This is a genomic window from Paenibacillus sp. FSL P4-0176, from assembly GCF_037975265.1.
Taxonomy (GTDB): Bacteria; Bacillota; Bacilli; order Paenibacillales; family Paenibacillaceae; genus Paenibacillus; species Paenibacillus amylolyticus.
The window spans coordinates 2,249,191-2,364,533 of record NZ_CP150242.1; the positions used below are offsets into that span (position 1 = coordinate 2,249,191).

Sequence of the window (115,343 nt, forward strand, 5' to 3'; positions counted from 1 at the left end):
TGAGATGTTGGAAACATTACGCTGCACCTCTCCTCTATCAGATTTGTTTCCCATAGGGAATAACTTTTCAAAAACCCGCCAGGTACGTAGAATATTCGAGCATGGCTTTGACGGAAGGGCGGATCTTGCTCTCACTCAGTGGTGTATTATCATTCTTGGATGGTTTGGAGTTGACTTCGAGCAGCCATACGCGCCCAGTGGTGTCCAAGGCCAGATCAATACCAAGTTCACCAAAATGAGCAGGGATGGCACTCTCGATCCCTTTGGCGATATCCAATGCTGCGGTGTGCAATCCTGCATACGCGGAAGCTTTGGCTGATCCAGTCAACTGTGTTTTGGCAACAGCATCCTTGACGGTGCTGAGACTTCCACCCCGTGCCAGATTGGATACGTAGTGACTCCCGCCCGCAATCCGGGCGACGATGGAGGTTACACTCCATTTACCTGTACGGTTCTTTTGCACGAGCGCACGGAAATCCACGGGTCTGCCACTGTTGTCAATGAGAGTCAGCCCTTGTTGGATCTGATAACGCGTTGTTTTCATTTTCCCAGACATACTGGCATACAGTTTATCCAGAGAAGTATACGTTTGTTTCCGGGTCCCCCCGACGCCAGTCGCCAGAGTCAGGAAGCTTCCGTCAATCTGACGTGAGACCCGGATGATCCCTTTGCCCAAAGAACCGCGGACGGGCTTCAGAAATACAACCGGATGTCGGTTGCACATCGTCTTGAGCATGGCGGACGTCTTGAGCAAATGAGACTCGGGAAGAACTCGTTTAAGCGTTGAAATGGACTTGAGTGCGTCAAACACTTCGTTTTTGTCCAGAAACTTTTCATTGAAGGTTTGCGTGCCGTAGAGCGATTTTACTTCTTTCATAAAATGCTGTACGCTAGGTTTGTTCTCAAGCTTGCGGGACGTTAGCCGGTTATTGACGACGTCTGCTACAGGCAGAACAGTCTTTTTCCAGCCGTCATCATACACCCAGCCTTTCATATAACCCGTTACCGCTCCAATATCCTCCGGTGTGAAAAAGGATACATAGGCGCCTTGCTTACGGCAGGCGTTCACCAGTTCTTGACAGAACATCGTGATGGAGCCAAAGGGCCGATCGGGCTGATCGGGATAATCCTGGCTAACCAGTACACTGATGTAGGGTCCAAGGCGAAGCGTACGGCTGGCTGAACGATAGGATACCCTCAGGACCGAACGTGGAACGAGACCGGTCTTGCTGGCAACTGTCTGATTGATGCGCAGCCCGTCATACCTTGGTACCGGAATAACAGTGACTTCGCGGCGGAAAGAGCCAAATTGCAGCTGAAGCGGCCTTCCTGAAGGGATTTTAAGCGCCTTAAGCACCCCTTCGCCCAGCATGATGACGTCGTCCTGCAGGATGCCCGAGCCGGTAACCTGAATCGTTACTTTTTTAGTGGACATCACGGATCTCCTTCCGGGCGGCAACTTGATGTCTGATCTCGAAGTTGAACGGCATCTGAACATGGCATGTGCTTCATCATATGAGGACATATAACCCTTGGTGATTGACCCATATGGATTAAATGCATTTGATTTCGAGGCAGGTTATGGATGGCCTGTTTCAGAGCGCCCTTGTTTGACAGGAGAGAAAAGCGTGTATTAACACGGATGAACAAATCAATCTGAGGAGGAATAATAGTGAACATTTATGACAAAGCCAATGATTTGGCCAAAGCACTGAGAGAAAGCAGCGAGGTGGAAGAGATTACTTCCGCGATGAAGCTGATTGAAGCTGATCCGGATGCAAAAGCAATGCTGGATAACTTCCGTGATCAACAAATGGAATTGCAACAACGTATGATGAGCGGGGATATGCCAGCTCCGGATGAGATGGAGAAAATGGAGAAGCTGTTTGAAGTACTGAGTTTGAATCTGAACATCCGTCGTTTGTTTGATGCGGAGCGTCGCCTCAGTGTCATCATTGAAGACGTGAATAAAATTATTGCTGACAGCCTGGGTCATCTGTACGGTGGCGCTGAAGCGTAAAAAGGTAGTTCAAAAAGTCCACTTTTGATTACGAAGGATGCCTAGCGGCATCATCAGCATCGAATATGAAATTCAGCCGATATAAGCGGGGGCTTACGAAGGTTGTTTCCTTCGGAAACATTGTGGTTGCTCACGTAGTTGTCCTACGCTCCGCTACTCCATTTCTAGCTTCATTCCATCTTCTCGGTACTGAAAACTGATCTTTTTGAACACGTACTAAACGCTTGTCTTGTTTTTTTACCTGAACCTTTCATATTAGCTCCTTATCGTTCATAGACTAGACATATAGAGTCGATCAAGAACGAAGGAGCTGTGAATGGTGAAGAGGTTGAAAAAAGCAAAACATGTGATCTATCTGCTTATTGCGTTGTCGATGCTGGTCATTGCACTGCCGCGGATTTCCTTTGCTGGAGGAATGGACTGGGTTAATATTTTTGGCATCGTATGGGTGCTGTTCTCCTTATTAATCGTTGGTGCACATCTGCATTTTATTCTCGGTGTGGATGAAGAGAAGAAGCGTGCACTGGAAGCCGTTCGCCGGGCGAAGCTGCGGCAGTGGGAGATGAAACTGCTGGACAAGCAGGAGCGGAGCGAGTCTGTATAAGGTACAGTATGAGATCCAACATGGAAGACCGGAATCCCTTGGTACAAAGGGGCCCCGGTCTTTTTTGGTACATACAGAATTAGAGGTTAATGGGATGATTAAATTCAGATGGCGAACTTGCCTGTGAGAATGGGTAGGGGTGGGGTTATTTTCCTGAAGCCGTGTTATAATAGATACAGTATAGTACAGATGCATCTTCGGGGGTGGTACAGTTGGACGGACAGGAAGAGAACGTCACGAAGCATGAACAGTTACTTCAACATATTGAACAACTGAAGGTTGGCAGCAAAATATCAGTACGTGGACTCGCGCGGGAGCTGGGTGTAAGTGAAGGGACAGCGTATCGTGCGGTGAAAGAGGCGGAGAACTTCGGGCTGGTCGTGACCAAGGAACGAATTGGAACGGTTCGGATCGAGAAGAGACCTCGGGGCATGTCGGAACAGTTGACCTTTGCTGATGTTGTGACCATTGTGGAAGGCCATGTGCTGGGGGGTAACGAAGGTCTTGCCAAACCGCTGCACAAGTATGTGATTGGCGCGATGAAGGAACAGGCAATGGCCCGTTATATTGACGCTGGGAGTCTACTGATTGTAGGTAACCGTGAAGATGCTCACTCGCTTGCCCTCGAACAGGGAGCGGGCGTGTTGATTACGGGTGGTTTTGGGACAAGTCGTGAAGTAAGAATTATGGCTGACGAGCTTGGGCTACCAATTATTTCATCCAGACATGATACATTCACGGTAGCTTCAATGATTAACCGTGCGATCTTCGACCGGCTGATTAAGAAAAAAATTATGCTTGTTGAGGATATCATTGGTCAGAAACCTCGCTTGCAGGTGCTGAAGGTGACCAGTTCAGCCGCAGATTTTCATATGTTGGTTTCAGAGACGGGTGAACATCGCTTCCCGGTCGTGGATGAATGGAACCGGGTCATCGGGATTGTGAGTCTGAAGGATGTCAGTGAGCTGAAAGAAGATCAAAGTATTGAGAAATGTGTGATACGCCGCCCGATTACGGCCTCATTGCAGACATCTCTTGCTTCTGCTGCCCAGATTATGACCTGGGAAGGCATTGATTTTCTGCCAATTGTGGATCGGAATCGCAAACTGATTGCGTCCGTCACACGCAAGGAAGTGCTTCAGGCCATGCGGGATGCACAGAAGCAGCCACAACTGGGAGAGACGTTTGATCATCTGATCTGGAACGGGTTTGCCGAGGAGCGCGGTGAACAGAACGAATTGTTATTTCACGGATTCATCATTCCTCAGATGGCAACGGATCTGGGTACGATCTCCGAAGGTGTTCTGTTGAATGTGATGACACAGGCTGGCCGGCGGGCAGCGTGGGATGTTACAGGGAACGACCATGTGGTGGATAATGTAACAACTTATTTTGTTCGACCAGTACAGATTGAGGATCAGATCCTGGTTCGACCGTTAATTCTGGAAACCAGTCGTCGAACGTGCAAAATGGACATTGTGGTTACCCGTGAAGGCAGTGTGGTATGCAAAGCGGTAATGACATTGCAGTCGATTGACCATGCCTAGCAGGGTACGTTGCCTCGGGCATAGACAACGAGAGTACTCCCTGATCAAGAAGCTCTGCCGGGTTGCGCTGTCGCGCGGTTCTGGCTTCGCTTAATGAAGGGGAAGTACTCTCTTCTTTTTGCAGACACAATGATATAGCTTCAACGAATCATGCAGATTGGCCGGAGGTTTTACCTGATCCATTACTGGACCGTTGTTGAAGCCGCGCATAATAACTGCGGTTACGTATTCCAGCAAATACATTATACGCACCCATAATCAGAAATAGCGCTTCCACAATCACAGATAAAGTGGAGCCCGTGAAGACAAACATCAGGATCAGGGCAAGAACAACAAGCATGCCACCCATCCAGATATTTGTCCACGAACGGTACAGACCGGCGCTGGCAGCATCCGAGCTTCTGTGTGAACGAATACTGTTCAACGCTGCAAAAACCATGGCAACAGCAAAGATGGCGATTAGAGCATATTTGAGTACATCAATGAACACAAAGACGCAGCTCCTTTTCTGGAAAGCATTTACTGCCCTTATTGTACCATGGAGAGATGCAGACAAGGGCAGTTTTTTGCTGTTACGCAGGAACGTGCATGCGAATCTGTACCCAAACTTGCAGTACGCCTTCCATAACCAGCATCGTTTTGACCTGAACGGTGTACTCCTTTTCCCTGACCGAGTACACTTTCTGATTCAGCATGATTCGCGTCATTTTGCTATACTCATCGATGTTGAATACATCTCTGCCCCGAAGTACCTCAAGTTCGTCTCCGAGCTTCTGTAACATCACTTTCAGAGAAGCCTCGTCTGGCCCCTTATCCGATTCTTCTGCACGGACTTTGATTTCCTTGATAACGGTTTGGCGTTTACTGTATTTTTTCAGCGTTTTGATATCCTCCTCATTCTGATGCAGCTGAAGCTGCAGCTCCTGATTGTTCAGCCACAATGCATTGTAACTCAGGTGAAATACGCCGTTGTAGACGACACATCCAGCGATCATTCCCAGAACAAACACAGCGGTCATTCGCATCAGCGGGCGGTAACGAGAAAATGGCGGAACTCTCATGAACGCTGTTCCTGTCTCATATTAGCTCCGGCCTCCGCCGCACACCCATTTCACCAGCTCGGTTCCCATATGCGCGCCCATAAAAGCAGAGATCAAATACAGGATTTGTTTGACCGCCGGAGACAGGTTACCATCCAGGAAATTGCTCTCGATGACACGCATGGGATCTATTGTGCCGCCGACAGCGGCTGCGAGTGCCCATATCTTTATTTTTCCAGAAATATCGAGCATCGTCTGTGTCGGAGGCTGAAGAGAGATCACTGCTCCAATACCTCCGATCATCGCGCCGCCCAGCACGATTCCAAACGCAATAAAGAAATCAAGAATGGCTTTGGACAAAAATGTGCTCACTGGCAACACCCCTTTCAGACCTAGCAGCACACCTCCTGTCTTCGGTCTGTCACAGGGGGAGCGGCTTGTACTTCTATTGTATGGGCGTGCCCCCAAACGTTATGATAAAATAGAATAATAAAGTCTCCTTTTAAGAGGTTGTCACGAATTTTAATAGGTGATTCCATTTTTTTTATTTATTTAATTCATATAGTATGAGATAGATAGGGTAGCAGACGGATCAGAAGATCAATGCTGCGACTATCTGCGGCGAAAGGAAGAAAAAAACATGAGTTCTTTTGTGCATTTGCACGTTCATAGCGAGTACAGTTTGCTGGACGGCGCTGCGCGTATTCCGGATCTCGTGAATAAGGCTGCAGATCTGGGAATGACGACACTTGCGCTGACCGACCATGGCGTGATGTATGGTGCAATTCCTTTCTATAAAGCCTGCGTTGAACGAGGCATCAAGCCAATTATAGGGTGCGAGGCATACATGACAGCAGGGTCCCGCAAAGAGCGGGGAAGCCGCAAGGATCAACCGATTCATCATTTGATTTTGTTAGCAAAAAATATGACGGGTTACCGTAATCTGATGAAATTGTGCTCGATTGGACATCTCGAAGGTTTTCATTACAAACCCCGTGTAGATATGGAAAGTCTGGCTGCCCATCACGAGGGCATTATCTGTCTAAGTGCGTGTCTTGGTGGTGAAGTACCACAACATTTACTGCATGGACGAGAAGAAGAGGCGAGACGTGCGGCGTTACGCTACAAAAATATCTTTGGTGACGACTTCTATCTGGAACTTCAGGATCACGGGCTGTCGGAGCAAAAAAGGGTGAATCCGCAGTTGATCAAACTGGCTGCCGAGCTGGAGATTCCGCTTGTAGCCACCAATGATGCACATTATCTGTCCGAAGAGGACGCGGAGCTTCAGGATGTACTGATCTGTATCGGAACAGGCAAGACCGTGGATGATGAGAATCGGCTCCGAATTGGAACCAATCAGCTCTATCTGAAAAGTGAAGAAGAGATGGCTCGTTTGTTTCCTCATGTACCGGAAGCTCTGGCAAACACCGTCCGCATTGCGGATTCCTGTGAGTTGAAGCTGGAATTTGGCAAATCGATTTTGCCGGAATACAGACCGCTTCCTGATGGACTCAGCCCTTCGGTGTATCTGCGTCAGCTGTGCGAAGAAGGAATGAAGGAGCGTTATGCGCAGTCCACACGTTGGACAGATGCAGAGCTTCGATCCGAACTCGAACAACGATTGGCGTATGAGCTGGGTATAATCGACAGCATGGGATTCTCGGATTATTTCCTGATTGTTTGGGATTTTATCGCCTATGCGCATCAACAAGGCATTGTTACTGGACCGGGCCGGGGCTCCTCGGCAGGTAGTCTGGTAGCGTACACTTTGCATATTACCGATGTTGATCCGATGAAATACAACCTGCTCTTCGAACGGTTCCTGAATCCCGAGCGGATCTCCATGCCGGATATTGATATTGACTTCAGCGATGAGCGGCGGGATGAGGTCATTGATTATGTCGCGCATAAATATGGCAAAGCCCATGTCGCCCAGATCATTACGTTTGGAACGATGGCTGCCCGTGCAGCCGTACGTGATGTTGGGCGGGCCCTGAATGTGCCTTATGGCGAAGTGGACAAGGCTGCAAAGCTGATTCCGGCGCAACTTGGTATTAACATCGAGCGGGCCATGGAAGCTACACCTGAGCTGAAGGCGCTGTATGAAACCAAGCCTAAGACACGTGAGCTGTTGGATATGGCGATGAAGGTCGAGGGCATGCCACGTCATGCTTCGACCCATGCTGCGGGAGTGGTTATCTCCCGTGACCCGCTGACCGATGCGGTGCCACTTCAGGAGGGCAGTGAAGGGACAGCGTTAACCCAGTATTCCATGGAAAACCTGGAGTCTATTGGGCTGCTTAAGATGGACTTTCTTGGTTTGCGTACCCTCTCAATCATTGAACGGTGTGTACGCTGGATTGGGGAACATGGAGAAATTCCGGATTTCCGCCTTATCCCCGATGATGATCCGTTAACGTACGAGATGCTTGGGCGAGGGGACACGATGGGCATATTCCAACTGGAATCTGCCGGGGTACGCCGTGTGCTGAAAGAGATGAAGCCAAGTGGTTTTGAAGATGTAATCTCTGTACTTGCCTTGTACCGTCCGGGTCCGATGGAGTTCATATCCAAATACATTCAGGGCAAGCATGGACAGATTGAAGTGGATTACCCCCATGTGGATCTGGAGCCTATCCTGAAAGATACGTACGGGATCATCGTGTATCAGGAACAGATCATGCAGATAGCCTCCCGGATGGCGGGTTTCTCGCTGGGTGAGGCAGATTTGCTCCGCAGAGCGGTCTCCAAGAAGAAACGGGAAGTGCTGGATCTGGAGCGTGGACACTTTGTACAAGGCAGTCTGAAACAAGGGTATAGCGAAGAAGAGGCAGACCTGGTCTATGATATGATCGTCAAGTTTGCCAACTATGGCTTCCCGCGTGCTCATGCCGCGGCATATGGTGTGCTTGCGTTCCAGACGGCTTATCTGAAGGCGCATTATCCGGTTCATTTTATGGCATCCATGTTAACAGCCGTAATGGGCAGTCATCGGAAAGTGGCAGAGTACGTGGTGGAATGTCGGCGTATGGACATGGAGGTGCTTCCGCCGGATGTGAATGAGAGCGGTATTCTGTTTACACCTGTATTTGTGCCGTCCGGCAGCGCAGGAGCCGGGGATCAGAGCAATGCATCACAGCAGACTGCGGGAGCAGATGCAGAGAGTAACCCCGGAAGCCCTGCCGAAGAACATGCCACGAATGGTAACGGGAGCTCCTTCAGGGAAGATCGAGTTCATGAGCATGATGGGCATTCGGGACAAACCGAATATGGTGAAGCACCTCTACCGGATGATCCCGGTCCTGGACCGGAAGAGGACGGTGGTGGATATGAGTGGCAGGCAGCGACAACCATGCCTGAGGCATCCGACAACCGGAAGGAACCGGGATTGGTGACGATTTCTTCAATGGATAATGGTAATGACGAAGGACAAGAGGCGTCTTCTTCGCGCGCGGAACAAGAGGAGCTGTCCTCTGTGGAGAAGAACGTTGCAGTGTCTAATGATAATTCGGATGAGGAAAAATTAACGGGTGCAATACGATTTGGTCTGGCCGCTGTGAAAAATGTTGGTACCCAGGCAATGGAAAGCATTATGATCGTAAGGCAGGAGAGACCGTTCGACAGCTTGCTCGATTTTTGTCGTCGTGTGGATTTGCGTGTATGCAACAAACGTGTGATTGAATCGCTGATCCAGGCCGGAGCTTTTGACACATTACCTGGGCACCGGGCCCAATTGCTGGCGATGCTGGATGAGACTGTTGAAGCAGCGTTGAAATGGCGCAAGGAACGTGAGGATCTGCAGATTCAATTGTTCGACTTTGTTGAGACGCCAAACTGGGAGATTGAATATCCGGAAATTCCTCCGTATTCCTCAGGGCAGCAACTGGAGCTAGAGCGAGAGTTGTTAGGTTTGTATCTTTCCGGGCATCCGCTGGATGACTATGAAGATGTGCTGGAATCGAGTGGGGCTGACCGGATCATGGAGCTGACCGAGGCGGCAGACGACACGATGACCGTCGCCGCGGGTATGGTTGTGTCTGTGAAGTCGATCACGACGAAACAGGGCAAGGCTATGGCGTTCATGGAGCTGGAAGACCAGATTGAACGCTGTGAAGTGGTTCTCTTTCCCGAGGTATGGCGGCGTAGCCAGCAACATGTCGGGAAAGGTGAACTGCTCGTCGTGCGTGCCAAAGTGCAGCAGCAGGACGAAGGGTTTAAGCTGCTGGCTGAGGAAGTGGTGCCGTTGTCACCGGCGGCACTGGAGCAGCAGCTGCGCAGCCGTGACCGGCGCGTCAAGCCCGGCAGCGGCAGCTCTTCGCGCCCGGCGCAGGCGGCTTCGCCGCGGCGACCAGCGGGCGCAGGAGCCGAAGCGCAGCGCAGCAGCGCAGGCGGGGATGCTTCCGCTGTGCGTAGCAGCGGGAGCCAAGGCTCGGCAGCGACGCGCAGCGATGCGGCGGCTTCCCGGCCTGGCGGTGCCGCTGAGGCGGCAGGCAGCCCGGAGCAGAGCCGTGAACCGCGGGCTGTGGAGCAGCGGGTGTTCGTGAAGATTGCCCCGCATGCGGAGAAGCCGGAGCTTCTGGCACGTCTGAAGCAGTTGCTTCAGGAGCATCCCGGACCTGTGGCGACAGTGCTCTTCTATGAGCAACAGCAGAAGCTGCTTGCGCTGAGTGATGCCTACCGGATTAAGCCATCACCAACCTTGTTCTCCGAGATGGAGAAAATGCTGGGTGAAGGCACGGTCAAAATTAAATAAGAGGCTGTCCCGTAAGTGATAGCACTTATCCATAGTATGAAACCTGTTTGGCTCAAAGCTGAACAGGTTTTTTTTGATTATTTTAGTGCGAGCTCGGTTCCCTGACGACAGGGTTTAAACAAACAAATTGCAGACTTGTTATAGGCCAGCTACAGACCAGAGCGGAATGTACAATCCTGAAACAGGTTTAGGCTGCGACTGGTCTTAACCATCCGCACATTTTATGAACATTTTAACAGGTTGCTGCATACACTTGAGAACACCGAAGGACCTCGTGGTCCTCGGGGGATTGATGCGGGAGGTCGAGATATGTCATATGAAATCGTAGAAGCCATGCTGGCCCGGCGGGGTGTACGGATTGATGCAATCGCAGCAATTGTATACCGTCTGCAAAAAGGGTACCACCCCGAACTGACCTTGGACGACTGTGTAACCAGCGTGAAATCCGTTCTGCAGAAACGAGAGGTGCAATATACGCTCTATACGGGTATTGCTCTCGACGAACTTGCGGAGAAAAAACTCTTGCCCCAACCGTTACAGGCTATTATGGAAGCGGATGAATCCCTGTATGGAGTGGACGAGACTCTGGCCCTCGGCATTACTCATGTGTATGGTATGATTGGTTTAACCAGCTTTGGTTACCTGGATAAAGAAAAAATAGGTGTAATTCATGATTTGAACGAACACACAACAGCCATTCATGTCTTTTTGGATGATCTGGTCGCAGGGGTGGCTGCTGCGGCTTCTGCCCGGATTGCACACAAAAATATTAAAGCCAAAAAATACCCCTCAGACCTTTAACCCCCTGTATTACCATGCTTGTCTGTTATGGTCAATCTAATGGCTCATATGAAGGTCTTCAAGGGCGGCTGACGCTGCCCTGATAAGCTTGCGGCTGCTTATGGAAGAGGTATGAACAAGAAGATTTCGTCAACCATATGAGTTATTCGTGGGGGACTAATGTCCCTCATGATCCCAAATTCTCCCCAAAGGTCCCGAACCCTTTCTTGCAGAAAAAAAGTGAGGTATGTTATCATTAGTCCAATATACGGGCTCTGAACATTAGCTTAGGGGGCGGACAAGGCATGTGGACGGTGATTTACATTGCACCGACAGCAAAGGTTGCGGACAAGATCAAGACCAAGCTTTCGGAAGAAGGTTTTCTGGTACAGACCCGTCCCATCAGTTTATCCAAGCAGCAATTTGAGATTCGCGTCCCTTCTGGGGAATTGGAAGAGGTCCAGGAAGTGTTGAATTCCATTCTGCATTCCTGATTTGTTCGACATCAACGTGCCTTGGCAGATGAAGAAGTACCATCGGTACATAAGGGACTAATCGCGTAAGCGGAGAGAGGAATCGACTTGCATGTATTGTATGCTGCTGTCCTTCCTTCTTTTTTTGTTAGGACAAGGACCGACCTGGTTGCTCCCGGAGACCCTACCAAGATAGATTCAAACATCGGCGCAACAATCTTTCGGTTTTTGCAGGTAACATCAATCGTGCTGACAGAAGCCGGTGATCCTTGCCCTGTACCGGCGGATTTTTTTGTTGTGAATGCTGGACAAGGCCCATGGCAGCGTGTGGGTCGTAAGCGGTTTACCGTAACACGCGGATGAAGCTGCCACAAGCAGCGCTCTGCAGGTTGCGGCCATCAAATCAACGGCTGGAGAGGTGTAGTTGTGTTCAAAGATATATTCCAGAAGAAACGGAAGTACGCTACCATACCTTCCGAGCGTGCACTTCCCGGCGAAGGCCAGGAAGTCCTAGAACGCCCAAAACGTGAAATACCTGAAGGGCTTATGAACAAGTGCAGCAAATGCGGCACCATTCAATATAGCAAGGAATTGGAGAAAAATCTGAAAGTATGTCCTGCCTGCGGTTACCATATGCGTCTTAACGCTATGGAGCGCATTGCTATGGTACTTGATGATCAAGGATTTGTTGAGTTTGATGCTGATATGATATCGGTTGATCCACTTGGCTTTCCTGGATATAGCAACAAATTGGAACAACAGCGTCTGAAATCGGGCCTGAAGGAAGCGGTAATTACAGGGGAAGGAACCATTGATGGCCTGCCTGTAGTTGTTGCTGTCATGAGCTTTGATTTCTTCACAGGCAGCATGGGTTCTGTTGTAGGGGAGAAAATTACCCGTGCCATTGAGCATGCCACAGAGAAACGGTTACCATTGATTATTTTCTCAACATCAGGTGGTGCCCGGATGCAAGAGAGTATTCTTAGCCTCATGCAAATGGCTAAAACAAGCGCAGCTTTATCCCGTTTGGATGAACAGGGCGGGCTGTACATTTCGGTCATTACGGACCCAACGACAGGTGGAGTCTCGGCAAGTTTTGCGAGCTTGGGCGATATTAACATTGCCGAACCTGGCGCTGTATTTGGTTTTGCCGGCAGAATCGTTATCGAACAGACGATCCGTCAGAAGTTACCTGATGATTTCCAGACGGCTGAATTTAATATGCAACATGGTCAGTTGGACATGGTTGTGCACCGGAAAGAGCTTCGGGCCACTCTTGGCAAGCTTCTGGATATGCATAGTGAAAAAGGAGGGGTCTAAATGGCGGGTGAGTTGCCATATGAAGCGCCTCTGGTTGAGATGCGCAAAAAGATTGATGAACTCGTACAGTTTGGACAGGAAAAAGGGATCGACTTCACGGACGAGATTGCCCGCCTGGAAGAACGTTACCATAGACTTGAAGAAGAGATCTACACTGGCATAACAGCAGCTCAGAAGATGCATCTGGCCCGTCATCAGCAACGCCCAACGGCGCTGGACCTGATCCAACTGATATTTACGGACTTCATTGAGCTGCACGGTGATCGCATGTTCGGAGACGATCTTGCGGTTGTTGGCGGACTTGCCAAGTTGAATGGAAAGACAGTAACGGTAATCGGACAACAGCGGGGGAAAGACACGAAGGATAATATCGCCCGCTTTTTCGGCAGCGCTCATCCAGAAGGTTTCCGAAAAGGACTTCGTCTGATGAAACAAGCGAACAAATTTGGCCGTCCTATTATTACGTTTATTGATACTAAAGGGGCGTATCCGGGTAATACTGCAGAAGAGAGAGGTCAATCGGAAGCGATTGCTCGCAACCTGATGGAAATGGCGAAGCTATCGGTTCCTGTTATTGTTGTGGTCATCGGCGAAGGTGGAAGCGGCGGTGCCCTCGCTATGGCTGTGGGTAATCGTGTGTTGATGCTGGAACATGCGATCTATTCTGCAATCTCTCCGAACGGCGCTGCTTCGATTCTCTGGAAGGATGCATCCAAGGCAGATCAGGCGGCTGAAGCAATGAAAATAACAGCCAAAGACCTGCTTGAGATGGAAGTCATTGAAGAGATTGTCCCTGAGCCACGCGGCGGTGCTCATCGGGATTATGAAGCGTCTGCTGCTTTCATCAGTGAAGCGTTGGTCCGTCATCTCGACGATATGAAGGGTTGGAGCGGGGATCAACTGAAACAGGATCGTTATGAGAAATTCCGTAAAATTGGATCGGTCACGTTTGAACCTCAAGCATCCATTGAAGCCCCTCAAGAGCTTGTAAAAGTCGATGTTGCGAGTAATTTGTCGGGAAATGCTGAATAATGTGACGAATTTCCTATACAAATGAGCAAAAGTATAGTAAATTTAATAGTTGGAAAAAGAAAAATAGATAAAGAGTAATACCTTTAAAATCGGAGGAAACCCAAAATGCGTAAAACGAAAATTGTATGTACCATCGGTCCATCCAGTGAATCTCTGGAGAACACCAAAAAATTGATTATGGCCGGTATGAATGTGGCCCGTCTGAACTTCTCCCACGGTGATTTCGATGAGCACGGCGGACGGATCATTGCGATTCGCCAAGCATGCGAAGAGTTGAACAAAACAGTAGCAATCCTGCTGGACACCAAAGGACCGGAAATTCGGACAGGTAAACTCGAAGTTGAACCGATCGAATTGGTTCAAGACGAGTACATCACTTTGACAACAGAAGAAATTCTGGGCACCAAAGAACGTCTTTCCATTACGTATACAGATCTTCCGAATGATGTTGAACCGGGATCTACAATTCTGATCGACGACGGTCTGATCGGACTGACTGTGGTGGAAGTGCAAGGCACCGAGATCAAATGCCGTATCGTTAACGGCGGGTCGATCAAAAGCAAAAAAGGTGTTAACGTTCCGGGCGTTGCCATTTCTCTACCGGGTATCACCGAAAAAGACGCTAACGATATCGTATTTGGTATCGAACAAGGTGTCGATTTCATCGCGGCTTCTTTTGTACGTAAAGCAAGTGACGTACTTGAGATTCGTGAATTGCTTGAAAAACACAATGCTGGACATATCCAAATCATCTCCAAAATCGAAAACCAACAAGGTGTCGATAACCTCGACGAAATCCTTGAAGTGTCTGACGGCCTGATGGTTGCTCGTGGAGACCTGGGTGTTGAGATTCCTGCGGAAGAAGTACCATTGGTACAAAAACGCATGATCCAAAAATGTAACGTTGCAGGTAAACCGGTTATCACAGCTACACAAATGCTGGATTCCATGCAGCGTAACCCGCGTCCAACACGTGCGGAAGCAAGTGACGTGGCGAATGCGATCTTCGACGGTACGGACGCAATCATGTTGTCCGGTGAGACAGCTGCGGGTAAATACCCTGTTGAATCTGTTCTGACCATGTCCCGTATTGCTGAAAAAGCAGAATCTGCTCTGCCTTACCAAGAGTTGTACCTGAAACAACGTGTTGCTCAACAAACAACAGTTACAGAAGCAATCAGCCAATCGGTTGCTCTTCAAGCTCAAGATTTGAACGCAAAAGCGATCATTACTTCGACTGAATCAGGACATACTGCACGCATGATTTCCAAGTATCGTCCAGAATCTCCAATCATCGCTGTGACAACGGAAGACAGAACTTCCCGTCGTTTGGCTCTGGCTTGGGGTGTAACTCCTGTCAAAGGAAGACTGGTTGATTCCACGGATGCTTTGTTCGAAAATGCAATTGAAGGCGGCGTAAAATCCGGACTTGTTAAAGAAGGAGACCTGGTTGTGATCACAGCAGGTGTACCTTTGGGTCGTTCCGGTTCTACCAACCTGATTAAAGTAAGCCAAATTCCAAACAACGCTTAATAGCGTCTTGGATGGAGAAGCAACAGGAAAGAAGCAATGGGGCTTTATTGTCCCGTTGCTTTTTTTCCATCTTATTGACACTTTACAACGATGTAACACGTATGAATGATAGAGCGAAGGAGGCCGATAACGTGCGAGAACAGAGCAATGGTAACTGGTATGCGGCACGTCTTCGTGTACGCTATCAAGAAAGTGACCAGATGGGCGTGGTCTACCACGCGAACTATTTGAATTGGTTTGAAATCGGTCGAACTGAGATGATTCGCCAAATGGGGTATACATATCGTAAAATGGAGGAACAGGGGTTACTGCTTCCCGTAACCGGACTGGATGTGAAGTATCACAAGCCTGCCCGATATGATGATGAGATTATCATTTTCACCCGTATTGCTGCATTTAGTGGTCTGCGACTGAATTATGAGTATGACGTAAGACGCATGTCTGAAGAACCTGATGAGCATATGGCGATTGGAGAACGGGTATGGTCAACTGATGAATCACTCCCCGGTGAACGGCTAGTTACAGGTTCTACCCAGCATGTATGGGTGAATGGGGACTGGAAGCCAGTTCGGCTGGATAAGGCAGCCTCTGAGTTATACAGCGCGCTTGAAAAGGTGTGGCTTTCGGGAAAGGGGTAATACGTCAATGCGAAAATGGATGTGGGCTTTACTCTTAATCATTCCGGTGATTGAATTATTTGGTTTTGTTCTGATGAGTGACTGGATCGGAGCCGGAAAGACATTGCTTCTCATGATTCTCACGTCCTTGATTGGTATAGCAATGTTGCAGTTTGAAGGGCGAAAAGTACTTGTGGACGCCAAATCCGAGATGGAGCGTGGCAAGGTACCTGGAAGAAAAATGGTCGATGGTCTTTTTATTTTTGTCGGTGGTTTCTTGCTTTTGATTCCAGGCTTTGTAACGGATCTGATCGGGTTTACACTGGTATTTCCATTAACACGTCCGGTGTACCGTCTGTTCTTCCTGGGGTGGCTGGAGAAAAAAATGAAAAGTGGCAAAATTACGTTTTATCGTCGTCCGAAATGAAACACCAGTTGTTTTGCATAATAGAAAAAGGCTCCGCTCAGCAGATGATTTCTGTTGAACGAAGCCTTTTTCTATTTTCCTGGGTGCTCATAAGATGATGCCTCATCGGACACGGCCGTTGATGATATACGTTCTGAGGTCGCGTAATACGTTAGCCCGATTGAACGCATCCAGAATCACGAGACTGACAGGGCCAATAATCAAGCCCAGGACACCGAACAACTTCAAACCCACAAACATGCCAACCAGCGTGGCGAGTGGGTCGAGCCCTACACTGCTTGCAAGTACCTTCGGTTCAATAATCTGACGGGCGATCAATAAGATCAAATAGATAATACTAATCCCAATGCCCAGATACAGATCCCCATTCATAAAGAGGTACGCTGCCCAAGGCACCATGATAAGGCCAACACCCAGATAAGGTAGCAGATCGACCAAACCAATCATCAGAGCGATGGTGAAGGCTGAATTGACTTGCAATATAAGCAGTCCAATCATGACGAATAGTGCTGTAATCGAGATCATGATCAATTGTGCTCTTGCGTATCCGAACAGTGCCTTCTTAAGGTCGGTCCAGATGTCGGATATCGGCTTGCGAATGGAAGAGGGTACCCATCCCGATACGGTGATGTTGTGCCTGGTCCAGCTTTTGCTAATGAAGAATGTAGACAACAGAACAACGATTAATACCGCGCCCATGTTCGGCAGAGAAGTCAGCAGACTCAGAATCATGTTGAAAAATCCGGTGACCAGATCTGTGACGGCTGTACCCACCGTTTCAGTTGTTTTACTAATATTGCTGTTGATGGTTTCCTGGTAGTTGGGATTTTCCTTGTAAAATTCATTGATCTGCGCAGTCAAACTTTGAATGGTGTCATTCTGGGTCCAGCGCACAAACGTGTCCTTGATCTCATCAACATGAAGATCAAAGCTTGTCGTAAGTGAAATGACTTCTTTTACCATGCGGGTAATCGCCGCAGACAGCACCACCGCAATGGCTCCAAAATAAAGGATCAATGAAAGAGTCACAGCCAGCCAGCGCGGGAATCGTGCTCGATGCTGAAGCAGTTTCACTAAAGGATTCATGGCATAGGCGATAATCCAAGCAATCGCAAAAGGGTACAAAAGCGGGAACAGCAAGTATATGGCAACGGCGATCAGAACGGCCGCAATGATAACCCATAAGCCACGGAGCAGGCGTTTCATTATTATTCTATCCAAGCATCAACTCTCCTTATTTCAATTAAGCCGACCTATGAATGATCCATGAAGCAGTATTAAAAATAGATGGCTATCTTAATTAATATAGAGCATTTACAAGGTTTTGAAACGCCGGGATGTTACCAGATCTTGTTCAAGAGTGGACTTTTGAACAAGATGTATGGGGATTCTTTCTTTTGCCTAGAGTATGCCTTAGTATTACAGAATATAGCAATAGAAAGTTCTCATACGACAGGATTGGTTAAAAAACATTAAATGTCAACCTTGTTTTTGTAAAGGCTTTCAAAAATGCTTTATCAGTCCGATAAAGAAGTTTGATGTGCGAATGAACTCTCATCATGTTCACATAAACGACAAAATCCAGTATGATGTTATAAGTAAATACCGATTGACAGATAGGAAAACCGTAGTTTGAAATATTTGTTAATTTTAAAATGAAAATGTTTACAAAAAGAGAATAGGTGCATTTTGGCACTTATATGACACTCTGGAATGGTTCCTGATTTCGCTTATTAAAGGAGAGATGTAATATGACAGCTACCAAAGGTCTGGAAGGCATCGTTGCGACAACCTCTTCGATCAGTTCTATTGTAGACGGTGTGCTCACATACCGTGGTTACGATATCGACGATTTGGCTGAACATGCCAGCTTTGAAGAAGTTGCCTATTTGTTGTGGTTCGGTAAATTGCCAACAACGGATGAACTGAAATCCCTTCGTAAAAGCCTGAGCGATTACGCGCCGATTCCGAGCGAGTTGATTGCACAAATCCAATTGTATCCGAAAAACGTCAGTACCATGGCAGCACTTCGTTCCGCTGTCTCTGCACTTGCACTGTACGACGAGCAAGCAGATGAGATGACAACGGAAGCGAATGAGAACAAAGCGGTTAAGTTGCAAGCACAGTTGCCAACGATTGTGGCAGCCATCGCCCGTATCCGTCAGGGCAAAGAACCTGTGGCTCCAAAAGAAGGCGCTTCCATCGCAGAGAACTTTTTATATATGATGACTGGTGAAGAACCATCCGAGACCGCAGTGAAAGCATTGGATCAAGCCCTTGTCCTGCATGCGGATCACGAGTTAAACGCTTCGACATTTGCAGCCCGTGTAACGGTTGCTACGCTGTCAGATATCTATTCCGGTGTAACTTCCGCCATTGGCGCACTGAAGGGACCACTGCATGGCGGTGCTAATGAAGCCGTTATGAAAATGTTGAATGAGATCGGTACGCCAGATCGTCTTGAAGCGGCAATTCAGGAAAAACTGAATAATCGTGAAAAAATCATGGGCTTTGGACATCGGGTGTACAAAAACGGTGATCCACGCGCCAAACATCTACAGAAGATGTCCAAGGAACTTGGCGAGATGAACAATGATACGCGTTTGTATGATATGTCTGTGAAGATCGAGGAACTGGTAACAGGACAAAAAGGACTGAAGCCTAACGTAGACTTCTATTCTGCTTCTGTATATACCCAACTGGAGATCGAACAGGAATTGTTCACTCCGATCTTTGCCATCAGCCGGGTGTCTGGATGGACAGCGCATATTTTGGAACAGCTTGCGGACAATCGCATCATTCGTCCACGTGCGGAGTACACTGGCCCTACAGAACAGAAATACGTTTCTATTGAACTTCGCTAATAGCCGCAAAAACAGTATAATAATATGGACGAGGTGAAGGGTTGGAAAGCAGAGGCTTTACTGGCTTAAGCTCTCAGGACCCTTCTCTCAACAAGACTAGTGGTATGATGAATACTGCATATACGAAACTTAGGAGGAATTTTAACTATGAAATTAGAAAAATTTGCTCACCCAACTGAAGGCGAAAAAATCCAAATTGATAACGGTACACTTCAAGTACCTAGTAATCCAATCATTCCATTTATCGAAGGTGACGGTACAGGCCGTGATATCTGGAAAGCTTCCAAACGTGTATTGGATGCAGCTGTTGAAAAAGCTTATGATGGCAACAAAAAAATCGCATGGTATGAAGTGTTTGCTGGACAAAAAGCATTCGATACATACGGTGAGTGGTTGCCGAATGATACACTGGAAGCCATTCGTGAGTATATCGTAGCGATCAAAGGACCATTGACTACGCCAATCGGTGGCGGTATTCGTTCCCTGAACGTAGCCCTGCGTCAAGAGCTTGACCTGTACACATGCTTGCGTCCTGTTCGTTATTTCGACGGTGTACCTTCTCCGGTTAAACGTCCTGAGTTGGTAGACATGGTCATTTTCCGTGAGAATACGGAAGATATCTATGCAGGAATCGAGTATGCTGAAGGTTCTGAAGAAGTGAAAAAAGTGATCCAGTTCCTTCAACAGGAGATGGGTGCTAACAAAATCCGTTTCCCTGAGACTTCCGGTATTGGTATCAAACCAGTTTCTTCCGAAGGTTCGAAACGTCTGGTACGTGCAGCAGTGCAGTATGCAATTGACCATAACCGTAAGACGGTTACACTGGTACACAAAGGTAATATCATGAAATTCACAGAAGGTGCCTTCAAAAACTGGGGATATGAAGTGGCTGAAGAAGAGTTCGCTGACAAAGTATTCACATGGGCACAATACGACATCATCAAAGAAAACGAAGGTACAGATGCAGCGAATGCAGCACAAAAAGCTGCTGAAGATGCTGGTAAAATCATCGTAAAAGATGCGATTGCCGATATCGCTCTGCAACAAGTATTGACTCGTCCAGGCGAATTTGATGTTATCGCAACATTGAACCTGAACGGTGACTATCTGTCCGATGCACTTGCAGCGCAAGTTGGCGGAATTGGTATCGCTCCTGGAGCGAACATCAACTACGTAACAGGACATGCTATCTTCGAAGCAACTCACGGTACTGCACCTAAATACGCGGACAAAGATGTCGTGAACCCTGGTTCCGTTATTCTGTCCGGAGTAATGTTGCTTGAGCACTTGGGATGGCAAGAAGCAGCTAACCTGATCTACAAAGGTATGGAAACATCCATTAACAATAAAACAGTAACGTATGACTTTGCACGTCTGATGGACGGCGCTACTGAAGTGAAATGTTCTGAATTCGCGGATCAAATCATTAAAAACCTGTAAGGGGAGATGTGAATCTTGACTATTCAGCGCAAAAAAATCACAGTAGTCGGCGCCGGTTTTACCGGTGCTACGACCGCATTAATGCTTGCCCAAAAAGAACTCGGGGATGTTGTGCTGGTTGATATTCCTCAACTGGAGAACCCGACGAAGGGGAAAGCACTCGATATGATGGAAGCAAGTCCTGTTCAAGGATTTGACAGTCATATCGTCGGTACTTCCAACTACGAAGATACTGCAGGTTCTGAGATTGTAATCATCACCGCTGGTATCGCCCGTAAACCGGGTATGAGCCGCGACGATCTGGTCAATACGAATGCGGGTATCGTGAAGTCCGTTTGTGAAAATGTGAAAAAATATTGCCCTGATTCCATCGTCATTATTCTAAGCAACCCGGTGGATGCGATGACTTATGCAGCTTATCAGACCCTTGGTTTTCCTAAAAACCGTGTTATCGGTCAGTCAGGTGTTCTGGATACAGCACGTTATTGTACCTTCATTGCGCAAGAGCTGAATGTATCTGTTGAAGATGTTCGTGGTTTCGTTCTTGGCGGCCACGGAGACGACATGGTGCCCCTCGTTCGTTATTCGAGCGTAGGTGGTATTCCGATTGACACGCTGATTCCGGCAGACCGCATTGAGGCCATTGTTCAACGCACACGTGTTGGCGGAGGCGAGATTGTGAATTTGCTGGGTAACGGCAGTGCCTATTACGCACCAGCAGCTTCGCTTGTTCAGATGACCGAAGCCATTTTGAAGGACAAGAAACGTATCATTCCAGTGATCGCTTATCTTGAAGGTGAATATGGCTATAATGATCTGTTCCTCGGTGTACCAACCATTTTGGGTGGGAACGGCATTGAGAAAATATTCGAACTTGACCTGACTGCGGAAGAAAAAGCAGGGTTGGATAAATCGGCTGATTCGGTTCGCAACGTCATTTCGGTAGTAAACCTGTAAGTTTGAAAACTTTTTGAACAGAAGCTAAAAGAAAACCTCCGGTAAACCCGGAGGTTTTCTTTTCTTTGGATAAGTTCCCCAGTATAATGGGATGTGATGTATAGCACACCGAAAATGTTGAGGAGGATGAAAATTTTGACAATGATTATGTATTTGCTCCATATTGTTGGAGCACTGGCGATGGGATTCTATTTGATTCTGCCATTTGTGGTCGGTAAAATCCGTACTTTGAATGCCGCAGCACAAGAGGGAGCCTTTGCATCACTTCGTTCTTTGAACAAAGTCGCGCAGTATGGACTTGTAATCCAACTTCTTACTGGTGGTTACCTGATGACCAAAGGTGAGTATTCTCATGTCTGGATGGCTGTCGTTGTTGTTCTGCTCTTGGCTATTGCGGCTATTGGAGGAATCATGGGTAAACCACTGCGACTCGCTGCAGAAGGTGTGAAAAACAAACGTGATGTGGGTCCTGAGCAAAGCAAGATCCGTATGTTCAGTACACTTCTGGCTGTATTCTTGCTAATCATGGTGTACCTGATGGTGAATAATCAGGTGATCTAAATGCGTTGCGGACGGTTAATCCACCCTACGAAGATGTATTGTTAGTTGTTGGTTAAGCGTTTGCAGACGTAATTAGGACAAGCCGTATGAGATGTAAGATGGTGTTTCGTTGAAACAAACAAAAAATAGACAGCCTCATTGGCTGTCTATTTTTTGTTATTACCAAGATGAAATCAGCAGTACTCGGTTTATTTTGAACTGGAACTAGAGGGATCACTACCATACATATCATCATACATATTCATCTGACATGGTCTACGTTGGTTAGGTTGTACTCACAGTATACGCCCGCACTGCATTTCGACCATTACGCTTGGATTCGTACAAGGCAGTATCAGCATCGCGTAACAAGGACTCCAGCGAATCTGACCCTCCATTGTACTGGGCAATACCAAAGCTTGAGGTGAGCGTAATAGGCACTCCCTTAACATCCAGGGGGTCATTCAACAAGGCAACTCTCAGTTGTTCGGCAAGTTTCTCGGCTTCTTGAAGCGAGGTATTCGGAAGAGCGATGACAAACTCTTCGCCTCCATAACGGGCAAACAACATCTCAGGGCTTAAATATCGATTACAAACAGAGACCACATGAATGATGGCCTGATCGCCAACATCATGCCCGTATGTATCGTTGATGCGTTTAAAGTAATCAATATCAAATAAAATAAATGAAACAGGTTGCGGGTTAAGCTGAGCTTCACTCAAAATCTCCCGTCCTCTATGCAAAAATTGAGTGCGATTATAGATTTTGGTCAGACCATCGAAATAAGCCAGTTGTTTCAGCTGTTCTTGCAAGAAGCGTTGTTCCGTTATATCGATTAACATAATTAGACTGCCCACAGTCTGTGCATCCTTGTTATACACGTAAGATGTCCTGACCTGATAACAGACGGTCTCTCCGTTTAACTGCCAGTACAGATCGGTTTGCAATCCTTCTCTTCCGTATTCAACGGGAAACGTCTTTCCAGCAAGATTAAGCCAGATATCATCCAAGGGTTGGCCAATCATGGTTGTATTAAGCTCTGGCAACATGTCACGCAGAGATCTGTTGTAATCGACCAGTCGATTGAAACTATCCAGTACAATAACACCTTCACGCATACTCTCGAAAATACTGTCTTTGGCGATGGGTACGATGGTCAGTAGACGTGAGGATAGAATCGCCCAGATATACATGGCAGATGTGATACACATGAGTACGGGTACGGGGTCCATCCCGCCGGGGGTCAAACCAAGCAAATACAGAAAAGCTGCGACCATAGGAATAATCTGTGAAGTAATGAGAGTAAGTAATTGACGACGATACATCTTCTTGGTGTGTCTCCATTGTCCAATCAGAATAAGGCAGGCACATAACAGACAGGAGAAGGTGAATGCACCATGTACAACATACCATTGACCCACTGCGATATCCATCAGAGGAACGGGACTATCTTCTCTTAGCCATACTTTTTTATAAAATAGATGATGAAAGTCATTGGTTGCAACCATACCTAGGGTAATGGAAGGGATTACAAACAGCGAGGCAGTTACCTTTTTGGATAACGTTTTTCCTGTGTACTTTATCATCAACATGAGGCCAAGAGATGCGGAGAAGGGCATGCCTATATACTCCACGGTGGTCCAAAACATCATCTGTTCCAGCGTGTTGCTGGCTAGCTCAATCGCATAACCAAAAGTATATATGGAGAGTGCTGCTGTGTAGAGAATGAATATTTTGGAACTGGGAATCTCGGATCTTCTGAAATAGGTATATAAACACAAAAAGACATTCAGCACGGCTGAAGTAGCGACGAGTGTTATATATGAATTAATATGCGATTCCATTGTCAGGTCTCCATGTTAGGTTAGAATGATTAAACCAATAAAGATGAAAGTTAAAGCACATCAGTATACTGTACATTGTACATCAGCCCAAGCAGCATAGGAATACACTTTGTATCATGAAACAGTCTAATTTCGAATAAATTTCGAATTTTGGCCAAACAGGCATTGAAGCAAATTGGTTGTTTGATATCTAAAGAGAGTGGTAAATAACGATTAGAGACAGCACGCTGAGGCTTAAGTTGCTGTTCATCGCAGAAGAATAATCTGAACTGTTCATGCCATCCTACAGAATGAGACTTTTTCAGAGAACGAAAGACAAGGAAGTATACAGTTAGGGTCCATGTCTTCTGTAATCCAAACATGTTCACATTTTGAGAGGAGAATGTTAGATGTCAACCAACACACAACAAAATCAAAAAACAATGCCTGCACAGCATCAGGATCAACGCCCCGGTATTGAATCGGAGATGCATCCCAGACCGGAATTTGAGAAGCCTGAATACAAGGCAGCATGTAAACTGACGGGTAAGGTGGCCCTTATTACAGGGGGTGACAGCGGAATTGGACGTGCTGTTGCTGTTACCTATGCCAAGGAAGGCGCAGATGTCGCCATTGTATACCTGAGCGAGCACGAAGATGCCAAGGAAACGAAACGTCAGGTCGAACAAGAAGGACGCAAGTGTATCTTGATTGCAGGGGACATTGGTGATCATGCCTTTGCGAAGAAATCGGTTCAGCAGACAGTGAATGAACTGGGCAAACTGGACATTGTCGTGAATAACGCAGCAGAACAGCATCCACAGCAGAATCTGGAGGATATTACGCCAGAACAGCTGGAGCGTACATTCCGTACCAATATCTTTGGCATGTTCTATGTGACACAGGCAGCCCTGCCACATCTGAAGAAGGGCAGTACGATTATTAATACAACCTCTATCACAGCCTATCGCGGAAGCCCAAGCCTGCTTGACTATTCATCTACCAAAGGGGCAATCACTTCGTTCACTCGTTCGTTATCGATGAATGTGATTGAGAAGGGAATTCGTGTCAATGCCGTTGCACCAGGGCCGATCTGGACACCACTCATTCCATCCACATTTGATGAGAAAAAAGTAAGTGAGTTCGGCGCAACGCAGCCAATGAAGCGGCCAGGACAACCGGATGAACTGGCTCCCGCTTACGTATACCTTGCTTCGGATGACTCTTCGTATGTGAGCGGACAGGTGATGCATGTAAATGGCGGCGAAGTGGTGAACGGATAATACGTTAAGGACGTTTAGATTCAGGATAAGATTGATTATATAGAGAGGCGTATCGTTTTCAGCATGGCTGAGCGGTGCGTCTTTTTTATATCAGGTGAATATGTATGTCAAAGATGTGGTTAGCACCTGTTTACAAAAGTCGGCATCTCTGTTGATACAACTATGATATTTTATTATTAGCCATGTCTGACTGCAGTTGATAGCGTATTGCAAAGTACTGACTGAAAAGATTGGGAGTCCCCTAATCTGTGATATGATAGATCGAGCAATTATACTCGGAGGGACCAGTCATATGAAAATGAGCAAACAGAATGCAGCACATTATATATGGGTGCACAGTGCGACGGTTGGCATCTCGTTCAAAATGAAACACTGAGCATTATTCATGAACGAATGCCCGCAGGAACGGCTGAAATACGACATTATCATTCGGTAAGCCGTCAGTTTTTTTTATCCTCAGCGGTGAAGCGTGTATGGAACTTAATGGAGAGACGTTTGTGCTGGAAACCCATGAAGGAATAGAGATTGTACCCGGAATGCCCCATCAGATGATGAATCGGAGCGACGAAGAAGTGGAGTTTCTTGTGATTTCCAATCCGGGTACCCGTGGGGACCGAATTGAACTGGATTCAATGTAGAGCAATTCATAAGATATTAATCTGATCATAAAGGAAGAGATAGATGAGACCGTTCCGAATTCGCCTTGCCATCATTATGATGGTGCTGATCGGCGTATCCGTCATTGTGGCTGGATATACGATGGGCAGAGTGTTTAAGACTACGCATATAGCCGCATTGGAGCAAACCATGGTGCGCGAGATTAATTTGCTCAAAGCAACTTTTCCATTCCATGATGCAAGTGATCCAACCTCGGAAGCCACACGAAAGTATTATTCAGATCGGGCGTTGGAACTGGATCGTCTGACGGATTCCCGGGTAACCTTCATCAATAAAGACGGCATGGTCATTGGAGATTCCGAGAGTGATCCGGCATCCATGGATAATCACTTGAACCGTGAGGAGATTAAGGGTGCCGTCGGAGATGGATACGGGCAATCCATACGTTACAGTGAGACATTGGGACAAGACATGCTGTATGTAGCACTACCTGTGAATTCGGATCAAAGTGACATGATTGAAATACCTAGCGGCAAATTTGATGGCTACATTCGTCTATCCATGAGTCTACAGGCTGTGGATCAAGGGCTTCAGCGTGGTTGGATGATTATGTTTGCTGCACTTGGGCTATTGTTCTTAATTGTCGCGTTTGTCAGTTATCGGGTTGCACGTGGATTAACCTCCCCGATTGAGCATATTACAAAAGTGGCCCATCGGATCACCAAGCTGGAATACGATGCCAGAGTTGATGTAACGCGTAGAGATGAGATCGGACAGCTGGGGCTTGCCATAAACGGAATGGCAGACAGCTTGCAGTCCCAACTGAAGACGATTCGTGACAATGAAGCGTTGTTACAGAGTGTCCTCGCGAACATGACCGGAGGTATTGTCATGATCGACGCAGGGCAATCTATTGCACTGGTCAATCGGGAAGCGGAGCGTATGCTTGGTATTCAAGCAGGAAAGGTTACGGGTAAGCCTTATACTGAATTGAAAAGACACTACGAATTAACTCGCACCATTGAAGAGAGTGTTGCACTGAAAGAACGGATGCATGAAGAAGTGAGTGTGTTCAACCCGGAGGAAAAACTGATCCGTATTGATGGAGTACCGATGTCCGAAGATGATGGTGGGTATCGAGGCATGTTGTTCCTGTTGCAGGACGTGACGGCGATTCGCCGATTGGAGTCCATGCGCAGTGAGTTTGTTGCAAATGTCTCTCATGAGCTCAAGACACCAGTTGCTGCGGTCAAAGGGTTTGCCGAAACGTTGCTCAGCGGCGGGGTACAGGATAAGGAGACAGAGCGATCATTCCTGAAAATCATCTATGATGAAGGAGATCGACTTAACCGATTAATCGGGGATATTCTGGAGTTATCCAAAATTGAATCGAAACGCGCACCGTTGCAATGCTCACCTGTGCATGTACACTCTTTCTTCGAAATGGTGCTGGGCACCTTGTCCAAGGTGGCGGAGAAAAAGCAAATTCGTCTGGAAATGCATGTTCCGGAGGAACTGTACATTGAAGCGGATGAGGACAAGATGAAGCAGATTTTCATCAATCTGTTATCCAACGGCATCAACTATACCCCCGATGGTGGACGAGTGAAGTTACAGGTGACGATGGATAATGATGATGAAGTTGTCTTTGCGGTGTCAGATACAGGAATTGGCATACCGAAAAAAGATTTGCCGCGAATCTTCGAACGGTTCTATCGTGTTGATAAAGGCAGATCCCGTAATTCAGGGGGCACAGGCCTTGGACTTTCCATCGTTAAACATCTGGTGGAATTGCATCATGGCAAATTGTCTGTAGAGAGTGAACTGGGCATGGGGACAACGTTCCGTGTGATCCTTCCATTCATTCAGGAAGAAGAGATGTAGGCGTCTGGTTAGGGCATGTCTCAAATTTCGCTGAAGTGCATCTTTTACCGCCTTTTCGCCCCCTGCTGCGTCACTTCCCCTTGACGTGCCCCGGCACGCCTGCGGAAAACTTCCTGGCTTGGAACGAAAATTCGGAAAAATCTGCTTCCTTCAGAATTTTCAGACACGCCCTATCAAAATGTAAAAAGTGTGTATTGTTTTACACCGCGTTAACAAATTAGTGCTATGATAGAAAAAGTGTTGTGGCAACAGACAACCTATGAAGAGAGAAGGGGTATCATGGCACAGCGTTTACTAGTTATTGAAGATGAACCTACATTATCAAGATTACTCACGTATAACCTGACACAGGAAGGTTATGACGTTACGGCAGAGGATCACGGATCTGCAGGATATGATCGGGCCTTGTCCCAGGAATTTGATCTCATTTTGCTGGATTTGATGCTTCCGGGCATGAATGGTCTGGACATTCTGAGCAAGTTAAGAATACAGGGTGTTAGTACACCGGTTATCATTCTGACGGCCAAGAACGGTGAAGCCGAGGTTGTACAGGGACTGAAATCAGGTGCCGATGATTATATTACCAAACCGTTTGGTGTATCTGAGTTGTTAGCCCGAGTGGATGCGGTATTAAGACGTTATTCCAATGGTGAAGATTTACCACAGCTTGAGGACAAGGATGGCTCACGAATTATTCTGGGAGAGCTGGAGATTTATCCTCTGAAATATGAAGTGACACTGGGTGGACAATCCATCAGTCTGCGTCCGAAAGAGTTCGAAGTACTTCTATATTTGGCCAAAAAGCCGGGTGTGGTACTGACAAGGGATGATCTGATGAACGCTGTGTGGGGCTTCGATTATATCGGAGGTCAACGAACCGTGGACGTTCACGTCAGTTCATTACGTAAAAAGCTGGAGCTGGACCCGGAATCGGTTCACATTGATTCGATTCGTGGTGTAGGTTATAAATTGGTTGTCAAAAGAAAAACTCCCCATCATTCAAGTTAGCAATGATCGGGGAGTTTTATTTTACGTTCGTTTAACATAAAGGAGGATTTTACTTTACGTAGAGGGAGTAGCATGGACTTATCTGGGTGATACTTTATACCTACATAATCTATCTCAAGACGGAGCTAATACGTAAAGGAGATTGCGCATTTATGCCCATGTTGCTCGAAGTGAAACCTGACCAGCCTCATGTTGTTTTACATAATGAAGAACTAACTACACCCATAATGGAGCAAACTGAAGTAGCACTAGTTGCTGAAGAATCTGTGATCCATTTGCATGACTATTATCGTCAGGTACCTGTCGCCGGAGTCCATACCACCTGTGGAGAAGCTGCCACGATGATGAATCAGGATCAGGAACACCCATGTATCGTATTGTGTGATGAGCAGATGGAACCCACTGGATTGTTAATGCGAGAGACGTTATATCGGATGTTAAATGGCCGTTTTGCGGCAGATCTATTCTACCGTAAGCCGGTCATACAAGTAGTGAATACATCTCCCGTTATTGCAGATATTCATATGGAAGCCGCAACGATTATTGATATCGCACTTGGACGGAATGAACAGCATTTCTACGATTGTCTGCTGGTTACGGAACAAGGCAGACTGCTTGGTGTGCTGACGATGCGAGACGTAATGTCCCTCTCTCGCAGACTGCAGCAGGCTGTTACGGAAGAGCGTATACGTACAGTAACCGAGAGCAGACAGGAGATATCCAGAATCAACAATGCGGTCACCAAGCTGGTGAATGCTGCGAATCAGACCGTTCATGAGGCCCGTGAGATCATGGCATTGTCCAAGCAGGGCGAAGAGAGTTTGAAGCACGTTGATGCTTCCTATAACCGGGTACATCAGCATATGGAAAGTCAAGGTCAACATGCGGATCACATGCTGAATTCGATCGAAACAGGCTCAGGCATGGCACAATCCATTCGCTCCCTGGCAGATCAAAGTGGTCTCCTCGCCCTGAATGCTTCCATCGAAGCAGCTCATGCCGGTGAATATGGACGAGGTTTTCAGATTGTTGCAGGCGAGATTCGAGCGCTCGCAAAACAGACCCGTGAGGTTGCGGGGAACATGTCTTCATTGTTAGAGAATATTGGTGGATTGACCCTTCAGACTGTTGAACTGGTTAAGGCAAGCGGAGCGGAGATTGACGACAGTTCGGTGCATGTCACCGCAGGGGGAGCAACGTTCCGACAACTGAACAGTGCGGTGAGAGATTTGTCTCGTATAGCAGAGGAGATCGCCATGGAAGGCGGAAAAGCTGGAGAAGTTGCAGAGCACATTCGTACGAAGCTGGATGAGATGGTTACGAATAGTGAGTAAACTTTAATGTAGTCAATAAGGCAGACATCAGGAATCAGATTGATCCATCAAGCAGATCATGAAGGTTAAGGATGTCTTTTTTACATTCCGTTAACATGAAAGTGATACTGTTTTTACAATGAAAGGGTAGGATATTAAAGATGGCCGAGCAGCGATGAAAGATTATCAGTATCGGTCTCAACGTAAAGGGAGTTTCCGTGTCCCTGCAGCGAAGGAGAAGTGAACATCCATGAAGGACCTCATTCACATTGAAAATCTTAATTTATATTATGATACGCATCACGCGCTTAAAAATATATCGATGGATCTGCCGGAAAAAACCGTTACTGCGTTCATCGGGCCGTCAGGTTGTGGTAAATCGACATTGCTTCGCACGTTAAACCGGATGAATGACATGATTCCGGGTGTTCGTGTGGAAGGACAGGTTATGCTGAATGGATCTGACATTTACAGTAATGAGATTGAAGTGGAGACACTGCGCAAACGAGTTGGCATGGTGTTTCAACAACCGAATCCTTTTCCAAAATCCATATACGATAACGTGGCTTATGGACCGCGCCTGCACGGGGTAACCCAAAAGGCTGAACTGGATCAGTTGGTGGAACAAAGTCTTGTCCATGCTGCATTGTGGGATGAAGTGAAGGATGTATTGAAAAAGTCGGCACTTAGTTTGTCTGGCGGACAACAACAGCGTCTCTGTATTGCACGGGCGCTGGCTGTACAGCCTGACGTTCTGCTGATGGATGAAGCAACGTCTGCACTTGACCCGATCTCCACATTGAAGATTGAGGAGCTAGTGAAAGAATTGCATCACAAGTACACGATCGTTATGGTTACCCACAATATGCACCAAGCGGCACGGGTATCTGGACGCACGGTATTTTTCCTGAATGGTGAAGTGGTGGAGGCAGCTGATACGGAGACGTTATTCTCCACACCGCAAGATTCCCGAACCGAGGATTATATATCTGGAAGGTTCGGTTAAGCGAGCTGAATTGGAATGATCCCGGCATACCCGGAGATGATGGATAAGGAGGACATGAAATCTATGATTCGCAGAAAAGAATTTGATCAGGAGCTTGAAGAGCTGCGTACCTTGCTCAAACAAATGGGTGAACATGTAGGAGCAGCATTGGATGGTGCTATTGAGAGTTTACAAACGATGAACGCGGAGAAAGCTCAGGTCATCATCAAGAATGATGCGAATCTGAATGCCCTTGAAGACAAAATTATGGAACTTGGCTCCAAACTGATCATCACACAACAGCCGGTGGCAAAGGATCTCAGACGTATTATCGTGGCATTCAAAATCTCCAGTGATCTGGAGCGTATGGGAGATCTTGCGCTCGACGTGGCGAAGGTGACACTCCGGATGGATGGACAGAAGCTGATTAAACCTTTGGTGGATATCCCGCAAATGGCAGAAATCGTGAAATCCATGATTGATGAATCCATCGAATCTTTCCTGAAAGAAAACACAGACCTGGCCTATAAAATGGCTCAAACGGACGATCAGGTGGACCAACTGTATAGCCACATGATCAGTGATCTCTACACGTTAATGTCAGAGCATCCGAATCAGGCTTCTCAGGCTATGCTGCTGATGATGGTTGGGCGTTACATTGAACGTATTGGCGATCATGCAACCAACATTGGTGAGAGCACGGTATACCTGGTGACAGGTAAACGTCCGGATCTGAATCAATAGAAGAGCATTACTTTGGAATTGGGGAATCAGTACTGATTAAGTAATGCAATCATATGAATGAAAAAGGACTTTCTCTCAGGTAGGCTGTGTACAGCTGTCTGTGGAGAAGGTTCTTTTTTGTGATTAAATGTGAAGTGAAAGAGGCTATTCTTTTTGATGTGACAGGTGGGTATGGTATCATGAGAGTAGATGTAATCTGAAGAGGTTGACCATATAATACGCGAGGTGCTGGAATGGACAAGTTTATTCTCATAGATGGAAATAGCATTATTTACAGGGCGTTTTTTGCAATGCCGCCTCTGACCAACTCGAAAGGTCTGCATACCAATGCGGTATATGGCTTCACTACGATGCTGCTGAGACTGCTTGAAGAGCATAAACCTACACATGTTATGGTTGCTTTTGATGCAGGCAAAATCACGTTCCGCCACGAAGGGTATCAGGAATACAAGGGTGGACGGGAGAAAACACCACCAGAGTTGTCAGAGCAATTCCCTTTGCTCAAGGAACTGTTGAAAGGACTTGGCATTGCTCAGTTTGAGCTCGCTGGATTTGAAGCGGATGACATCATCGGAACGTTAACCAAACGCGCAGATGAAGCGGGTAGACAGGTGCTCGTTGTATCGGGTGACAAAGATATGCTGCAGCTTGCTTCCGAACATGTACATATCGGGCTGACGCGTAAAGGGGTAACCGATATTGAGCTGTATGATCCTGCTCAGATTAAGGAGCGTTATGGTCTGACGCCGCTGCAAATCATTGATCTCAAGGGTCTGATGGGCGATGCGTCCGATAACATTCCAGGCATTCCCGGGGTTGGAGAGAAAACAGCGTTGAAGCTGCTGCACCAGTTCGGATCGGTAGAGGATGTACTGAACGGCACAAGTGAGCTGAAAGGCAAGATGAAAGAAAAGATCGAGGCCCATGCCGAAGATGCCCGGATGAGCAAACAACTCGCGACGATTCACCGGGAAGTTCCGCTGGAGCAGACGTGGGAGGATATGCAATTCGCTGGATTAAAAGAAGAACATGCTGGCCCTGCACTAGCTAAGCTGGAATTCAAATCTCTGCTCGAACGCCTGTCGTTCAGTGGCAGCATCGGTTCTGAACAGGAAGCGGTCCCTGCTGCCGAGGTGGAGTCTTCCATTGCAACAGAGGACAACATCAGTGAGCTGTTCAGTTCACTGGATTCCATTGATGTCCTCCACGTGGAGACACATGGGGATAACCCGCACCAAGCGAAATTGATTGGACTTGCTGTAGGTTCTGCTGGAACATATACGTTCATATCTCCCGAATTGCTTCATTCCGAAGCTGCCGCTCCAGTGCGGGCATGGCTTGGTAATTCAGACCAGCCAAAGCGCGGTTATGATCTTCATCGTGTAGACCTGGCCCTGCATGCACATGGCATTGAATTTGCTGGTGCGTCATTTGATGTACAACTAGCTGCGTATTTGCTTGATCCAACGGAATCCAATCAGACGATTAGTGGACTCACGACCAAGTATGGTCTGCCTTCGCTTGTGGAGGATGACACGGTTATGGGCAAAGGGGCCAAGTACAAGGTACCGGAAGTGGAGATTTTGGGTGATTTCCTATGCCGAAAGGCTGCGGCAGTAGCAGCCATTATTCCACTTCAGGAGCAAGTGCTGGAAACCGATGAGATGAATTCGCTGTTCCATGAACTGGAGATGCCGTTGTCACGTATATTGGCGGACATGGAGAAACAGGGTATCAAGGCCAATACAGCCGATCTACAGGCTTTGGGCAGTGAGTTTGAAGAACAGATCAGCAGGTTGATGGCTGAGATCTACAAGCTGTCAGGAACGGAATTTAATCTGAATTCACCAAAGCAACTGGGTGAGATTTTATTTGATAGACTGGGCTTGCCAGTGGTGAAGAAAACAAAAACGGGTTATTCCACAGATGCGGAAGTATTGGAGAAATTGGCTCCTTATAATGATGTGGTCAAGCATATTCTGCAATATCGTCAGCTTGCCAAGCTGCAATCCACTTATGTGGAAGGATTGCTCAAAGAGATATCCAATCGGGATGGCAAGGTGCATACGTATTATCGTCAGACCATTGCTGCAACGGGACGACTTAGCAGTCAATTCCCGAACTTGCAGAACATTCCGATTCGGATGGAAGAAGGTCGCAAAATCCGGAAGGTATTTGTTCCTTCCGAGCCAGGATGGTCCATTTTGGCAGCAGACTATTCCCAGATTGAACTGCGAGTACTGGCCCACATTTCGGACGATGAGCGCTTGAAGGAAGCGTTTGTCAACGATATGGATATTCATACAAAGACAGCTTCGGATGTATTCGGCGTGAAGCCTGAGGATGTGGATGGGGATATGCGTCGTTCCGCCAAGGCAGTTAACTTTGGTATCGTGTATGGCATAAGTGATTATGGTTTATCACAGAACCTGCATATTACACGTAAAGAGGCTGCGCAGTTTATTGATCAGTATTTTGAAGTGTTCCAGGGTGTCCGCCGATACATGGATGACATTGTGAAGGAAGCTCGTCAGGATGGTTACGTCAAAACGCTGTTGGAACGTCGTCGCTACCTGCCAGAGATTAATGCCAGTAACTTCAATCTGCGTTCCTTCGCAGAGCGTACGGCGATGAATACACCGATTCAGGGAACAGCGGCAGATATCATCAAGCTGGCCATGGTACAGATGGATGAAGCGCTACGGGAACGCAAGTTGAAGAGCCGTATGTTGCTTCAGGTGCACGATGAACTTGTATTCGAAGTGCCTGCGGATGAATTGGAACTGATGAAAGAGTTAGTACCATCTGTTATGGAAAAAGCGTTGGAACTGTCGGTTCCGCTGAAAGCAGAAGTCAGCTTTGGTGATAACTGGTACGAAGCGAAATAAATCAAGTGCCGTGCGGTTTTTCCGGTATTTTACAAAAGGCCTTTCCATGTTTGAGATATAAGAAAAGGGTCCCGCTGAGCGCCATCTTCCGTTATAATATAGGGGAGGTGAGAACATCATGCCGGAATTACCGGAAGTCGAAACAGTCAGAAGAACATTGAATCAACTTATTGTGGGCAAAACGATTGATCATGTTACCGTTAGCTTGCCGCGGATTATTCAGCGGCCGGACGACATAGATGCATTTGCAATGGAACTCGCGGGACATACCGTCATTGGGGTGGAGCGCCGCGGCAAGTTTTTGCGTATTTTGCTGGACGGGCTGGTGCTTGTCTCCCATCTGCGGATGGAAGGAAGGTACGGTGTGTACGAGCAGCATGAAGATGTGGACAAACATACACATGTGATCTTCCATTTTAATGATGGTACGGAATTGCGTTATAAGGATGTGCGTCAGTTCGGTACGATGCATCTGTTCAATGCAGGTGAGGAACTGGTGTCCAAACCTTTGCTTAAGCTGGGACTGGAGCCGCTTGATCCCGCCTTTACGGTAACTGCATTCCGCGAGGCGGTTGGCAAGCGTACAACCAAAATCAAGGCTGTGCTTTTAAATCAGGCATATGTGGTCGGTATCGGGAATATTTATGTGGACGAGGCTCTATTTCGCGCAGCTATCCATCCCGAGACGATTGCCAAGACACTGACCGAAGCTCAGTTAACGGTGCTTCATGAAGCGATTGTGGCTACGTTGCAAGATGCAGTGAATGCAGGTGGATCTTCCATCAAGTCCTATGTGAATGGACAGGGTGAGATGGGGATGTTCCAGCATCAACTGAAAATCTATGGACGCAAATCAGAACCTTGTACAACTTGTGGTACGTTAATTGAAAAAACGGTGGTTGGTGGCCGTGGCACGCATTTTTGTCCGAACTGTCAGCTGTTGTAACATGAACTGAATGAACGAAATGATGAAATCATAGCACCCTTGGATTCCTCCCTCCATATACTGATATGGCAGAAATAAGCGGGCGTATACCCATACTGGCATCTTCAGTTGGCACGAGTACCGCACAGAGGAGGAGTCCGGGGTGCTGCATCATTTTATTTCATTGCTGGCGCTTGCTTTGGCGCTTAGTTTAGATGGTTTTGGAGTCGGGATTACATATGGGTTACGGAGGACTAAGATTCCCCTGTTATCTATCGCTGTTATTTCGATCTGTTCGGGATTTGTTATTGCCTTGTCGATGCAAGTAGGTGTGATGTTGTCCCATGTGGTGTCACCGGATATCGCTTCGATCGTGGGAGCCGTCATATTGATAGGTATTGGTGCATGGTCACTGTTGCAACTAATTCGAAAGCAAGGCAAAGAACAGCTGGAAACAGACACTGGAATGGGTGAGGGAACAGAAGCAAAGGTAACTGGAGTGGGAGAAGCACAAGAGAGACTGTCGGATTCAAAGGGCAGGAATCAGGTGCTCGCACTGGATCTGGAGCAGTCGGCTTCAAATGGATCACTGGAACGAATGGTATTTACACTGGAGCTGCGCAAGCTGGGCGTTGTCATTCAGATCCTTCGCAGTCCCTCCAAGGCGGATATGGATAACTCGGGGAGTATATCTGCTCAAGAAGCGATGTGGCTGGGTATTGCCTTGTCTCTGGATGCGTTTGGAGCAGGTTTGGGAGCGGCACTTCTGGGATTCCCTACACTATGGACAGCACTCATTATTGCACTGTTTAGTGGGGCGTTTCTGTCACTCGGCATGAAGGTTGGCCTACGATTCTCAGCTCTGCGCTGGATGCGAAGACTGTCTGTATTGCCAGCGCTAATGTTAATGATTATGGGAATAATGAAGTTGTTATGAGGTGAAACGATGAATATAGGCTTAACCGGCGGGATCGCGACAGGCAAAAGCAGTGTTTCCGCCTATCTCGCCAGTAAGGGAGCGTTGCTCATCGATGCAGACGTTATTGCCCGGGAAGTTATGATGCCTGGGCATCCCGTGTTGGCCGCCGCTGTTAAGCGGTTTGGACAAGCCATACTGAACGAAGATGGAACAATGGATCGGAAAAAGCTTGGGAGTATTGTTTTCGAACAACCAGAGGAACGAAAGGCATTGGAGGCTATCACACATCCGGCGATCCGAAAAGAGATGCGCGAACGGGCTGCTGCATACGCGTTGCAACATCCGGATAAACTTGTGGTATCTGATATTCCTTTGCTCTACGAATCAGGTCTGGAGGACGGTTTTGAGGAAGTCATGGTTGTATATGTCCCGAGATCGGTGCAACGAGATCGCTTGATGAGTCGGGATGGAATGACTGCAGCACAGGCTGAGGCTCGAATGGATGTACAGATGGATATTGAGCGCAAAAAACAGCTGGCAGACATTGTTATCGATAACAGCGGCTTATGGTCTGCGACGGAACAGCAAATTGACTCATATCTACAGCGTAAGGGTTTGTTATGAGAATATTGCGTAAGAAACGTGTATTGCTGTTGATGTTTGTTTCCTTTGTAATGGTGTTATTTCTGAATACAAACTGGATGGCATGGTTCTATCCCATACATTATAAGGAAGAGATCCGTGCCCAATCTCAGAGTTATGAGGTTGATCCGTTTCTGATTGCTTCCATTATCAAGGTGGAGACCAATTTTAAGACAAGCAAGGAATCCAAACGAGGTGCCATTGGGCTCATGCAACTGATGCCGGACACGGCGAACTGGATACTGGAACAAGCCAAAATTCCCGACACTTCGCTGGAGGAATTAAAGCACGAGCCAGAACGAAATATTCAGTTAGGCACATGGTATCTGCGGAATCTGTCCGATCAATTTGATGGCAATGAAGCAGTTATGATCGCTGCCTATAATGCGGGTCCAGGCAAAGTAAACAGTTGGCTTAGAGATGGTGTATGGGATGGCTCGTTCGATACGGTGAAAGATATTCCGTTTGGTGAGACGCGTCACTATGTACAAAGAGTCATTTACTATTATAATCAGTATGTAAAGATCTATAATACGTTCTAAGTATATAAGTAGAAGCACAGAGCAGGCCGGTTATTCACCGGCCGCTCCATGCTCCTCTGTGTAGCGTATTACGATGCAGATATTATTGGTATTGACCTGCCAATTGCTGTTCTGCAATTGTTACCAGACGCTTCGTGATGTATCCACCGATCGAACCGTTCTCGTAAGAAGTCATGTTACCTTGGTATCCGTCTTGTGGGATGCTGATTCCGAGTTCTTGAGCAACTTCATATTTCATTTGCTCGAGTGCTGCGGAAGCTTTAGTTACCACCAAGTTGTTGGAGTTACCATTGCTTTGTGCCATTGCTGTTCACCTCCTCGCGGGTTGGTAAAAGTATTATGTGTCGGCAATGCGTTTTTCATTACAAAATCAGTACAGGGAATATGTGGTAAAAAGTAAAACGTGGGAAGTGATCTGTTTTGAAGTGTCCTTATTGCGGTTATATGGGTACCAAAGTGCTTGATTCGCGTCCGGCCAACGAAGCAAAATCCATTCGTCGTCGCCGTGAGTGTGAGCAGTGTGCCCGAAGATTTACAACGTTTGAGATGATTGAGGAGACTCCACTGATCGTCATTAAGAAAGATGGCAGTCGTGAAGAGTTCAGCCGGGACAAAATTCTCCGTGGGCTTATTCGTGCCTGTGAGAAACGTCCAGTCTCCGTAGAGACCCTGGAGATGATGGTATCTGAAGTGGAGAAATCTCTGCGTAATACAGCCGATGCTGAAGTTGAGAGTCGCCAGATTGGTGAGCTGTTGATGGAACAGTTGTTTCCAGTCGATGAAGTGGCGTATGTCCGTTTTGCGTCGGTATACCGCCAGTTCAAAGATATCAATATGTTCATGAAAGAACTGAAATCCCTGTTGTCCAAAGACGATCTGGAGGATTAGTGAAGTTGGTAAAGGGAGAAGAGCAGTCTGGAGTTCCAGTCCGTGTGTACCAGAGAAATCGGTTGTTCTTCTCCAATCACTTTGGATCTTGAGAAAGTGATTGACAGCGAAAGCTGGATTTTATATGATATAGGAGTCGCCTGTGGAACGTAGCAGTGTTGGACAAGTTATCTATTTCATATCCTGGGGCCTTAGCTCAGCTGGGAGAGCGCATCGCTGGCAGCGATGAGGTCAGGGGTTCGATCCCCCTAGGCTCCATAATCAAGAATGCCATCACATTATTGTGATGGCGTTTTTTTGTGCGTGAAATAAATCAAAACATGCATTAATTAATTAGAATTTTTTGGACTTGGGGATGAATATTCTAGATGCAAAAATAGAGGGTTTAAAGTCCTGACTGTGGAGTTGTCAAAAAAAGTACAGTTTGAAAACAAGGAGACCCTACCGGCTGGATATTGTCCAGTCGGTAGGGTCTCCATTTTTCTGTATACGCTTTCAGTCAGCCAGATATTCGACGAATCTTACAAAGATCGTGGCTACTTCGGCACGGGTGGCGGTGGCTTTGGGAGCAAAGAAGTTGTCCGGCTTGCCTACTACAATGCCGGTGCCCCGCAGCGCCTGAACGGCCTCCAACGCCCAAGAGCTGATCTCACTCTCGTCCGTGAAGGACTTAGCGTGGCTTTCAGGCAGCTCATAGCCCTTGTACTTCATGTAGTTGTATAGTATCACCAGCATCTGCTCGCGCGTCATCGGTGAATTGGGGTCAAACAGGTTTGCGTTTGTACCGTTGACTATGCCTTTTTCGGCCGCCCACTCAGCTGCCGCGGTGTACCATTGCCCGTCCGTCACGTCGTTAAAGCGGGAACTCGTGTAGCTGGAGAGGTTTACGTTCTCAAGATTGGCCAGTACCTGCACGAACATTGCACGTGTCATTGCGGTGCCGGGTGAGAACGTTGTGGACGTCGTGCCGTTGAAAAGATCGTATGTGTAGGCGAAATTTATATAGCTGTAGAACCAGTCGTCCATGTTGGCATCCCTGAAAGGATTGCCCGATATCACGAGGAAGCCCAGTGGGGTGGCGTCATCAACCGCCAGCTCCGTACCCTCACGGATGTTCAGCGACATGCCGTTATCTAAGCTAACTTTTGCGCCGCTCGGTCCTATCACAACCGCTCCGCCGCTCCGTATCTTCGATCCGCCATGGATATCCACACGGTTGCCGTTTGGCAGGTTCACATGCGCGTCTTTGCCGCCTACTGTAACCGTACCGTCGCTCGCGATCGTCGAGCCTCCCGAAATGGTCACTGTGCTGTTGCCGCCGGGTAGTGTCACTTCGGCGCTCTTGTCTGCCGGAATGGTTACCTTACCGTTTGAGTCTATCGTTGTGCCTTCAGGTACCTTAATCTTCGTCCCGCCTTTGGTCGCAATCTCGCCGCCACCGGGGAGGGTGGTGTTGCCGTTTTTGTCTGTGACCGCGGGCTTATCCTTCGGTGTATTCACTGTGTAGGTCGACTTCAACGTTCCAGCGTCTGTCCCGGTGCCCGTATTGTCGGTGTTGCCCGTATTACCGATGTTGCCGGTATTTCCGGTGTTTCCGGTGTTGCCCGTATTGCCGCCAGAATCAGGCACAGTGGGAGTCGTCGTCTTCATCGGCGTCGTCGTTGCACTGATCTCCGCGCCGTCGCCCTTTGCATTCACCGCGATGATGGTGAAGTTGTAGCCTTGGCCGTTTGTCAGGTTCTTAAAGGTATATTTGGTCTCCGTCGCATCCAGTGTGACCGGCGTCACGTTGCCATACCATACCTTGTAGCCCAATATCGCACTGCCACCGTCGTCAGCAGGGGCGGTCCAGCTCAATGTGACCTGTCCGTCACCGGCTGTCGCTTTGAAGCCGCTCGGAGCACCGGGCACGACCGGTTTTCTCTGCGCGAACATCCAATCAAAGACGTCTGTGTAGTCATTGTTCCAAGCTGGCAAGTTAGAGGACTGCGCCGTGGGAGCTATGCTCCAATTCCCCATAGTTATCTCGTTGTAAAGAACCGCAGCTTCAACTTCGTGCGCTATGTAATCAGCCAGAACAGGTGTGTTGGCCGGATTCGGCCTCAGATTCGGCTGATCAAATTGATTGTAGGGCCACGTAAGGACCTCATTACTCTCAAAGCGCGAAGCCCTCGCGTTGATCATTTTCGGCATATTGTTATTGATAAAGTTATTGAGGTTAGTCTGGTAGCCTCCAACATTATGAGCATTTAAAAACATCCAATAGGCCAGGTTGTTGTGAGCGTCATTGTCCTTAGCGTTTGGTGAACCGCTTACCGGGGCCATAGGTGCGGCGGCAGCGAAGAAGCCAGGGTAGCTGTTAACTAAGTTGTTCGTATACTGGCCGCCCCAGGAGAAGCCTGCTGCGTAAACACGATTAGGGTCTACTTCGCCGCTGGCAATCAGGGCGTCTATGACCTTCTTAACATTCTCGGTTGAGGGAACAGATACGCCATTATAGGAAATATTCAGTACATGGCTGGCGTACTTGTCAGGATTTTTCTCCATTTTTTTCATTAGAGCGACCGAGCCGTTGGCGGATTTCATGGCCGCTTTTTGGTCTGTCGCAGCGTTTGTACCGCCGCGTGACATGCCGTGAGTATAAACATACAGCGGCAATCCTTTGATCACTTTACCGTCTTCATCCTTGTGTAGGTAGAGCGAGCGATTGACCGAATTGTCCGTGAATGTTGTAAACTTGTCAAGGATCGGATTCACAACTTTGTCCTGTTCAAAAACCACGTTGCGAAGTGGACTCCCCTCTGTCAGTACGATCTCTCCGTTTGGGACGATGTTGTAAACCTGCTTTGTCGAGTTACTGCTGCCATCCAGCGTTGTTTTGCCGCCGCTCGCTGAATAAAACTCAGACTCAACTACGATGTAACGGCCACTTGCCAGTCCGTCCTGATAATCCGGTGAATTGCTTACTGGCCCCAGATAGCCGCGTACTTTCGGCTCGTCATTAGCGTATACCCTTGTGATTTTGCGTGGTCCTTCAAAGGTCACTGCTTCGCCGTTCAGGGTTGTGTTCCTAGCCGATAAGGCAAACAAGTCCGGATTAAGCGCGGAGCCTAACGCTGCCTTCCCCTCGCCTAAGTCGATGATGACAGCCGTTGTGTACTCGCCACTGGCGAAGTTGTCATTCCATACAACAAAGGGAAGTAGCCCCGCGTCCGGATCGTTTTTGAATGTTACGTGAATGGTATGGTCAGCCTCAATATTCGAAAAGGTATAAGTGCCAGCAGATAGAGTCACGGTCTCGCCGTCTACCGTTACGGTATCCACCATTTTGCCGGAATCGGGGGTAAACGTAAATTCTTTGTTAGAGTCCCGATCTACTCTCAGAACATCGCCAGGTGGGTTCGGCGTTATTCGGCCGCCCGGTCCCGCAGTGGCGGTGATTGAGAATCTGGTGTCCACTTCATTGGCTAAAGAGAGCTGCAGGCTGTCTGTAAAAGAAGCAGCGCTGGTGTAAGCCGCGTCCGGATCTCCGAAACTGGAAACGACTTCATAGCGGTCACCGCCCTTTTCCGTTGAGTTATTGATATAAACCTCAAAGGTAAGCTTGCCCTCCTCCAAGGTCAAGGTTCTTTTGGGTATTCTCATCTCCACGATATATCCTGTTTCCGTGATCTGGGTCCATGCAGCTCTGCCCGGAGCGGCCTGCCCTGAGAACACGCCCGTCGCGCTGACGCGCCATTGGTTTGAGCCTCCGGTTCCGGTGCCGACATAAAACTCCAGACTGTCGTACTGGTGATCTCCGCCAGCTCCCTGATATAGATTACTGTCATTCACAACTACTCGGGAATACAGGTAGTCATGGTCCCAAAGGATTTTGGCTGTGCCCGTGGCATGGGGTCTGGGATCGGCGGGCACAGTGCTTTTGTTGATGTGATGCTCCATGGTCTGGCCCCAGAGTGGGTCGTTTGACCCGAGTTCGGGAGTTCCAAAAATGGCGGTGGGTGTTTCATTCGCTTCTGCGTTCTCGATGTTGTCAGTGGCGGCGGCATAGCTGGTAGGCATTAGCGACGCCACCATTACCAAGCAACAGAGGAACGCGAGCATTCTGCTAAATCGTTTTGGCATAAATGAAAATCCTCCTTATTTTTCGATGCGGTACGCCCACGGCTTACCGCATCGTATTTGGACACGTTGTCCATATGACAAGCGCCCAACTATATATATTATGTTTATCAGGCGTTCAATCCTTTAATTTAAACATAGAGTATATTTAGAATGAAAACGATTACTTCGAAGTATAGGGATAGTGTTGAAGTTTGCTTGAATTGCAATAAAAAAATCCACCTTATTAACAAGATACTACATTGAATTGGAAGTGTTGAAGATGTAATATGAGAAGAAATGTAAGCGCATTCTTTTTTTAAAAAAACGTATCTCTATTTCCTTGAGCGAGGTGGTCTGGTTTTATAGGTGAGAGATATGGGTTGTATGCTTCTGAAAATTAATCGAAGGGAAGAATGCTATGCGGAAGCAAATTACAATCCTAATGTTAGTTTTACTTATGACCTTCAGTAGCTGGTTTAATCTTGTTCTGCCATTTAGCAATCAAGCTTCAGCGGACACAATAACACCAACGATGTTGGCGCATTATCCATTGCTTGAGGATGTACAGGATATATCAGGTAATGAAAAGCATGGAACGGCCGTAGGAGACATTACTTACACCGATGGTCTCACTTTACCTGGGGGAACAGATAGTAATACAAACTACGTTCAGCTTCCTACTGGTTTGTTTGATAATCAAGAAAATACAACGATATCTGTATGGATCAAGAGCAACACTGGAAGTGGGAACTACTCAGCATTATTCTACGGTACTCCAGCAGCTGGCAATAACTTGCCAACGAATTACTGGATGTTTAATCCATCGAATCCAAGTGGTGATTTTAAGTCAGTATTTACGAATAACAATAATGTTGACCAGCCTTGGACGACTGAGGTAGGGGTATCAGGCACTTCTACGTCACAGTACGAAGGTCAATGGGTTCACTATACGACGGTCATTACAGAACGCTCTATTACAGGTTACATTAACGGTGTAAGTATAGGCACGACCGCCAAAGAGAAAACAACAGCAAGTTTTGGTACTGATTTGCATGCTTACATCGGTCGCTCCAATTATTTAGGGGATGCTACTTTTGCAGGCAGCTTTCAAGATTTAAGAATTTACGGAGAGGCACTAGATAATGAAGATATCGCTGTAGTATATGAACAATCGTTTAATGAAAAGCAAATACAACAAGGCAAAATAGAGCTAACGTTAGGTGATATATCGGCAGTTACAGAATCTCTTGAACTGCCTACTCAAGATAAGAATGGCGCAATGATCTCATGGACTTCTAGTGATGAGAGTGCGATTAGTGCAACCGGGGAAGTGTTCTTACGAGAAATGGAGCAACAAGTGACGTTAACTGCAACCATTTCTTTAGGTGGAAGCCAGGCAACGAAGGAGTTTATTGTTACCTTACTACCTAAGGATGACTCTATTGAGCAGATTGCCGTTAAGAATGTCTTGCTTAATGAACCTACATTTATTTTATCAGCGGGGGACAGCGAGATATTAGTAGCTACTATTTCACCTTCAAATGCAACAAATAAAAGAGTTATCTGGGCATCTAGTGACTCCAGTGTAGCGATTGTCAATTCAACGGGTAAAGTTACAGCTGTTAGTGAAGGTACAGCCACAATTACGGTACAGACTGAAGATGGAGAGTTTACAGCTACATCAGCCGTTACCGTTAAGGGAAAATCGCTAAAAGATGATCTTATTCTTCATTACAACATGAAGACGACTGAAGAAGTAGACGGTCAACTCGTACTGAAGGATGTTGCCAACAAGGCAGTTACATTTGACGGAATATTTAGAAATCCAAACAATGGACAATTCATTTCAAACAGTGAGGTTGGCTTTGTTTCCTTCAATGGTGGAAGCTCTATATCTATTAGTGGGCATGTTGAGATTCCTAAGGGCTCAAATGGACTAGATCTACTACACGGTCTGAATGAGATTACAGTATCTTCAATCGTGAACTGGACGAATGATGGGACGAATCGCTGGATCTTCGGTTTGGGTACTGTATTAACACCAGAAACGAACAAATATTTCTTCGTAACACCACGTCACGGTAGTGGATCAGGTAATATGATTGCCACAGGTATCTCTAAAAATGGCTGGCCGAACGAAGCATTAGTTACAGGTAGCGCAAACTCAAACCTTATCGGTGGGCAGTGGAAGCATGTAACGGTGTCCTTGTCCGAAGCTAGCAATAGGATAACGTTATTCGTGGATGGAGCTAAGGTTGCTTCGGGTAATGCAAAGGGACTAAAGCTGTCAGAAATTATTAATCCGGATGCTACTTTCTCTGGCTTTATCGGTAAATCAATCTTCTCAAACGATCCATACCTTCAAGGTAGCGTAGCTGATTTTCGAGTATATGATCGCGCGTTGACAGACCAAGAAGTAGGCGAGTTATATCAACAAGAAGGAGCAACTCACATCTCAAAAATACGTCAGCTGACTGTTGATGATGCAGCGAATCAACTCAACATCAGTCGTTACTTAGGTGAAGGCGATAAAAGCACCGATAAGATAACAAGAAACGTTACATTACCGACAAGCGGTAAAAACGGCGTGAGCATTACTTGGAGTTCCAGTCATCCTACTGTCATTTCTAACCATGGCACTGTACAACGTCCAGCTGTTCAAGCAGATAATGTTCAGGCAGAGCTTACGGCTACTTTAACGTATCAAGGAGTATCAACTACAGCTGTATTCCCTGTTACGATCTTGAAGCAATTCGATGATCAGCAGAAGGTTGATCTGGACGCTGAACAAATAGAGATCTACAATGCTGAGAACGTTAAAGGTAACTTACGTCTTGTTGCTACAGGTGAACAAGGCTCCACAATTACATGGGTATCTAGCAGACCGGCAGTTGTGAAAGGAACGGCTGAAGCGGCTGGTAACGCTACACAGCTAGGCTGGGTAAGCCGTCAAGCTATGGATACGCCCGTTACGCTAATAGCTACAATTACGAATGGTGCAGCTTCTAAACAGCTTACGTTTAACGTTACGATTAAACAAGCAACTGCGCCAGTGCAGCATGATGCTTACTTTTTTGCGTACTTTACAGGTGAATATGAGGGTGGTGAAGAGATATCCTTCGCTACAGCTGAAGATCCATTGTTCTGGAAAGGGTTGAATAACGGTAAGTCGATCCTTCAATCTGATATGGGTGAAAAAGGACTTCGGGATCCATTCGTTATACGGTCTCCAGAAGGGGATAAATTCTATATGCTGGCAACCGATTTGAAGATGGGTGAAAGTACAAATTTCGACCAAGCTCAAATTACGGGTAGTCATTACATGATGATTTGGGAGTCGGAGGATCTCGTTCATTGGAGCGAGCAACGTATGATCGAGGTTGCTCCTAAGACTGGAGGAAATACGTGGGCACCAGAAGCTATCTATGATCCAGTAACTGGAGAGTATATCGTATTTTGGGCATCATCGATGAAAAACACAGAGACATATGGTGATTATAACGGAAGACCTGCAGGTCAGTACAATGTGATGTACTACGCAACAACAAGAGACTTCTACAACTTCTCTGAGCCAAAGGTCATGATTGATGAGTCACTTCCGACAATTGATACGACGTTTATTGAGCATAATGATATGTTGTACCGATTCACCAAATCAGAAGTGAATACTAAAGTGTATGTGGAGAAAGCACCAACTTTTTATTATGACAAGGACGGTATTGCAGCAAACGGCCTTCAATACGACGCTGTTCCGGGTACACGTGATAATAAACTTGGCTTGATCGGAAATAATGGAAACAACGAAGGGCAGACGATTTTTAAAGATAATAATAAAGACAAATGGTATCTGTTCCTTGATTCATGGCCATATCATGTTCGATATACAACAGATCTGGATAGTAGCACGCAATATCTGAACAATGTATTAAGTAGTGATAAATATGCACTGCCGCCAGGACCACGACACGGGACGGTAATTCCAATCTCACGTGCAGAGTATTATGCTTTGCAAGAGAAGTATGCATGGAAAGGTCCGGCACCATCAACAGACCCGGTTGTACATTACTCATTCGATGCAAATACAGTGAATGGTACAACGGTGAATGATATTTCTGGCAACGGTCATCACGCAACACTAGTAGGTGGAGCAACGATCAATGAAGAGGATCGCATTGGTAAAACGGGTGGTGCACTAGAGCTTAATGGATCAACAGGATATGTGAAGCTGCCAGATAACTTGATTCAATCCTTGAATCTTGAGAAGGCTACGTTCTCTACATGGGTTCAAATGGACAGAAATCAAGCAAATCAAAGAATATTTGATTTTGCTTCCGACACAGGCAGACAGGTTAACCGCAACACCATGTACTTGAGCACACAAGGTGATACAGGTAGTCTAGAGTTTGCTGTGGTAACACCTTTTACAGAGAAATTTAGCAATGACAGCACGCGACTGGGATCAGAATATAAATATGCGGTGAGAAATTCCGGGTTATTACCAACGAAGACTTGGCAGCATGTTGCAATTACAATGGATGAATTTGATGCCGTATTGTATGTGAATGGTCAAGAGGTTAAACGTAGCTCGACATTTAACGTTGAGCCGAGAATGTTACTGGAAACAACGATGAATTATATTGGTAAATCGAGAAACAGCTCTCATAGTTTATTTGATGGTAAATTTGATGATTTCCGTATTTATAATCGTGCATTATCCGTTGAAGAGATTGCAACATTAGCTGATGAAGACGTTACTCCTCCAGTAGAGCAGCCATCTGGGGCAGAGCTCATTCTTCACTACAACATGGATGATATTGATGGTGCAACGGTTATTGACCAAACAGGAAACTTCAATGGAAAATGGATGAATCCGTCTAAAGCAGAATGGATTCGTACACAAGATGCTGGTGTACTAAGCTTTACTGGTGGCACAACTAACTCTTATGTAGAACTGCCACAAGGAGTTCTCGATGGATTAACGGATATGACCGTTTCATCCATTGTGAACTGGAGCGGTAAAAACGCTGCCGAGTGGTTATATGCATTAGGAAGACCAGACAATAATACGCACTATACGTACTTCACACCACGTTATAACGCTAACGGTCTAGCTCGCCTTGGTATCGCGACGAATGCTTGGAATAATGAGTCTTCAACTTCTACCACAGGCTTAAAGAATAATGAATGGAAAGTCGTTACGACTGTTGTTTCAGGCACGGATGGTACACTAACGCTTTATATCGATGGTGTTGCTGTTGCATCAGGCTCAACGAATGGAATGACACTAGAACAAATAAAAAATACTTCAGGCAGTAGTGGAACCATCGGTAAGTCATTCTATACAGCTGATCCATACTTCGGCGGGTTGATTGCAGACTTCCAAATCTATGATGGTGCTATGACTGCGGCAGATATTACATCACTTAAGGCTCATGCAGATCAGAAGATTGCTTTGATGGCGGGCATGCTTGTATCGGCTGCGACAGAGAAATTAACGATTCATGATCTTCTTGCTTCTAATGCATCAAAAGATGCGATTATAAGCAATGTAACATTGCCAACATCAGGTGCTTATGGCACAACAATAAGCTGGACTTCAGATAAGGGGAATGTCATCTCAACTACAGGTGTCGTAACTAGACCAGCTAACGCAACAGGTGATCAAGTTGTAACGTTAACAGCAGTATTTACAGATGGTACAGAGACAGTTAACAAAACTTTTCAGTTGACGGTTAAGGCATTGCCAAACGATGTCACTTCTGTAGATGAAGCAAAAGCAGCACTAGTCGTTCATAACATTAATGATGTAAGAGGTCATATATCATTACCAACATCTGGACTATATGGAACAACGATTACTTGGGCTTCTGCTCAACCAAACGTTGTTTCAGTTACTGGAGAAGTAAAACGTCCGGCACACGGTAGTGGAAATGTAGACGTGAAGCTTACAGCTACGATTACATTAAATTCAGCATCCACTACGAAGGAATTCATTGCGAAGGTGAAGGAATTGCCTGCTGATGAAAAATATGCGGGATACTTTTTCACATATTTCACTGGAGAAGGTACCGCAACAGGGGAGCAAGTATACTTTGCACTAAGTAACGGTAATGATCCGTTGAACTGGCGAGAATTGAATAATGGTAAACCTGTATTGACCTCTACCTTAGGGGAGAAGGGGGTACGTGATCCGTTCATTATTCGTTCGCCTGAAGGTGATAAGTTCTACATGATCGCTACCGATCTGAAAATTAACGGCAATGGTAACTGGGGCAGAGCACACACATGGGGCAGTCGTTCCATTATGGTTTGGGAATCGAATGATCTAGTCAATTGGACAGATCAACGCATGGTAGAGGTTGCACCGGAAGAAGCGGGTAATACATGGGCACCAGAAATTATGTACGACAACACAACAGGTGAATATATCGTATTTTGGGCATCAAGAATGTTTGATGACGCATCCCATACAGGCGATGCTTATCAAAAAATGATGTATAGCAAGACAAGAGATTTCTATACGTTTACTGAACCGCAAGTATATTTGGATTATGGATATTCAATCATTGACACAACGATGATTGAGCATGAAGGAAAAGTGTATCGCTTTACGAAAGATGAGCAAAACAACGGAGCTTCTGCTCCATTTGGCAAGATGATCTTCCAAGAGGTGGGTGACTCGATCTTAGATCCAACCTTCAAGATGATTAATCAAGGCGTTGGTAACATCAAATGGGTTGAGGGTCCAACGATCTTCAAATCGAATACAGATGAAAAATGGTATTTATTCGTAGATGAGTTTGGTGGAAGAGGTTATGTTCCATTCGAGACAACAAATCTTGCATCAGATGTCTGGACATTATCTTCTAACTACAACTTACCAGCTAGTCCGCGTCACGGAACGGTAATTCCAATTACACAAAGTGAGTATGATGCACTCAACGGGAAGAACGTACCCGTTAGCGGAATTAGCTTGGACAAAACGACGTTGTCCATCGTAGAAGGTCAATCAGGGCAATTGACAGCTACGGTAACACCAGCTAATGCAACGAAAAAAGCAGTAACATGGAGCTCTAGCAATACAGCTGTAGCGACTGTAAGTGCGACAGGTCAAGTAACAGCGGTGGCACCAGGAACAGCAAGGATTACAGTAACTACAGTGGATGGTGGTTTATCATCAAGCGCTACGGTAACGGTAACACCATTGGTTGATGGAACACCACAAGCACCAAACAGTGGTAATGGAAATGGTGGCGTTGACGGTAACATTCCTGCACCTACAGTACCAACAGCTCCAGGTGGAAATGAGCCAGTGGTCATAGACAACGGCCAAATAAACATTAAACCAGTTGTAAATGAGAGCGGTACTTCTGAAGTGAAGTTAAGTGCGGATACAATGAAGCGTGCGCTTGATCAAACGACAGGCGGTAAGTTACACATGCAAGTTGAAGCTGATGCAAGCTTGAACGGGCTAACGATGGAGCTCGCAGTAGATGCGCGCTTAACAAGTGGATCTTCTACGGTAGATCGCATCGAGATCAACATAGGCTCTGCAGTTGTAACAGTGGCAACCGAACTGCTTGGAACAGGAACAAGTGCAGGGAAAACGTTAGGATTGTCGATTAAGAAAATTGCAGCTAATCAACTGCCAGCTGGCGCACAAGCTCAGCTGAACGGTGAGGTCGTATACGATATCGAGCTAACGATTGATGGTAAGAAACTTACACAGTTTGATGGCAGAGATGATCTCGTGATTGAATTGCCATACACACTAAAGGCTAACGAAAATCCAAACAACGTCGTAGTATACGATGTGAAGGACAACGGAGAGCTAAGAGTCGTGACGAATGGTAAATACAATGCAGCGACAGGAAAAGTAGAGTTCAAGCCAACGTATCTGAGCAAGTATACGGTAGCGTATGTTGCAACGAGCTTTAAGGATGTGACTCAAGACTGGGCGAAGGATGCGATCTCAGCATTGGGGGCAAGAGGCATTGTGAAGGGTGTAGGTGACGGCGAGTTTAATCCGAATGGTCAAGTGACAAGAGCAGAATTCATCACCATGCTGATGAAGTTGTTTGAGCTATCGGATGAGAGCGCAACGACAAGCTTTAGTGATGTGAAGCAAGGAGAATGGTACCATGGAAATATCGCAACCGCGCAGAAGCTGGGGATTGTGAACGGGAAACCAGATGGACGATTCGGAGTTCATGAGAACATTACGCGAGAAGATATGGCGGTTATGGTATACAAGGCGATCCAAATTAAGCAACTAGCGTTAGCAAGTGGTGAAGCTACAGCCTTCAAGGATGAAGCAAACATCGCAAGTTATGCGAAGCAAGCGGTAGAGGCAATACAGGGAGCAGGCATAATAAACGGTGTAGGTAACGATGAGTTTGCACCGAAAAAGAATGCTAGCCGTGCAGAAGCAGCAGTGATGATCTATAATTTGTTGGGTTTGATGTAGACACATTAAGTATAGAGCAACGCCATCACATTACGTGATGGCGTTTTTATTTGGAATACTGGGGAACTCAGTGTACAAGGAAGAGTTTTTGTTGTCTATTCAGAGGTACGCGCTTTTTGCCTTGTCTCAATTAATTTGAATACGTCATCCACGTCGAGGGAAAACATCATGCTCTTGCTCGTTATCGGCTGGAAGTGGAATTCCAGCTTTTCTTTGCCGAATTGCTTCTCTAACTCCGTCCACTGCTCCGTTGACAATAATAGAAATGCCAACGTGTCACTGCCCAGGGATTCCATAAACCATCGAATCTGATATTGGGGAGCGATCATCTCCTCCATAGCCCGAACGGCACTGTCCCGATCAGTCCAATCATCGGCGAACGGAATCGTCAGCGTACGCTCGTCCGAACTTAACACGATATCGACGCCCCTTGGTTTGTCGATTTGGATAATTTTACACTGAATTTGGTGAGATTCCGGCAGTTGGCCGTTAAAGTAATGGATGATATCTCCCTCGTCTTCTCTCCAATCAATCCAGATTAACGACTCGTACTCTAAAAACTGTTCTATGACGTCTTCATCGGACGAATGTTTCAAGACATGGATAATCGGTTGAAGCGTACTCATTGTCATCCCATCCCTTATATAAAGTTGATATATACTCTATATTATCCTATAAGATGATCAGTTCTGAATAGGGCAACAGACATACTGCTTTTCGGAAATAGAACTACTCTCATCTTTCAATTCGATGTTATGATAATGGAGAGTTGTCTTTTAAGTTTAATTTTTAAAAATAGGAGCATGTCAATTATACATATGGAGGTAATAACGTTTGAGTACTCACTATTATTTCAGTTGGTTTAATGATTTTTTTCCAGAAAAGCTGGTCGGGCGGTTACATGAGGATATCACAGATAGAAAATCGCTTGTGATGATAAGCGCTAAGCCTTCTGATTATGAAGGAGAGCAAGTGAACTTTGAGGATATTACGGAATGGACTTGGTTAACGCAGGCTAACCTTAGTTTTGATGAATATCACTTCATTGATTATCGTATGCAGAAAGAAGAGGCTCATCAGTTGATTCGGAACGCTTCTGTCATTTTTATGTGTGGAGGATATCCTGTTCAGCAGCACGAGTTTTTGGCGGAATATGAACTATCCGATATTATTAAGAACAGTAACGCCGTTATCCTCGGTGCAAGTGCCGGTGCATTAAATATGGCTGCAAAATGGATATCTTCGGCTGATACTAATCCTAAGGATGAAACAACTACGTTTTATGAGGGTCTGAGCTTTAATCATTTTGCCTATGAATCTCATGCTAGACGCGACTACAGCACGTTTGTTAAAGGATACCTGTTTCCACTATCTGAACAGATGAATGTTTATGCGGCAGAGCAGGAGAGTGCTATTCGTGTAAAGGATGGTAAAATGGATATCTTAGGCCCTGTATATTTAATTTCTGAATCTAAAATTCAGAAATTGATGGAAACGCTCTGATATACATACGGTTTGTAAACAGCTGCAGAGAATGAGCATTTTTAGACCGCCTTCAATGGCGGTTTTTTTAGCTTTAAAGGTTTTGGATGCTCCTAGGGAATCAAAAAAATCTGGGTATAACAGCGATAGGAAAGTTATTCTGTCATCTGAGTGACCTGTGTAAAAAGGAAAAATTAGCTTGTTGCCTCTACCATCTTTTTCGGAAATGTAGCCAATCAACAATCTCATAACTTTACCCTGATATCGGATGGATTTTTCCCCTAAGATTATCGGTATAGGCCAGATTTCCATCCGTCGTGATTACGGCAGCCTCGATATCCTTCATATTATTAACTTTATGAATAATGGAGACCGCATCTAACCCAAATAATTCTGTAGTATATATATCGCAGTCGAGCGATCTATCCGCAATAATCGTTAAAGAAGCGATATTACTTTCGATTGGATAGCCTGTTCCGCTGTTAAATATATGATGGTACTGACCCCCTTTCTTCTCTAAAACTCTCTCGTATATTCCTGATGTAACGACGGATTGCTCCCGTATACTAACGAGTGCTGCTGCATTTCCTCTAGGTAAAAAGGGATTTTGAATTCCAACCTTCCAGTGACTGGACCCGGTGGGAGAATCGCCATGAACCAAAACATTGCCGCCCATATCGACCATAGCTGATGCAGCTCCGTTTTTCTTGAAAAATGACATAACTTGATCAGCAAAATAACCTTTAGCGATCGCTCCAAGGTCGATTTCCATGCCTTTTTTGAATAAATGGACCGTTTGTAGCTCATCGTCAAGCTGTATATGCTCCGGATTCAAGAGCTCCAGCACCGCTTTAATCTCGGTATCCTCCGGCACATGTGCCTCGCGAAAACCAATTCTCCACAATTTGATCAAAGGCCCTATCGCAATATTTAAAAATGAATCTTTTTTCAGGCTGTGTTCTTTGCCTATCTTAATAAGATCATACAGTTCCTTGTCTACTCTAAGCGGATGTGATGTGGCTTCTTTTTTTAGCATGGCAAGCTGCGATTGCTCACTGTTGGCACTGAACACTTGTTCATAATGGACAAGCATATTCACGGCTTCCTCGGCAAGCTCTTCAGCATCTGTCCCCTCGATATAGAGGGATATGTTCGTTCCCATAAGTGGTATCGTTCTCGTAAAAGGTTTCATGATAGCCTCCTATATTGCACATTGTTGTCCGTGATTGAGAAAAGTATGGATGAGGTCATGATCCACGCTATGCAGCTTTTTTTCTCCATGATGGGCTATAAAATAATCCAGACTCATCTTCTCTACAGGGATTGGATAGATGTTGTATTCCGAAGGGCACTCCTTGATATGGATACTTTCAGGCACAAAGGTCAGACCTAAATTATGCTTTGCCAGCTTCAGTACCGTGTAGATTTCATTGCTCTCCATAACGATATTAGGCTGCACCTTGTAGACACTGAGCAATTGATCAATCTGTTTTCGGATTGCCGAACCTTTGGACGTTAGAATAAGCTTTTGATTCAAAATGGTGCTGATCTCAATCGTGCCCTCCGGGATGACTGCAACATTCTCTTGATATAATTCGCAGCAACGCGGAATGATGGCCTGGTAACTGTGCCTGCCCCAGTTAAACGAGTTCAAGTTAGGGGAGATACTGCTTGAATTTTGCCCGATCCAGAAGTCCAGCTCATTATTTTGGAGACGTTTCTCATTTTTTTCAGGTAAATCCTCGACAAGATTAATTTTATAAGCAGGATGAAGCTCGAGAAAATCTGGTAAAAAAAGGGGCGTTAAGTACACACCAAGGCTCGGAAGAATGCCGATCCGTATCACCTTATTGCCAATATCCGATACATATGAGATTTCCCTAATAAGCTTGGCGTAGCTGTTTTCGAGTGAAGTTAAGTATTGATAATATATTTTCCCCTGCTCGGTTAATCGGTACGGAAGTTTGTTGCGAGTGATTAGCTCACAGCCCAACTCAATTTCGATTTTTTTGATAACCTTTGTGAGGTAGGGCTGAGATATGTAAAGGGATTGTGCGGCCCTGCTATAGTTGCTGTATTTTAATAGGCTGTCAATGTAACACAAGATATCTTGAGATTCTAACTTAGACATGTTCCTCACCCCTTGTGAAAAAAGTAACAAACTTTTAATTTGAGGTGATTATAACAAATTAGTTATCAAACTGCAATGAATAACTATTAGATCATTTGAGCTTTGATATGTTAGAGTTAGGCCGAAAGATTGAGCCTGACAGTTACGAACATCATCTCGAATGACAGAGAGGGGATTACGATGAACTATTTAGCTATCGTGGGCACGAATTCGGATGTGTCAACGAACCGGACGCTACTTCAATTTATGCAAAAGCATTTTGCTAGTGAGGCCCAGATTAACTTGTTTGAAATTAAGGATTTGCCTGCTTTTATTGAAAAAGATGAATTAGAGGATGCTGAAGTTGATATTCCTGTGAAGGTACAAGACTTATTAGATCAAATCTCTAAAGCGAATGGTGTCATTATCGCTACTCCTGAGTATGATCATGCGATCCCTGCCGTGTTGAAAAGTGCGCTGGAATGGATCAGTTACACGACTCAAACCTTGAAAGACAAGCCTGTACTGATTGTGGGTGCTTCACATGGTGCACTCGGTTCTTCCAGGGCACAAGCGCATCTTAGACAAATCCTGGACTCACCTGAGCTTGGTGCGAGAATGATGCCTAGTAGCGAGTTTCTTTTGGGAAAATCACAGAGTGCATTTGATAGCAGTGGTAATCTCATTGACGCTGACAAAGTAGCGGAGCTTGACGAAATCTTCAATGAGTTTATTTTGTTTACTGAGATCACTACGGAACTGTTATCAAAAAGGACGTTGAAGAAAAAAACGAAAAAATTTTCCTGGCAAGAGTAGGGGGCCAATCACAATGAAAATCATAGCGATCGTTGGCACAAATGCAAAGAAATCGTATAATCGCAAGCTGCTTCAATTCATACAAAAGCATTTTGAGTCCAGAGCAGCCATTGAAATCCTCGATATTACAGATGTTCCGATGTTTAATCAGTCCGATAACCAAACAAACAGTGCAATTATACAATCGTTTAATGAAAAAATTATGGCAAGTGATGGTGTCATTATTGCGACTCCAGAATATAACCATTCCATCCCTTCATCCCTTAAAAGCCTGCTGGAATGGTTGAGCTTTGAAATCCATCCGCTGGCTGGAAAACCCGTGATGATCATAGGTGCGTCACAGGGAACACAAGGTTCCTCGCGTGCACAGCTGCATCTTCGTCAAATCCTGGATGCACCAGGTGTCGAAGCTAACGTGATGCCAGGGTATGAGTTTTTGCTTGGAAGTGCACATAAAGCATTTGACGAATCAGGTAACCTGAACAATGAAGGAACGATCGATTTCCTGGAAACATGTTTCCTGCGGTTCCTTCTGTTTGCCAAAATTTCAAATCAGCTCAACGAAGAAGAGGAGTTTACCTATAGACCCGGTGTGTATAAGATCAATGCCATAGGTCACAGTGGCAATCTGCCGATGAAGGTTTCCTTTAGTGAAAATAGAATTGAAAGTATCGATATCGATTCGAAGGGTGAAACCGAAGGCATCGCGGATGTTGTTTTTATAAGAATTCCGAATAAAATCATTGAGGGACAGACGCTGAATGTAGATGCTCTCTCAGGTGCTTCTGAAACCAGTAATGCTGTCATCAATGGTGTAGCCAAAGCGGTTAAGCTTGCCGGAGTTAACCCGGATATTCTGAAAAGACGTCCAAAACCTGCTAGCAGCCAGATGAAAGATGACGAAGAATACACTTGCGATGTGGTCGTTGTAGGTGGAGGTGGCGCAGGACTCAGTGCTGCTGCTACAGCTTTACAACAAGGAGCAAGTGTGATTGTACTTGAGAAATATCCTGCTGTTGGGGGAAATACGATCCGCTCAGGTGGTCCTGTCAATGCTGCAGATCCTGTATGGCAACAACAGTTCACTGAGAATCCAGGGGAAAGACAGACGATTGAGAATTTATTAAATACCGATGAGAGCTTGATCCATCCAGAATATGTAGATGATTTTCATGCACTCAAAGAAGAGTTTACTGCGTATCAGGATAAGTTCGGCACAGAAAAGGCTTATTTATTCGACTCCCCACTTCTTCACAGAATGCAAACGTATTTTGGGGGCAAACGTGCAGACCTGAATGGGAGCATGATCTATGGACAATACGATCTGGTCAAAGTACTTACAGACCGTGCCTTGGAAAGTGTGCAATGGCTTGAGGAAATCGGTGTTGAATACGATAAAAGCATCGTGTTTGCTCCAGTGGGTGCCCTTTGGCGCCGTGGTCATAAACCTGTGAAAAGTTATGGCTCTGCATTTATCATTGCACTTAGCAAATATGTAGAAGAGAATAAGGGGAAAATTATTACAGATAGCCCGGTCAAACAACTGATCATCGAAGATGGAGAAATAACAGGTGTCATCGCAACCGGAGTTAACGGACAGAAAATTACTATTCATGCAAAAGCGGTTGTTCTTGCTAGTGGCGGTTTTGGTGCAAATACTCAGATGCTCAAGGAATATAACACATACTGGAGCCATATTGACGATGATATCAAAACAACAAATTCCTATGCGATGACTGGTGATGGAATATCGCTTGGTAAGAGTGCAGGAGCAGCACTGACAGGCATGGGCTTCACTCAAATGATGCCGGTAGCCGATCCGGATACGGGCGAACTCTTCAGTGGACTGCAAGTACCTCCTGAAAACTTTGTCATTGTTAACAAAAAGGGAGAACGATTTGTTAATGAATTCTCTGGAAGAGATGTCTTAACCAAAGCTGCTATCGAGCAGGGAAGTTTATTTTACCTGATCGCGGATGACGAGATCAAGAAAACCGCAGCGAACACAAGCCAGGAAAAGATAGACCGTCAAGTCGAAGCAGGTACCTTGTTCAGAGCCGACACCATAGAAGAATTGGCAGTGAAAATCAATATGGACCCTGAAGTTCTTAGAAATACGATTGATAAGTATAACTTATATGTGGATGCGGGCTTTGATCCGGAGTTCCATAAGGATACGTTTAGCTTAAAAGTCGAACAAGCTCCATTTTATGCCACACCTAGAAAACCGGCGGTTCACCATACCATGGGCGGAATTAAGATCGACACCCAAACCCGCGTATTGGATGAAAACGGTCAGCCGATTGCACATCTGTATGCCGCTGGGGAAGTTGCAGGAGGTATACATGCAGGCAACCGTTTAGGCGGTAATGCCTTGACGGATATATTTACTTTCGGACGTATCGCTGGTAAGACTGCTGTTGATGAGATGAATGATTAGAATGTAAAATAAGAAATATAGATCACTCCAGGTTTCCCATATGTAAAGAACCCGCTTAACACAAGGATTTTCGAGTGTTAAGCGGGTTTTTTCGATGTGGAAATGGTTTGGTTTTGTGGTCGTGGTAATACGAATGTTCTCAGACCCCAAACCAAGCCCGGTGAAGGGCATATACACCTTCTGTAATATCCTCAATACTCAATCCACCAAAACCAATCTGAACCATGGATTGCTCCGCTTGAGCTGGTTGCGCCCAAAAGGGGGATACCGGGTAGACCTGAACACCTTCCTTCTCAGCAGTAGCAATCAGCTTGTGTTCATCCATTCCGTTATGTACACGCAACAAAATATGAAGTCCTGCATCCTCACCAATGATGGTAACTTGAGCACCCATCATCTTCTGAATCATTGAAATAAGTGTGAATTGCTTCTGTCGATATACCTTCCTCATCTTGCGAATGTGGGCTTCCCAATGTCCATTACTCATAAACAGCTCTAAGGTGTTCTGCTGAAAATGAGAGACCGTTTGATCATATAATCGGTAGTCTTGTTTACGGTGTAGCTCTACCATGGCATGTGGTAGAACCATATACGCAATACGTAATGAAGGAAGAAGGCACTTTGAAAATGTCCCCAGGTAAACGGTTCGCTGTTGAGTATCCAGGCTTTGCAGGGAAGGTATCGGTTTGCCGACATATCTGAACTCACTATCATAATCGTCCTCAATAATGATCCCATTCTGATCTGTTGCCCATTTCAGTAATTGCATTCTCTTGGCCAGCGGCATGACCATTCCATAGGGGAACTGATGTGACGGTGTAATGTAGACGATGCGGGAATTGCTTTTGTATAACTTATGGATATGAAGTCCATCTGCTTCCAGCGGAATCGGGTGAATGTTTAGACCTTTATGTTGAAAAACCGTCCGAACACCGTCATATCCCGGGTCTTCCATCGCGATACCATGACTAACGTTACCTATTAATCCAGATAACACACCGAGCAGGTATTGAACACCAGCTCCAATTATAATTTGATCAGGTGAACAATTTACTCCCCTAGAGCTGTGCAGGTAATTTGCAATTTCAGATCGAAGTCCCGGTTCTCCAAGAGGATCGCCATAAGAGAACAACTTCATTTGGTTCTGGAGCAAGCTCTGATTGGATAACTTGCGCCAAGTAGCAAATGGAAAATGCTCAGCATCTACGTCACCATAACGAAAATTGTATCGAATCTCAGGGCTATCCTGAATACTGTTTTCCAACCAATTTTTACTCACTACATGGGACAGGGGCAATGCTTCCAGCTTCAAATCCATTATGTATAAGCCACTCCTTGGCCTGCTCTGGACATAACCTTCGGCTAATAACTGTTGATAGGCCATATCGACTGTATTACGGCTAATGTGGAGGTGGCTGGATAGTGAACGAATAGAGGGAAGACGACTATCGGCTGGTAACTTTCCGTTCAAAATATCTTTCTTAATATAGTGATAAAGCTGAGCGTATAACGGATCTCCAGACTCTCTGTTCAACAATAATGTCAAATCAATCATGCTAATCCTCCTCGTTGCCAGAACTGACCCTATGATTTTGTTGAGAGTTGTCACTACTTATGGGGTCAATCGATGGTTACAATTATATCAGTTCCGGTCGAATTGAAAAGATATCAGTGCACTGGATTACTATTGTTGTAGGAGGAGAAGGAATGAACAAACCTATAGATGTTATGGAACGAATAGAAAATCCGTCAACAAAAGCGGTGGAAAACTTCAATCAACACCCTGGTTTCCGCCGTATGTTTGCCCCAGACCAATTAACAATAGGGCTGTTCTTACCATTTAAATTCTATAAAGGACACATGGATGTTCTAAAAGGTCAAGCTGACCTCGTGGAAAGCATTGATCAATGCAATTTTGCAGCCGTATGGGTGCGAGATGTCCCTTTATTTGATCCCGGCTTTGGAGATGCTGGACAAGTATTTGACCCATTTGTCTATCTAGCCTATCTTGCTGCAAGAACCAAAAACGTCTCCCTAGTAACAGGAAGCGCGATCTTCACGCTTCGCCATCCGATTGATTTAGCCAAGGCAGCTACATCCATTGATGTACTCTCGGGCGGACGACTTGTGTTAGGGATTGCTTCTGGCGACCGACCTGCTGAGTTTCCGGCATATGGGATAGATGGGGAGCATCGTGATGTGCGATTCCGGGAGACGGTGGAGTTTTTCCGTGAGCTTATACAGGATAGAACTGGCGCAATTCAATCTTCTCTTGGTCAATTGAAAGGGCTTGAATTACTCCCGAAACCAGCAGCTGGTGGTATTCCGCTCGTTGTGACAGGCTCAAGCAGGCAGTCTTTAGATTGGATTGCGAAGAACAGTGACGGCTGGCTTACGTATCCCGAAGCAACGGCAAACGAATCTGGTCCTCAGATGCTTGCCCATAAGATTAGTGCCTGGCGTGAAAAAATACCTAATGGCATGTTCAAGCCGCATATGACCAACGAATGGATTGATCTTGTGGAAGATGTCAATTATCCGCGAACACCGCTTCGTGGCGGGTACATATTACGTACAGGTCGGGCAGGTTTAATTCAGCTTTTGGAGGAATGGCGAACAGTCGGCGTTAATCATGCTGCACTAGGCATTCATTTTTCGAGTCGGCCTCCTGCTGAGGTGATTCAGGAGTTAGCAGAGGAAGTATTGCCGCTCTTTCCCACACATGTGGGTCCGAAGCCGTTGTTTACAGGGTGGTAGAGCATAAAATTATTGCCTGATGACACAGATGGCTTTTCTCCGCATTTCTGTTAATGATCAGAAGAGGATCGATCCGCTGACAGCGGTAAGGTCAGGGGTTCGATCCCCTAGGTACCATAACGAAAAAGACGTCATTACGAAATATATTTTGGCGTTTTTTTTCGTTATGGATTGTTCAGGTAGCGAATGCGTAGCTTAGTCCGCGTGCGTGCATGAAGCTGTAAATCGACTCGATACAGCAGATCAGGGATGATGCCAAAGGTATGACATATTTTTATGTAAACGCTTTAATTAAATATAGACAAGGGATGCCGACGGTGATAATATTGTTTCTGTAAGAAACTATATTGTTCTTATCAAATATAATTATAAGGACTTCATTCTTAAGTACACGAATAACGCCCTGTGCTAAAGAATTTTAATTGTTTGGTGCTTGAGCGTAACGAGAGGGATGGGAAATATTATGAGTATAATTGAAACAACAATCGAATCTTTTGACGGTACTCGGCTATATTCTAGTAAAAATTTAGTTAGTGATGCAAAAGCCGCTGTCGTTATTGTACACGGACTAGCTGAGCATGCAGGGCGCTACGATTATTTGACAGAGAAGCTGAATCAGCGCGGGTTTAGGGTATATCGGTTTGACCATCGTGGTCATGCCAGATCCGAGGGACAACGTACGTTTTATAAAGAGTTTGATCATCTTATTGAAGATGTTCATGTCATTATCGATTCGGCATTGCAAGAGAGCGGCGATCTTCCGCTGTTTGTGATCGGGCATAGTATGGGCGGTTTTGCAACTTCATCCTTTGGAACGAAATATCCAGGCAAGGTCAAGGGCATCGTACTATCCGGAGCGCTCACTCGTTACAATACAAAAGTTGCCGGAGAACTGCCGATGGAACTTCCTACAGGCACGTATTTCCCGAATGAGCTGGGCAGCGGCGTATGTAGTGATCCCGCAGTTGTATCCGCTTACGCCAATGACCCACTGGTTGAAAAACAGATCTCTGTAGATTTATTTAATAGTCTGGGAAATGGAATAACATGGCTCAAGGAGAACGCCAAGCAGTTTACAGATCCCGTGCTTGTACTGCATGGGGCCAATGATGGACTGGTCAGCGAAAAGGATTCCCGTGACTTTTACGGCGATATCGCTTCAACGGATAAAACACTCAAAATTTATGCTCATCTGATGCATGAAATATTTAATGAACCGACTCGTGATGATGTTATTGAAGAAGCAATTACATGGATTGAAAAACGGATCTGATTTCAGTAGAGTAAGAGAGAGAATCTGAATATGAAAGGGATTACGCATGAAATTAGATTGGATGGGCGACCATCGGGAACTGATTGAGAAAATTATCAAATACGGTAATGCGTACTCAAACACGTATAAGCTGCAGCGAAGTTATGGTACAGACATGATGTTCTCGGCTTCACAGATTCAGACGCTGGAATACATTCTGGAAGCCGAGGACAAGGAAGAAAAGATGTCGGAGATGGCCGCACGCCTGGGCGTAAGCCGCAGTACATTTTCCAAGAACGTGAAGAATCTGACGGAAAAAGGTCTACTCGAAAAATTTCATTTAAGCGGCAACCGCAAAGACATTTACGTCAAACCTTCTGAGAAAGGTCGCGAGGTATATGCGAAGTATACCGAATTTGTAAGGGAACTTTGCTTTGATGAGATTTTCAAGTATGCAGATCAGATTTCAGAAGCGGATAAGCAGAACTTTGTTCGCATCATGGATCTGTTTGCCGACGTGCTCGTCTGGTATGGTGAAAAAGAACAGGAAGCGCGCAAGTTAATCAGAATTGATTCCTCTGAAACATGAACCTTGAAATTAAGGGCAACAGCCCATTCCCTCCGCGAATGTCCGTCATACAGTATAAAGTGCTTGATGCAGCAGAGGCTGTAGGACAATTATTCAGCAGGGAGTGGGACGTGTGAAATCATCAACAAAGCTTACCGGACGGGTTATTTATAAAGGAGATCCGGGATATGAAGCGGCGCGCAAGAACTGGGACCCGCATACCGACAAATATCCTAAAGTTTTTGTTTTTGCCCAAAAGACGAAAGATGTATCCAACGCTATCCGATGGGCTCGTGAAAATAATGTACCGATCAGGCCGCGGAGCGGCAGACATGCGCTTGAAGTGAATCTTTCCCAGGTTAACGGTGGAATTGTCATTGATGTAAGTGATCTGAATTCCATCAAACTTGATAAAAAAAATGGAACCGTTGTTGTGGGTACGGGTAACCGAGTAGGGAGAATTGCGAATACCCTTGCCAAACAAGGATTCATAGCTCCTTTTGGTGACAGCCCTACTGTAGGGATCGGTGGAATTACGTTAGGTGGGGGAATTGGGCCTCTCCAGCGTACCATCGGTCTCATCAGTGATAACCTGCTTGAGGTAGAGATGGTGGACGCCAAAGGAAAAGTGATTCGGGCTAATAAAAATCGTAATTCGGATCTCTTTTGGGCCTCGCGGGGAGGAGGCGGCGGTAACTTCGGAGTATACACCCGTTACAAATTCAAAGTGCGCCGGGCTCCAGCGAAGGCGACTGTATTTAAAATCACCTGGCCATGGGCTCAATTCGAAAAGGTGCTCAAAGTATGGCAGAGGTGGGCTCCCTCTGTGGATACAAGACTGGGCAGCGAGTTGTCCATCGGACCGAAAAAGGGTGGCAATGTTGTCATGGAGGGGCTGTTCCTAGGGTCAAAAACAGAGGCACTCCGTCTATTGCAGCCGATTACGAGTGTTGGCACACCGACAAGTTCCATTGTTCGTTTGTTACCTTACACGGAAGTTGTGAAGTTTTTATTACAACCTGATCCGACCGAGACTCAACGGTATAGCAACCAGTTCTCGTCCGGTTTTGGACGAAAACCATTCCCCGACAAAGCCATTAAATCGATGCGAACATTTTTGGAGAACCTGGAAGAGGGGCCAGGCGGATTCTATTTCCTCAACTGGGGCGGAGCAGTAAGTCGCAAATCACCTAGATCAACCGCCTTCTTCTGGCGTAAAGAGAAGTTCTATGTGGAATGGACCAGTACGTGGCTCAAACCATCCCATGCCGCCAAAAATATCGCACTCGCTCGTAATACTCGCAAGAAATTGCAACCATACATTGTGGGTTCCTATATCAACGTTCCAGACCAAGGGATCAAAAATTCCGGTCCAGTGTACTATGGAGCCAACTATGCCAGACTGCGGAGAGTCAAAGCCAAGTATGACCCGAAAAATGTGTTTAACAATCCGCAAAGCATTACTCCGGCTCGGATAGTGTAGTCCATGTTCACTTGTTTAATACCTCTTCAATGAGTGAAGAAAACACGCCTTAATTGGCGTGTTTTTTGTTGAAGTGAACTTATTTTCAAAAGGAAACTAAAAAGCCGCCCTCGGTCATATGACCAAGAGCGGCTTCTTCACATGTTAAATACGCACGGCAGTTAAAGCGCTGTTAAGCTTTAACTTGTTCTCCAGCAAAGACTTCAACGTTCATTGGAGCGGCCATGAATGCTGCTGCTTGTTGAACAAAAGCTTGGAAATGCGCGCTTGTGTTGTGGGAAGCTGTAGCAGCTTCATCTTTCCACAGCTCGATCATCGTGTATTGTTGTTCGCGTTCTGTGCTTTTCGCCAAATCGTAGCTGATGTTACCTTCTTCTTGACGTGTAGCAGCCATCAGTTCTTTCGCAGCTGCGAGGAATGCTTGCTCTTGGTCCGGTTTAACTTGCAGATGAGCGTGAATGATAATCATAATGTATAACCTCCATATTGTGTTTGTTTGGAATGTGTTAAGAAAGGGGAAACCGTCCCTGATATTATGCCCAAGTTGTGATTGTTTCTACAGGCAGGCGGTAGGATGGGTGACCTTCTTTGGCCGATTTACCGATCGAGATCAACATAACCGCTTGATAACGCTCTTTGTCCATGCCAAATGCTTCTGCGATTTGGTCTTTTTCGTAACCACCGATTGGGTTAGTATCATAACCGTGAGCACGTGCTACAAGCATTAATTGCATGGAAGCAAGTCCAGCGTCGATCATATTAACTTCGCGAATAGCGGAAGCAGGCATATTTTCATAATAAGGCAATACTTTTGATAGTTGCATATCTTTAACTTCTTGTGGCATATAACCGAGTTCTACAGCTTTACCAAAAATTTCTTCCATATGTTCCGCGTTTTTCATGTCAATGAATACCCCAATGACTGCGGAGGAAGTCAACACTTGATTTTGATTGAATCTCGCAAGTGGAGCAAGCTTTTCTTTACCTTCAGTCGTATCTACAACCAGAAAACGCCAAGGCTGCAAATTGATCGAAGATGGTGCACGGGAAGCTTCTGACAGAATTTCAGTCATTTCTTCACGGCTAATTTTCACTTCAGGATCGTAAAGTTTAACAGAACGACGACCGTAGGTGATTTCGTTAAAATCATTGGTTTTTTGGAATTTGCTTTGAATTGTACTCATGCATGGATCTCTCCTCTATATATGGGTTTAGAAATTGTTCTGCATACGTTCCAGGAAATCGGCGAGTGATTGAACTTCGTCTTCACTGAAATCCTGTAAAATCTGGTTGATAAAATTGGTCTTCTCAGCTTTGTAGCCTTCAATCTGCTTCCGACCGTGGTCCGTCAAACGAACAAAAGTGACCCGATTATCATCGGGATTCTTACGTCTTGTAACCATCAGGTCCGCCTCAAGCTGTTTCAAGTGGCGTGTAATCGCAGCACTATCAATGTTAATGATTTTCTGCAGCATGGATTGGTTAATCTCATCGACCTGATCCAGCTCATGCAGAATTTCAAAGCGAGAGGAACTGATACCTGTACAGCGTTCGAACTTGGGACTGAGTTTGTTACCCAACACGTTCAACAGATTAATGATTTGTTCTTCTTTGGAAACAATACGTGTCATGACTAGACCTCCCGGGTGAATCTGAATCATGAACAACGGCGTATGTTAACCAATGATTAATGTTGCAGTATACAATGCCATTGCCTAATGATTATTTGGATGCTCTCGAATCATTGATGTATCAATATTTGATGCGTCAATCATTGATGGCTCAATTAATATATCATGCCTTTTATGATTTTGCAACAGGTTAGAAAATGTTGCTGATTCTAGCGTTATTATCCCGCTACGTATACATTGCAGTCCAAATATGTTGTCCAAATGGATAAGTTAATATTGATTGTGCATGTTATTGAGAATTGTTATCAATTGATTTATAATGAAATGAAATATACATACTGAGCGAAAATTACAGGCTCTTCATAAAGAATAGCAAGAAGGTATGTCGATGTAATATGGCGGGAGGGAAAGTACAGCGGATATGAATTTGAATGATCACATCAGGTTGTGGAATCATGCTTTTGTCAAAATACTGGATGTACGCCAAAACGCTTTGCATCCTGGGGAGAAGTTGAAGAATTATCAACTACCAGCAAGTACCTATTTATATATCACCGACGGAAGTGCACGGATACGAATGGATCAACACAGATACATCGTGGAGGGATTCCACATCATTCATGGTGGCAAGCAGGCGTATTTAAACATGGAGACGGATTCGGGCGTGGCGTATTATATGATTTTGTACAAAGCCATCCTAGCCTTGCCCTGTGGGATGGAAATTCAGTGTCTGATGGACCATGAACGTCCGTTTCAGGACCAATATGCACTTGTACCAACCCGTCCACTACATATGTATCAGTGTATGGAGGAATTGAAGCAGGAGTGGGAGCAGTCTACCAAGCTTGCAAAGTTACATGCCAAAACCTTATTTCATCAATGGGTATATCTTTTATTGACAGACTTACACGAACAATCCATTCAGCCACATAAACCGGATACGGTCACACAGGCTATTGAATATATGAATGCTCATCTCCATGAGCCCATAGCTCTTGACGTAATGGCAGAAGCAATGGAATGCAGTGTGGGGCACTTGTCGAGGCTGTTCAAACAAAAGTTAAACATCAGTCCCATCCAGTATCTTGGACAGATTCGAATGGAGAGGGCCGCACATCTTCTGGTGCATACCAGTGCTACGCTGCAACAGATTGCAGAACAGATCGGCTATCCGGATGCACATTCACTGAGCCGCAGGTTCAAAAAAATAAAAGGCCTTTCTCCAATTCGCTACAAAAAAGGAGTAAGCCAACGGTTAAACAAGTCGAAACAGCCAATGGTATTGAACAACAAGCAAGATTTGCCCAGTGTAATGCAAGAAAATGCCCTTCTTTCGTTACATTCCCATCTATATAATGATATTGATTATCAATATCAAAAGAATGTTGGAGGGGAATCAATAATGCAAGGAAAATTCAAAATGACAGCACTAAGCATGATGTTGTGTCTCACGCTATTGCTCACGGCCTGTTCCAGTCCAGCACCGTCTGCAAGTGGTACGCAAACAGAGACCAATGCGGCTACTACACAATCGGGTAACCAGGCAACGGAGGCAGGGAAATCGACTGCACAGCCGGAGACGCGGACCGTCTCTACAATGAGGGGAGATGTGGTAATCCCGGCCAATCCGCAGCGTGTTGCTTCAGATCAATATATGGGGTACCTGCTGAAACTGGGCATAGTACCGGTTGGTGTAAGAACATTTATGCTGAACGAAGGATGGATTGAAAAGTCTGGCATTGCTGCTGATGTTATAGCGGGTATTGAGGATTTGGGAGGAGAGTTCCCAATGAATCTGGAGAAGTTAGTGTCACTTGAGCCGGATCTCATCATCGGTTCCATTGATAAAAATATTGAGGATTACGAAAAAATTGCAACGACCGTCTTTTTACCTTATTGGGAAGGCGATAAAACTTCTGGTCCACTGGAAAAGCTGCGCCGGATTGCTGGTGTTTTTGGAAAAGAGAAGGAAGCAGAGCAATGGATCACGACATATGAAGAGAATATCGAAGAGACTAAGAAGCAGATTGATGGTGTAATTAAAGAAGGCGAGACTGTATCCATCATACAAATAGGGTACAAAGCGTTGTATGTACTTGGTGCAGAAGGCGGGAACTATGGTAGTTCCACGATCTATGAGATGCTGAAACTGCCTCCAACTCAGCAAGCACTCGAAATGAAGGATGGATTCGAGACGATCTCCCTTGAAGTACTGCCTGAGTATATGGGAGATCATATCTTCTTATATGGTTCGGGTAGTGAGGACGCCAAAGAGATCCTGAACAGCGAGGTTTGGAAACGTCTGCCTGCTGTGCAGAAAGGACAAGTCTACACCTATGGTTCCTTGGATGGTACAGAGGATGAGTTCGTCATGGAAGATCCCTATTCACTGGAGTTGCAGTTGGATAGTATAAAGAATTTACTATTGGGAGCTGAAAAATAGAGTGTAATCAGTTCACATAGAATCGGATCAGAACAGGGAGGGGACGTGAGCATGGAGGAAAATGATTGGATCAAACAACTGGAGCAACTACATTTCTCTGCTGTCCACGTCTGCCATTACTCTAGCAATCCGGGGGCTGTTCAGCGTCGGATCTGGAAAAGGTTCGCCATTTGCAGGGTCATCGCGGGCAAGGGATCTTTGTCTATGGATAACATTGTACATACGGTATCTCAAGACGAGTGGTTTTTGTTGACGCCAGGAATGCATGTGGAGTTTCAGACGGATATGGAAGCACCTGTCCGATATCAGATCATTTTATTTTCCTGTGTTACACTTACCCGGCGTAAGAATGCTTGGCATACCGAGGCATTTGATCTCCCTGTGACGGGCAAGCTTAATGTTCCTTCCAATACACGTGATATTCAGGAGATGATGGATACCCTGGTGAGTGGAAAACACTCGTTTACGAGTCTGGAAAAGACGCGCAGGAAACATCTTTTGCATCAGTTGTTGATTCAGTTAATGATGCACGTGAATGAAGCAACACCCCCTGTAGCGGGGATGGATTTGGCACTTGATTATATGACGCATCAGTATATGGAAGACATTCGAATTGATCAGATGGCCCGCGTGGCAGGGCTTAGTGTGAATCATTTTATAAGAACATTCAAACGGCAATTAAACATGACTCCGATTGAATATATATTGAAACTACGTATGGCAAAGGCCAAGCAGCTGTTATTTTCTTCAGATAAAATCAAGGATATTGCAGAGCAAGTGGGTTATAAGGACGAGCACTATTTCAGCAGAGTCTTCAAGAAAAATGAAGGAATCGCCCCAACGTTGTATATGAAAAATAAAGTGAATCGCATTGCCACCTTGTATTACGGGTTGGACGATTATGTGATAACGCTTGGTTTGAGGCCAGTATCCGCTTTATCCTATGGTCATAGGGTGGCTCGACATGTTGCCATACCTGCGCTTCAAGCACACAGTCATCAGGGACTTATTCTGGATAGCTTCAATCAGAACTATGATGATTTGAGGCGAGTCCAACCGGACCTGATCATTACAAGTGATCGTTTGGAGCCAAATGACTCCCTGCATCGTATCGCGCCTACCACCATGCTGGAGCACACCAACCATTTTGGGGAGAGGCTTCTGTATATGGCGGACATTATGGGCCGCACCGAACAGGCCGTACAGTGGATAGAACAACATGCTGAACTGAGCCGGGTTCTTCGAGGGCGCATTCAATCGAGGTGGGGGAAACAGAGTGTCATGTTCATCCGGGTGACTTCTCATTTCTACCGAATGTATGGATTGAACAACCAGACAGGGGCCCTGTTGTATGATGATCTGGGATTTTATTTGCCTCGTGATTTTCCGGAACAACAGTGGGCTGTAGAGAGTAAAGTTTGCGATTTGCAGTTATACGACGCGGATCATGTGTTTGTAATGGTCGATCCCACAGAAGAGGCACGTGCTCAACTGAGGCAATTGCAGCAATCCAGTGCATGGTTGGCATTAAAGGCTGTTCAAGTAGGCCATGTATATAATGCAGGAGATATTTTCTTCAAAACGCTGGGTCCCACCGGACGCATGTGGGCCATGCGATATGTGGCAGAGCAACTTGGGGTTACCTTACGGTGATATTGTGCAAGAGAAGAGAGTGGAATAATCCATGGTAAGCCTGTATGCTTTTCCCTACTATAGTGATAATGATTATTATTATTAAATAGTAGAGGGGATTTACTACAAATGGTAAGACAGAGAGCAACAACGATGATACTGTTGGCCCTGCTTGTGCTCGTTCTGACAGCATGTAGCAAGGCATCAGAAGTAACAGAAGCAACGCCTCCGCAACAGGATACACCTGTGGAAGAGAGTGGTACGCAAACGATTGAGCATCTTAAAGGAACAACGGTTGTACCGCAAAAAATAGAGCGTATGGTGGTATTATCTGCTGCTTACATCGATCACATGTTGACGATTGGTGAGAAACCAGCAGGCGTTAATGTAGAAGTTCGTTACGGAGGAGATTATTTGCCTTACTTTGCAGATCAGCTTGCCGGCATTCCAACGGTAGGGTCTGCAGACAGTCCTAACCTGGAGGCTATCCTTCAGATTGATCCGGATGTCATCGTTATTGAGAGTCGAACTGCGGAGAGTACGTATGATCAGTTGGTGAAAATCGCTCCGACGATTGTACTTGGTACTGAATGGCTGGATTTTGTTGATGATACAACATATTGGACACAGGATCTGTTGACCATTGCCGGGATGTACAACAAAGTGGATCTGGCAAAAGAAAAGATAGCCGAGGTAGAGCAGCAGGCGAAGCAATTAAAAGCGAAGATCGAACAACTGGATCAAAAAAAGTTGGCTTATCTGCGTGTAAGAGAGAAGACCTTGCAAATTTATGCGGCAAAAGGACATCCAACCAACACACTTTTATATCATGATCTTGGATTTGTGCCAACGACTGTGACACCTGCCGAACAACGTGAGGACCTGTCCATGGAGAAAATTGCAGATGTGGATGCTGATTTCGTAGTTCTGGAGATTGACCCGAATGCCGATGAGTATTTAAACAACATCAACGCAAGCTCACTCTGGAAGGGAGTACCGGCTGTTGGTGCAGACCAGGTCTATACGACAGATTCGTTCTGGTTGTTTAAGGGCTGGGGAGCAATTGGGCGAAGCGAGATTATCAAGGAAGTTGAAGACATGATTAATAGATGAGACGTTATCCAAGACATGATTATTCAGAGATGTCGGAAGCATTACAGCAATTTTTTGTGACGACGATCCGAGTGGACTGCGATGATTCCAAGTATCCTTTTCGTGTGAAGGATCTGCTGAATGATGAGAAACGAAACTCGATATTGCATGAACAGGCTGCGCAGCAAGGGCTTCAACTGGGCGGCAAAGGAAGTGTGGCTGTCGGTACACTTTTTGCCAAACGTTACTCCGTATTTGTGATGTCCGTAATCTCAGCATTAAGTCTATACGATACGATACTTAGCATTGCAGACGATGATGTGCGGTTTGAATTGAATGGAGCAGGTGGCATGCGATATGAGACTAGGCTGAAGAGCTCCTTTCTGGAGGATGGAGATCCTGTTCAGCGCAGGTCAGAGAGCGGCTTGCTCAAGAAGAGAATGCTGTTACATCTGGAACCTGTCCTGCGAGCAGTGGCCGTCGCTACAGGAGCGAGCGATAAGGTCATGTGGTCTCTGGTTGCGCATAATGTTCAACAACTATATGCACGTATGATCCATGATCAGAGCATTTGGAAGACAGATGAACGGCTTGCAAAGATTCAAGAAGATCAAAGCATCTGGCTGGATCGGCAAAACGATAATGCATGTACATTTGCCAATGAGCTACAGTGCTTCGAACATTCCAGTTGGCAGGGACCGCCGTTCCTGATACGTCGATATTGTTGTTTGGCTTATCAGGTTGGGAGCGGCAGTCACGCACATGGGTATTGTGACAGTTGTCCGAAGCTGGATTCGGAATCCCGATTGCGTAAACTTCTTCAGCAGTGAACAGACACTCTTGTACCGCATGGTACGAATCTGTTTCAGACAATCCATGTTCTCTTCGGTTTCCAGTGGATAGAATCTATTATCCCAAGCTACACAACCTGCAGCGGCTTGAGCCAGCGTCTGCGGGTTTGTTGGCTTTGTACAAGGTCACGATACCTTTGCATTGAGGGATAGTATTCGTTATACTTCAAGCTATTGATCAATTAATTACTAACTATTGGAGGGCGGATTATCATGGCAAAGGATACAGCAGCGTCGGTTAACCGGCGAAATGATATTATCTCTGCAGCAATTGACGTCTTCGCGGAAATTGGCTATTATCGTGCGACTACAGCCCAGGTGGCTGAACGGGCACAGATCTCACAGCCGTATATATTTCGTTTTTTCAAAACAAAAGAAGCTTTATTATTAACTGCAATTGAGGTCTCATGGACACGGGTGATTGATTCGTTTCGAATTGTGGTGGAGACGGCGACACCAGATCAGTTAGAGAATGATCTCATTGAAGCCTATGATAAGATTCTGGAATCGCACAAGAGCGAGATCTTGCTTCAGATGCAGGCGCAAACGATCCGGGAGGAAGTCATTCGTCAGGCCATGCAAAAAGGCATTAGTGATGTACGAAGCATGGTACTGGAAGCTTTCACCGTTGCAGGAATCGCTGAACCGCTAAAAAGAACCATGATTTTTCTGGCAATCGGGATGTTGTGTAATGTATCTAATGCACTGGATATGCCGGAGCTGAAGGAACGATAGAGAGGGAGGTAAAGTCCCTTTTTATATTTTAATTATTGATCAATCACTAAATAGATGAAAGAGGTCGATCCACGATGAAAAGAGCTATTGTGATTGGAGCCACAGGTGGAACAGGTGTAGCAATTACGGAGGAATTGATTAGACGAGGGATTTCAACGATCGCATTTGGGCGCTCCCGTCAAAAGTTGGAGCAACTTGCGGTAAAATTGGGATATCCGGATCACCTGCTAATTGCAGTTGGAGATGCATTTCGGTCGGAGGATATTATTGCTGCTTCCCAGGGTGCCGATGTCATATTTCATTGTGCGAATGTCCCTTATAACGAGATGGAGAGCAGGCTGATTCCGCTCGGTGAATCTGTGATGGCGGCGGCAGAACACTTGGGTCTGAACGTGGTTGTTATAGACGGAATCTATCCCTATGGCAGAAGACAAATGAAGGAAGTAACGGAAGAACATCCGAAGCAGCCACATACCCGCAAAGGCAAGACACGACTTGCCTATGAACAGATGTTATTCAGCACAAGATGGAGTAGAGCTCAGGTGATGATCGTTCGTTTGCCAGATTATTATGGCCCATCGGCTAATCAGGCTTCCTATCTGGGTTCAACTCTTGAAGCGATAGCAAAAGGAAAGATGGCTTTTTTTATCGGGAATATGAACGTGCCGAGAGAGTATATTTATTTGCCGGATGCTGCGGTCATGGTGGTGGAGCTGGCAAGCAGAGAGACGACGTATGGACAGAACTGGAACATTCCTGGATTGGGGATCATCTCGGGTCATGACATCGTGCGATTGGCACAGAAGGCTGCAGGAAGAAGTAAACCTGTGATGGCGTTAGGAAGAGTGGGATTGTCTTTGATTGGACTAGGTGTACCCGTTATGAAAGAAATTGTAGAAATGTTATATCTGACTGAGGAACCCCTGATCCTGAGTAGACAGAAGTATGAGGAACGGATTGGCCCGGTTGTGGCAACATCTTTTGAGGAAGGAATTGCGTTGACGATTAAGGAGTTGGAGTTGCAGGGGGAGTAGAGGGGAATATATTTTTTGGAGAAAAGTAATTGATTGATCACTAACTGTGAAGGTTTCATAGGTATATTGAATAGGGGGCGCACAAAGCTAGTCCAGGGCATAGAGTGTACTATTGTAAAATGCGGGGATTTGACGTGGTGTACAAGGAGGGGGGATTCTCTTGTGAGTGGTATATCCAAAAGGAAACGCAAAATTTCCTCAATCAGTACAGGTAAACGGAAAGCAAAAAAATCAAAAAAACACTCTATCCCAAAGAAGAAGAGTAAGTCTTGTAAGAAAAGCAGACGTAAATGCAAAAAAAAGAAAAGTCACAGGATTCCTTTCCTTCGCGGCCCACGGGGTTATCAGGGAATGAGAGGATTCACTGGAGCAACAGGTGCTACTGGGTTAACTGGAGACCCTGGGTATCCCGGCATATGGGGAGCAACCATTTTAACAGGACGGACCGGAGTAACGGGAACCACGGGAAGTACCGGAATAACTGGAGTCACAGGTGCAACAGGTGCAACAGGAGCTACCGGACTGATGGGCACCACAGGTGTGACTGGTACTACAGGATTTACAGGTCCGACCGGTCCAACGGGTGAGGCGGGATCAACTGGATCTACAGGAAGCACAGGAGTTACAGGATCGACTGGAGTCACAGGAACAACCGGCGCAACTGGAATTACCGGATTTGGTGTTACAGGCGTGACCGGTGCTACAGGAAATACCGGTATAACCGGCTTCACAGGTCCAACTGGAGTTGCAGGATTAGCTGGGGCTACCGGGTTCACTGGAGCAACTGGTCCAACTGGTCCAACTGGGATTGGTGTGATGGGACTAACGGGATCTACTGGTGAAACAGGATTCACAGGAGTTACAGGTTCGACTGGCCCAACCGGAGCGACGGGTCTAATAGGTATTACGGGTGCGACTGGATTAACGGGAAGTACTGGCGAAATTGGAATCACAGGCCCGTCCGGAGCAACAGGAACAACTGGTATTACTGGGACCACAGGTATTACAGGCGTCAGTGGCGTAACTGGAACGACAGGTACTACGGGCGCGACCGGCCCAACCGGTGAGACAGGTATCACCGGAGTTACAGGCGCTACAGGATTTACTGGGGCGATAGGAGCAATGGGAAGTACGGGGCCAACTGGAAATACTGGCATAACCGGCGCAACTGGTGCCACTGGGGAAACGGGTCTAACGGGAAGTACTGGTACGACAGGACCCACTGGGGGGATCGGGTCTACGGGAGTTACTGGTGTAACCGGAACTACAGGAAGTACTGGAATAACAGGTAATACTGGTGAAACAGGATCAACAGGTACGACCGGATTACCTGGCGTTACGGGTACCACGGGTGTAACCGGTTCTACTGGAATTACAGGCCTCACGGGGATTACTGGAGCAACTGGTGCTACTGGCACTACCGGTGTCACAGGTACGACTGGTGTGTCAGGACTCACTGGGGCCACTGGTATAAGTGGTGTCACTGGTGAAACAGGACCAACAGGTACAACCGGATTAACTGGCGTTACAGGTATAACTGGCGTTACAGGTATAACTGGCGTTACTGGAATTGCGGGCACAACAGGAACGACTGGAATAACAGGTGCAACAGGTATTACTGGATTTACAGGCAGTACAGGTGCGATCGGACCAACTGGTGCCACTGGCACAACCGGAGTCACAGGTACGACTGGTGTGTCAGGACCGACCGGGGCTACTGGAGAAACGGGTACCACCGGAGTTACAGGTGCTACAGGATCTGCTGGGGCGATAGGGGCAACGGGAAGTACAGGTACAACCGGCGTTACAGGCATAACCGGCATAACCGGCAATACTGGTGTAACAGGAGCCACAGGAATTACTGGAGCAACTGGAACTACTGGAGATACAGGAGATACAGGTCAAACAGGGGTCACAGGAACGACAGGGTTAACAGGGGTAACCGGAATCACCGGTGAGACTGGAGCCACAGGGATTACAGGTACAACTGGACTAACTGGCATTACTGGAACCACGGGTATCACAGGCGTGACCGGAGCTACCGGACTGACTGGTGTCACTGGGGAAACGGGTCTAACAGGATTCACAGGCACGACAGGAGCGACGGGACCGACTGGGGCGACTGGAGCAACCGGAATTACAGGTATCTCGGGAGTGACTGGCGTAACCGGAATGACGGGAATTACGGGAGCGACCGGGGCCACTGGTGTCACTGGAGAGACGGGTCTAACAGGAGGTACAGGTGCAACTGGTATTACAGGTCTTACGGGTGCGACTGGGATCACAGGAATCACGGGTACAGCTGGTGTAACTGGCCCAACAGGTGCGACTGGAGAAACAGGAAGTACAGGTGCCACGGGAGTAACCGGAACAACTGGTGTAACTGGAGAGTCGGGTCTAACTGGGGCTACAGGTGTAACGGGCTCAACCGGTTCGACTGGCCCAACAGGAGAGACAGGACTAACAGGTCTAACTGGAGCTACTGGAAGTACGGGTGCGACGGGAACAACTGGTGTTACAGGTGCAGCCGGAGTTAGTGGCACAACAGGAATTGCTGGCGTAACTGGCGCGACAGGACTCACCGGGGTTACTGGTTCAACTGGTAATACCGGAGCTACTGGCATAACCGGGGTCACCGGCGAAACAGGGCCAACCGGCACAACTGGCTTAACTGGCGTTACGGGTACAATTGGTGTGACCGGAGCAACAGGCGTCACTGGAGAGACAGGAGCTACAGGTCTGACGGGAAATACAGGACCAACGGGTGTCACCGGATTTACGGGTCCAACAGGTGAAACAGGAATCACTGGAGTTACAGGCCCTACTGGAGCAACCGGCTCAATCGGAACTACTGGAGATACAGGTTCAACAGGGGTCACAGGTACGACTGGTGTGACGGGACCGACCGGTGCAACTGGAGAAACGGGAATTACAGGTGCGGCTGGACTAACTGGCATTACCGGAACCACGGGCGTTACTGGGGAGACTGGTCTAACAGGGAACACAGGTGTAACGGGACCAACCGGCACGACTGGTTTAACTGGCGTAACGGGACTTACTGGTGTGACCGGAACTACTGGCACTAGTGGCATAACGGGAACAACTGGTATTACGGGAGTAACCGGAGCAACAGGTGTCACTGGAGAGACGGGTCTAACAGGAGGTACAGGTGCAACTGGTATTACAGGTGCTATGGGTGCGACTGGACTAACTGGTATTACCGGAACCACGGGTACAGCTGGGGTAACGGGCCCAACAGGTGCCACTGGAGCAACAGGAAGTATAGGTGCCACGGGAGTAACCGGAACAACTGGTGTAACTGGAGAGTCGGGTCTAACAGGAGTCACTGGTGTCACTGGTGTCACCGGGGAAACGGGTATAACTGGGGCCACAGGTGTAACGGGCCCTACCGGATCGACTGGCCCTACAGGAGAGACGGGGTTAACCGGGGTCACAGGTCCGACTGGTGTGACGGGACTGAACGGTGCAACTGGAGAAACTGGAATTACAGGTACAACTGGACTAACTGGCATTACTGGAACCACGGGTATCACAGGCGTGACCGGAGTTACCGGACTGACTGGTGTCACTGGGGAAACGGGTCTAACAGGATTCACAGGCGCGACGGGACCGACGGGATCGACTGGGGCGACAGGAGCAACCGGAATTACAGGTATCTCGGGAGTGACTGGCATAACCGGAACGACAGGTGTTACTGGGGAGACCGGTCTAACAGGAAACACAGGTGTAACGGGCCCTACCGGTTCGACTGGCCCAACTGGTGAAATAGGACCAACCGGCACGACTGGCTTAACTGGCGTTACGGGTACAATTGGTGCGACCGGAGCAACAGGCGTCACTGGAGAGACGGGTCTAACTGGGAGCACAGGTACGACTGGAGTTACTGGTATACCCGGTCCGATAGGCACTACAGGACTAACAGGGAATACTGGTGAAACAGGATCAACAGGAACTACTGGAGCTACTGGAACTACAGGTCCAACAGGTACGACTGGTGTGACGGGATCAACTGGAGAAACGGGGATTACAGGTGCAACAGGAGTTAGTGGCATAACAGGAATTACCGGAACGACAGGTGTAACTGGAGAAACAGGGTTCACAGGACCAACCGGTGTGACCGGAGCCACTGGGGTCACAGGGGAAACGGGTACGACTGGAGCAACGGGAAGTACGGGTACTACGGGAGTTACTGGTGTTACGGGATTAACTGGAGCCACGGGCATTACAGGAGAGACGGGTGTAACAGGCGTTACCGGCACGACAGGACCAACCGGAGCCACTGGTGCGACTGGAGTTACAGGATCAACGGGGAGTACGGGTTCCACAGGAATAACTGGCGTAACCGGACCGACTGGTGCTACTGGTATTACTGGGGTAACTGGATTTACAGGAGTTACAGGGGCAACCGGTCCAACGGGTATTACTGGTGAAGCAGGAATTACAGGCGCCACCGGCACAACTGGCCAAACTGGTGAGACGGGAGTAACTGGACTTACTGGGGTTACAGGTAATACAGGATTTACTGGAACGACGGGAACAACTGGTGCCACAGGAGAGACGGGTCTAAGAGGGGTCACAGGTACGACTGGTGTGACGGGGCCCACCGGGGCTACTGGAGTAACAGGAAGCACGGGCATTACAGGAGAGACGGGTGTAACAGGCGCCATCGGTACAACAGGTGTAACGGGACCAACCGGTGCGACCGGAGCCACTGGGGCAACCGGAACTACGGGAGTTACTGGCGTAACCGGCTCGACTGGAGAGACGGGTGCAACAGGCGTTACCGGCACGACAGGTACAACAGGACCAACCGGAGCCACTGGTGCGACTGGCATAACCGGAGTTACAGGTACGACTGGTGCTACAGGGGCAACCGGTCCAACGGGTATTACTGGTGAAACAGGAGCAACCGGCACGACCGGCGTAACTGGCATTACGGGTGTGACTGGAGCTACTGGAATTACAGGTGCCACCGGCCCAACTGGTCAAACTGGTGTGACGGGACCCACCGGGGCTACTGGAGCAACGGGAACTACGGGAGTTACTGGTGTAACCGGCGCGACTGGCGTAACTGGTGTTACGGGTACAACAGGTACGACTGGAGCAACAGGAACCACGGGTATTACAGGAGAGACAGGTGTAACAGGCGTTACCGGCCCGACAGGTGTAACGGGACCCACCGGGGCTACTGGAGCAACGGGAACTACGGGTATCACAGGTTCGACTGGCATAACCGGAGTTACAGGTACGAATGGTGCTACAGGGGCAACCGGTCCAACGGGTATTACTGGTGAAACAGGAGCAACCGGCACGACTGGCTTAACTGGTGTTACGGGCACAATTGGTGCGACCGGAGCAACAGGCGTCACTGGAGAGACGGGTCTAACTGGGAGCACAGGAGCCACAGGAATTACTGGTGCTACAGGTCCAACAGGGGTCACAGGAACGACAGGTGAGACGGGTCTAACCGGGATTACAGGTGCGACTGGTGCTACTGGAATTACTGGGGTAACTGGATTTACAGGAGCCACTGGTGCCACTGGAGAGACGGGTCTAACAGGGGTCACAGGTACGACTGGTGTGACGGGGCCCACCGGGGCTACTGGAGCAACAGGAACCACGGGCATTACAGGAGAGACGGGCGTAACAGGCGCCATCGGTACAACAGGTGTAACGGGACCAACCGGTGCGACCGGAGCCACTGGGGCAACCGGAACTACGGGAGTTACTGGCGTAACCGGCTCGACTGGAGAGACGGGTGCAACAGGCGTTACCGGCACGACAGGTACAACAGGACCAACCGGAGCCACTGGTGCGACTGGCATAACCGGAGTTACAGGTACGACTGGTGCTACAGGGGCAACCGGTCCAACGGGTATTACTGGTGAAACAGGAGCAACCGGCACGACCGGCGTAACTGGCATTACGGGTGTGACTGGAGCTACTGGAATTACAGGTGCCACCGGCCCAACTGGTCAAACTGGAGAGACGGGTCTAACAGGGGGCACAGGTACGACTGGTGTGACGGGACCAACCGGGGCTACTGGAGCAACGGGAACTACGGGAGTTACAGGCGTAACCGGAGCGACAGGAACTACGGGTGCGACTGGTGCCACTGGGATCACAGGTGTGACTGGAGCAATAGGAACCACGGGTATTACAGGAGAGACGGGTGTAACAGGCGTTACAGGCACGACCGGCGCGACGGGAACAACAGGAACCACGGGTATTACTGGCGTGACCGGAGCAGCTGGGGCTACAGGGCTCACAGGTGTATCAGGAGCCACCGGAAGTACTGGTTCAACAGGAGTTACCGGTATAACTGGCGCGACCGGAACAACTGGAGAAACAGGAATAACGGGAGCTACAGGACTAACTGGTGTAACTGGGACAACAGGAACTACAGGTGCAACTGGGGTTGCCGGAGTTACGGGAACTACTGGGGTTACAGGCATCACAGGAGCCACCGGCCCGACTGGACCAACTGGGGCTAATGGAATTACGGGGGCAACCGGTGTAACGAGTGCAACCGGAGCTACGGGTGCCACTGGAGCAACAGGCATAACAGGAACTACCGGTGCGACTGGGGCAACGGGGCTGACAGGAGCCACGGGCCCAACCGGCCCCAATTTTGCAACACAAGGGTTCTCGGCATTCCTGGCTACACTTTCGACAGCAACCAGCACTCAGTTAACCAACTGGACGACTACGGCTCCCTATTACGGTAATGCCAACTTCAATGCAACAACAGGAAACTATACCGTCCCGGTAACCGGAAGATACTCCATTGTGGCCACGATCAATTATGCAACGACTGCAGCGATTGCCCTATCTCTGGGTGCTGGGGTTAACCCAGCCTTTCTTGTACAGAGAACATCACCTACGGTAACGACACTTGTCAGTGGTTTGTTGCCCGTCCTAAATGTCGCGATCACGCTACTCACACTGCGGGCAGTGCTGGGAAGTGGTTCAGTGACTTTGGCAGTGGAAGTCGCATTGAATGCGGGAGATGTGATTGGACTGTTCTATGCTGCAAATGGGTTGACGATTACATTGAACCTGGGCAGTGGTGCTACAAATGGAATTGTGTGGTCTGTGCATGAGATCACCTAAACACTTCTCAACGGATTGCGCCTATGGACAAATTCGTAAAGTTGTAATAAGTTAGTTTGAAGATATTCGAAGTATCTTTCGAAATTTGGACTAACAAGTGAGGTGGATTGCATGATTCCTATTTTGGGACGCATTAACGAATTAAGTCGAAAACAACGCAGCAGCGTCGGCTTGACAAAAGCAGAACAAAGCGAGCAGCAAGAGCTTAGAAAACAATATTTGCAGGCTATTCGAGGTCAGGTGCTGACAACCATGCTGGCAGTATCCGTTGTGGACCCACTGGGTCATGATGTGACCCCTGAGAAATTAACCAATGAAAAATTGCAGCGCCGTGAACAAGCCGGCCAATAGCATTCCTTTAAAAAGACAGACCAAGGTTACATCTTGGTCTGTCTTTTTTTATTTTCTGCAATCATCCGCTCAGCAGGAACTGCATTAATAATCCAGTTAGAGTTTCGTATTAATTAACAAGCATGTTAGATATTTTTAGTATTGATGACAATAAATCTACCGCGAACTTCAAAAAATCCCCGATAACTCATATAATAACGCTAATATATTTCAGAAACACAAAGAAAAATCACAATTACTCTCAATATAACTGACAACAAACTTACATCAAATAATCAAAGAAAGATTAGTTCATATATGTATCTCGAAAGGGTTGATGAATCATGAGCCTGGAAGCTTTAAATGAACGTGTGAAGAATGATCTGGCTTATTTGTCATTTGGTGGCGCGAACTGGGTACGTCCAAGAGAACATGCAGATGGTCATGTCTATGATGTCGTCATTGTGGGTGGAGGCCAGAGTGGATTAGGGGCGGCATTTGGACTTCTTCGTGAACGGATCTCCAATATTGTTGTCATTGACGAGAATGCATCGGGGCTTGAAGGACCATGGGAGACTTATGCACGTATGGTTACTTTGCGCACACCCAAGCATCTGACTTCCATCGATCTGGGTATCCCCTCGTTAACTTTTCGCTCATGGTGGGAAGCACAGGTTGGACCCGAAGGTTGGGAAGAGGTAGACAAGATCCCGCGTGGAGACTGGATGAATTATTTACGCTGGTATCGGAAAGTGCTGAATCTACCTGTGCTTAATGAGGTGAAATTGACGCTGGTTGAGCCAATAGAGTACGGAATACATCGACTTCATGTGAACAAGGCAGGAACTCAGATGGATGTTATACTTGCTCGCAAAGTAGTGTTTGCTACGGGAATACAAGGTGGTGGAGAGTGGCATGTACCTTCCATGATTGCCGATAGATTACCTCGGGAGTTGTATGCCCACACGTCTGAAGGGATTGATTTTGATCGGTTAAAAGGTAAAAGAATTGCTGTGCTTGGCGGCGGCGCTTCTGCATTCGATAATGCGAGTTATGCCCTTGCCACGGGTGTGGCGGAAGCTCATGTATTTGTGCGGCGGGAACAGCTGCCTAGTGTTAATCCTATTCGTCAGATGGAACAATCCGGTATGATTGAGCGATACCACGCTCTTCCGGTTGCTGATAAATATGAAGTGATCTCTCATTTCTTCAAATTCAATCAACCCCCAACCAATGATACGTTTAATCGTGCGGCAGCCTGGCCTGGATTCGAACTACATTTGAATTCGCCTTGGCTGAGTGTAGCAGCAACAGACCAAGGCGCGATTGTGCATACCACACAGGGAGCATATGAGTTTGATTTTCTGATTATTAGCACAGGTCTTCTCAGTGATCCGGCACTCCGTCCTGAACTGAAGCTTGTGGAGCCATACATCGCACGTTGGGAGGATTGTTACCAGGCTCCGCCAGAGCTTCGCAATGCGTTGCTGGACGCACATCCATACCTGAGTTCCGGGTTTGCAATGACAAGCAGGAGTGAACAGGGTGAGAAACCGTTGCACGGACTGTTTGTATTCAACTACTCTGCACTTGCCAGCTGTGGTCTGTCGGCATCGGCAATATCGGGGACCAAGAGCGCGGTGCCGAAACTGGTCTCTGCCATAGCGGATCAATTGTTCCTCGATGATCGGGAGATTATTTTGCAACAATTCTATGCGTATGAAGAACAGGAATTTACGGCTACGTGGGTGAAAAGTGGTGCCCTCGCTGAGTAATCGCACTCCATAATATTGTGAACGTGTGGCATCTGATGCTGCACGTTTTTTTGCTTTTTATATGATGAAGGTTACACTTGCCTTTAATTTGTTGTAAAATGTCGGTTGGAACATGTTAAAGGCAGGGATAATAGATGAATGAAATGAACTATGAACAATTTAGAGCCCATTTGAAGAAAGCGTCGCGTAAACGAAATGTACCTTTGATTAAGATCGTAGCATTTCAAGAGAAATACATGAAGATTGAAGAAGTTCAATTTTACGATGTGGAACAAAATCATATGAGTGTTCGGGCTTGCAATACGTTGTGGATGCATCTGGAGAATAAATCTTTCCGTAATATGGTGTCCCAACATTTGAAGTTTTATAGAGATATGGAGAACCTGGGCCGGCATTCCTTTGAGAATCTGATCAAAGAACTATATGATACGTCTGTTCCTGTGCTGCTCGATTACAATCCCGCTCATTATTATACCTCGGGGCAGCTCGCTGAGATTCTGGTCATGGACGAGGAGAGGTTAATTGAACAATTGGAGATGGGCCGCTTCAAGGGTGCTTTTATTAATGAAGATGGCAAATGGCTTAAACCCAAACCGGATGCTATGGTTGTAGAGTCATAAACGTCATGCAGTTCCCATGAAAATCAAAATCCTGCAACGCCGCGCATCAAGCGCTGGAGGCTGCAGGATTTTTAATGAAGATTCTAAGTCGAAAGATGCGGGTTTTTGAATGTTTTTAAATTATTTTGAATGAAAGTGGTTGTTTTTTGAGTGAGTTATGATACTATAGAAGCAGTTGGAGGAATGAAGATGCTGACTGAAGAACGATATGCTGCAATTATAGAGCGCTTACATTTACAGGGAATTGTGAAATTGCAAGAGCTTGTTGATGTGTTGGGTGCTTCTGAATCAACGATTAGGCGTGACTTGATCGATCTGGAGAGTCGTCAGATGCTCAAACGCATCCACGGCGGTGCCGCACTGGTGAATGAAAAAACGCTGGAACCGGGCATGGAAGAAAAAACGTTCAAAAACATTCAACAAAAAACGACAATTGCCCGTTTGGCTGCACAGGAGATCGAAAATGGCGAATGCATTTATCTGGATGCAGGAACGACAACGTTAGCCATGATTCCTTTTATTGAAGCTAAAGACGTAACGGTTGTTACCAATGGACTTTCACATGTTGAAGCTTTGGTAAGCAAGCGTATTCGCAGTTATTTGCTCGGAGGTATGATGAAAATTCATACAAAAGCAGTCATTGGCAGTATCGCATTACAGAACATGGATAATTTCCGTTTTGATAAATGTTTTCTTGGAAGCAACGGAGTTGATCCCGAAATGGGGTATACAACACCGGATCCGGAGGAAGCCTTGATTAAAAGGCGTGCACATCAATTGTCGGGAAAATCTTATGTGCTGGCTGATTCCAGCAAAATAGGGGAAATTACTTTTGCCAAATTGTTTGATTTGGAGGAGGCCGATTTGATTACCGAGCAGATGCCAGAACATTGGCGGCCTGGAATCGCCCAGAAAACTAAAATAATTGAGGGATAACGATGATATATACGATAACACTTAACCCGTCCATTGATTACATCGTGGAAGTGGATGAGCTGAAGCTTGGCGGATTGAATCGAATGAATCGGGATTTGAAGCTCCCTGGCGGCAAAGGCATTAATGTCTCTCGCATACTGAATCAACTTGGAGCAGATAACACGGCTATTGGTTTCCTTGGTGGATTCACGGGACGTTTCATTAATGACAAGTTGCAAGAAGATAACATTCGGACAGACTTTGTTACGATTGCAGACGATACTCGCATTAACATCAAGCTGAAGCATGGAGAAGAGACAGAGATTAATGGTCTTGGACCTGCAATAAGTGCCGAAGAGGCGGAGCAGTTGCTTCACAAATTGTCCTCATTGCAAAAAGGAGATATTGTCATTCTCTCCGGAAGTGTACCTCCTTCACTTGGAACGGATTTTTATGATCGTCTCATTAAAGTGTGCAAGCAAACGGGTGCCGAATTTGTGATTGATACAACTGGCCCTGCGTTAATGGAAGCTCTTGAACATGCACCATTGCTGGTGAAGCCAAATCATCATGAACTGGCCGAACTGTTCGGTGTAACGATTAATACTCGCGAGGAACTGGTGTTATACGGGCGTAAGTTGCTGGAAGCCGGTGCCAAACATGTGTTGATCTCCATGGCAGGCGAGGGTGCATTATTCATTACCAAAGCCGAAGTTCATCATGCGAATGTGCCAAAAGGTACTGTGAAAAACTCGGTTGGTGCCGGTGACTCCATGATTGGCGGATTCGTAGGTACCTATGTACAGAGCGGAAATTTGCTGGAAGCTTTCCGCACAGGGGTTGCATCTGGAAGCGCAACTGCGTTCTCGGATGATCTGGCAACACGTGAATTGATTGATGAATTGCGTAATCAAGTGACCATTACGACAATCTAGTCTAACGGTCTTATAGAAGGTCTTCATTGTAACTGTAATGTAGTGAGGCCTGCCTATGCAGGCCGACTGAACTTAAGGGAGTGTACCAAGATGAGAATAACAGACTTGATGATCCAAGAAACGATGATCATGGACCTGCAAGCCACAACCAAAGATGAGGCTATTGATGAACTAATTGCAAGCCTGAGCCGAAGCGGACGAATTAATGATCCGGTCCTGTTCAAGGAAATGATCTATAAAAGAGAAGCTGAATCCAGCACAGGTATCGGTGGCGGAATTGCAATGCCACATGCCAAAACAACAGCGGTGAACGAACCAACAGTTGTATTTGCCAAGAGTAGAAAAGGACTTGATTTTGAAGCGTTGGATGATCAGCCAGCTCATGTGTTCTTCATGATTGCGGCTCCAGAAGGCGCAGGTAATACCCATCTGCGTACGCTTGCAGCTCTTTCCAGGTTGTTGATTGATAGCGATTTCATCTCACAATTGATGAGTACAGATACACCAGCCGAAGTTAGTGCATTGTTTGATGCCAAACAGGCTGAAGCAGCTGAGAAGGAAGCAGCCAAAGAAAAAGCAAAAGCTGAAAAAGCAGCAAATGCCGCATCCACTTCTACTACTGGTCAGCAACAGAATACTTCTGGTGTGATTGTAGGTAATGCCAATTCGGAAGATTTTGTTGTTGCGGTTACAGCCTGTCCAACCGGTATAGCTCATACGTTTATGGCTGAAGATGCACTTAAAAAGAAAGCTCAGGAAATGGGCATTAATATTCGCGTAGAGACAAACGGCTCTGAAGGAGCGCAGAATGTTCTCACTGCTGATGAGATCGCTCGTGCTAAAGGGGTTATCGTTGCCGCAGACAAAAATGTGGAGATGGCACGTTTCGATGGCAAACCGGTATTGCAAAGACCGGTGAGTGATGGAATCCGTAAATCCGAAGAGCTGATTCGCAAGGCTGTTAACGGTGATGCACCGATCTATCGCAGCCAAGGCGGAAATGCGAAGGAAGAGGGCGCAAGCACTGGCAAGATTAGTGTAGGTAGCAAAATCTATAAAGATCTGATGAATGGTATCTCGCATATGCTGCCATTCGTTGTAGGTGGCGGTATACTGCTAGCAATCTCCTTCTTGTTCGAACAGCTTGCTAGCCCTGAGAATCCGATTGTGCAACTGCTTCAAACGATCGGTGGCGGAACAGGTGCGTTCCACTTCCTGATTCCGGTACTTGCCGGATTTATCGCGATGAGCATTGGTGATCGCCCAGCCCTGATGCCTGGTATGGTCGGTGGATTGATGGCGGTTAACTCAAACGCCGGTTTCCTTGGTGGTTTGGCTGCCGGTTTCCTGGCGGGTTATGTAGTTATTGGTCTCCGTAAGTTGTTCAAAGGATTGCCAAAAGCGATTGATGGCTTGAAACCAATCTTGCTGTATCCGGTATTTGGTTTACTGATCGTGGGTGCCATCAGTTTCTATGTCTTTGATCCAATCTTTGGTTCCCTGAACACCTGGCTTGTAGATGCACTGGGTAATCTGGGTACAGGTAATGCGGTATTGTTGGGCTTGCTGCTTGGCGGTATGATGTCCATCGATATGGGTGGACCGTTCAACAAAGCAGCTTACACGTTCGCCATTGGTGTATTCACATCCAGTGGTAACACAGACGGTGCATGGATGGCAGCGGTAATGGCAGGTGGTATGGTGCCTCCTCTGGCGATTGCACTTGCAACAACATTCTTCAAATCCAAATTTACAGAGCAAGAACGCAAATCAGGCCTGACTAACTATGTACTTGGATTCTCTTTCATTACAGAAGGTGCAATTCCATTTGCTGCGGCTGATCCATTACGTGTATTGACTTCTTGTATTCTGGGTTCCGCTGTTGCTGGCGGATTGACACAACTGTGGAGCATTAATGTACCAGCTCCGCACGGCGGGATCTTTGTTGCAGCACTGGCGAACCACGCATTATTGTTCCTGCTCGCTGTTGCGATTGGTTCTGTGATCTCCGGTCTGATTCTGGGACTGTGGAAGAAGTCACCAACGCTTGTGAAGTAATAAATATAAGAAACATCTCCTGGGTGAAATTCACTTGGGGGATGTTTTTTATTTTAGCTTTTACATTCATCTATGGTAAAATAAATATAATTATATTTTGAAACTATGTTTCGTCTAATGAAACTTGTGCAGGAGGAATTGGAATGTCTGATGTAATCAAAAGTCAGGTGCAGAAGCAGTTTGCGAAAAATGCAGGTAAATATGTGACGAGTTCGGGGCATGCCAAAGGTGAGGATCTCACGTTGCTCGTGGCTTCATCTCAAGCCACTCCGGATATGAACGTGCTGGATATCGCCACTGGAGGAGGGCATGTCGCTAATGCATTGGCTCCACTTGTTCAGCGGGTGACAGCCCTCGATCTAACGGAAGAAATGCTTCAGGTAGCTGAAGCATTTATCCATGGCAATGGACACCGTAATGTAGATTTTGTAGCCGGGGATGCAGAGAAGCTTCCATTCGATGATGATATCTATGACCTTGTGACCTGCCGAATCGCTGCTCACCATTTTCCGGACGTTTCTTCGTTTGTTCATGAGGCATTACGAGTCATGAAGCCTGGTGGAAGGTTGTTATTCATTGACAACGTGGCACCTGAACGTGATGAGAATGACCAGTTTTACAATGAAGTGGAGAAGTGCCGGGATGCAAGCCATGTTCGAGCATGGCGCAAGACGGAATGGATTCATATGCTGGAGTATGCGGGCTTCCGAATGGAAACGATGGTTTCCTTCCAGAAGCGCTTTAAGTTTGAAGAGTGGTGTAACCGTGCGGCACTGCCGGAACGGGAGAGAAGGGAACTTGAAGCAAGTATGTTGAGTGCACCGTCCATCATCAGAAAATTTTTCAATTTTGAAGTGACAACGAACGGGAAGCTCGACAGCTTCCAAGGAGAAAGTGTGTATATCCAAGCGACTAAACCGACTCATGTCTGATTAGGTACAGACCATTTAGCTGGCTGAGCAGTTTATGCAACGGTAACAGGATGAATGTCGATAAAATAAAACAAGCAGAGTACCTTGAACAGGTAGTTCTGCTTGTTTTATTTTGCATATTTATAATCAAAGCGACGGTTCAGGGTTTTAGTATAACTTTGGTACATTCGTCTTCATGATCGTTGAAAATGCGGTATGCATCGCTTGCATTCTCCAGTGAAATCCGATGGGAGATGATCTCCGTTGGATCAAATTCACCAGCAGTGATTTTGCGGAACAATTCAGGCATGTAATGTATAACAGGAGCTTGTCCCATTTTAAGATTGATATTGCGTTCAAACAAATTACCTAACGGAAACATGTTGTAGGAAGAGCCATATACACCCGTAAGTTGGAGTGTGCCGAATTTGCGGATTGCTTTCATGCCGATTTCGATCGCACTCAGTGAACCGCCATGAAGTTTCAGCTTCTGTCCGATCTCCTCCAGCGTGGTTTTTTTACCATCCATACCTACACAGTCGATAACAACGTCGGTTCCGCCTTGTGTAATCTCACGAATGTGCTCACCCATATCATCGTAATCTTCGAAATTAAAGATCTCTGCATCGTTCAAACGTTTGGCTTTCTCCAGTCGATAGGGCAGGCGATCCACAGCAATAACGCGTTTGGCACCTTTCATCCAGGCGAACTTCTGCGTCATCAGCCCAATGGGTCCACTACCGAGTACAGTAACCGTATCTCCCGGTTTAACTCCGGCATTCTCCACGCTCCAATATGCGGTTGGAAGAACATCGGACAGGAATAATAAAGCCTCATCTTCCAGTTCACAGGATTCAGGAATCACAAACGGAGTGAAGTTCCCGTAGGGAACACGCAATAATTCTGCCTGACCTCCGGGGTGGTTTCCGTAACGTTCGGTGAATCCAAAATATCCACCTGTATGTATATCCGGATTGCCATTGGAATTATCGCACTGGCTCTCCATGTCATGATTGCAATAGAAGCATTCACCACAAGCGATGTTAAAAGGCAGGACCACACGGTCCCCCTTCTTCACACGTGTCACTTCTGGACCTACTTCTTCTACAATGCCCATCGGTTCATGACCGATAACATAATCTTTGGCAGCAGGCAAGGCTCCCTGATAAATATGCAGATCCGATCCACATATAGCTGTGGAAGTAATACGAACGATAATGTCATCCTTCTGTTGCAGTTTGGGATCTTCAACCTCTTTGACTTGAATGTCCTTGATTCCCTGAAACGTAACGGCTCTCATCTTTCATATTCCTCCTTATATAGTGGGATTCTCTGACAATTACCCCATTTCAGCTTAAATGATAGATATACATACTAAATTAAACGATAGGCCATTTTACTTTACGCAAGGCATCGAGCAACTCAGGCGGCGCATTCAGATTGTCACGGACCAGATCCCGCGGGGTTAACGCCATCCACTGATTCAGCGATACATCCTCGAATCGATCACTTCGGAATATCTCCAAAAACCATAAAGTGTCTGTGCCGGTATTTTGTATATAGTGTCCCATTGCGATAGGAACATATCCGACATCTCCAGCCCGATAGTCAAATGTGCGAGCAATGCCATTGCCTCCAAAGACAGTCATTCTCCCTTGTCCTGTCAGATAGTATTGCCATTCATCTGCATTGGGATGCCAGTGCAGTTCACGCATGGCGCCAGGTTGGATCTCAACGAGTGCGGCAGCAACGGTAGTTGAGATGGGGAAGTTGGTGGAGTCTACGATCCGCACGCTTCCACCGGGTGTAATGAGTGGTTCCTGGGCCAGCAATCGGTGTTTAAATGTGAGAGGGATGGTGCCGTATGGCGACTGAACTTCCTGGCTCTCGATGGAACCCGGGACAGTATCTTGGAAAATGTAGACCTGTTCCTTCGGCATTGAATGAAAAGCGGATTCGGGCACGCCGAAATTGACAGACAATACCTCTGGTGGGGTATGGGCAAACCAATCGGATATGGATAACGTATTCAGATCGGAGAAGGACCCGTCATCAAACACAAGCAGAAATTCACAACCATCCTCCAGTCCCTGAATGGAATGGGGTAGACCCTTGGGGAAAAACCAGAGATCGCCAGGCCCGACATCCGCAATAAAATTACGTCCATTCTGATCTACCGAAGTAATTCTTGCCGTTCCCCAGATCATATAGGCCCACTCGGATTGTTGATGCCAGTGCAATTCCCTTACACCTCCCGGTGTCAGGCTCATGTTCACACCTGCCAGTGTAGTGGCAATAGGGAGATCCCGTACGGTGATTTCACGTGACCAACCCCCATGGTTCAATTGCATATGGGTATCGGAAAAAGACATTCTCAGATTGGGCAATAACCCGTTATCGGTTGCCGGAGGTACCAGCATATCGGGGTTTTGTATATCTCTCATGACGTCTCTGGGTCCCAGATCAGGTCCACCAGCGCCATCACTGCGAATGGGTTGCGGGATAATAAATGATTTTTCGTTAGGTTGCTGTCCTTTAGTCATTGAGTGATCCCTCCAGATTCAATAACATATCACACGCGACATTGTATCGTTATGTTTACACCTATGAATCAGGGCCTGGATAATATGAGGGACAAACGACAAAAAAAGACGTGACCGCATGCGGTCACGTCTTTATACGGATGTGAGAAAGTCGAACAATCCATGAATCCGGTTATCGAATCAAATGAAGGCAGAATTCCAGATCGGATTGCAGATGCTCTTTCATCAGTCGTTCGGCAGTCTGCCCGTCATGTGCCTTGATCGCTTCACAGATCTGATGATGCTCTTCAATGAGGAAGGGGCGCTGATAATACACAACCGTCTGACGGAATAGATAAATGACGGATTGCATTTTGTCGAAGAGATCAATCATCAATGCGTTATTACTCGCGCGCATGATGATTTCGTGAAACTCTTTATTGGCTTCCATAATCTCTTCTTTGCTTCCGGTATGTCCCACTTGAACGCAATGCTCAAGAGCCGCCACTTCCTGGGCGGATAAGAAGGCAGCTGCAGATTGAGCCGCATGTCCCTCCAGTAACTTCCGTAATTCAAACGTATTTCTTAGATCGGTCTCGGTTAGCTTGACGACCCGTTTGTTCACGACTAATCCTTCCTGTTCCAGCCGGCGGATGGATTCTCGGATCGGAGTCCGGCTGACATTCAGATCGGTCGCCAGCTTCTCTTCCACAAGTTTGGTTCCCGGAGAAAGGGTGCCTTGCAAAATCATGTCCCGCAGAACTTCATAGGCCTGCTGATAAGCTGGACGGGACTTGTCCGTACTTGGTTGCATTGTATTTCACCTCTCCCTTTACTTTAGCGAAAAAGAAGGCAATAAACAACAAGATTAAAAACCAAATTTTAATTTTCGGATACATAAATAATAAAATTGTATACAAAAATTATAATGTTGTGTACAATAACGAATGTGAACAGGAATGATAGCGATTACAAGAGTGAAAAGCGAAGAATTTAGGCTGGAGGGATTGCAAGATGAAGAAACGAATTGGATTTATTGGACTCGGTATTATGGGACGTCCTATGTCATTGAACCTGATCCGGGCGGGATATGATGTAAGCGTATACGATATTAATCAAACGGCTGTGATGTCATTGGCTGATGCAGGAGCGCGAGGCGCAGCATCTCCGAAAGAGGTGGCTGAGCATAGTGATGTCATCTTCACGATGCTGCCCAACTCAGAGCATGTCCGCACCGTTATAACGGGCGAACAAGGTGTGCTGGCAGGAGCCAATACGGGAAGTATCATTATCGACATGAGCTCAATCTCGCCGGTCGTTTCCAAAGAGCTGGCTCAGCTTGTATCCAAATCAGGCTTGCATATGTTGGATGCGCCCGTAAGTGGTGGGGAACCCAAAGCTATAGATGGTACACTCGCCATCATGGTGGGTGGCAATGAAATGATTTTCGAATCTGTGAAAGAGGTTCTGCAAGTGGTCGGACAGGATGTAACGCGAGTGGGGGATAATGGTTCAGGTGCAACAGCCAAGCTGGCGAATCAGATTATCGTGAACCTGAATATTGCCGCCATGTCCGAAGCGCTTGTATTTGCAGCCAAGGCTGGCATTGATGTAGAGAAGATGTATCAGGCAATCCGTAGTGGCCTTGCTGGAAGTGCGGTACTGGATGCAAAAGTACCACTCATTCTGGATCGTAACTTTGTCGCTGGAGGACGGATTGATATTAATCTCAAAGACATGACCAATGTGATGGAAACGGCGCATGATATCGGTGTTCCTTTACCGCTTAGCAGTCAGTTGCTGGAGATTTTCCATGCACTGAAGATTGATGGTAAAGCCGCAGATGACCATGGCGGAATCGTTCAGTATTTTGAGAAACTCGCAGGTGTAGAAGTGAATCGGGTCCAATAAAAATCCAAAAAAGAAAAAAGAATTTTAATAGATATAGATATGAGGTGGAGAGACATGACCTATCAGACGTTATCGGATATCCCCGCAGCTCTTCGGACGGAAAACTCTTCTGAAGGAGTGCGAGGACAGATTAAACAATTGCAGGATGCGAGGGCTCGCAAAATTATCGTGCTGGATGATGACCCAACCGGTGTACAGACGGTTCATGATATTGATGTGTTGACACAGTGGGACAAGCCACTGTTGCAGGAGGCGTTTCGATCCTCTGAATCGTTGTTCTATATTTTGACCAATACACGAGGGCTGGATGCAGATACAGCGGAACGTATTAATCGGGAGATTGCTCGCAATGTGCAGGAGGTTGCAGCAGAGGAAGGAACGAATTTCACCTTTGTGAGTCGTAGTGACTCCATGCTACGTGGTTATTATCCGCTGGAGACGGATGTGCTAGCCGAAGAAGTGGCGCGTGTCAGCGGACGTGCATATGACGGACAACTGATCATTCCGGCCTTTTTCGAGGCAGGACGGGTTACGATAGGCAACACGCATTATATGGTTGAAGGCGAACAGTTGATTTCAGTTCATGAGACGGAATTTGCCAAGGATAAAGTATTTGGGTATGAGCATGGAGATCTGCCATCGTGGGTAGAGGAGAAGACTTCAGGCCGTATTAAGGCTAGTCGCTGCCTCACCATTTCACTGGAGGAAATCCGTCAAGGAGTCGATATAGTCAAAGCGATTTTGCTAAAAGCCGAAAGCAATGTACCGATTATCGTGAATGCGCTCTCTTATGCAGACATGGATGTACTTTCTCTGGCTTTGCTTCAAGCAGAGGATGAGGGGAAAGCTTTTATTTTTCGGACGGCGGCCTCCTTTGTCAAATCGTATGCAGGCATCTCGGATCAGGCATTTCTGCCGAAAGAGCAGCTGATCGCAAGCGGACAGGAACAACATGGCGGAATCGTTGTTGTTGGTTCCTATGTGCAGAAGACGACTCGTCAACTGGAACAACTGCTTACGTTTCCGGGCATCATCAGTCTGGAGATCGATGTGGAGCGTGTATTAACGCCGGATGGATATACGGAAGAAATTCGACGTGTGATTGGTGAAGCGAACAGACAGCTTGCGGAGGGCAACAATGTTGTTGTATACAGCAGCCGTAAGCTCATCACCGTAGAAGGACATGAGGGCAATTTCAAGATCAGTCAGACGGTATCATCCGCGTTGGTCGAGATTGTGCAATCTCTTGAAGTCGTACCGAAGTTCATTATTGCCAAAGGTGGCATTACATCCAGTGATGTGGCAACAAAAGGTCTGGGCATACGCAAAGCAAGGGTGCTCGGTCAAGTGGCTGCGGGCATTCCGGTATGGTTGACAGGGGAAGAAGCCAAATTCAGTGGTATCCCATATATCGTGTTTCCAGGGAATGTTGGCGGGGAACGTGCGCTACTGGAGACGGTAGAGAAGATCGAAGCTTAAGCTTAATACGAAGGTGCGCAGTGTTCAGGTCGTTTGGGCCAGTGTAATTCTGCGTGCTGACACAACATAACAACTTGGGGGAGGCTATTCGGATGTATTCCGTATTCGGTCTTAGTCATGATGCAAGTCTGCTGCTCTACGCACTGATATCCATTCTTGGATTGATTCTGTTAATTGCCAAATTTAAAATGAATCCATTTGTTGCCCTAATCGTGGGCGCTGTCTTTATGGGATTGATCTCGGGTATGCCGTTCACGGATATCGTGAAATCCTATCAGGAAGGTGTTGCAAGCGTTCTCGGATTCATCGCGATTGTTCTGGGACTTGGAACGATGCTCGGGAAACTCATGGCCGAGTCTGGTGGGGCCGAACGAATAGCCCAGACACTCGTTCGTGTCTTCGGTGAGAAGAACGTACACTGGGCGATGATGGTTGTTGCGCTGATCTGTGGTATTCCGGTATTTATCCAGGTTGGAATCGTGCTACTCTTCCCGCTGGTATTTGTTATTGCGAAGCATACAGGGACGTCGCTAATCAAAATCGGACTTTCACTTGTCGCGGGTCTTGCCGTGGTACACAGTCTGATTCCGCCTCATCCGGCGGCGATGCTCGCGGTAGGAATATTCAATGCCGATGTTGGTAAAACAATATTCCTGGCTCTGATTGTATCCCTTCCAGCCGCAGCAATTGCAGGTCCGCTCTATGGAACATGGATTTCCAAGCGGATCAAAGTCGAGACTTCAAGTGAGCTAATGGAACAGTTCACTGAGACCAAAGATCGGGAACTGCCTGGTTTCGGCATCACCCTCTTTACGATCTTGCTTCCGGTGATTCTGATGTTGCTCGCTACGATTGTGGATCTGATTTTACCAGAGACAAACGGATTCCGTCAGGTCGTTGATTTCATCGGTAGTCCGATTATTGCACTGCTGCTCGCTTTGCTCTTTTCCTTTTATTCTTTTGGATATGCACGTGGTTTCAGCAAACAGCAGATATTGAAATATACAAATGATTGCTTGGGCCCAGTTGCTTCCATTATCTTGCTGATCGGTGCAGGAGGCGGATTCAACCGTATCCTGACAGACAGCGGTGTAGGTGACGCGATAGCGGGTTTTGCCCAAAGTGCGCATCTGTCGCCACTCGTGCTGGCCTTTGTTATTGCCGGATTGATTCGTGCGGCGGTAGGTTCAGCTACGGTTGCTATGACAACAGCGGCGGGCATTGTGGCTCCAATCGCTATGACGATGCCGGGGGTAAGTCCGGAGTTGCTGGTGCTCGCAACGGGAGCAGGTTCAATTATTTTGTCCCATGTGAATGATTCGGGATTCTGGATTGTCAAAGAGTATTTGAATCTGTCTGTGCCGCAGACACTTAAGACATGGACGGTCATGGAAACCATTCTCGGATTTGCCGCCTTTGGCATGGTGTTATTGTTGAGTGTCTTTATCTAACAAGGAAAACAACCATAAAGCCTATAACAAAAAAACACGCCGCTATGGCGTGTTTTTTTGTTATGTTTACTGCTTACGGGCCATCATGGTTAAGATGGGGTGATTGTAGTCTTTCCAGACTGCGTTGTACGAAAACGCTGTTCATAAATCTCGTTTACCCGGTTCAAAACAGCAGGGCCTTGCTCTGTGAAACGAAGCACTGTCGCTTTATTTTTAACCAGGAACGCACCGGATTCGAGTCCGGTTGGGGATAAGGCCGCATTGTAGAGCAACGAAGCGCCATGGCTTGGATGAGGAAAGAACCATTTCATGATAGGTTTGATATAGAAGGGCAGGCCGGATGTTTTGTTGCCCCTTAGCGTGTTATTTCCACCGGGATCTACGCTTAGTAATTGTATGCCATACGCACTGGCAGACTTGGCAGCCTCGCGTGTCCATAGGGATAAGCCGAGCTTCGAGGTGGCATAAGGACCAAACAGCTTTTTGAATTCGGCTGGACGTTCCAGGATGTTCAGATCAAATTGTCTGACCATATTGAACGAGGTGGTGGAAGTATTAATAACTGTTTTCATCTGTCCTTTGAGTAATAGCTCAACTAATTCCATGTAGATGATGTAAGGGACTACCGTCTGAAGTTCAAAGTGCAGTTCATGCCCCTGATCAGAGAAACGAAGTTCGGCAGCGCTGCCCCCCGCATTGTTAAACAAAACATCGATCGAATCGGTATCGGATTTAATCTGATCTAGTGCAGTTCTCAGATTGTCATAGTTGGTCAGGTTAGCCTGAACCCAACGGAGCTGGCCTGAACGTAAGGCGTTCTGAATATCGGTATCCTCGGATGGGAAAGCAGAACGGTTGAGACCGATTACCTGCCATCTCTCAGCGAGTAACCTGCGTGTCAGTTCAAGACCAATTCCTGACGTTGAACCTGTGATGAGAGCGGTGCGAAGCTGATTTTGTATATTCATATATACCTCCAGATAGAATGGGATTACAGAACGAATCTGTATGCTGCGCTCATTCTATAACTTGGAGTCGACTCCAAGTCAAGGGGTGTTGGGGTGGAACGGATCATGCTTGACTTGGAGTCAGCTCCAAGTTGTAATATGGAGAGAAATGAATGTGGAGGAGGCCCATATGATGAGTGAGAATGAAGTGTTCTCCATTAAAGAAACGTCAGAACAGGCCGGATTATCAGAAGATACAATTCGTTATTATGAGAAGATTGGGCTGCTTCCCCGAGCGGAACGCAAAGCCAATCGCCATCGGGTATATCGCTCGGAGGATATCCATACGATGAAGTTGATCACTTGCCTGAAAAAAACAGGAATGTCTCTGGAGGAAATGAAGCCTTATTTACAAATGTCCATGGATTCCGATCTCGCCGATTTCCCGGATGAACGGGAGATGCTGGTGAATCACCGGAAGAAAGTTGAAGCACAGATTGCTTCGCTACAGCAGGTGGTTGATTTTATCGACGAGAAGTTGGAGAAACGAAGTATGTATCCTGATGAATGTCCTATTACCGGGGAGAACCAGATGTCTGTTTTTGAAAAACAGAACCTATTCTCTTGATGGCGCTGCTGCCTATTTGAATCCGATAACCCACGTCATGATGACGCGGGTCTTTTTGCTGTTTCTAGTATTTAATATCGAGTGTATGACGAAGTCGTTTGATATCGCTTTTGGGAGGGAGACCATACATGCGTGCATACTCCCGGCTGAATTGAGACGGACTTTCATAGCCAACCTGGAACGCAGCGTCGGAGATATCCGAGTAACCCTTGTATCACCGGGCGTGACGGAATCGGAACTCGCGGATACGATTTCTGATGAAGAAGCACGTGATCTCATGAAGGAGTATCGGCGCATATCCATTCCCGCCTCGGCGATTGCGCAAAGTATATTGTTCGCCATAAGCCAGCCAGCAGAGGTGGACGTAAATGAGATTGTAGTGAGACCGACAGCAAGCATGGCTTAAGGTGGGAGCCTCTTTTGGTATATAATAGATTCAATTGATACGAAAAGAGGAATAGTGCAGTGACATTACAACAACTAAAATATGTGATCGAAGTTGCCACGCGCGGTTCCATGAATGAAGCAGCCAAAAGGTTGTTTATCTCGCAACCCAGCCTTTCGAATGCCATTCGGGATCTGGAGCAGGAGTTGCGAATTACTATTTTTGAACGTACCAATAAGGGAATATCTCTGTCTAAAGAAGGCGTTGAGTTTCTGAGTTATGCACGTCAGGTGGTAGAACAAGCTGAATTGCTGGAGAATCGTTATCTGAACGCCAAGCCATCCCCGCAGCACTTCTCCGTATCGACGCAGCATTATGCGTTTGCAGTGAATGCCTTTGTTCGTCTGGTACAGCAGTATGGTCAGGATGAATACGAGTTGGCGCTTCGGGAGACAAAGACCTACGAGATTATTCAGGACGTGAAAAGCCTGCGCAGTGAAATTGGCATCCTGTATTTGAATGAGTTCAATGCCAAGGTGATTAACAAATTGTTAAAAGATGCGGGATTGGTTTTCACGAGTTTGTTCACAGCCAAGCCCCATATCTTTATCAGTGTGAAGAACCCGCTGGCGAAGCAGGAGTCGGTTGCAATCGAGCAGCTGCAGGATTATCCGTACTTGTCATTTGATCAGGGAGAGTACAATTCCTTTCATTTTTCCGAAGAGATCCTAAGTACGTTATCTCACCCCAAAAGCATACAGGTCAATGACCGCGCAACATTGTTTAACCTATTGATTGGTCTGAATGGTTATACGATCTCTACGGGCGTACTTAGCGCTGATCTGAACGGAGACGAGATCATTCCTGTACCGCTGGAATGTGAGGAATCCATTAATGTAGGGTGGATAAGCCACAAGAGCACTTCTCTCTCTAATCTGGGTGTAGCATATGTCCAGGCTCTGCATGAGGCCATAGGGTCTTAGAAGTGTTAAATGGTTCATCAAAAGGCCGTTTCCGTATGAGTCGGAACGGTTTTTTTGTTGTACTATGATCTTTAAAGTATAGGGTGGTATGTTGTCATCACGTGTAATAGAATGAAGGTATATGTCGAATGTGTGCAAGAGATCGAAGGGAGAACGGTTAGTGAGAGTTCTGTATCGGAATAAAAGTGAACAGCATGAGCTGACGGTATATGATACCAAAAAGCTTTATGGAGAGAAGGGCCAGTTTCGTGTATTAGAATTCTCCAACGCAGCCGTGCAGGGAGCCATGGATCTGGATGAGCCTAACCGGATGGTGTTGGAGTATCCAAGAGCGATGGTGCATCTAATGGAACGGAATGATCCTGAGTTTGATACCGTATTTGTGGTGGGACATGGTATTGGCACATTGCCAACCTACTTGTCTGATCGTCAGGTAAAGGTGGCTGAGCTTGACGCAGAGGTCGTGGAGTTGAGCCGGACCTTTTTTGGTTATGAGGGAAGCCCTGTGCTCATTGGGGATGGTCGTGAATTATTGGGCCAGGAACCTGCTGCGTCATATGATTATATTATTATTGATGCCTTTACGGCAACGGGTACACCCGAGCAGTTTATATCCAGTGATTTTTTTGCCATGGTCAAGGACAAGCTGGACTCGGACGGAGCTGTCATCCTTAATGTGTTTGGACGTGCGGGAAACGATCGGCTTGTCAATGCGATCTATACGACACTTCAGGCACAGTTTGCCTATACACGTGCATTTGCATTACCTACAGAAACAGCGGATGAAGTTCAAAATCGCATTTTAATGGGTAGTCATCACCCGATCGAATTTCAGGTTCGTCAGATGGCAGGGTTTGTTGAACAAGAGCCAGAAGAAGGATATATCATTGTCGATTAGGGCGATTCTGAACAGTGATTCTTCCAGGGAAAGTAAAATGTCATTAAATCGTCAATCTTACGATGTAATTGTTAAGATTTCTCAGTCTCTTTATTTGATCTTAACAACTTTCGTATAAGATAGAAGGAATATGCTTTTTCATGAAAATCCGGGGGAAGTAAACGATGATTGCACAGATCAAGAGATCTAGAAGATTACGAAGAAAAATAAAAAACATCAAGAAGATCAGCCTCACGGCTTTACTCGGCGGGTTGGTCACTATTTCAGTTATAATGACATTGACCCTCATGGTCATCTCATCTTATACATCTCAGAAACAGTCACTCATTGATAACACCCTGTCCTTAAACTATGCAAGCGCTGTGCAAATGAGCCAAACGCTGGATTCGCTTTTTTATTCCATGCAGGAGAGCTTGAAATATGCAGCCACATATTTCACGGATATGGATCACTCCAATACAAAAGAGTTGAATTCCACATTGGATTTGGTTCGCAATAGCAGTAATTTTTTCAATTCCGTTTCTTTGGTAGATAAAGCGGGAGTAGTTAGGTCTACCTCACCTTACTCACAGGCTAGCGTAGGTCACCATGTTAGTTCCAATGCAGCAAAAGAAGCGGTTAGCTTGAGGACTTCGTATATCTCCGAAGCGTACCAGACACCCAGAACCAAACGCAGAATTGTATTTGTCAGTGAACCGATCTTTGATTCGGTAGGGGAGTACCAAGGAACGATTGGTGGAAATATCTTTTTACAGGAAAATAATATATTGAGTCTGTCTTTTGGCAGTCAGCTCAAGACAAGTAATGGTTCCTACTTTTTTATTGTGGATAAGAAGGGCACTTTGTTATTTCACCCAAACACCAACCGAATTGGTGAAAATGTCAGTAAAAATGAAGTGGTGCAAAAGCTGCTAGTAAACAAGCACGGTAAAGAACAATACAAAAACCTCGCAGGTGTGGATTCGCTTGCAGGTTATTACAAAGTTCCATCAACAGATTGGGGCGTCGTAATCGTGTCTCCAACCCAAACGGTGTACGATCAGTTGAATCATCATATCCGTATGTTGTTACTGTACACCTCAGTGCCTTTCCTGATCCTGACCCTTATTGTGGTTCGGGTTGCACGCAAGCTGGCCAGTCCTTTTGCTATGCTGGCTGATTTGGTGAATCAGGTCGATAAGGGACAAGTAGAACTGCCTGTGATGAAACCTCACTGGAATAGAGAGGCAGACCTTCTAACAAGAGCAGTTGTTGGCGCATTAGCGAACTTTAGGAAACAGACAAACCAGCTTGTCTATGATGCCAGAACAGATGTTTTAACAGGCATGAACAATCGCAGAACCTTCGAAGAAGTCATTCAGGAATGGATTCAGGATGAGGTGCCGTTCTCCATTATTGTTCTGGATATCGACCGCTTCAAGTCCATTAATGATACATTCGGGCATCATGCTGGGGATGAAGTATTAAAACACATTGCCAATATCATTCAATTGTCTGTTCGACCAGAAGATGTCTGCGCCCGGTTTGGTGGAGAGGAATTTGTAGTCTTGTTAAGAAATTCCGAGTCTAACGTCGCTTTTGAGATTGCTGAACGTATCCGAATAACGGTCGAAGAAAGCGTATTGCCTATAGATCGTTCCGTGACCATCTCGGCTGGAATTGCTGAATATCCGAAGCACTCCACAACATCCACAGAACTGTTTCACCTGGCGGATAATGCACTGTATCAAGCGAAGGAAGAGGGACGTAACCGTACGGTTACGATCCAATCGGTTATTAAATAAGCAAGTAAATAAGCGAGCAAAGAAGCTGTTCCCTAAAAACCAGGGACAGCTTCTTTTGTGTACTATACCTCTTGTGAGGATCTGGCCAGAACTTCATTTGTATACGTTTCTCCCCAATCTCGCATGCTGAAGATAATCGGCCTTAACGTTTCACCAAATGGTGTGAGGGAATACTCCACTTTAGGTGGGATCTGGGGGTATATTTCACGATGAACAATTCCGCTGCCTTCCAACTCTCGAAGTTGCAGGGTGAGCATACGCTGGGTAATGTCAGGAAATAATTTTCGGATCTCGTTAAATCTCAATGGACCGGAGAATAAATGATACAAAATGGCACCTTTCCATTTGCCTCCGATCACACTGAGGGTAACTTCCACGGAACAGCCGTATGGCGCGGGACATAGCTTGGTCGCGTCCTTTTTCATTATAAGTACACCTCCACTTTACGGTGATTTTCTATAGGATCTATTTGGGTGGTTATATTACATAACGTACGTATAGTTCATGAAAGAGCATATCACTTATGATGTGGATTATAAACCCTAATTATAGTCGAAGGCAGATGTGTTGATGTCTATAAGATAAAAAAAGAGCCCGGGTTTCAGGCTCTTCGCTGGATGTATAAAATATGATGATGAGCGTAAATACGCTACTTCAGTGACGATAGAATGGAGTCACATAGAGCCATCGTTGCAATATTATCCTTGGCGCTGGAATGTGGGACAGTCTGATTCTGGCAACACGCGATGAAGTGCGCCATTTCACCAACAAACCCGCGTAGATAAAGGTCCCGATAAGCTCCGGACATGGGAGATCCGGAAGGTGTATATACAGTATCCTGCTCCTCGAGAGATTTCCAGGGAAGGCTGGTCGAGCTTCGGGATTGATGAACAGTAAGTGTGTTGATCTCTTCAGCTGACGCAAATCCGTTGTCAAAGGTGACGAGTACACTTTCACTCTCCCGTGACCAAGCACTCATGCCGGTAAAATAAGCGCTGCCTACTACGTTATTCTCAAATACAAGGGAAATGCTTTGATTAATGTGTTCCCCGTCCTTCACGGTTGTGCCTGTAACTCGTATTGCTTCTCCGAATAAGTAACGCATCAGATCGACCATATGAATGGCAGCGAGCTTCATGAACTGTTCCTCATCCTTGCAAAATGGGGTACTGTCTACAGCGAATTTCATCTGGAATGAACGTACATTACCTAGCGAACCACTATCAATGATCTCCTTCAGCTTCATGTATATGGGGGCATAACGTTTCATAAAACCAACCATGACAACGACGCCAGCCTGCTCGGCAGCTTCTGCTACAGTGGCGGCTTCCGCTGCGTTCCATCCGAGCGGCTTATCCACGTATACATTCTTGCCAGCGCCAATGCATTCGAGAACAAGAGCGGTCTGATCTACAGGCTGGGCGATCACAACGACACCGTCACAAGTTTCCTGCTGTAACATAAGCTGAGCGTTATCATACGCTTGTCCGTTGCTGCCAAATCGCAGCAGAGCTGCTTCAGAGCGTTCCATACTGCGTGTGGCAATGGCCTGGATCTGCGCTCCGGCTTCAACAACAGAAGGGTAAATATTCGTGGATGCATGAAACCCTGCACCGATAAAGCACAGATGGGTTGTTTTCAAGGTGGATCTCTCCTTCATTTTTGCATTCTTATGGATGGTATATTTGTTGATTAATGCTACGATAGGGTGTTTGAAGTTGAGAAAAAAGGACATATGTCCTATTCTTGAATGAGTAAAAAAAGAAGTTGCATTTTTATTTTGGAGCATGTATACTCTGAATTACGGTAAAACAAGGAATTGTTTCACCGGAACGCTTTTCATCGATGGATGAGAAGATACATATTATGCGGTCGTGGCGGAATTGGCAGACGCGCACGGTTCAGGTCCGTGTGGGCTAACCCCCGTGGAGGTTCGAGTCCTCTCGACCGCATCTAACAAAAAAGGTTCGTGAGTTGCTCTAGGGCAATTCACGAACCTTTTTTTATTTTGTGGATCATTCGTGTGAAGCCTACATTTTGCTACCAGCATGCTAATGCTAATGCTAATGTTGCCGCTGGCGCAGAATGACTGCCGTGATGATCCCGGCAATGGCTCCTGCAATACCAAATAGCGTTACACTGGCAACCACTTCAACCGACTGGAGACGAAACAAAAAAGCGATACCGCTGCCAAAAGTGGTTCCGGCGAGAAATCCGAGCGAAATTCCTAATTCTTTCGTTAATTTCATTGCTTCACCTACTTGGAAATGTGAGATATGGATTTGCAAATATTGGGTACAGGCAGTAAAGTGTGATCAGGAAAATCATCACATTTTATTTCCTTTTTTATCTTGTGGTTTTAACCCGTTAATTATGCATGATATCTCATATGGGAGGGTAAGAGCGAATGAATATGAACGAACGAATTGCAACATGGAATGAGGAAGCACAGCAGTGTGCTTGCGGTCATCAACACCGAGTGGTGGATATGCTGATACATCTGGAAGCTGGGGCCATTCAGAGGTTACCGGGTTATTTGTCTGAGCAAGGATATCGTCAGGTGACGGTTGTTTATGATCGACATACGTTTCGGGCCGCCGGATCTGATGTGCTGAGTAGTATTCGCGAAGCGGGAATGCATGTGGATGAGATCGCTCTACCGGAGAATCGCACGGGGGATATCATTGCGGATGAAGCAGCTATTGTGCAGGTTATGTTGGGTGTGAGACTCGAAAGTCAGGCTGTAATTGCGGTGGGTTCAGGTACCATTCATGATCTGGTGAGATTTGTTTGTTCCAAAATGAATAAGCCCTTTCTGTCGATACCGACAGCGGCTTCAGTAGATGGCTTTACCTCTGCGGGTGCACCCTTAATTGTAAGCGGAATCAAACAGACATTTCAGGCTGTTCCGCCTGAAGCCATTTTTGCCGATATGAATATCCTGGAGCAAGCTCCCCAAGTGATGACGGCTGCCGGATTCGGAGATATGCTTGGCAAATATACTTCCCTTGCAGATTGGATTGTTTCTCGTGATCTGGGCGGGGAACCGTTCTGTCCGGTTGCTTATCGGATGACAGAAGAAGCGCTGAATACCTGCATAGATCATGTACAAGCGATTGCGGAGGGGCGAGCAGAGGGAGTAGCTGTATTAATGGACGCATTAATTGTTTCCGGTATCTCCATGCTGATCATTGACCATTCCCGTCCGGCATCCGGAGGTGAGCATCATCTGTCCCATATTTTGGAGATGGATCTGATGCAAGCGGGAGAAAGGCCGGTTCTGCATGGTGCCAAAGTTGGCGTAGCTTGTGCATTACTTACGGTGAAATATAAAGAACTTGCACAGACATCGGGTGAACCGGTGTTTGGGATATATGACCAATTGCCGGAGGCTTCTCAGCTCATCGCATGGTTGGAACAAGTAGGTGGACCTGTGACTACTGAGCAACTCGGTGTAACCCCGGAGATGGTGGAACATGCATTCAACACAGCGCATACGCTTCGTCCTCGATATACCGGATTGAGATATATCAATGAAGTGTTAAACACGAGGTTAGGATGACCTTTTTAGAGAGAATGGTCATGATGAAATGCGTTAACTTCGCTTGTAGCGGGCTGTGATGGCTCTCCTTGGGAGCAAAAGGCGAAAAAGGGTAGGTTATCTGACATTTCTGATGGAATAGCCAGAACAGTGCTTCAAGTCCGAGAGAGAAGGCATGCATTTATTTTAAAAAAGGCTCTGGCCTCCCTATGGGGAGATCAGAGCCTTTTGGCTGTTCGCTTATTTAGTTGTTGCGACGATCTTTCAAGATGACATCTGCGAACAAAATAGTTTTCGGGATACGGAAAAATTGCTCCGCTTGTTCCTGAAATGCAGCAGAAGGCAGTGTTCCCTGATGCAGCCATTTGCGGAAAGTGCCGGGATGAACCCCGATCCAGTGGCTGACATCTGTCACCGACAGATCATGGACCATACACAAGCCTGTCAAAATACGGTTACTAACCGGAGAACGGGTCACCGTACGCTTCATGAAGCGAGATGACTCGGGTTGACATATGACAGGGCTATTACGCACAACTTCTTCATTGAAGAGAATATGACGCGGGTAGCCGAGTAATTGGCAAGTCTTGTCCAAATTGGTACTGCCGGGTATCCGTCCTTCATATACCCACGCACTGACACTGCGTGAAGAGATGGAGAGGTCTTCAGCAAGCTGGGACAACTTGATATCATTGGCCATCAGCACGGCAAGAAGAACACGATTGCGGATTTGACAGCGTGTCGGTTTTCGGAATCGTTTAACACGGACGCCTTTTCCCAAGTATTTACGGTTGATCAGAGACCACGCCTGGATGGAATGTTGTTCTGGTTGATTAGGCATATTTCCTCCGATTTTTTTTAACCAAATACTACAATAAACAACGGGGTACTTTCAAGTGCCGGGATTACCGGTTACAAATGCATCAATGCGTGAATTCACGATAAAGAGGGAACTACGAACTAGACCATGCGCAATTCACATCCTAGTATATTCCTAGATTACAATGTTTCACTAAAAATGAGGGGAGAAATTGAACAGGAATAAAAATAATATAGTTCTAATTACTTATTATTAGGTCTAAAGAACTTTTATCTGTTTTTTGTTGATATGATGCGGTTTATTTCCCTGAATTCCCCAAAAGCATGTGATTTTCGTTCCCCTGTTGCGAAGAGGATGTGCACAAATCTGAAATGATAAATCCGCGTGTTCAGCATGACATGTGACCTGTCAAATCTCTTACTTTTACATATATTGTATGATACTCAAGTGTAAAGGAGAGGTGATGAACGTGCATCTATCTGTGAATACCTTTGCTGTCATCTCGGGAGCATTTGTTACGTTTGCTTTTGGCGGATGGGATCAATTGCTGAGCCTGCTCGCGGTCGCGATGGCTGTGGATTATATAACAGGTTTGGCAGCGGCGGTAAGAACAGGTACCGGGTTGAATAGCAACATTGGATTCTGGGGGATTGCTCGCAAAGGGCTCATGCTGACCGTTGTTTTGCTTGCTCATCGAATTGATCTGATCATGGGAACCGATTTTATCAAAGGCGGAGCTATTTATTTCTATCTGGTGAATGAACTCATTTCAATTACCGAGAATTATGCCAAAATCGGTCTTCCATTGCCTGCAAAGCTCAGACAGGCCATTGCAGTGTTGAAGAAACAGGAGGATCAGGAGGATCTGACGAATCGTGAATGGTCCAAACCGCAGCAAACCCCGGACGACATCAAGCAGCAGGCTGAAACAGGACAAACTTTGCAGGATGACTCCGCGAAACAGACGGAGGATGGATCGCAAAAGAAATCCGAATCGAAAGGAAACGGTTCGGATTAGTTTTTCTTAATCAAGAGAACGTTTCCAAGTATCCTTTCGTAATAGAGAACGTTATGATATATTTTGGATACATGAAAATTCATTCATTTCTACTATTATATTAAACGAGGTGTTTGCCCAGATGATAAAACATATTGTCCTGTTCAAAATGAAAGATCGCTCAGCAGAAAGTATTGAAGCTGCAGCCCAGGTGCTTCGCAATCTGGAAGGTAAAATTGATGTCCTGGTTTCACTTGAAATCGGGATTGATGTGCTTCGCTCGGAGAGATCGTTCGACATTTCACTCACGGCGGAGTTTGCGTCACTGGAGGATCTTCAGGCGTATCAGGTACACCCGCTTCATCAGGAAGTTATCAAGTACATGAACGAAGTCAGAGAACAGTCAATTGCAGTGGACTACGAAATCTGATCTGTCATTCAAACTACGTTGAGATAAAGGGGACTCTGCATGAGCGATTTAAGAGACGTTATGGAATTTCTATATATTTTTGTTGTGTTTCTAATCGCTTGTCCTGTGATGATATTCTGGCTTAAGCGAAGAGGGAAACGGAACCGATAACTCACTGAACGGGAAGTGAACGAATGTATTATGTGAACAGAGAACAGATTGCCCGCCGGCTTGCTGCTGTACCGGAAGTAGCTGAAGGGCTTCGCGGGGCAGCAGAAGCTTGGGATGGCAGTCTCATGCTGGGTATGGTACAGGAACGTTGTCTTCACCTGGCGATCGAGATTGTTACCGATGTGGGAAGTTATCTGATAGACGGCTTCATCATGAGAGATGCAAGCAGCTATGATGATATTATTCAGATTAATTATGAAGAAAAGGTTTTTGATAATCCGACCTATGAGATATTGCGTCAGCTTGTCACGTTACGCAAACCACTGGTGCAGGATTATTACACTTGGGAGCGGTCTGAGCTCCATCCGCTTAGCGTAGAGTTGCCGAGTATACTTGAACATTTTACTACTCAGGTTAGCGCCTACGTGGAAAAAGAACTTGGTCCTTTCAATACGGCACAGGCCGAGGGACAGCGTAAGGAATGAGGGAAATCGCATGACAAATGAATCAAAAGAATTCAATGAAGTAAATACTGAAAGTAACGAAACAAATGAAACACCTTCCGGATTCCATCCGGTGTATATGGTTGAACTTTTGTTCCGGGAACGTCCAGAGGTGGATCGCCTGCGTTTGCAGGAAGCTATGATCCGTCATACAGGACAAGTCCGACTGGATGTGAAACAAGAGAGCGGAGGGCAAAAGCATGAGATGCTTGTCTTCTATCATCTGGACCACAAGGTATCCTTCCAGGAAGGGGATATCCCTGCTCAGACTTGCATGCTTCCTGTGAATGAAATCGCAGATCGTGCTCGCTTTGGCGGTGCTCTGCAACAAGCATGGCATTGGCCGGAAGTGGGACAAGCTGTGGAAGCTGCGCGTTACTCCATTCGGATACATGATATGTTCACGGCTGCCATGCCTCGTAAACAGCGCCTGGAGCTGTTTCAGAAGACTGTACTGGCAATCATGGAGAGTGTGACCTGTGATGCGCTGTATTGGTATGGCAGTGATAAGCTGGTTGAACCGGAAGCATATACGCAAGCTCAGGAACGTGAGGAACATCTGTATGCAGCCATGAACGTTCGAATGTATCAAGCCGGAGGTACAGAGGAACAGCGCGGGTTGGTCATGGATACCGTGGGATTATCTGCGCTGGGTGTACCTGATGTCCAGTGTCACTTCGTCGGTCTTGATCCGGATACGGTGGCTCAGACCTTACTGGGTGCAGCTTATTACATATTTGATCAGGGGGATGTTCTGCAAGATGGACAGACGCTGGGTTCTTCAGGTGGACGTCGCTGGCGTTGTGAACATCAGGCAGCATTGATTGCACCTGGACGATATGTGATTGATTTGGACCCGGGGGATGAGCATGCCGCGTCTAATCTCGAGCCGGCTCGTCAGAACTGAGTTTAAGCCAAGTCATTTGCATCCATTCAAAAAGGGCGTTCAGATTATTTTTAACATCTGGAGTGTCAAGTCAAGCCTGTGCTGCTTATAATGCATCAACAGAGTAGGCATTCGCCCGGATGGCTGAGCGACAGACCGTTGCTTCTAGTCCGGTACTTAAACAATAGTAAAGGGAGAGATGTGACGTGAAGGATTCTAACAAAAGTTTGTTGTGGGGAGCTCTTATTGGCTCCGTGGTTGGTTCAGTAACGGCATTATTGCTGGCACCAAAATCGGGACGTGAACTTCGTCAGGATATTACAGAAGGTGCTCGTCAGGTATCGGAGAAAGGTCAGGAACTGGCTGGTATCGTGGGAGAACAAAGTTCGCAGATCGTATCCAAAGTTAAAGAGACCGCAGATGTCGTAATTCAGGATATTCAATCCTGGCGCAATTGCGCTGAAGGGAAAGAAATTCGCATATCGGCAGCCATTGTTGATAATGATATCGATAAAACAGTGGATGAACCGGGAATTGACATCGTAGCGAAGCTTCCTGCGGATGAGTCCAAGGACGACAACTAAGCAAAGCTTGATAAGCAGGCTTTCCTCTATTTAGAGGAGAGCCTGCTTTGTTGCGTGTCCACACATTCGCGCTACGTCATCTATGGTGGATTTAATTTGAACCCCGCGATGAAATCGGGTAAGATGTAGGTACCTTTTTGCCGGAATGTTCATACGGTAGGAAGAAAGCTCTGAGAAACAATCGTTTTGAGAACCAATTCAATGAAGAAGGAAGCGGTGTGTTCGTGCAGCAAGCAATCGCTATATTAGACTCCGGTGTGGGGGGATTGACCGTCGCCAAGGAAGTGATGCGTCAGCTCCCGCGGGAAAAGATCATTTATTTTGGGGATACTGCCCGGACACCGTACGGACCCCGTTCGTCCGAACAAGTAAAACAATTTACGGAACAAATCGTTGATTTCTTGATCCAATTCGATCCGAAGGTTATCGTTATCGCCTGTAACACAGCAACAGCAGCCGCGTTGGAGTATATCCGTGCCAAGGTGAATATGCCTGTCATTGGTGTTATACATCCGGGTGCGCGGGCCGCAATCACAGCGACACGTACAGGACGTATTGGTGTGATTGGTACCACGGGTACCATCGGTAGTGGGGCTTATACATCGGCACTCAAGCAGTTGTCCCCCTATATTGATGTGGTCAGTCAGGCTTGTCCGGCGCTGGTGCCGTTGGTGGAACAAGGTGAATTTCGTTCCGAGCACACGACACATACGGTGGAACAATCATTGGGCGAGATCAAACAACAGCCAATCGATTGTCTTATTCTGGGTTGTACGCATTATCCCTTTCTCATGGACACGATTCAGGAAGTTATGGGACAGGAAGTGAAGTTAATCAGTTCAGCAGATGAAACGGCACGTGAAATCAGTACGATTTTATATGATAAACGAAAGCTGGCCAGTGGGGATGAGACTCCGGTGCATCAATTTTTCTGCACGGGTGACCCGAGAATGTTCCAGAATATCACCCGTCGATGGTTGGGGGAGCAGATCTCCAAGACCCCTGTTGTCTGGCAAGTTACGCAATTATCATAGTTATACTCAAATTATGCATGAATAAGACTTTTAATTAATGTAATTTGGTTGTGGACTATCCCGGAACTGTGAAGTTCCGGGATTTTTTGTCGTCATTATGCATTAACAGGAGATAAACATGATTCTTGTCACATGACGGACAACCTGACCTGCATACATATGTTACAGACACGAAATTGGTCAGAACTGGACAGGAGACCTGTCTTTTCCTGTGGAAAGGAGAACAACATGGATCTGCAGTGGATTATCGTTCAGCGGGGAGATACATTGCCGCGAATTGCGTCAGCACACCATATGACCAAAGAGTTACTTGCTGCACTAAACCCGGAAGTGGCTTCCCAGCCATACTTGCTGGCAGGTCAGATGCTGCGTATTGTCCCCGGGACAGGTCGCAGATACGCTGTACCGCCTGGAGAAAGTGTAGGGGAGATTGCAGGGAGATTTGGTCTGGACGAAGAGTTGTTGCGCCAGGCCAATCCTGAAATTACCAATATAACCGACTGGGTTGGTCGCTGTATTCATATTCCGGCTTCGAATGGAAAAACTATTGTAAAGATTCAGGGAGAGTATGGTTATCGAGAATTAATCAGGGATATAGACAAGCTGGAGAATCAATACCCGTTTATTGAAACGGGTTCAATCGGAACAAGTGTCATGGGCAAGTCACTGCCTTATTTGCGTATTGGGCAAGGATCGAGACATATCCATGTTAATGCTTCCGTTCATGCGAATGAGTGGTTGACAACAGCAGTTTTGATGAAGTTTATCGAAGAGTATGCCGAGGCGTATGGTGCGCATAGGACATGGCATCAATATCAGACAGAACGCTGGATGCAAGAGACGACACTCTGGGCCGTGCCGATGGTTAATCCGGACGGGGTCGAACTGGTTCAGGAAGGTGTGGTCAATCAGCATCCACATGCACAGCAGTTGTTGGCCTGGAATGCCGACAGATCACATTTCACCCATTGGAAGGCCAACATCAGAGGGGTGGATCTGAATGATCAATTTCCAGCCCATTGGGATGAAGAGGCAGCGAGAAGAGGTATGACCTCACCTGGCCCCAGGGATTATGCGGGGACCGCGCCATTGACAGAACCGGAGGCACAGGCGCTTGCGCAGTGGACGCGGCAACATACATTTGATGCGGTTGTATCCCTGCATAGTCAGGGACAGGAGATCTATTGGAACTACCGTGATCTGGAACCCAGAGAGAGTGGACCGCTGTCGCGTAGACTCGCCAAAGCTTCCGGCTACAAGGCGGTGAAGCTCGGTGGCAGTGATGCCGGATACAAGGACTGGTTTATTCAAGATTTCGGTAGACCGGGCTTCACGGTAGAAGTTGGATTGGGTGTTAATCCGCTTCCCGTAGAACAGTTTGATGATATCTGTATAGAAGTGGGAATGTTGCTGGCTGAACTGTTATCCAATGGACAATAAGGCAAGACCCCGAATTACGAAGGTGTGAAACTTAACAGTAGATCATTCGTATAACAGGAACGGACGCTATGAGCGACGTTCCGTTTTTATTATTTTTTATAATGGCATGTTACGTCATTCGTTCTGAATGGTTTTCGAACGGGTAATGATGGATGTGCCGTTTCGGCGACATATATAATTATACGGAGGGATTCAAATGAAGTGGAGAAGACTACTGTCGTTCAAACGATGGACACAAGTTTTCAAAAGGCTCCCCCGGCTGCTCCGGGCTCCGCAGATTCCTTTGGGAGAAAAGCTGTTGTTTATTATTCCAGCGCTGTTGTACTGGGTACTTCCTGACGTAATGCCGTTTATGCCCATCGATGATATCGGGGTCACTTTGATTCTGATGAACTGGTTTGTAAGCCGGGCAGAACGTAAATATCCTGCGCTTCAAGAGGGGACACCTTCTTAATTTGCGGCCCGATGGATCATATTGACATTGAATTCGCATCAATGTTATTGCGAAGAGCGGTAACTTTCTTTACAATAGATGCTGTAGTTTAAGAATGCTGAAATTGTTGAAATCTGCAATTACAATATAGGAGATGAAGAGAATGAACTGCAAAATTACGCGTAATGCTGCTAAAGTATTGAAGCTTGAATTGGACAAGCCGGAGAACGAAGGAAAAAAACTGCGCGTTGTCATCACCCATGCACATGGTGACCATGCTCACTACGGCCTAGATATCGACACACCAAAAGAAAATGATACAGTTGTATCTACCGATAAAGAGATTGATGTCATTCTCGCGAATGATCAGCCTTTGTTGAACGGTGTTAAAATTGACTACCTCTACTTCCCGGAAGAGGGATTTGTTATTACGAATCCGTCCCAGGGTAATCACGGCGACCACTAAGGGCGCGAAGAAGGGGAACTCATGGCTAACGATATCCGCGTATGCGAAAAGTGTAATCATGTCCGACTGAAATCGATTGTGCCCAAGTTGCAGAAAATGGCTCCAGACACGGAGATCAAGATTGGGTGCAAATCCTATTGCGGTCCTTGCGCGAAACGTGCATTTGTCTTTATTAATGGTCGGTATATCAGTGCGCCGACAGAAGAAGAAGTGCTCGCCAAAGTCGCAAAGTTTGTGAAGTAATAGGATATAACAAGGTGAGTGGAGAAAACTGTCCACACATCAGAAAGGAGGGGCTACGTGCCTCTCCTTTTTTTTGCGTTTGGGTAGAAGTGAAAGGGTGTGTTACTCCATAGCACCTTCGACCAACTCAGTAATTTGGAAGGTATCTTCTCGAATTTCAATGGCAATGACGGTCGTATCCTTTTTCAGAAAATGTACATGTCCCAGCCGTTCTTCTTCCAATTCAACCCATCCTGTATCCGCTAACTTCTGAAAATAATCCAATGGCGGGTAGAGTCCTTGCTCCCCTCCAATATGTTTCAATTCATACATCACGCCTTCTTTAATGTTTCGATTGCCTGAATCAGTTATGATTTTAATGAGCTTCGCATTGCTTGGGACTGGGATGTCTGGGTTCATGGATGACGCTGTATATCCTTCTATCTCGTATGTAGCTTGAGCGCAGCCTTGTACCCAAATGAGCAAGGGCAACATGCAGAGTGTCAATATTATTTTCTTCAAATGATTGCCTCCTGATTCGTCATGAATATCTAATTAACGTAGTGTAATCAACTAAAGTTACGATAAAAACACAAAAGAAGAATAAGGAAGGCTTGTGTTATCCATCCTAAAGGGGTAACAGGAACATGATAATCCCAAGGAGGAATACTCATGCCGAAGCGTTATGATTCCAGTTTGCAAGCCGATACCACCGTATCTCAGGCGCAAAATGCGGTGAACAAGCTTCATTATGCTGTATCTCAGGCCATGTCTCATCCGACTGCACAGACCATTGTACAGGCGGAACGACGTCTGGCACACACGGAGCAGGCGATGCGACAAGCAGAGCTTTCACTCGGAGGGCAAGGTGTTGAGTTGGCAGAGGAAATGTTCATCGAGGAGAAGAGAAGATTGAATTCAATCCAGAGTCAGCACGGTCAAGGGAATTTATAACGTTCCTGTCACATCAGAACCCGCAGGGCAGCAATGCTTTGCGGGTTTTTCATATCTTTTGCAAAGACTCTGGGTCCATGGGTTTACTCCGACAGTATGTCGAATGGTCGCTTAAAATTCTGTGAGAAGGTTAATAGAACAAGAGCAGGCAAAATTCCATACGGGAGGTACAGAATGACAAAACATATTACAGATTGTACGATTCTGAACAACGGAGTAACGATGCCATGGCTAGGATTTGGAACATATAAAGCAAAAGGTAAGGAAGTACAACAGGCGGTTGAGACCGCTTTGGAGGTTGGATATCGTAGTATTGATACCGCGTCCATCTATGGCAATGAGGAAGAAGTGGGACAAGCTATTGCAAGCAGTGGTGTTGCCCGTAACGAACTGTTTGTGACAACCAAGCTCTGGAACGAGGATCAGGGATTTGATTCAACGTTGAGAGCATTTGAAGCCAGTCAGAAGGCACTTGGATTGAATGTGATTGATCTTTATTTAATTCACTGGCCTGGCAGAGATCAGTACAAGGAGACGTGGAGAGCATTCGAACGTCTATATAGCGAAGGAAGCATCCGTGCGATTGGTGTGAGTAATTTTCAAGTACATCATTTGCAAGATATCATAGATGAGGGTGGAACGGTACCTGCGGTTAATCAGGTAGAGTTGCATCCGGGTCTGATCCAGCAGGAACTGCAGGATTTCTGCGGGGCGCAGGGAATTCAGTTAGAGGCTTGGAGCCCGATCATGAAAGGCAAGCTGAGCCAAGAGTCTACCCTCAAAGCGCTGGCCCAGAAATATGGGAAAACACCAGCACAGATCATTCTGCGCTGGGACATTCAGAATCAGATTGTGACGATTCCGAAGTCGGTTACCCCGGAGCGTATTCGTGAGAATGCGGACATCTTTGACTTTGAATTGACACCGGATGAGTTGAGACAGATTGATGCACTGGATTCGGATAAGCGGACGGGTCCACATCCGGATCAACTGTTCTGGGATTAAGTGGGTAGACGCTAATTGAATATAATTGTTTGATGAACTACTGGTGGTTGTTCCGGTTACGTAATCGTTCTTTTGATCGCTGTTGTCTCCAAATTTTTTTGATTCCTCTTTTCAGAGGATAAAATTTGGATACAGCTTATGCTTCCGATGCAGCTTTCTTGCAGAAAGCTTTCAGGCGAACGCTTCGCTTCTTCAGAATCGATTCCGTCCCCTCCACAGTAACTGTCCATCAAACACAAAAATATACAATGAGCTAGAATGGTGTGTAGTATATAAAAAAAGCAGCAGGATCGGGAAATATCCCTGATCCTGCTGCTTTTTGTGTTTGAATTGGCTTAATTTTTTTTCGGGACTTCGCATCCGTCATCTGTGCAGATGCCACTGCCGTCTGTTTCTGTTGTGTTGGATTCAACCATGGTGAAAGGGGAACGCTCGTCCCATGCTTTTTGAATGGCATCCAGGAATACCTCGTCAGGCTGAGCGCCCGATACGGCGAACTTACGGTCGAATACAAAGAACGGTACACCGCGGATACCAAGTTGCTCTCCTTCTGCTTGGTCAGCACGGACATTGTCGGTGAATTGATCACTGGACAGCACTGCCGCAGCTGCGTCATGATCCAAGCCGACTTCTTCTGCTAACTGAGCCAACACTTCAGTGTCGCCGGAGTGTTTACCTTCAATAAACACAGCTTGGAAGATTCGTTCACTCAGTTCAAGCGCTTTGCCTTGTGTATCTGCCCAGTGTGTCAAGCGGTGAGCTGAGAAGGAGTTTGTAGGGATCATGGCATCGATATTGTATTCCAGTCCTGCCGTACGAGCATTGGCATTCATCTGGGCATTCATACCTTTGGCCTGTTCCACGCTCATATTATATTTGGCGGCCAGATATTCCGAATTGGT

General features: G+C 46.5%; 95 protein-coding genes, 2 tRNA genes and 4 pseudogenes (2 of these 101 only partly in view). 74 read left to right on the top strand and 27 right to left on the bottom strand.

The window, feature by feature from the left end; genetic code table 11:
* Positions 1 to 17, bottom strand: partial view of a YheC/YheD family protein gene (locus tag MKY95_RS10495; RefSeq protein ID WP_076318367.1) — the start only. It extends 1,174 nt beyond the left edge of the window; only the first 17 of its 1,191 coding nucleotides appear in the window; its start codon is at positions 15 to 17; the stop codon falls past the left edge of the window.
* Positions 18 to 67: 50 nt separating this feature from the next.
* Complete coding sequence (locus MKY95_RS10500) at positions 68 to 1,435, bottom strand: YheC/YheD family protein (RefSeq protein ID WP_076318368.1); 1,368 nt, start codon at positions 1,433 to 1,435, stop codon at positions 68 to 70.
* A 237-nt stretch (positions 1,436 to 1,672) separates the two neighbouring features.
* Here MKY95_RS10500 and MKY95_RS10505 point away from each other — a divergent pair, with 237 nt between their 5' ends.
* The 3 genes from MKY95_RS10505 to MKY95_RS10515 all read left to right on the top strand — a co-directional run bounded on the left by MKY95_RS10505 (position 1,673) and on the right by MKY95_RS10515 (position 4,171).
* A complete protein-coding gene (locus MKY95_RS10505; protein WP_036609862.1) occupies positions 1,673 to 2,020 on the top strand; it encodes a YlbF family regulator in 348 nt (115 codons plus the stop codon).
* A gap of 319 nt (positions 2,021 to 2,339) precedes the next feature.
* Complete coding sequence (locus MKY95_RS10510; protein WP_085981456.1) at positions 2,340 to 2,624, top strand: hypothetical protein; 285 nt, start codon at positions 2,340 to 2,342, stop codon at positions 2,622 to 2,624.
* 212 nt (positions 2,625 to 2,836) lie between these two features.
* Complete coding sequence (locus tag MKY95_RS10515) at positions 2,837 to 4,171, top strand: DRTGG domain-containing protein (RefSeq protein WP_036609860.1); 1,335 nt, start codon at positions 2,837 to 2,839, stop codon at positions 4,169 to 4,171.
* A gap of 148 nt (positions 4,172 to 4,319) precedes the next feature.
* On the opposite strand, the gene MKY95_RS10520 is transcribed toward MKY95_RS10515, so the two are convergent.
* The 3 genes from MKY95_RS10520 to MKY95_RS10530 form a co-directional block, all read right to left on the bottom strand.
* Positions 4,320 to 4,661 carry a YtpI family protein gene (locus MKY95_RS10520; RefSeq protein ID WP_017689501.1) on the bottom strand — a complete coding sequence of 114 codons (342 nt, stop codon included), beginning with the start codon at positions 4,659 to 4,661 and terminating at the stop codon, positions 4,320 to 4,322.
* 82 nt (positions 4,662 to 4,743) lie between these two features.
* Complete coding sequence (locus MKY95_RS10525) at positions 4,744 to 5,232, bottom strand: hypothetical protein (RefSeq protein ID WP_036609856.1); 489 nt, start codon at positions 5,230 to 5,232, stop codon at positions 4,744 to 4,746.
* A 21-nt stretch (positions 5,233 to 5,253) separates the two neighbouring features.
* The gene (locus MKY95_RS10530) at positions 5,254 to 5,583 is read right to left on the bottom strand and encodes a YtrH family sporulation protein (RefSeq protein WP_026081169.1); all 330 of its coding nucleotides are present in this window, start codon (positions 5,581 to 5,583) and stop codon (positions 5,254 to 5,256) included.
* Between the two features lie 268 nt (positions 5,584 to 5,851).
* Here MKY95_RS10530 and MKY95_RS10535 point away from each other — a divergent pair, with 268 nt between their 5' ends.
* The 9 genes from MKY95_RS10535 (at position 5,852) to MKY95_RS10575 (ending at position 16,149) form a co-directional block, all read left to right on the top strand.
* Positions 5,852 to 9,967 (top strand): DNA polymerase III subunit alpha, encoded by a 4,116-nt coding sequence (locus tag MKY95_RS10535; RefSeq protein ID WP_256721258.1) that lies wholly within the window; start codon positions 5,852 to 5,854, stop codon positions 9,965 to 9,967.
* Positions 9,968 to 10,276: 309 nt separating this feature from the next.
* Positions 10,277 to 10,768 (top strand): phosphatidylglycerophosphatase A, encoded by a 492-nt coding sequence (locus tag MKY95_RS10540; RefSeq protein ID WP_036609851.1) that lies wholly within the window; start codon positions 10,277 to 10,279, stop codon positions 10,766 to 10,768.
* A 284-nt stretch (positions 10,769 to 11,052) separates the two neighbouring features.
* Positions 11,053 to 11,241, top strand: a complete 189-nt coding sequence (locus MKY95_RS10545) for a hypothetical protein (RefSeq protein ID WP_017689496.1) — start codon at positions 11,053 to 11,055, stop codon at positions 11,239 to 11,241.
* 207 nt (positions 11,242 to 11,448) lie between these two features.
* A complete protein-coding gene (locus tag MKY95_RS10550) occupies positions 11,449 to 11,583 on the top strand; it encodes a hypothetical protein (RefSeq protein WP_255319678.1) in 135 nt (44 codons plus the stop codon).
* A gap of 63 nt (positions 11,584 to 11,646) precedes the next feature.
* A complete protein-coding gene (accD, locus tag MKY95_RS10555; protein ID WP_036609844.1) occupies positions 11,647 to 12,540 on the top strand; it encodes an acetyl-CoA carboxylase, carboxyltransferase subunit beta in 894 nt (297 codons plus the stop codon).
* Positions 12,541 to 13,572 carry an acetyl-CoA carboxylase carboxyltransferase subunit alpha gene (locus MKY95_RS10560; protein ID WP_036609840.1) on the top strand — a complete coding sequence of 344 codons (1,032 nt, stop codon included), beginning with the start codon at positions 12,541 to 12,543 and terminating at the stop codon, positions 13,570 to 13,572.
* A gap of 105 nt (positions 13,573 to 13,677) precedes the next feature.
* Positions 13,678 to 15,105, top strand: a complete 1,428-nt coding sequence (pyk, locus tag MKY95_RS10565) for a pyruvate kinase (protein WP_017689492.1) — start codon at positions 13,678 to 13,680, stop codon at positions 15,103 to 15,105.
* A 101-nt stretch (positions 15,106 to 15,206) separates the two neighbouring features.
* Positions 15,207 to 15,743, top strand: coding sequence for a thioesterase family protein (locus MKY95_RS10570; protein ID WP_076318369.1), 537 nt, complete (start codon positions 15,207 to 15,209; stop codon positions 15,741 to 15,743).
* A gap of 7 nt (positions 15,744 to 15,750) precedes the next feature.
* A complete protein-coding gene (locus MKY95_RS10575) occupies positions 15,751 to 16,149 on the top strand; it encodes an FxsA family protein (protein ID WP_036669966.1) in 399 nt (132 codons plus the stop codon).
* A gap of 102 nt (positions 16,150 to 16,251) precedes the next feature.
* Here MKY95_RS10575 and ytvI read toward each other — a convergent pair whose 3' ends face one another.
* A complete protein-coding gene (gene ytvI / locus MKY95_RS10580) occupies positions 16,252 to 17,370 on the bottom strand; it encodes a sporulation integral membrane protein YtvI (RefSeq protein WP_036609832.1) in 1,119 nt (372 codons plus the stop codon).
* Positions 17,371 to 17,900: 530 nt separating this feature from the next.
* On the opposite strand from ytvI, the gene citZ reads away from it, so the two are divergent.
* The 4 genes from citZ to MKY95_RS10600 all read left to right on the top strand — a co-directional run bounded on the left by citZ (position 17,901) and on the right by MKY95_RS10600 (position 21,971).
* Complete coding sequence (gene citZ, locus MKY95_RS10585; protein WP_017689488.1) at positions 17,901 to 19,013, top strand: citrate synthase; 1,113 nt, start codon at positions 17,901 to 17,903, stop codon at positions 19,011 to 19,013.
* Between the two features lie 147 nt (positions 19,014 to 19,160).
* Positions 19,161 to 20,453 (top strand): NADP-dependent isocitrate dehydrogenase, encoded by a 1,293-nt coding sequence (gene icd / locus MKY95_RS10590; protein WP_036609828.1) that lies wholly within the window; start codon positions 19,161 to 19,163, stop codon positions 20,451 to 20,453.
* 15 nt (positions 20,454 to 20,468) lie between these two features.
* Positions 20,469 to 21,410: a malate dehydrogenase gene (gene mdh, locus MKY95_RS10595; protein WP_076318370.1), complete on the top strand. Its 942-nt coding sequence runs from the start codon at positions 20,469 to 20,471 to the stop codon at positions 21,408 to 21,410.
* A 141-nt stretch (positions 21,411 to 21,551) separates the two neighbouring features.
* Positions 21,552 to 21,971: a hypothetical protein gene (locus MKY95_RS10600; RefSeq protein ID WP_036610969.1), complete on the top strand. Its 420-nt coding sequence runs from the start codon at positions 21,552 to 21,554 to the stop codon at positions 21,969 to 21,971.
* A gap of 264 nt (positions 21,972 to 22,235) precedes the next feature.
* Here MKY95_RS10600 and MKY95_RS10605 read toward each other — a convergent pair whose 3' ends face one another.
* Positions 22,236 to 23,795 (bottom strand): histidine kinase N-terminal 7TM domain-containing protein, encoded by a 1,560-nt coding sequence (locus tag MKY95_RS10605; protein ID WP_076318371.1) that lies wholly within the window; start codon positions 23,793 to 23,795, stop codon positions 22,236 to 22,238.
* A 389-nt stretch (positions 23,796 to 24,184) separates the two neighbouring features.
* Between MKY95_RS10605 and MKY95_RS10610 the strand changes: the two genes are divergently transcribed.
* From MKY95_RS10610 to MKY95_RS10665, 12 genes and pseudogenes are all read left to right on the top strand, one after another.
* Positions 24,185 to 25,057 (top strand): SDR family oxidoreductase, encoded by an 873-nt coding sequence (locus MKY95_RS10610; RefSeq protein ID WP_076318372.1) that lies wholly within the window; start codon positions 24,185 to 24,187, stop codon positions 25,055 to 25,057.
* Between the two features lie 292 nt (positions 25,058 to 25,349).
* A pseudogene (locus MKY95_RS10615) lies at positions 25,350 to 25,695 on the top strand (cupin domain-containing protein).
* A 43-nt stretch (positions 25,696 to 25,738) separates the two neighbouring features.
* Positions 25,739 to 27,559 carry an ATP-binding protein gene (locus MKY95_RS10620; RefSeq protein WP_036609824.1) on the top strand — a complete coding sequence of 607 codons (1,821 nt, stop codon included), beginning with the start codon at positions 25,739 to 25,741 and terminating at the stop codon, positions 27,557 to 27,559.
* 279 nt (positions 27,560 to 27,838) lie between these two features.
* On the top strand, positions 27,839 to 28,567 hold the full coding sequence (locus MKY95_RS10625; protein WP_036609823.1) for a response regulator transcription factor: 729 nt from the start codon (positions 27,839 to 27,841) through the stop codon (positions 28,565 to 28,567).
* A gap of 152 nt (positions 28,568 to 28,719) precedes the next feature.
* Positions 28,720 to 29,901 (top strand): methyl-accepting chemotaxis protein, encoded by a 1,182-nt coding sequence (locus MKY95_RS10630; RefSeq protein ID WP_036609822.1) that lies wholly within the window; start codon positions 28,720 to 28,722, stop codon positions 29,899 to 29,901.
* 229 nt (positions 29,902 to 30,130) lie between these two features.
* Complete coding sequence (gene pstB, locus MKY95_RS10635; protein WP_036609821.1) at positions 30,131 to 30,886, top strand: phosphate ABC transporter ATP-binding protein PstB; 756 nt, start codon at positions 30,131 to 30,133, stop codon at positions 30,884 to 30,886.
* Positions 30,887 to 30,949: 63 nt separating this feature from the next.
* Positions 30,950 to 31,609 carry a phosphate signaling complex protein PhoU gene (phoU, locus tag MKY95_RS10640; protein ID WP_036609819.1) on the top strand — a complete coding sequence of 220 codons (660 nt, stop codon included), beginning with the start codon at positions 30,950 to 30,952 and terminating at the stop codon, positions 31,607 to 31,609.
* 233 nt (positions 31,610 to 31,842) lie between these two features.
* Positions 31,843 to 34,497, top strand: a complete 2,655-nt coding sequence (gene polA, locus MKY95_RS10645) for a DNA polymerase I (protein WP_036609817.1) — start codon at positions 31,843 to 31,845, stop codon at positions 34,495 to 34,497.
* Positions 34,498 to 34,615: 118 nt separating this feature from the next.
* Positions 34,616 to 35,443 carry a DNA-formamidopyrimidine glycosylase gene (mutM, locus tag MKY95_RS10650; protein WP_076318373.1) on the top strand — a complete coding sequence of 276 codons (828 nt, stop codon included), beginning with the start codon at positions 34,616 to 34,618 and terminating at the stop codon, positions 35,441 to 35,443.
* A 100-nt stretch (positions 35,444 to 35,543) separates the two neighbouring features.
* The gene (locus tag MKY95_RS10655) at positions 35,544 to 36,359 is read left to right on the top strand and encodes a manganese efflux pump (protein ID WP_076318374.1); all 816 of its coding nucleotides are present in this window, start codon (positions 35,544 to 35,546) and stop codon (positions 36,357 to 36,359) included.
* Between the two features lie 9 nt (positions 36,360 to 36,368).
* The gene (coaE, locus tag MKY95_RS10660; RefSeq protein WP_036609811.1) at positions 36,369 to 36,965 is read left to right on the top strand and encodes a dephospho-CoA kinase; all 597 of its coding nucleotides are present in this window, start codon (positions 36,369 to 36,371) and stop codon (positions 36,963 to 36,965) included.
* Complete coding sequence (locus MKY95_RS10665) at positions 36,962 to 37,525, top strand: lytic transglycosylase domain-containing protein (RefSeq protein ID WP_076318375.1); 564 nt, start codon at positions 36,962 to 36,964, stop codon at positions 37,523 to 37,525. Before coaE ends, MKY95_RS10665 begins: the two co-directional genes overlap by 4 nt.
* A gap of 82 nt (positions 37,526 to 37,607) precedes the next feature.
* Here the strand turns inward: MKY95_RS10665 and MKY95_RS10670 are convergent, their stop codons facing one another.
* Complete coding sequence (locus MKY95_RS10670) at positions 37,608 to 37,829, bottom strand: alpha/beta-type small acid-soluble spore protein (protein ID WP_017689472.1); 222 nt, start codon at positions 37,827 to 37,829, stop codon at positions 37,608 to 37,610.
* A gap of 116 nt (positions 37,830 to 37,945) precedes the next feature.
* Between MKY95_RS10670 and nrdR the strand changes: the two genes are divergently transcribed.
* Together nrdR and MKY95_RS10680 are read left to right on the top strand one after the other, a co-directional pair.
* Positions 37,946 to 38,413: a transcriptional regulator NrdR gene (gene nrdR, locus MKY95_RS10675; RefSeq protein WP_036609807.1), complete on the top strand. Its 468-nt coding sequence runs from the start codon at positions 37,946 to 37,948 to the stop codon at positions 38,411 to 38,413.
* Positions 38,414 to 38,598: 185 nt separating this feature from the next.
* Positions 38,599 to 38,671: transfer RNA gene (locus tag MKY95_RS10680), tRNA-Ala, on the top strand.
* A gap of 237 nt (positions 38,672 to 38,908) precedes the next feature.
* Here the strand turns inward: MKY95_RS10680 and MKY95_RS10685 are convergent.
* A complete protein-coding gene (locus MKY95_RS10685; RefSeq protein WP_076318376.1) occupies positions 38,909 to 42,538 on the bottom strand; it encodes an S-layer homology domain-containing protein in 3,630 nt (1,209 codons plus the stop codon).
* Between the two features lie 421 nt (positions 42,539 to 42,959).
* Here MKY95_RS10685 and MKY95_RS10690 point away from each other — a divergent pair, with 421 nt between their 5' ends.
* Entirely contained in the window at positions 42,960 to 50,984 is an 8,025-nt protein-coding gene (locus MKY95_RS10690; RefSeq protein ID WP_338708298.1) for an immunoglobulin-like domain-containing protein, read from the top strand.
* 95 nt (positions 50,985 to 51,079) lie between these two features.
* Here MKY95_RS10690 and MKY95_RS10695 read toward each other — a convergent pair whose 3' ends face one another.
* The gene (locus tag MKY95_RS10695; protein ID WP_051447139.1) at positions 51,080 to 51,610 is read right to left on the bottom strand and encodes a hypothetical protein; all 531 of its coding nucleotides are present in this window, start codon (positions 51,608 to 51,610) and stop codon (positions 51,080 to 51,082) included.
* Between the two features lie 208 nt (positions 51,611 to 51,818).
* Here MKY95_RS10695 and MKY95_RS10700 point away from each other — a divergent pair, with 208 nt between their 5' ends.
* The gene (locus tag MKY95_RS10700) at positions 51,819 to 52,487 is read left to right on the top strand and encodes a Type 1 glutamine amidotransferase-like domain-containing protein (protein WP_036609801.1); all 669 of its coding nucleotides are present in this window, start codon (positions 51,819 to 51,821) and stop codon (positions 52,485 to 52,487) included.
* Between the two features lie 232 nt (positions 52,488 to 52,719).
* Here MKY95_RS10700 and MKY95_RS10705 read toward each other — a convergent pair whose 3' ends face one another.
* The gene (locus MKY95_RS10705) at positions 52,720 to 53,658 is read right to left on the bottom strand and encodes an FAD:protein FMN transferase (protein WP_036609799.1); all 939 of its coding nucleotides are present in this window, start codon (positions 53,656 to 53,658) and stop codon (positions 52,720 to 52,722) included.
* Positions 53,659 to 53,667: 9 nt separating this feature from the next.
* Positions 53,668 to 54,597, bottom strand: a complete 930-nt coding sequence (locus MKY95_RS10710) for a LysR family transcriptional regulator (protein ID WP_036609797.1) — start codon at positions 54,595 to 54,597, stop codon at positions 53,668 to 53,670.
* A 180-nt stretch (positions 54,598 to 54,777) separates the two neighbouring features.
* Between MKY95_RS10710 and MKY95_RS10715 the strand changes: the two genes are divergently transcribed.
* Positions 54,778 to 55,392 (top strand): NADPH-dependent FMN reductase, encoded by a 615-nt coding sequence (locus tag MKY95_RS10715; protein WP_036609795.1) that lies wholly within the window; start codon positions 54,778 to 54,780, stop codon positions 55,390 to 55,392.
* Positions 55,393 to 55,405: 13 nt separating this feature from the next.
* Complete coding sequence (locus MKY95_RS10720; protein WP_339198686.1) at positions 55,406 to 57,832, top strand: flavocytochrome c; 2,427 nt, start codon at positions 55,406 to 55,408, stop codon at positions 57,830 to 57,832.
* A gap of 139 nt (positions 57,833 to 57,971) precedes the next feature.
* Here MKY95_RS10720 and MKY95_RS10725 read toward each other — a convergent pair whose 3' ends face one another.
* Positions 57,972 to 59,387: a PLP-dependent aminotransferase family protein gene (locus MKY95_RS10725; RefSeq protein WP_036609791.1), complete on the bottom strand. Its 1,416-nt coding sequence runs from the start codon at positions 59,385 to 59,387 to the stop codon at positions 57,972 to 57,974.
* Positions 59,388 to 59,539: 152 nt separating this feature from the next.
* On the opposite strand from MKY95_RS10725, the gene MKY95_RS10730 reads away from it, so the two are divergent.
* The 4 genes from MKY95_RS10730 to MKY95_RS10745 all read left to right on the top strand — a co-directional run bounded on the left by MKY95_RS10730 (position 59,540) and on the right by MKY95_RS10745 (position 63,892).
* Entirely contained in the window at positions 59,540 to 60,589 is a 1,050-nt protein-coding gene (locus tag MKY95_RS10730; protein WP_081745922.1) for an LLM class oxidoreductase, read from the top strand.
* A 463-nt stretch (positions 60,590 to 61,052) separates the two neighbouring features.
* Positions 61,053 to 61,862 (top strand): alpha/beta hydrolase, encoded by an 810-nt coding sequence (locus tag MKY95_RS10735; protein ID WP_076318378.1) that lies wholly within the window; start codon positions 61,053 to 61,055, stop codon positions 61,860 to 61,862.
* A gap of 46 nt (positions 61,863 to 61,908) precedes the next feature.
* A complete protein-coding gene (locus MKY95_RS10740; RefSeq protein WP_036609787.1) occupies positions 61,909 to 62,430 on the top strand; it encodes a MarR family winged helix-turn-helix transcriptional regulator in 522 nt (173 codons plus the stop codon).
* Positions 62,431 to 62,542: 112 nt separating this feature from the next.
* The gene (locus MKY95_RS10745; protein ID WP_076318379.1) at positions 62,543 to 63,892 is read left to right on the top strand and encodes an FAD-binding oxidoreductase; all 1,350 of its coding nucleotides are present in this window, start codon (positions 62,543 to 62,545) and stop codon (positions 63,890 to 63,892) included.
* Between the two features lie 172 nt (positions 63,893 to 64,064).
* Here the strand turns inward: MKY95_RS10745 and MKY95_RS10750 are convergent, their stop codons facing one another.
* From MKY95_RS10750 to MKY95_RS10760, 3 genes are all read right to left on the bottom strand, one after another.
* Positions 64,065 to 64,361 (bottom strand): putative quinol monooxygenase, encoded by a 297-nt coding sequence (locus tag MKY95_RS10750; protein ID WP_036609783.1) that lies wholly within the window; start codon positions 64,359 to 64,361, stop codon positions 64,065 to 64,067.
* A gap of 64 nt (positions 64,362 to 64,425) precedes the next feature.
* Positions 64,426 to 65,076, bottom strand: a complete 651-nt coding sequence (locus MKY95_RS10755; protein ID WP_036670026.1) for a nitroreductase family protein — start codon at positions 65,074 to 65,076, stop codon at positions 64,426 to 64,428.
* Positions 65,077 to 65,103: 27 nt separating this feature from the next.
* Complete coding sequence (locus MKY95_RS10760; RefSeq protein ID WP_036609779.1) at positions 65,104 to 65,523, bottom strand: MarR family transcriptional regulator; 420 nt, start codon at positions 65,521 to 65,523, stop codon at positions 65,104 to 65,106.
* A 421-nt stretch (positions 65,524 to 65,944) separates the two neighbouring features.
* Here MKY95_RS10760 and MKY95_RS10765 point away from each other — a divergent pair, with 421 nt between their 5' ends.
* From MKY95_RS10765 to MKY95_RS10830, 14 genes are all read left to right on the top strand, one after another.
* Positions 65,945 to 67,966: an AraC family transcriptional regulator gene (locus MKY95_RS10765; RefSeq protein ID WP_076318380.1), complete on the top strand. Its 2,022-nt coding sequence runs from the start codon at positions 65,945 to 65,947 to the stop codon at positions 67,964 to 67,966.
* 51 nt (positions 67,967 to 68,017) lie between these two features.
* Positions 68,018 to 69,619, top strand: coding sequence for an AraC family transcriptional regulator (locus MKY95_RS10770; RefSeq protein WP_076318381.1), 1,602 nt, complete (start codon positions 68,018 to 68,020; stop codon positions 69,617 to 69,619).
* 108 nt (positions 69,620 to 69,727) lie between these two features.
* Complete coding sequence (locus MKY95_RS10775; RefSeq protein ID WP_339198693.1) at positions 69,728 to 70,711, top strand: ABC transporter substrate-binding protein; 984 nt, start codon at positions 69,728 to 69,730, stop codon at positions 70,709 to 70,711.
* The gene (locus tag MKY95_RS10780; protein ID WP_076318383.1) at positions 70,708 to 71,520 is read left to right on the top strand and encodes a (2Fe-2S)-binding protein; all 813 of its coding nucleotides are present in this window, start codon (positions 70,708 to 70,710) and stop codon (positions 71,518 to 71,520) included. Before MKY95_RS10775 ends, MKY95_RS10780 begins: the two co-directional genes overlap by 4 nt.
* A 234-nt stretch (positions 71,521 to 71,754) precedes the next feature.
* On the top strand, positions 71,755 to 72,276 hold the full coding sequence (locus tag MKY95_RS10785; protein WP_076318384.1) for a TetR/AcrR family transcriptional regulator: 522 nt from the start codon (positions 71,755 to 71,757) through the stop codon (positions 72,274 to 72,276).
* Positions 72,277 to 72,350: 74 nt separating this feature from the next.
* Positions 72,351 to 73,310, top strand: a complete 960-nt coding sequence (locus MKY95_RS10790; protein ID WP_076318385.1) for an NAD-dependent epimerase/dehydratase family protein — start codon at positions 72,351 to 72,353, stop codon at positions 73,308 to 73,310.
* 351 nt (positions 73,311 to 73,661) lie between these two features.
* The gene (locus MKY95_RS10795) at positions 73,662 to 80,444 is read left to right on the top strand and encodes a hypothetical protein (RefSeq protein ID WP_339198696.1); all 6,783 of its coding nucleotides are present in this window, start codon (positions 73,662 to 73,664) and stop codon (positions 80,442 to 80,444) included.
* 111 nt (positions 80,445 to 80,555) lie between these two features.
* On the top strand, positions 80,556 to 80,795 hold the full coding sequence (locus MKY95_RS10800; protein ID WP_017689452.1) for a DUF896 domain-containing protein: 240 nt from the start codon (positions 80,556 to 80,558) through the stop codon (positions 80,793 to 80,795).
* 323 nt (positions 80,796 to 81,118) lie between these two features.
* Positions 81,119 to 82,549 carry an NAD(P)/FAD-dependent oxidoreductase gene (locus tag MKY95_RS10805; RefSeq protein ID WP_076326981.1) on the top strand — a complete coding sequence of 477 codons (1,431 nt, stop codon included), beginning with the start codon at positions 81,119 to 81,121 and terminating at the stop codon, positions 82,547 to 82,549.
* A 170-nt stretch (positions 82,550 to 82,719) separates the two neighbouring features.
* On the top strand, positions 82,720 to 83,169 hold the full coding sequence (locus MKY95_RS10810; RefSeq protein ID WP_339198700.1) for a hypothetical protein: 450 nt from the start codon (positions 82,720 to 82,722) through the stop codon (positions 83,167 to 83,169).
* Positions 83,170 to 83,358: 189 nt separating this feature from the next.
* Entirely contained in the window at positions 83,359 to 84,105 is a 747-nt protein-coding gene (locus MKY95_RS10815) for a DeoR/GlpR family DNA-binding transcription regulator (protein WP_017689448.1), read from the top strand.
* A 2-nt stretch (positions 84,106 to 84,107) separates the two neighbouring features.
* Positions 84,108 to 85,019 carry a 1-phosphofructokinase gene (gene pfkB / locus MKY95_RS10820; RefSeq protein ID WP_036609763.1) on the top strand — a complete coding sequence of 304 codons (912 nt, stop codon included), beginning with the start codon at positions 84,108 to 84,110 and terminating at the stop codon, positions 85,017 to 85,019.
* A gap of 90 nt (positions 85,020 to 85,109) precedes the next feature.
* Positions 85,110 to 87,077 (top strand): fructose-specific PTS transporter subunit EIIC, encoded by a 1,968-nt coding sequence (locus MKY95_RS10825; protein WP_339198704.1) that lies wholly within the window; start codon positions 85,110 to 85,112, stop codon positions 87,075 to 87,077.
* 143 nt (positions 87,078 to 87,220) lie between these two features.
* Positions 87,221 to 88,009: a class I SAM-dependent methyltransferase gene (locus tag MKY95_RS10830; RefSeq protein ID WP_036609759.1), complete on the top strand. Its 789-nt coding sequence runs from the start codon at positions 87,221 to 87,223 to the stop codon at positions 88,007 to 88,009.
* A gap of 139 nt (positions 88,010 to 88,148) precedes the next feature.
* Here MKY95_RS10830 and MKY95_RS10835 read toward each other — a convergent pair whose 3' ends face one another.
* From MKY95_RS10835 to MKY95_RS10845, 3 genes are all read right to left on the bottom strand, one after another.
* A complete protein-coding gene (locus MKY95_RS10835) occupies positions 88,149 to 89,288 on the bottom strand; it encodes a zinc-dependent alcohol dehydrogenase (RefSeq protein WP_036609757.1) in 1,140 nt (379 codons plus the stop codon).
* Between the two features lie 79 nt (positions 89,289 to 89,367).
* Positions 89,368 to 90,531: an oxalate decarboxylase family bicupin gene (locus MKY95_RS10840; protein ID WP_339198708.1), complete on the bottom strand. Its 1,164-nt coding sequence runs from the start codon at positions 90,529 to 90,531 to the stop codon at positions 89,368 to 89,370.
* A 172-nt stretch (positions 90,532 to 90,703) separates the two neighbouring features.
* Positions 90,704 to 91,324: a GntR family transcriptional regulator gene (locus MKY95_RS10845; protein WP_036670058.1), complete on the bottom strand. Its 621-nt coding sequence runs from the start codon at positions 91,322 to 91,324 to the stop codon at positions 90,704 to 90,706.
* Between the two features lie 200 nt (positions 91,325 to 91,524).
* Between MKY95_RS10845 and garR the strand changes: the two genes are divergently transcribed.
* The 3 genes from garR (at position 91,525) to MKY95_RS10860 (ending at position 95,351) form a co-directional block, all read left to right on the top strand.
* On the top strand, positions 91,525 to 92,421 hold the full coding sequence (gene garR, locus MKY95_RS10850) for a 2-hydroxy-3-oxopropionate reductase (RefSeq protein WP_076318389.1): 897 nt from the start codon (positions 91,525 to 91,527) through the stop codon (positions 92,419 to 92,421).
* 54 nt (positions 92,422 to 92,475) lie between these two features.
* Positions 92,476 to 93,900: a four-carbon acid sugar kinase family protein gene (locus MKY95_RS10855; RefSeq protein WP_339198712.1), complete on the top strand. Its 1,425-nt coding sequence runs from the start codon at positions 92,476 to 92,478 to the stop codon at positions 93,898 to 93,900.
* Positions 93,901 to 93,992: 92 nt separating this feature from the next.
* Complete coding sequence (locus tag MKY95_RS10860) at positions 93,993 to 95,351, top strand: GntP family permease (RefSeq protein WP_036609749.1); 1,359 nt, start codon at positions 93,993 to 93,995, stop codon at positions 95,349 to 95,351.
* Between the two features lie 89 nt (positions 95,352 to 95,440).
* On the opposite strand, the gene MKY95_RS10865 is transcribed toward MKY95_RS10860, so the two are convergent.
* Positions 95,441 to 96,319 carry an SDR family NAD(P)-dependent oxidoreductase gene (locus tag MKY95_RS10865; RefSeq protein ID WP_339198715.1) on the bottom strand — a complete coding sequence of 293 codons (879 nt, stop codon included), beginning with the start codon at positions 96,317 to 96,319 and terminating at the stop codon, positions 95,441 to 95,443.
* A 172-nt stretch (positions 96,320 to 96,491) separates the two neighbouring features.
* Between MKY95_RS10865 and MKY95_RS10870 the strand changes: the two genes are divergently transcribed.
* On the top strand, positions 96,492 to 96,926 hold the full coding sequence (locus tag MKY95_RS10870) for a MerR family transcriptional regulator (protein ID WP_047842344.1): 435 nt from the start codon (positions 96,492 to 96,494) through the stop codon (positions 96,924 to 96,926).
* A 64-nt stretch (positions 96,927 to 96,990) separates the two neighbouring features.
* On the opposite strand, the pseudogene MKY95_RS10875 reads toward MKY95_RS10870, so the two are convergent.
* Positions 96,991 to 97,128 (bottom strand): annotated as a pseudogene (locus tag MKY95_RS10875) (AraC family transcriptional regulator); the annotation flags it as partial.
* On the opposite strand from MKY95_RS10875, the pseudogene MKY95_RS10880 reads away from it, so the two are divergent.
* The 4 genes and pseudogenes from MKY95_RS10880 to MKY95_RS10895 all read left to right on the top strand — a co-directional run.
* A pseudogene (locus tag MKY95_RS10880) lies at positions 97,114 to 97,332 on the top strand (oxidoreductase); the annotation flags it as partial. The pseudogenes MKY95_RS10875 and MKY95_RS10880 overlap by 15 nt on opposite strands.
* Before the next feature lie 59 nt (positions 97,333 to 97,391).
* A complete protein-coding gene (locus MKY95_RS10885) occupies positions 97,392 to 98,294 on the top strand; it encodes a LysR family transcriptional regulator (protein ID WP_017689438.1) in 903 nt (300 codons plus the stop codon).
* Between the two features lie 160 nt (positions 98,295 to 98,454).
* A complete protein-coding gene (locus tag MKY95_RS10890) occupies positions 98,455 to 99,192 on the top strand; it encodes a fused MFS/spermidine synthase (protein ID WP_339198717.1) in 738 nt (245 codons plus the stop codon).
* A 287-nt stretch (positions 99,193 to 99,479) separates the two neighbouring features.
* The gene (locus MKY95_RS10895) at positions 99,480 to 100,976 is read left to right on the top strand and encodes a sensor domain-containing diguanylate cyclase (protein ID WP_339198720.1); all 1,497 of its coding nucleotides are present in this window, start codon (positions 99,480 to 99,482) and stop codon (positions 100,974 to 100,976) included.
* A 62-nt stretch (positions 100,977 to 101,038) separates the two neighbouring features.
* Here the strand turns inward: MKY95_RS10895 and MKY95_RS10900 are convergent, their stop codons facing one another.
* Entirely contained in the window at positions 101,039 to 101,401 is a 363-nt protein-coding gene (locus MKY95_RS10900) for a helix-turn-helix domain-containing protein (RefSeq protein ID WP_017689435.1), read from the bottom strand.
* A gap of 224 nt (positions 101,402 to 101,625) precedes the next feature.
* Positions 101,626 to 102,618 carry a Gfo/Idh/MocA family oxidoreductase gene (locus MKY95_RS10905; protein WP_339198722.1) on the bottom strand — a complete coding sequence of 331 codons (993 nt, stop codon included), beginning with the start codon at positions 102,616 to 102,618 and terminating at the stop codon, positions 101,626 to 101,628.
* A 226-nt stretch (positions 102,619 to 102,844) separates the two neighbouring features.
* On the opposite strand from MKY95_RS10905, the gene MKY95_RS10910 reads away from it, so the two are divergent.
* Positions 102,845 to 102,928, top strand: a tRNA-Leu gene (locus MKY95_RS10910).
* Positions 102,929 to 103,039: 111 nt separating this feature from the next.
* Here MKY95_RS10910 and MKY95_RS10915 read toward each other — a convergent pair.
* Positions 103,040 to 103,225, bottom strand: a complete 186-nt coding sequence (locus MKY95_RS10915; RefSeq protein ID WP_036609735.1) for a hypothetical protein — start codon at positions 103,223 to 103,225, stop codon at positions 103,040 to 103,042.
* A gap of 158 nt (positions 103,226 to 103,383) precedes the next feature.
* Here MKY95_RS10915 and MKY95_RS10920 point away from each other — a divergent pair, with 158 nt between their 5' ends.
* Positions 103,384 to 104,538, top strand: a complete 1,155-nt coding sequence (locus MKY95_RS10920; RefSeq protein WP_339198725.1) for a sn-glycerol-1-phosphate dehydrogenase — start codon at positions 103,384 to 103,386, stop codon at positions 104,536 to 104,538.
* Positions 104,539 to 104,761: 223 nt separating this feature from the next.
* Here the strand turns inward: MKY95_RS10920 and MKY95_RS10925 are convergent, their stop codons facing one another.
* The gene (locus MKY95_RS10925) at positions 104,762 to 105,358 is read right to left on the bottom strand and encodes a helix-turn-helix transcriptional regulator (RefSeq protein WP_017689431.1); all 597 of its coding nucleotides are present in this window, start codon (positions 105,356 to 105,358) and stop codon (positions 104,762 to 104,764) included.
* Between the two features lie 442 nt (positions 105,359 to 105,800).
* Here MKY95_RS10925 and MKY95_RS10930 point away from each other — a divergent pair.
* The 10 genes and pseudogenes from MKY95_RS10930 to MKY95_RS10975 form a co-directional block, all read left to right on the top strand.
* Positions 105,801 to 106,190 (top strand): annotated as a pseudogene (locus MKY95_RS10930) (phage holin family protein); the annotation flags it as partial.
* Positions 106,191 to 106,476: 286 nt separating this feature from the next.
* Positions 106,477 to 106,764, top strand: coding sequence for a Dabb family protein (locus MKY95_RS10935; protein ID WP_017689429.1), 288 nt, complete (start codon positions 106,477 to 106,479; stop codon positions 106,762 to 106,764).
* A 173-nt stretch (positions 106,765 to 106,937) separates the two neighbouring features.
* A complete protein-coding gene (locus tag MKY95_RS10940; RefSeq protein ID WP_076318399.1) occupies positions 106,938 to 107,399 on the top strand; it encodes a HepT-like ribonuclease domain-containing protein in 462 nt (153 codons plus the stop codon).
* A gap of 10 nt (positions 107,400 to 107,409) precedes the next feature.
* On the top strand, positions 107,410 to 108,324 hold the full coding sequence (locus MKY95_RS10945) for a DUF4261 domain-containing protein (protein ID WP_076318400.1): 915 nt from the start codon (positions 107,410 to 107,412) through the stop codon (positions 108,322 to 108,324).
* A gap of 185 nt (positions 108,325 to 108,509) precedes the next feature.
* A complete protein-coding gene (locus MKY95_RS10950) occupies positions 108,510 to 108,887 on the top strand; it encodes a YtxH domain-containing protein (RefSeq protein ID WP_017689426.1) in 378 nt (125 codons plus the stop codon).
* 224 nt (positions 108,888 to 109,111) lie between these two features.
* Entirely contained in the window at positions 109,112 to 109,921 is an 810-nt protein-coding gene (gene racE, locus MKY95_RS10955) for a glutamate racemase (protein WP_036610949.1), read from the top strand.
* 234 nt (positions 109,922 to 110,155) lie between these two features.
* A complete protein-coding gene (locus MKY95_RS10960) occupies positions 110,156 to 111,361 on the top strand; it encodes a M14 family metallopeptidase (protein WP_076318713.1) in 1,206 nt (401 codons plus the stop codon).
* 196 nt (positions 111,362 to 111,557) lie between these two features.
* Positions 111,558 to 111,815 carry a hypothetical protein gene (locus tag MKY95_RS10965; protein ID WP_076318401.1) on the top strand — a complete coding sequence of 86 codons (258 nt, stop codon included), beginning with the start codon at positions 111,558 to 111,560 and terminating at the stop codon, positions 111,813 to 111,815.
* 142 nt (positions 111,816 to 111,957) lie between these two features.
* A complete protein-coding gene (locus MKY95_RS10970) occupies positions 111,958 to 112,260 on the top strand; it encodes a heme biosynthesis protein HemY (protein ID WP_036609727.1) in 303 nt (100 codons plus the stop codon).
* Between the two features lie 21 nt (positions 112,261 to 112,281).
* Positions 112,282 to 112,503, top strand: a complete 222-nt coding sequence (locus MKY95_RS10975) for a DUF1450 domain-containing protein (RefSeq protein WP_017689421.1) — start codon at positions 112,282 to 112,284, stop codon at positions 112,501 to 112,503.
* A 102-nt stretch (positions 112,504 to 112,605) separates the two neighbouring features.
* Here MKY95_RS10975 and MKY95_RS10980 read toward each other — a convergent pair whose 3' ends face one another.
* Positions 112,606 to 113,004, bottom strand: coding sequence for a hypothetical protein (locus MKY95_RS10980; RefSeq protein WP_143781030.1), 399 nt, complete (start codon positions 113,002 to 113,004; stop codon positions 112,606 to 112,608).
* Positions 113,005 to 113,154: 150 nt separating this feature from the next.
* Between MKY95_RS10980 and MKY95_RS10985 the strand changes: the two genes are divergently transcribed.
* Together MKY95_RS10985 and MKY95_RS10990 are read left to right on the top strand one after the other, a co-directional pair.
* Positions 113,155 to 113,436 carry a hypothetical protein gene (locus MKY95_RS10985; RefSeq protein ID WP_076209046.1) on the top strand — a complete coding sequence of 94 codons (282 nt, stop codon included), beginning with the start codon at positions 113,155 to 113,157 and terminating at the stop codon, positions 113,434 to 113,436.
* A 174-nt stretch (positions 113,437 to 113,610) separates the two neighbouring features.
* On the top strand, positions 113,611 to 114,441 hold the full coding sequence (locus MKY95_RS10990; RefSeq protein ID WP_017689419.1) for an aldo/keto reductase: 831 nt from the start codon (positions 113,611 to 113,613) through the stop codon (positions 114,439 to 114,441).
* Positions 114,442 to 114,776: 335 nt separating this feature from the next.
* On the opposite strand, the gene MKY95_RS10995 is transcribed toward MKY95_RS10990, so the two are convergent.
* On the bottom strand, positions 114,777 to 115,343 hold the 3' portion of the coding sequence (locus MKY95_RS10995) for a DsbA family oxidoreductase (protein WP_076318403.1). 159 nt of this gene lie beyond the right edge of the window; the window shows 567 of its 726 coding nt (coding positions 160-726); the start codon falls outside the window, past its right edge — the gene reads right to left on this strand; its stop codon occupies positions 114,777 to 114,779.

Excerpts from the sequence above, each read along its gene's own strand:
- MKY95_RS10500 (WP_076318368.1), bottom strand. The coding sequence starts at position 1,435 with ATGTCCACTAAAAAAGTAACGATTCAGGTTACCGGCTCGGGCATCCTG.
- MKY95_RS10525 (WP_036609856.1), bottom strand. The coding sequence starts at position 5,232 with ATGAGAGTTCCGCCATTTTCTCGTTACCGCCCGCTGATGCGAATGACC.
- MKY95_RS10535 (WP_256721258.1), top strand. The coding sequence starts at position 5,852 with ATGAGTTCTTTTGTGCATTTGCACGTTCATAGCGAGTACAGTTTGCTG.
- MKY95_RS10540 (WP_036609851.1), top strand. The coding sequence starts at position 10,277 with ATGTCATATGAAATCGTAGAAGCCATGCTGGCCCGGCGGGGTGTACGG.
- MKY95_RS10545 (WP_017689496.1), top strand. The coding sequence starts at position 11,053 with ATGTGGACGGTGATTTACATTGCACCGACAGCAAAGGTTGCGGACAAG.
- MKY95_RS10560 (WP_036609840.1), top strand. The coding sequence starts at position 12,541 with ATGGCGGGTGAGTTGCCATATGAAGCGCCTCTGGTTGAGATGCGCAAA.
- pyk (WP_017689492.1), top strand. The coding sequence starts at position 13,678 with ATGCGTAAAACGAAAATTGTATGTACCATCGGTCCATCCAGTGAATCT.
- MKY95_RS10570 (WP_076318369.1), top strand. The coding sequence starts at position 15,207 with ATGAATGATAGAGCGAAGGAGGCCGATAACGTGCGAGAACAGAGCAAT.
- MKY95_RS10575 (WP_036669966.1), top strand. The coding sequence starts at position 15,751 with ATGCGAAAATGGATGTGGGCTTTACTCTTAATCATTCCGGTGATTGAA.
- citZ (WP_017689488.1), top strand. The coding sequence starts at position 17,901 with ATGACAGCTACCAAAGGTCTGGAAGGCATCGTTGCGACAACCTCTTCG.
- icd (WP_036609828.1), top strand. The coding sequence starts at position 19,161 with ATGAAATTAGAAAAATTTGCTCACCCAACTGAAGGCGAAAAAATCCAA.
- MKY95_RS10600 (WP_036610969.1), top strand. The coding sequence starts at position 21,552 with ATGATTATGTATTTGCTCCATATTGTTGGAGCACTGGCGATGGGATTC.
- MKY95_RS10605 (WP_076318371.1), bottom strand. The coding sequence starts at position 23,795 with ATGGAATCGCATATTAATTCATATATAACACTCGTCGCTACTTCAGCC.
- MKY95_RS10610 (WP_076318372.1), top strand. The coding sequence starts at position 24,185 with ATGTCAACCAACACACAACAAAATCAAAAAACAATGCCTGCACAGCAT.
- MKY95_RS10620 (WP_036609824.1), top strand. The coding sequence starts at position 25,739 with ATGAGACCGTTCCGAATTCGCCTTGCCATCATTATGATGGTGCTGATC.
- MKY95_RS10625 (WP_036609823.1), top strand. The coding sequence starts at position 27,839 with ATGGCACAGCGTTTACTAGTTATTGAAGATGAACCTACATTATCAAGA.
- MKY95_RS10630 (WP_036609822.1), top strand. The coding sequence starts at position 28,720 with ATGCCCATGTTGCTCGAAGTGAAACCTGACCAGCCTCATGTTGTTTTA.
- pstB (WP_036609821.1), top strand. The coding sequence starts at position 30,131 with ATGAAGGACCTCATTCACATTGAAAATCTTAATTTATATTATGATACG.
- phoU (WP_036609819.1), top strand. The coding sequence starts at position 30,950 with ATGATTCGCAGAAAAGAATTTGATCAGGAGCTTGAAGAGCTGCGTACC.
- polA (WP_036609817.1), top strand. The coding sequence starts at position 31,843 with ATGGACAAGTTTATTCTCATAGATGGAAATAGCATTATTTACAGGGCG.
- mutM (WP_076318373.1), top strand. The coding sequence starts at position 34,616 with ATGCCGGAATTACCGGAAGTCGAAACAGTCAGAAGAACATTGAATCAA.
- coaE (WP_036609811.1), top strand. The coding sequence starts at position 36,369 with ATGAATATAGGCTTAACCGGCGGGATCGCGACAGGCAAAAGCAGTGTT.
- MKY95_RS10665 (WP_076318375.1), top strand. The coding sequence starts at position 36,962 with ATGAGAATATTGCGTAAGAAACGTGTATTGCTGTTGATGTTTGTTTCC.
- MKY95_RS10670 (WP_017689472.1), bottom strand. The coding sequence starts at position 37,829 with ATGGCACAAAGCAATGGTAACTCCAACAACTTGGTGGTAACTAAAGCT.
- MKY95_RS10685 (WP_076318376.1), bottom strand. The coding sequence starts at position 42,538 with ATGCCAAAACGATTTAGCAGAATGCTCGCGTTCCTCTGTTGCTTGGTA.
- MKY95_RS10690 (WP_338708298.1), top strand. The coding sequence starts at position 42,960 with ATGTTAGTTTTACTTATGACCTTCAGTAGCTGGTTTAATCTTGTTCTG.
- MKY95_RS10695 (WP_051447139.1), bottom strand. The coding sequence starts at position 51,610 with ATGAGTACGCTTCAACCGATTATCCATGTCTTGAAACATTCGTCCGAT.
- MKY95_RS10705 (WP_036609799.1), bottom strand. The coding sequence starts at position 53,658 with ATGAAACCTTTTACGAGAACGATACCACTTATGGGAACGAACATATCC.
- MKY95_RS10710 (WP_036609797.1), bottom strand. The coding sequence starts at position 54,597 with ATGTCTAAGTTAGAATCTCAAGATATCTTGTGTTACATTGACAGCCTA.
- MKY95_RS10715 (WP_036609795.1), top strand. The coding sequence starts at position 54,778 with ATGAACTATTTAGCTATCGTGGGCACGAATTCGGATGTGTCAACGAAC.
- MKY95_RS10720 (WP_339198686.1), top strand. The coding sequence starts at position 55,406 with ATGAAAATCATAGCGATCGTTGGCACAAATGCAAAGAAATCGTATAAT.
- MKY95_RS10725 (WP_036609791.1), bottom strand. The coding sequence starts at position 59,387 with ATGATTGATTTGACATTATTGTTGAACAGAGAGTCTGGAGATCCGTTA.
- MKY95_RS10730 (WP_081745922.1), top strand. The coding sequence starts at position 59,540 with ATGAACAAACCTATAGATGTTATGGAACGAATAGAAAATCCGTCAACA.
- MKY95_RS10735 (WP_076318378.1), top strand. The coding sequence starts at position 61,053 with ATGAGTATAATTGAAACAACAATCGAATCTTTTGACGGTACTCGGCTA.
- MKY95_RS10740 (WP_036609787.1), top strand. The coding sequence starts at position 61,909 with ATGAAATTAGATTGGATGGGCGACCATCGGGAACTGATTGAGAAAATT.
- MKY95_RS10750 (WP_036609783.1), bottom strand. The coding sequence starts at position 64,361 with ATGATTATCATTCACGCTCATCTGCAAGTTAAACCGGACCAAGAGCAA.
- MKY95_RS10755 (WP_036670026.1), bottom strand. The coding sequence starts at position 65,076 with ATGAGTACAATTCAAAGCAAATTCCAAAAAACCAATGATTTTAACGAA.
- MKY95_RS10760 (WP_036609779.1), bottom strand. The coding sequence starts at position 65,523 with ATGACACGTATTGTTTCCAAAGAAGAACAAATCATTAATCTGTTGAAC.
- MKY95_RS10765 (WP_076318380.1), top strand. The coding sequence starts at position 65,945 with ATGAATTTGAATGATCACATCAGGTTGTGGAATCATGCTTTTGTCAAA.
- MKY95_RS10770 (WP_076318381.1), top strand. The coding sequence starts at position 68,018 with ATGGAGGAAAATGATTGGATCAAACAACTGGAGCAACTACATTTCTCT.
- MKY95_RS10775 (WP_339198693.1), top strand. The coding sequence starts at position 69,728 with ATGGTAAGACAGAGAGCAACAACGATGATACTGTTGGCCCTGCTTGTG.
- MKY95_RS10780 (WP_076318383.1), top strand. The coding sequence starts at position 70,708 with ATGAGACGTTATCCAAGACATGATTATTCAGAGATGTCGGAAGCATTA.
- MKY95_RS10785 (WP_076318384.1), top strand. The coding sequence starts at position 71,755 with ATGGCAAAGGATACAGCAGCGTCGGTTAACCGGCGAAATGATATTATC.
- MKY95_RS10790 (WP_076318385.1), top strand. The coding sequence starts at position 72,351 with ATGAAAAGAGCTATTGTGATTGGAGCCACAGGTGGAACAGGTGTAGCA.
- MKY95_RS10795 (WP_339198696.1), top strand. The coding sequence starts at position 73,662 with ATGAGAGGATTCACTGGAGCAACAGGTGCTACTGGGTTAACTGGAGAC.
- MKY95_RS10800 (WP_017689452.1), top strand. The coding sequence starts at position 80,556 with ATGATTCCTATTTTGGGACGCATTAACGAATTAAGTCGAAAACAACGC.
- MKY95_RS10805 (WP_076326981.1), top strand. The coding sequence starts at position 81,119 with ATGAGCCTGGAAGCTTTAAATGAACGTGTGAAGAATGATCTGGCTTAT.
- MKY95_RS10815 (WP_017689448.1), top strand. The coding sequence starts at position 83,359 with ATGCTGACTGAAGAACGATATGCTGCAATTATAGAGCGCTTACATTTA.
- pfkB (WP_036609763.1), top strand. The coding sequence starts at position 84,108 with ATGATATATACGATAACACTTAACCCGTCCATTGATTACATCGTGGAA.
- MKY95_RS10825 (WP_339198704.1), top strand. The coding sequence starts at position 85,110 with ATGAGAATAACAGACTTGATGATCCAAGAAACGATGATCATGGACCTG.
- MKY95_RS10830 (WP_036609759.1), top strand. The coding sequence starts at position 87,221 with ATGTCTGATGTAATCAAAAGTCAGGTGCAGAAGCAGTTTGCGAAAAAT.
- MKY95_RS10835 (WP_036609757.1), bottom strand. The coding sequence starts at position 89,288 with ATGAGAGCCGTTACGTTTCAGGGAATCAAGGACATTCAAGTCAAAGAG.
- MKY95_RS10840 (WP_339198708.1), bottom strand. The coding sequence starts at position 90,531 with ATGACTAAAGGACAGCAACCTAACGAAAAATCATTTATTATCCCGCAA.
- MKY95_RS10845 (WP_036670058.1), bottom strand. The coding sequence starts at position 91,324 with ATGCAACCAAGTACGGACAAGTCCCGTCCAGCTTATCAGCAGGCCTAT.
- garR (WP_076318389.1), top strand. The coding sequence starts at position 91,525 with ATGAAGAAACGAATTGGATTTATTGGACTCGGTATTATGGGACGTCCT.
- MKY95_RS10855 (WP_339198712.1), top strand. The coding sequence starts at position 92,476 with ATGACCTATCAGACGTTATCGGATATCCCCGCAGCTCTTCGGACGGAA.
- MKY95_RS10860 (WP_036609749.1), top strand. The coding sequence starts at position 93,993 with ATGTATTCCGTATTCGGTCTTAGTCATGATGCAAGTCTGCTGCTCTAC.
- MKY95_RS10865 (WP_339198715.1), bottom strand. The coding sequence starts at position 96,319 with ATGAATATACAAAATCAGCTTCGCACCGCTCTCATCACAGGTTCAACG.
- MKY95_RS10870 (WP_047842344.1), top strand. The coding sequence starts at position 96,492 with ATGAGTGAGAATGAAGTGTTCTCCATTAAAGAAACGTCAGAACAGGCC.
- MKY95_RS10895 (WP_339198720.1), top strand. The coding sequence starts at position 99,480 with ATGGTCATCTCATCTTATACATCTCAGAAACAGTCACTCATTGATAAC.
- MKY95_RS10900 (WP_017689435.1), bottom strand. The coding sequence starts at position 101,401 with ATGAAAAAGGACGCGACCAAGCTATGTCCCGCGCCATACGGCTGTTCC.
- MKY95_RS10915 (WP_036609735.1), bottom strand. The coding sequence starts at position 103,225 with ATGAAATTAACGAAAGAATTAGGAATTTCGCTCGGATTTCTCGCCGGA.
- MKY95_RS10920 (WP_339198725.1), top strand. The coding sequence starts at position 103,384 with ATGAATATGAACGAACGAATTGCAACATGGAATGAGGAAGCACAGCAG.
- MKY95_RS10925 (WP_017689431.1), bottom strand. The coding sequence starts at position 105,358 with ATGCCTAATCAACCAGAACAACATTCCATCCAGGCGTGGTCTCTGATC.
- MKY95_RS10935 (WP_017689429.1), top strand. The coding sequence starts at position 106,477 with ATGATAAAACATATTGTCCTGTTCAAAATGAAAGATCGCTCAGCAGAA.
- MKY95_RS10940 (WP_076318399.1), top strand. The coding sequence starts at position 106,938 with ATGTATTATGTGAACAGAGAACAGATTGCCCGCCGGCTTGCTGCTGTA.
- MKY95_RS10945 (WP_076318400.1), top strand. The coding sequence starts at position 107,410 with ATGACAAATGAATCAAAAGAATTCAATGAAGTAAATACTGAAAGTAAC.
- MKY95_RS10965 (WP_076318401.1), top strand. The coding sequence starts at position 111,558 with ATGAAGTGGAGAAGACTACTGTCGTTCAAACGATGGACACAAGTTTTC.
- MKY95_RS10970 (WP_036609727.1), top strand. The coding sequence starts at position 111,958 with ATGAACTGCAAAATTACGCGTAATGCTGCTAAAGTATTGAAGCTTGAA.
- MKY95_RS10975 (WP_017689421.1), top strand. The coding sequence starts at position 112,282 with ATGGCTAACGATATCCGCGTATGCGAAAAGTGTAATCATGTCCGACTG.
- MKY95_RS10985 (WP_076209046.1), top strand. The coding sequence starts at position 113,155 with ATGCCGAAGCGTTATGATTCCAGTTTGCAAGCCGATACCACCGTATCT.
- MKY95_RS10990 (WP_017689419.1), top strand. The coding sequence starts at position 113,611 with ATGACAAAACATATTACAGATTGTACGATTCTGAACAACGGAGTAACG.